Raw genomic sequence first — 115,343 nt, 5'->3', positions numbered from 1 at the left:
AAATCCATACTATTCAAAAAATTTATGAGAATGATATAAAAACTAAACCTGAGAAAATAATCGCTATAGTCGACGAAATCATAGAACTTAATAATGATACCAGAGAATATGTATTGAAATTAATAAAGCCTGCCTCAATTAATTTTAAAGCAGGACAATTCGTATTACTAAAGATACAAGATAATCCTGTTATGTACAGAGCTTATTCAATATCTAAATATAAAGAAGGGAAGCTTAGTATAACGATTAAAAAAGTCCCCAATGGGTATGGTACCAATATAATATTCAATAATATCAAAATAGGGGATCAAGTTACCCTTAAAGGGCCTATGGGGGACACAATGGTTATCAAAAACCCCTCTGCAGAGAAATTGCTCTTCGTTGCCGGGGGAATAGGTATAACGCCATTCCTGCCAATGACAGAAGAGGCCTTAAATAACAACGCCGGGGAAATCAAGCTCATACATGGAGTAAATTATATTGACGAGCTGATTTATAATCAGCATTTTACAAAATTAATGAAAGAAAACCGCAATTTCGAATATATTCCTGTTGTAGCTATTGATGAAAAATGGTCAGGCAAAAGAGGCTTAGTAACAGATGTAATGAAAGAGTTAGATTTAACTCAATATAAGATATATATGTGCGGCTCACCAGCGATGATTAAAGCCTGTCTGGATTTATTAATAGAAGCAGGAGTTGAAGAAGAAAATATCTATTATGAAACTGCATAAATCATAAATAATAAAAAACCGGGTTTAAGCCTATTTGCGGATTTTTAGATCCGGTTTTTTATTATTTATTTAACTTCCTATAATGAACATTATGTAAACTAATTTAAACCAAGTTCTTAAATTATTCTTTTTTTCTCTTTCATCTGTTCAATTTTTCTTTTTAAAAGCCACCGCAGGAATTGCTTTAAATATCCTTCTAAACTGATGTTTTTCTTTCTTTTATAATAAATTAATAAAACCAATATGCCTGAAAAATATATCCACCAGTTATCAAAAATTCTTTTTGCAACCATAACAAAAGCAGGAACCCTCTGAAGGCTTACAGTTTCACCAGCTACCATGTCAACAGATGCTAATGGTTCTTCGTCTTTTAAATACAGCTTGCATTCACCTATTTTTTCCCCTTTTTTCACTGGAGCAGAGATTTTATCCGGGACCGTGATTTGATAAGTAATATAAGGTATTTCATCTGAGGTAGCCGCTACTTTTAAATCCTCATTTAAATTTATTTTTACTGTTTCAGTTTCTCCACCATTTACTTTTACTTCTGCAAAAACCTGTTTTTTAGAAGCAATATTAAACATTTTATAATTTTTAAATCCATAATTCAGCATCCGCGTTAGGTCATCATAAACCGCTGGAGAATTCATCGAAACAGCAATTAAAACCATGTCTCCCTTTTGAGCTGCCCCCACCACACAGTTGCCGGCCTTCCTGGTATATCCGGTTTTTATTCCGATTGTTCCTTCATACCGGTAAAGTAATCTATTTATATTGTACAAAGCCCTGTCCTCATCATGTCCTTCCCAGGGAATAGTCTTATATTTGGTTCTTACAATCTCGGCAAAAACTTTATTTTGCAAGGCCTTGCGACTGAGCAGGGCCAGATCATAAGCTGAACTGTAGTGTCCGTTGGCATCTAAACCGTGTGGATTGACATAATGGGTATCTTTAAGCCCCAACTCCCCTGCCCTTTTATTCATCAGTTTTACAAAGTCTTTTTCACTTCCTGCTACACTTTCGGCCAAAGCCACAGATGCATCATTAGCTGATTTCAACATTACTGCATAAAGCAGCTCTCTTCTGGTCAATACTTCACCTGGTTCTAGATATATTGAACACTCAGGAATACTTGCAGCATATTTGCTTACCTTGACTTTTTCATCTAAATCACCATTTTCTACCGTTAAAAATGCAGTCATTATTTTAGTTAAACTTGCCATAGGAAGCCTTTCATGGGCATTTTTTTCATATAGCACACGACCTGAGGCTGCATCCATCAGGACTGCAGACTTTCCGCTAATTTCAGGAGTATTTAAATATGCTTTAACAGGTTTAATAAAAATAATTAGAGGAAAAGAGGATATAAGTAATATTAGAAAAAAGCTAAAAATTGATTTTCTGTTGAAGTTCATGTTCATTTCTCCTGTTAGTTTTTATAATAATGCTCCGACACAAGTCTAATTATATTGACTTTTGCATCTTTAGAAAAGTAAAGTAATTATTTTTTTAAATAAAAAACCCCTGAGGCTAAAAAGCCTTCGGGGCATCTGGAATAGTGTTTAGTCTCTATTTTCACTGAATTTATCGACATGCACCGTTGTTTTGGCATACATATTTTTATTTATCAAATCTTCCACCTTGTGAGCAACATCATGAGCCATTTCCATGGATAGATTATTTTCTACTTCAATATGCAGTGAAATTGCTTTGGTTGCTCCGTAATTATGGACATCAATATCATGAGCAGCTACAACTCCTTTTACTGAACATGCCAGATCAGAAACTTTTAATAAATCATCTGCATTACTCTCACCAATTATTTTAGAAGAAGAATCCATGAATATTTCAATTCCTGTCCATATAATCAAAACCGAAACAGCTAAACCCAAAATTGCATCAACTTTGTAATATCCGTATTTTGAAGCTAAGATAGCCACTGCTACCAATACAGAAGCAACTGCATCCGTTCGGTGATGCCAGGCATCAGCAATTAAAGCCGAAGAATTTATCCTTTTACCCAGATCGATAGAAATACTCGACATCAACTCTTTTAATAAGCCTGCTATAAGCATAAAAAGTGCTATGGTATAACTGCCTTCTACAACTGTTCCAGCTTTAAACCTCCCAAAGGATTCTATCCCAAATTTAATACCTACCCCTATAAGCATCAAAGATATAATTAAAGTAGCAATAAATTCGATCCTACCATGTCCATGCGGGTGCTTTTCATCTGCAGGTAATGAAGAAAGTTTAAAACCTAATAAAACTACTAAAGAAGTTAAAACATCTGAAGCGGTATGTACTGCATCAGCAAGAAGGGCTATACTGTTTAAAAGAAGACCGAATCCAAATTTTAATACTGCTAAAATAATGTTACCTATAATACTTATCCAGGCCTCTAAATAAGCTAGGACTTTTCTCTTTTCAGGATCTTCTATTTTTGAAAAATCACAAGTAAAATTTAATAGTTTTTTTAATAAAAAATTATTAAATTTTACAGCCAGCCAATTCATTTTTGTTTTCTCCCCCCGTTCACCTATAAAAATTAAAAAATTACCGCAGAACCTTAATATGTATTGCAGTCCCACGGTAATCCCGCTGCCCAAATTCAGGGCCCGGCTTGTAAAGCCTGACCATTTGGTGTTAAATATTTTATTAAAATTCAGGATAATATATAAACTGTATATTTGTCAAGAATTATATAAACCAACATTTTACAGTGAATTATAGATGTCTACCATATCCCCGGTTTTTTCTTTGTTATCATCGTTTCTAGGCTTAAAAGTCTTGCACATAGTTCCAGTTGCACTTTTTACACGTAAATCTCCTGAGGAATGGATTTCAATTGCATCGGCACTGCAATTATGTTCATTATTATAAAAACATTCTTCACACAGGCATTTTATAACTCTAGACATATAATTTTCCTCCTTCGGCAATAATAAAATTATTCACATTTATTATTGCCGAAGTATAATTATTATATGCTCATACCATTAAAATGTGTATTATCTGCCTTTAAAAACTGCCTCTCTTCTTTCAATAAATGCCTTAATACCTTCCTGAGCATCTTCACTTTTCATTATAGGACCTATATCCGGAAACAATCTTTCTAAAGCTGCTTTGTTTCCATATACCTGTGCAATACGTGCCGAGCGCAAGACTGCCTGCACCCCCAGCGGTGCCTGTTTAGATATGCGATGAGCTATTTCCAAAGCACGGTCAAACTGTTTTCCAACTTCAGTTACTTCCTGCACCAATCCTAATCGGTATGCTTCATCTGCAGTTATTTCATCCCCGGTAAGCAGATAGCGCATAGCATTAGCCCAGCCGATTTCCTGGAATAATCGGACTGTTGCTCCTCCTACCGGATAAATCCCTCTTTTTACTTCAATTTGAGCTAAACGGGTATTGGAGGCTGCTATGCGCACATCAGTATTAAGCAGCATTTCAAACCCTATCGTATAACATATCCCCTGGACCGCCATTACCAGGGGCTTGCTCAATCTTTTGTCTTCATCAAGACCGAAAGGATCAATTAAATCATCATCTAGATCAGGCATTTTGCCTTCACTGAATATTGGAGCCCACTGAACCAAGTCTAACCCTGCAGTAAAATGCTCCCCATGGGCAAAAATGAGACCACAGCGCAGCTCAGGATCTCGGTGTAATTTGCCATAAGCAGCTGCTAGCTCCAGATACATCTCAACATCTAAAGCATTCCTTTTTTCCGGGCGGTTCATGCCTATAAGCAGAACATGTCCATCCCTCTCCACCGTAACTTTCGACATATAACATCCCCCCTGATACTTTCATTTATTTATGTTTATAACATAAATGATTTAAGGTCAAGCAAAAAATTAAGGGATAAAACATTTCATTATAGATGTTTTATCCCTCTATTACATTAGTTTATTAATGTTTAAATTTTTCTATTTGCCTAATAAGTTTTTCGGCAACCTTAGACAGTCCTTCGCTGGTTGAACTCATTCCCTGACTGTTTTCTGCCAAGTGTCTTATCGCAGATGCCATTTCATCTATCTGATAAGCAATCTCACTTATTGAATTCATAGCGCTGTCCATCGCTCCGTTCATCTGTTGGGTAGCTGCACTCTGCTGTTCTGCCCCGGCACTTAAATTTTCTACCATAGCCGCAATACCGCTGATATCCTGCAGGATTTTGAGTAGGCTTTCCTTGACAATTTCCGACTGATCGCTGGCCTGATCTATTATTCTAACCGTTTCTATAGTTGCAGCATTGGCGTCTTCAGCTCCAGCCTTAATATCTTCTAAAATACCGGCAATTTTATCTGTCGCCTGTTTGCTTTCCTCCGCCAATTTACGGATTTCATCAGCCACCACCGCAAAGCCGCGTCCGGCTTCTCCTGCCCTGGCAGCTTCAATTGCAGCATTCAATGCTAAAAGGTTAGTTTGTTCAGCTACTGAATTTATAAGCTCTAATATTTCACTTATATTTCGGGCACTGCTGGCCAAATCAGCCACTTTGTTTTCAGTAAAGCTTGCCTTATGGCTGGTTTGAGCAATAACTTCTACTATTTTTTCTACTGCTTCACGGCTCTGCCCGGCTTCAAGAGTTACCGCCTCTGCTCTTTCTGCGAGTTCCTGAGCAGATGCTGAAACTTGTTCCGCATTAGCTGCCAGATTTTCAATTCCTTCAGTTATCTGCTGTATAGAGCCTGAAGCATTTTGAACATTAGTATTTACCTCATCAGCCTGAGCTGTCAACTCTTCTACCATAGCACTGGTTTCCTCAGCCATGCTCATAACCTGTTCCGACTCATTTTCAACTTCTGTTGCCGACGAGCTTATACTATCCACAATCATTTTTAAATCAGAAATAGTATTATTAAGGCTTCTGGCCATAAGCCCTATTTCATCATCTGTATCCCAGGAAGCAGAAACAGTTAAATCGCCCTGGCCGAGTTTTTCTACCGCTTCTTTTATTATATTAAGCGGTCGGACAAAGTAGTTTCTTCCTACCATAATGCCTATAAAAAGGCTGAAAACAACCGCCAGGAGAGAAATAATTATAAGCAGTCTTTGCAATTTATTAGCAGATTGATAAGCAATCTCTTCCGGGGTCGCATTGGTTAAAATCCATCCATTTGTTAAAACTGCATAGGTTGCTACCCATCTTTTGCCTTGATCTTCAAAGGTAAAAATTCCTTCTGTTTTGTTATCCTTTTGCATTTTTTTAAACCATGGTTCATCTGCTACACTCTGATTTATTTTTTTATTATCGCTATGTAATAGAATTTTTCCTTCTTTGTTCAAAAGGGAAGTATAGAAGTTTTGGTTATTTTGTTCAAAAACCTGGTTTTTTAAGGCATCTACTGAAATATCTACTGCAACTGCTCCTGTATAACCTTCTGTGTCCTGAACTGTTTTGGCTAAGGTTAAAATCATTTTGCCTGTATTCGCGTCATGATAGGGCTCGGTTAATACCACTTCACCCGGTTTTTCCATAGCCAGCTTATACCAAGTTTGCTCTCGAGGATCAAAGTTTTCTTCAAGCATCTTAGGTACTGAATAAAAACGGCCGTCTTTAAGTCCTATATGGACACTTTCACACTCTTCATAGTTATTCTTAACATTTTCAAAGACTTTCATCATCCATACATCTTCATCAAATTTATTCTGATAACATCCTACTACATTACCATCGCTAGAAAGAAAATCCACCAATTCTATATAACCATCCAAATAATTCCAAAATATTTTACCCTGATTAGATGTTTTGCTCTGTAAAAGCGTTTCGGTCTGGTTTTGACTTATCTTTTTAGTTTGCAAAACTGAGACAGAACTTAAAATCAATAATGGAATAACTGAAGCTATAATAAGTAAAACAATTATTTTTACAAAAATATTTTGATTTTGCAAAATATCATCCTCCTTCTCCTCCAAAATAAACAAATGAAACAAGAGCAGCAGGAAAGCAACTAAACTTAAATAATTAAATTAAATAATTAAAAGTATTTATCTTTTAAAGCTTGAAATATAATATTTTCCAACTCCTGTCTTTTTACCCTTTTTGTTTCTACTACATTTTCACAAGGACGGTAGTGTATAACTGCTTCTTCAGCATTTTGATCATGCTCCAAATCAATAGCCTGTTCTGCTGTGCTGCAAAATATATGTTTTTTTGCCAATTTATTTCACCTCCTTATTATAATACTTTTTAAATGTTCCAATTTCCCCTTGTTTTTAATCAAAAGGATTTCTGCCATTATGCTTAAAGCAATCTCAGCCGGCGTATCTCCACCTAAATTAAGCCCAACCGGGGCATATACTTTTTGCCATACATCTTCGCTGACTTTCTCTGAAGAAATTATTTTTTCTTTAGTCAAAGCTACCTTTTTCCTGCTGCCTATCATTCCAATATAGCCAGCTTTAGTATTTATAACTGCTTTTAAAGCCTCTTCATCACTGGCATGTCCGCGGGTAACAATCACAATATAGCAGTTTTCATCTATTGGGTAGTTTTCCAGATTAGCTCTGATGTCACCCACTTTTATCTCGTCCGCTTCCGGAAATCTGTCTTTATTTCCAAACTCAGGGCGATCTTCAAAAATAACGGTGTGAAAATCGAGAAACTTGCCCAGTTTATAAAGTTCATAGGCAACATGTCCTCCTCCGGCTATCAAAAGCTTAGGCTTGGGAATAAAAATGCGGATAAATACTTCTGCCTTACCACCACATATCATATTAAGGCTTTCTTCAGCCTCTTTATTGGTAAATTCAAATGTAAAACTCCCATTTTTCCCCTCTTTAAGACAGGTTTTAGCTTTTTCTATTACAGATGCTTCCAAGCTTCCTCCCCCTACGGTGCCGGTAATTAAACCATCAGGGGTAACTGTCATCATAGCACCTTCAGGGGCAGGACTTGACCCCCAAACCTTTGTTACAACAGCTAATGCTATTTTGTGACCATTCTCAATATGTTCAGTAATTGTTTCTAAAATCATCTTTTCCACATTATCACCCTCTGATTTTAATTAAGTCTATGACGTAAATATAGAATAGCCTCAAGTACGCTTCCCCCGATTGCCCGAGCCTTCTCTGAAATAGTCCAACAATATTCTTTAACTCCCCGTGGGTCAATATCTCCTATTTTTAAACCTTTCGTTACGTACATTCCGTCTGTTATAAGTCCGCGTAAAACTCCATCAATTGTGGCTTTCACCGCTTCTTTACCTACATAACTTATTATTTGCCCTTTTTTGATCTCCGCTCCTATATCCAGTAAATTATGTATATTGCCATCAGCCGGAGAACGCAAAACCCTTTCCTCAGTATATCCCATTACTTCACCGGGAATTCCTGTGTCTTTTTCCGCACACCCGCTGAATATTAATTTTCCAAGATAATGCCCTCTTTTAGTTTCAATTACTGCATCTACATCAACTCCGGCATTGAAACCTGGACCGACACCTATAGTTATAGGTGCCATTTCTCTATGGGTTCCCATATTTTTTTTGGCAATAATAGCATCAACTAAAATTCCTGGTTTGACAGAAGTCAACACTTTAGCTTCCGGATCAATCAATACCGGAATATATCCCGCTTTAAAAGCTTCATATATTTCTTCAATTGTCTCCACCTTTACAGCTTTAACTCCTTCCACCACTGCCTCGTTTTCTAAAACAGCTGTGGCAAAGGCCACTTTTCTTCTTATAACCAGCGGCTTTTCCACTTCCAGCATCAGTACTTTAAAACCTGCTCTATGGAGCCTGTGAGCTATGCCTGATGCTAAATCTCCTGCTCCTCTTATCACTACTGTTTTATTAGGTATAACTAACAATGGTTTCATCTCCTACCTGTTAAAAATTCAAATCATGTCTGAACCAAAAGTTCAGCTGCTCAGGGGTATCTATATCTATTCCCCGAAAGCTTTCCGGTATATTTACTTTTTTTACCTCCTGAGGATTATTCCTTATAATACTTCTTGCCCCTTCATCACCGGTGATTTTCAGAAGCTCGTTTCTAAAACCGGAAGTAAAAACAGTTGGAGTTCCCATTATACCATCATATAAAGGAACAAGTATCGGATAAGTAGTATTTTTAAAAATACAAAGCAATTTATTTATAAGTTGTGCGTTTATAAAAGGCTGATCTCCTGCTAAAAACATATAGCCATCAGCGAATTTTTCAGCCATTTCAACTCCTAATTTTACTGCTGCACTTTGTCCGTCCGCGGCATGTTGGTTGTAAACAGTTTTTATGCCATATTTCTTTCCTATTTTCTCAACTTTCGGTTCACGATATACTAAAATAATTTCATTTAGATCAGATTCCGATGCTGCCTTAATTACTTTTTCAACTAAAGGCATACCATCACTCAATTTTAAAAGCAGCTTATCCTGTCCCATGCGTCTAGAAAATCCTGAAGCCATAATAATTCCGGCTATATTTCTCCGATACGGGGGAAAGAAAAAAACATTATCTTTTAGACTGCCGATAATAAAACTATCGAGCTTAAATTTATTTTCTAAAAGCATATAGATAAGTTCAAAAGCAGCTTCTTTGGTTTTTTCATCTTCTACCTGATTTAAAAAAAGATGTTTTTCTGATGAACCTGGAGCATTTTTTAAAAGTCCTTCTTCATCTACTATCAACTTGTAAATTTTTGGAACATCAATTAAATCAGAAAGCTTGCTTTTAGTCAGCTTGGCAAATAATTCAGAACGGAAAGCGACATTTTCAATAGTTTGCCCTAAACAGCTTAAACCAATCATCCCGACAGTTTTGGTTGTACAGACGGGAATGACTGGTTCATGAATTGCAGGGGTTTTTATAGATTTTTGCTTTGCCCCATCTGCTTCAACTAATATACAATCAAACAAACCGGCAGCAAAAATCTGTTCAATAAAATCAGCTTCTACCCCTGAGATTTTATTCTGGGGTCCAACTTCCTGTCCTAAGACAGTTACGCTTCCCGGTTCGGCAGAAAAAATCCCCGTTGATTTATTACCTGTAATGATAATTTGATCAAAATCTTCTTTACGGGGAAAAAATATTTTAGTGGTAGGAGCAACAAGAACCTTTTTATTCTGAGTTTTAAATTCATGAGCTAATTTAAAAATAGAGGAGGTTTTCCCTCCTCCACCCACAAAACTTATTACTTCAGCTTCAGATGCGGATAAATTAAGTCTTTCAGCCAGCATTTTATCCCTGCTTTCCAAAAGGACATACCGGATAACGACAAACCTTGCAGCCAAGACATAATCCGCCATGGGCAAGCCTGGTTAAGTCACGGCGTTCAAGTTTTTCTCCTGAAAGAATGCGTGGCAAAACGAGGTCAAGGACTGTTACCTTATAAAACATTCCACAGGCAGGCACTCCTAAAATCGGAACATCTCCTTTATAAGCCAGCATAAACATAGCCCCTGGCAAAACAGGCGAACCATAGGTTATAACCTCATCAGCCATCTCCCGTATTGCAGCAGGAGTAACATCATCAGCATCTACTGACATACCGCCGGAAGTCATAACCAGTTCTGCACCTTTATCAATAAGTTTCAATATTTCCTGCTTGATTAAAGCCTTATCATCAGGTGCATAGCTTATTCCTGCCAATTCACAGCCATAATTCTTTACTTTATCGGCTAAAACCGGGCCAAATCTGTCCGTAATCCTTCCTTCATAAACCTCAGTCCCGGTAACTACTATACCTACCTTAATACATTCCATTTCTTCCACCCATATAACTGGACAGTCAGCTTGACAGTAACTTTCCACCTGTTCAATCTTTTCTTTTTCAATAACTAAAGGTATTATACGCGTTCCGGCTACTATCTGCCCTTCTTTTACCGGCGTATTATTATGCAGAGTAGCTAAAATTATCATTTCTAATTCATTTATCTTGTAAAGCAATGGCAGGTTTATTTTTAAAAGCCCTTTTTTTGTGGCAATAAAATTAACCTTCCCTTCAGCTGGTTCAGATAAATGAAGATTTTTGCCTGCTGCCGCCCGAGCTATCCTTATGGCCGCATCATTTTCATGCAAAATGTCCGGGGTCATTTCGAGTATATAAATGTGGTTTTTCCCCATGCTTTTCAAAAGCTCAACATCTTCCTCTTGGATTATATATCCTTTTTTAAAGGCGGCCCCTTTAAATTCACCAGGCACTATACGGGTTAAATCGTGGGCCAGGATCATCCCCACCGCATTTTCAATCTTAACCTTTTTCACGCCAGTTCTCCTTTACTATTAAATCCTTAAGCTTCCTTTTGTTCTTTTTCTCTTATGGCCTTAAGAAGTTTAGCCGGGGTAACCGGTATTTCTGTCATCCGGACTCCTACTGCATCATATATAGCATTTAAAATAGCAGGGCCAACAGAAATCATTACTGGTTCTCCAATTCCTTTAGCTCCATAAGGTGCTGTATTTTCTGGATCTTCTACTATAATATTTTGTATTTCCGGCATATCCATCGATGTAGGAATAATATAGCTGGAAAGCTTGTTGTTCCATATCTTGCCGTTTTCTAAGCCCAAATCTTCATAAATAACATATCCCATGGCCATGGCAAATCCGCCGTCCATCTGCCCTTCTATAAGTGTAGGATTGACTGCTCTGCCTACATCCTGGGCATGAGCTCCGCGAATGACTTCTACTTTGCCTGTTTCAGTATCAACTTCCACTTCAACTGCACAGGCACTGAAAGTATATGGCCAGTATGGAGCCCCCTGTCCGGTTTCTGGGTCTATCTGAACAGTCTGCGCAGTAAAAACTGCAAACTTGCGCAGAGGTTCTTCCTGCATAGCAGCTATCTGAGAAAAAGTTATACATTTATCAGGATAGATTTCAAGAAAAATTTTTCCATCTTTCATTTTTAATCCTATATCACTGTTAAGCTCTAATTCTTTGACTGCTATTTTAATAAGCTCATTTCTTAATTCTTCAGCTGCCATTTTTATGGCATTACCTGTGTTATAGGTTTGACGGGTAGCAGCTGCTGTTCCTGCATCAGGTGTAATACTGGTATCTTCATTGATAAAAATTATATCATCTACACTGAGCCCTAAAACTTCAGCCGGAATCTGGCTTAAAGCTGTTTTAGCTCCCTGTCCTACTTCGGTTGCCCCGGTATATATAGCTACCTTACCATCAGGCTGAAGTTCAGCATAAGCTCTGGAAACATCAGGAAATCCATTTCCATATCCAGTTCCATAGAAAATACATGCAATTCCTTTTCCTCTTTTTTTCACTACTGTAGCCTCCTTCCATTAAAACATGCCTATAGCCTTAGCAGCTTTAGTAATACAATCGACTAAAGGAACGCTATCAGTTAAAGTCTGCCCATTAGCAGTTTGACTTCCTTTAGTAAACGCATTTTTAAGTCTTATCTCTACGGGGCTTATGTTAAGCTTTTCTGCTAAGATATCCATTTGCTGTTCAGTAGCAATCGGTACCTGGGTAGCCCCAAATCCGCGCATCGCACCGCAGAACGGATTATTTGTATATACCGCATAAGCATCTACTTTTACATTAGGTATTACATAAGGTCCGGTTACATGAATTCCAGATTTGCGGGTAACATTTATCGCCCAGGAAGCATATGCACCGGTATCAGCAATTATCTCGGCTTCTAAAGCTAAAAGCTTTCCTTCTTTATTAGCGCCCGTTTTAATCTTGATTATTTCCGGATGCCTCTTGGAGTGAGCATAAAAAGATTCTTCCCGGGAATATACAGCTTTTACCGGCCTTCCGGTATAAACAGCGGCCATAGCTAAATGAATTTGCAGAGTAATATCTTCTCTGCCGCCAAATGCTCCTCCTACCGCCGGGTTTATAACCTTAACCTTTTCAGCTGGAACTCCCATAGCTTCAGCAATTTCCAGCTGGTCAAAATGGGGATACTGAGTAGCTGCACATACTACTATGGTTCCATCATCTTCTACATAAGACACCCCTGCTTCCGGCTGTAAAAAAGCATGCTCTACCATAGAAGTGTTGTAAACATTCTCTACAATGACATCACTCTGGGCAAATCCTTCTTCAATATTCCCTTTTCTTAGTTTATAGTGATAAATAATATTGCTTTTTCCATCATGGACTTTTATTTCGTCTTTCATTGCTTCCACTGGGTCAAAAACAGCAGGAATCTCTTCATACTTTACTTCAATAGCTTCTATCGCTTCAGCAGCAATTTTTTCAGAAACAGCAACTACAAACGCTATCGGATCGCCAATGCGGCGTACTTTCTTTTCACATAAAACCTCATGATCCTTAAAAAGCACCCCATGAGAATTATGTCCTGGCACATCTTTCGCGGTAAATATTTTTACAACTCCTTCAATCTTTTCAGCTTTGCTGGTATCTAAAGTAAAATAAGCATGAGGTACACTTGAACGTAAAGTTTTTCCAAAAAGCATATTATCCATATATATATCCTGAGGATAAATTGCCTTACCTGTAACCTTAGCCAGTCCATCAACCCTTATGACACTTTTTCCTATGACATTAAAGTCCATTTTATTTCCCTCCTTGGTTAAGGTACTCAGCTGCTTTCTTAACTGCGCTGACGATTTTAGCATATCCAGTACAACGACACAAATTTCCGGATATCCCCTCTTTTATTTGTTCATCAGTGGGATTAGGATTTTTATCTAATAATGCTTTAGCAGCTAAAACCATAGCCGGGGTACAAAAGCCGCATTGTACAGCTCCTTCATCCAAAAAAGCCTGCTGTATAGGATGAAGGGTTCCATCTTCGCTCTGTAAGCCTTCAATAGTTATTATTTCTTTACCATCAGCCTGGAAAGCCATAACCAGACATGAAGTAACCAGGTTTCCATCCATAATTACAGAACATGCCCCACATTCACCTTCGGCACAACCTTCTTTTACTCCGGTAAATCCAAGCTTATCCCGCAAAAGATCTAAAAGCCTCATATCTTCTTCAACTTCAACAGTATAAGGTTTTCCGTTTACTTTAAGAGAAATTGTTTTCATAGTCTTCACCTCGAAAAAAATTTTTTAACAAACAACCGATAAAGCTTTATTTAATGCTTCTTTAAACACACCTTTTATTGCATAAGGCTTATAGTCTTTTTCAACTGGAGGTCTTCCGGCTAATCTTTGTTCTAATATCTTGCCGAAAAATTCAGTGGCTTCTTCAATAACATCTTCGTGTAAAGTTTTTCCTTTAAGGAAAGCTTCTACTTCTTTTTCCCGGATCGGGAATTTAGCTAAAGCGCCACTTCCTATACGGACATCTTTACAGTTAATATCATTGTCTGTTTCGACAAAAACTGCAATTGAAATCGAAGAAATTGCCAGAGCATTTCTAAGACCGAGTTTTACAAAACCTAAACCTTGGCCTGGTTTAGAATTTAAAAACTTAACCGCATATAATATTTCATCAGGTTCTAATTTAACCTTACCGCGGTCAAGATAAAATTCTTCTAAAGGAACTTCACGGGTATTATTTTTACTTTTTACCACCGCAACAGCGCCTAATGCCAAAAGAGCAGGAACAGTATCAGCAGCAGGAGATCCATTACATATGTTACCACCTACAGTCCCCAGGTTTCTGATTTGAGGAGAACCTACATGTCCAGCAGCATCTTTCAAACCTTTAAAAGCATCACTTATAATGCCGCTGTTTTTAATAGTTGTAAATTTAGTCGCAGCTCCTATTTCAATAAATTCTCCGCTTTTCCTGATAAAATTAAGCTCATCTACATCAGAAATGTCTATTATCACTTCCGGGGCTATTTTCTTCTCTCTAAGCTGGATTACAAAATCAGTTCCTCCTGCAATAACCTTTGCCCTTTCGCGGTTTTCCGCCAGTAAATTAAGAACTTCATCTAACTTTTCGGCTTTAATGACTTTTTTTAGTTCCATAAAAACCTCCCTTTCTACAGTGCCAGAAACCTGAATTCTTTTAAGACTTAGTTTTCGCTTTAAACCTGCAGTTTATTAGAAATGTCCACCATAAATGAAAATGCAATTTTTATGCCATAAATCATATGTAAAATTAAAAATTTATTAAAAAACTTAAACAGACAGATAAAAATCTTAAAAATTTTTTTCGTTTTTATCAATTTAAAAACAAAACAAAAAACGGACATTTTTTCTTACAGGAAAAAATGTCCGTCCAAGGTCTATAAAAATTCTATAATATTTTATAATAATATTCATAAATTTATATAATAATACTCATAATCTTTCCATTTCCAAATTTTAAATCCTAGCAACTCCTGTTTCCCTCGCTGCTCTGGTAACAGCTTCGGCAATGACCTGTACCACCTTTTTATTGAGTGCATAAGGAATAATATTTTCTTCACTAAGCTCATTTTCTGGAATTATATCTGCAATAGCATAAGCAGCAGCAATTTTCATTTCTTCATTTATTACGCGTGCCCTGACATCAAGTGCTCCCCGGAATATTCCGGGAAAAGCCAAAACATTGTTGATCTGATTGGGAAAATCCGAACGCCCGGTTGCTACTATTCTAGCTCCAGCTTCTTTAGCCAAATTAGGCATAATCTCCGGTACCGGATTAGCCATAGCAAAAACAATAGCATTTTTATTCATAGATTTAATCATCCCCATATCAACTACATTAGGAGCAGAAACTCCTATAAATACATCCGCTCCTTTCAATGCATCCCTTAAGGTTCCTTTAAGCTTTTCTCTATTAGTTATACGAGCCAACTCTATTTTTTGATAAGTAAGTCTTTCATCTCCATCGCACAAAATCCCTTTCTCATCACATACCAGGATGTCCTGAACACCTATGCCGATGAGCATTTTGGTTATGGCTGTTCCAGCAGCCCCCGGCCCATTAACTACAATTCGGGTATTCTTTATGTCTCTTCCGGTAATTTTTAAAGCATTTAAAAGCCCTGCGGTAGTAACTACAGCCGTTCCATGCTGGTCATCATGAAAAACCGGAATATCAAGCTCTTCTTTAAGCCTTTCTTCAATTTCAAAACACCTGGGAGCAGATATATCTTCTAAATTAATTCCGCCAAATGAAGGTGACAAGTATTTCACCGTTTTTACTATTTCATTGACATCCTGGGTATCAAGGCATATAGGGAAAGCATCGATTCCTGCAAATTCCTTGAATAATATGGCTTTGCCTTCCATAACAGGCAGAGCTGCTTCAGGTCCAATATTTCCCAAGCCCAAAACTGCTGAACCATCTGTTATTACTGCAACCATATTTCCTTTAGATGTATATCTGTAAACTTCATCCCTGCAGGAATAAATCTCTTTGCAGGGTTCAGCTACTCCGGGAGTATAGACCACACTCAAATCTTCACGATCTTTTATTTTTACTTTGCTTATCACTTCAATTTTTCCTTTATATTCAGAATGCAGAGCAAGCGCTCTTTTCCCAAAATCCACCTAACTCATCTCCTAACTGTTTTTTCGTTTTGAAATCAAGTTTAGTTTACAGCTTTCCAACATTACTAACTTATCTTAAAAAAAATGCGATTGCAAGGTATTCAAAAAAATACAATGTTGTTTTTGTTAAAGAAACATAATAATATTTAAGCAAAAGCCTCTGTTTAAGAGGTTTTTATTATTTTTAAAAAGGAGAGATGCCATCTTGCTTAATCTTTGCATACTCGATGCTGATACCTTAGGTTCAGATGTAGATTTAAGCATTTTTGAAGAATTCGGCAATTTAACAATTTATCCGGCAACTTTTAAAGATGAAGTAGTAGAACGAATTAAAGACCAGGATATAATCATCACTAACAAAGTAGTCTTAAACGAAAATAATTTATCTTATGCTCCCCGGGTCCAACTCATATGTATTACTGCTACCGGCACCAACAATGTTGACTTAGAATACACCAGGAAACGCGGTATAACTGTAACTAATGTCGCTGGATACTCTACTCCCAGTGTAGTTCAGCATACCTTTGGCATGCTTTTTTATCTCATGGAATCTTTAAAGTACTATGATGATTATGTAAAATCAGGTCGATATACTGACAGTAATCTTTTTACTCATCTCGGCAAACCTTTTAATGAGATTAAAGATAAAACCTGGGGTATTATAGGACTCGGAACTATAGGTTTTGAAGTAGCAAAAGTCGCCTCTGCTTTTGGCTGTAAAGTAATCTATTTTTCCACCTCCGGAAAGAACAACAATCCTGCTTATAAAAAAGTGGAATGGGAAGAGTTGATAACCACTTCCGATATAATTTCAATTCACTGCCCTTTAAATGAAAAAACAAAAAACCTCATTACCTACAAAGAACTGCAAAAAATGAAAAAGAATGTTTTCCTGCTGAATCTAGGGAGAGGCAGCATTGTCAATGAAGCCGACCTTGCCCGGGCTCTAGACGAAAATCTCATAGCAGGAGCAGGTCTTGATGTACTGGAAAATGAACCCTTAAAAAAAGATAATCCGCTTCTCCATATAAAAAACAAGGATAAGCTTTTAATTACTCCTCATATAGCATGGGGCAGCCGTGAAGCGCGCATTAGATTAATAGAGGAAGTAAAACTTAATATTGCCGCTTTTCTCAAAGGTGAACGGCGCAATATAGTGGAATAAAAGGTTTCAAAAAAACATAACTCCCCACTAATGGAGAGTTAGAGGAAGATATGCGATTAAGCCCCTGGCAAATAGCTTATGTTAAATTAGTTTCCAACATAAGTCAATAAATATTTTATAACCACATATTACAATATTCTTCACCTGCTTTGGCAGCATATTCCTCTATTTCTTGTTTGGGAGGAGGACTTAATTCTGTAAAATCTACTCCATGGTAACATTTGGGGCAAACTAAACGATAGCCATCAAACATATCGCCATTTCCATTTATATAAGCGAGCAGCACCTGAATCAAGACCGGGCAGGTATCTTCGCCTATTGAATATCGCGCAGCAGTAGCTAACGACCAGTTATACTCATCTGATTCTCTCTTACAATAGGGACATTTTATTGCCAATCTGGTTTTTTCTTTTAACATTGTTGCTCACCATTAAAAGTATTTTATATAATATTACTATACATTAATTTTTATTTTTTTAAAATACTTTTAGTAAAATATTTTATCGAAAGATAGGAGAAGAAATTATGCGAAAAAACGAAAAGGCTGTTTTAATGATTTACTGCATGAAATGCGGGAATAACGTAAATGAGTATAACTGGACTTTGGCGACTGCAGCCAGGTTTTCGACACCTGATAATAAAGTTTCTACTTTAATCAGCCTTCTTAAAAAGATAGCCCAGGGGGAAAAGTTTAACATTGAAGATTATTGGCTCATATGCCCCCGCTGTAATGAAAAAGTAAAACTCGCCCATGTTCCCGTTCCTCCGATAGAAGAAATAAACAAATACATAGAACAGGTAGGCGAGGAATATTGCCAGTTCAAATTTTAATTCTACGATCCAAAATTTCTTATAATCATTTCATCTTTAAGTGTATATTGGGATAATATTTCAGCCGCCTGAGCATTATTTAAAGCATGTTTTATCTGTATGTTGTCAAAAAGACTTAAATCTATTTCTTTGATTAATTGATAAGGTTTGTTATTCATATCCAGCAAAATCTTTACACGCGGTTTAGATAAATTATCCGGGTTTTCCCCCAGGACTACCGCTGTATCTCCCGTCGTTAACTTTACTAAGGTTCCCGGCGGATAAGGAATGATATGCTGTGATAACAAATCAACATACTCCTTTTTTATATGACCTGAACTTTCTTTATAAAGAATCTCAAGGGCTTCTTGATTTGAATAGCCCAGACGGTAAGGACGATCTGAAACTAGAGCGTCAAATATATCAGCAACCGCGGCAATCTGGGCAAATTCGTGTATCTTATCCCCTCTCAGCCCTTGGGGATAACCCTTTCCACTAATATGTTCATGATGCTGTAAGGCTACATGAGCAGAAACAAGAGAAACCTCCTGGGAGTTTCTTATGATATTAAAACCTTCCCAGGGATGTTTTTTTATAAATTCTTTTTCAAAATCATCTAAAACACCAGGTTTATTTAATATCTTTTGCGGAACGGTTATCTTGCCAATATCATGGAGAATGGCTCCTATCCCTAAATTTCTGAGCTTTTCCCTGTTGTATCCGTTTTTTATCCCAATAATAAGCGACAATATGCATACACTCACGCTGTGTTGGTAAGTATAAGAATCATAATCCCGTATGTCCTCAAGCCCGATAGCTAAATTTTGATTTCGTAAAAGCTCGTCAATTATCAAATCTACCTGAGATTTTATTGCTTTTAAAGTCAAGCGTCCTGTATTCATACAGGATTTAAAAGTTTCCCGCAAAACCTTATTGGACTCTATAATAACCTCTTCCGCAACTGGACCGACAGTTTTTTCAATCCCCAGAACATCTTTAACATATACAGCCGGTATTCCTTTTTCCTGTATTCTCTTGATATAATATTCATTTAGGACCTGTCCTGCCGTTAAAAGCACTCTCTTATATTCGGGTTCAATTATTGCCCGCGCTAAAACCATACCAGGAACTAAATTGGAGGCAGGTACTTTTATCATAATTTTTCACCACTTATTACAATATATATGCCAAAATTTGTCTAAATCGTTATTCAAGATTCAATAACCGACATAAAATATTGTACTATAAAAGTAATTTTTATCCAATACCTGTTATTAAAATTTTTATTTTCAGCACTCGGACCCTGTCAAAACTGATTTAACCAGATTAATCTTTCCAAAATCCCCTTCTGTTGGTCCGTATAAGACTGATTCCTCTCCTAAAACCTGTCTGGTTATCTCTTCTATATCTTTGTCCTTATCATACAAAGCAAAAATTTCTTCCTTTATCCTTTCAAAATATTCGATTTTTTGCTTTAATGCTTTTTTAGCATCTTTCATTATTATCTTTCCTGAACCGCAGAATATAGTTGAAAATTCATACTGATAAAGCTTATACAATGAAGCTAGAATTTCATGAAAATTTTCGTCACTGCGCAAGGTTTTCAGTTCTTCTCTTATAAAAATATCCCCGCTGAAAAGCCAGCCCTTTTTAGGCTCTAAAAGGCATATATGGTCATCACTGTGTCCGGGAGTATGGATAACTTTGAACTGGTAATTAGCAGTTTCAACTGTTTCTCCAATAACCTGGGCTTTAGATGGAGGTGGACTGCCCCAGGCAATATGCTGATATGCTCTAAGCCTCTGTATCCATGTTTCGGGTCTTTGTATGCGTTCTACCGCCTTATAGTGAGCCAAGATTTTTTCTACGCCCCTTTTTTGCTGAAATACTATATTATTACCAATGTGATCCTCATGGTGGTGGGTGTTGACAATTATATTTACCGGCAGATCTTTAAATGCTTCTTCTATTTCGTCACTTACATGGACAGGACCTGTATCAATCAAAAGGCCGTCAACATAGTAGCAAGCCATCGTGTAGACAGGTTTGCCCTCGAACAACCTTGCCATTTCAAGCTGCAAAACCGGGCCATACCATGTTTTTTTAATCATCTTCTCCTCTCCCCCCCATTTTTAAAATCAGATCATAAAAAAGAACTTACATCTACTACCTTTTCCGCTTTTTTCCTCACCGGGTTATATATAAATAATACAGGAATAATTTTACAAAAACAATTTTTTTTATAAATAGTATTATCTTGCAGATATTCCAAATGGACATACCTTCTTATTTCACGCGCGGTTTTGCCTTCCCATTCAGGAATAGTCTGTTTTATAAAATCCCGATTTTTAAGTAATTTATAAAGAATTTCACCCGCATTATCAGGATTAAAACTTACAAAGCCGGAAGGCAAATTGTGGGCATGATTATTTAAAAAATAGTCATATTTTAATAACTCTACTGCGAAATAATCTTCTTCATGTTCTCTTAAAATAAAATCACGCAGAATCATATATTCAGCCTCTCTTTTATGAGAACGATCAAAAAGTTCTCTTTCTTCCCAAAAATCAGCCATTTTTTCATAAAAAATAAAAGCATCATTCTGATACATCTTCTCTACTAGATATTTTAAGGTATTCTTAGCTATCCCCGAATTGTAATATTTTTCTATTAATTCCTCGATTTCCTTGAGTTTTATAAGTTCTTCATAGGATATATAATAATTTTTTAAAACCTGATACGGAGGTTTATTCTGGAACAAATAACCATATTTACAACTGTCATGTCGGATAGGAGAACCCTTTAAAAGTTTTAAAAAACCCAACTGAATAACATCAGGTTCCAAATTATATACATCGTTAAAAGATTTTTTAAAAGTAATATAATCTTCGAAAGGTAAGCCGGCGATCAAATCTAAATGAATATGTATATTCTGGCTTATAATCAGTTCCTTTATCTTTCTTTTAAGGACTTGCCAATTACTCCTGCGGTTTATCGCTTGCAGGGTTTTTTCACAGGTAGATTGAATCCCTATTTCAAAATCAAAAATACCCGGTGGGATTCCTTTTAAAAAATCTATCATTTCGTCAGAAAGCAATTCAGCACCAATTTCAAAATGAAACCGGGTGCAAGAATTATTTTCAAGAATAAACTCCATTATTTCACGTGCTCTCTCTTCATTACAATTGAAAGTCCGGTCAACTAGCTTAACCTCTTTAACCTTTTCTTCCATAAAGAGCAATAAATCCTTTTTAACCCTTTCTAAAGAAAAATACCTGACACCTTTCATAGTTGAAGAGAGGCAGTAGCTACAGTTAAATGGACAGCCGCGGGAAGTTTCATAATAAATGATTTTATCTTTATAATAGGTTCTGATATTTTCCCTGTTATAAGGTGAAGGTATTATATCTAAGTCATCTATCAATTCACGGTCATCGTTGTGATATATATAATCCCCTTGCCTGTAGGTTATTCCTTTAACATTCTTAAAACTACCTTGTCCACAAAAAGCCCTTAATAACTCTTTTAAAGTTATCTCCCCTTCACCGCGGATAATGAAATCTATCTCCTGGTGTTTTTTAAGAAGAGAAACCGGATCATATGAAACCTCTGGTCCCCCTAAAACAATACAGGTCTGAGGAGAAATCTTTTTGAAATCTGCACAAAGCTGTAAAATATATTCAATATTCCAGATATAACAGGAAAAAGCCAATACATCCGGTCTTTTCCGGAATATTTCAGCCATAATATTTTCCAGGTTTTCGTTTATGGAATATTCTTTTATCTCCATATCCCAGGCTCCATCTTTACAATAGGCGTATAAATAAGCCATAGCCAAAGAAGAATGGATATATTTTGCATTAAGGGTAGATAGAAGCACTCTCATTACCTTCTACTCCTGACATTACTATTCTTCACCAATAATCTTAATTTCCGGTTCTAATTCAACATTATAAACCTCTCTTACCTTACTCTTTATATAGTCGATTAATTGCAAAACATCTTCACAAGTTGCTCCTCCTGCATTAACAATAAATCCGGCATGTTTGTCAGAGACCTCGGCACCTCCGATTCGGTAGCCCTTTAAACCCAATTTTTCAAGCATAGGTCCTACATAATAACCTTCCGGCCTTTTAAAAATACTCCCAGCACTGGGCATATTAAGCGGCTGTTTTTCCCGCCTCCTGGCGGCAAATTCACGCATACAGACCAAAATCTGCTCTTTATTCCCCTTTTTAAGTTGCATTTTAGCTCCTAATATAATATATCCGTTATCCTGAAAAATACTGTATCGATAGCTTAACCTCATTTCATTCTTTAAGAAAGTTTTCATTTCACCATCGGGGCTTACAGCATGGACTTCTTTTAAAATATCTTTCATTTCTCCGCCATAAGCTCCTGCATTCATGAAGACTGCTCCTCCAAGGCTTCCAGGTATACCTTCGGCAAACTCTAAACCGCTCAAACTATTTTCCGCTGCTTTTTTGGCAAGATAAGATAATCTTATTCCAGCTTCAGCATATATTTCATTATCTTCTACTTTGAAATCATTAAGGCAATTCCCTATTTTAATAACAATTCCCCGGACTCCCTTGTCTCTTACCAGGAGATTGCTGCCGAATCCCATAATAAACAGCGGTATACCTTTTTCCCGCGCAAAAAATAATACTTTTTGTATATCCCCAATTGATTCCGGCAGTACTACAATATCAGCCGGTCCTCCAATTTTAAAACTGGTATGATTAGACATAGGCTCATTAAATCTTAAAGTATGGACAGGCAGAATACGGGTCAGCTCTTCGTACATAATAAAAAAATCTCCTTTTTTCAATTACTTTTATTTTATTGAATTTTAATTTCAGTTATGCTTTTATTTAAATTCTTCAATTTTAATTTTAAAATATTCAGATCACAGATATAAACTTTATAACCGCATATTAGATTATACCGTATTAACAATCCCTTTATAAAGTTCTCTTGATTTTGCGATATTTTTTAAAGTTTTTTTATCATTATGATATAATTAGCATTAAAAATTCTGTAATTAAACTATACTTTGGAGAGTGAAAAGATGGATAAAAAGCAGGTGAAGAAGGAACTAACCAACCTACTGGGCTCAAAAAAGGTGCTTACAAATGAAATCGATCTCATGTATTATTCCTATGACAGTTCTTTTCTAACTAAACTTAAACCTGTCCCTCCTACTGCCGTAGTCTTTCCTAAATCTACTGAAGATGTGCAGAAAGTCATGGCCTTCGCCTATAATCATGAAATAAATGTTATACCCAGAGGAGCAGGAACCGGAGAAACCGGAGGATGTGTAGCCATAAATGACGGTATAGTCCTTGATTTATCTACCTTTGACGAAATCGTAGAAATAGATGTCAGCAATATGCAGGTCATAGTAAGACCGGGTATAGTTCATGCCCAGCTCAATAAGGAACTGGCAAAATACAATCTGTTTTTTCCACCTGATCCAGGCAGCAGCCAAATGTGCACAGTAGGAGGCATGGTAGCAAACAATGCCAGTGGGCTCAGAGCCGTAAAATACGGCTGTACAGAACAGTATGTTTTAGGGTTAGAAGTAGTTCTTCCTAATGGAGATGTTATAACTACCGGTGGGGTAAAATCAAAAGCCATAAAAAATGTATCTGGTCTTAACCTTACCAAACTCATGGTAGGTTCAGAGGGGATTTTAGGAGTAGTAACTAAAATAAGATTGCGCTGTTGGCCTAAACCTAAAGCACGTGGGATTGCCATGGCTGTCTTTGATAATTTAGATGATGCTCCGGCTACTGTCCTAGAAGTATACAAGGCTGGTATTCTACCTTCAGGTATTGAAATTTTAGATAGTTCAGCTATCGAAGCTGTAAATCAATTTAAGCCGGATATAAATTTGCCTAACGCTGAAGCTATCCTTCTCTTCGAAGTTGACGGCAATCCACCCAGTGTGGAATATGAAGGAACGACTATAAAAGAAATTGCCGAAAAAAGAGCGCGCATGGTAGAATGGGCAACTGACCCCAAACGTATGGCTGAACTTTGGGAAGGAAGAAGTGTTACGGCTGCGGCTGCTGCCCGGGTTCGGCCTGATGGAAGCCGGATTTTTGCCGGTGAAGATATAAGTGTGCCGCTTTCTAAGGTAGCTGATACCCTACGGGCTATTCGCAAATTGGGTGAAAAATATGGAATCAAGGTAGTAAATTATGGGCACATAGGGGATGGTAATGTCCACACCGCACCGGTAATTAATCCGGAAAATCCTGAAGAAGTTGAAAAGGTAAAGCAGTTGGTGCATGAAATTCATCTTTTAGCTATTGAAATGGAAGGAACAACTACCGGAGAACACGGGGTCGGAGTAGTCAGACGGGAGTATGCTGAAGTTGAACACGGACTTGCACACCAATATATGAAAAAAATTAAAAATGTCTTTGACCCTAAAGGTATCATGAATCCAGATAAACTTATTTAATCTGAAAGGAAGAGATATCATGGATTTTCGCAACATACCTCCCGTAAAAGAACAAATAATGAAATGTGTGCGCTGCGGAAAATGTCGCAGTGTATGTCCGGTTTTTGCTGAAATCCGCAATGAAACTGCTGCTCCCCGTGGACATGTCTTTATGGTGCAGATGCTGCGCGATGGTGTAGTTGAACCGAATAATGAGATATATGAGCGTTTAGCAAATTGTCTAATGTGTGAAACCTGCAGCATAAACTGTCCTTCTGGGATTGATATTCATGAACTAAACGCTGCCGCCCGTTCATATATATACGAAAACAATCCCAGTCTGGGTAAAGAGCTTATATTCGATACATTATGGACTAAGCCTGGTCTGTTAAAAACTTCTACAAAATTAATGTGGGGAGCCCAAAAAACCGGACTGCAGCCTTTAGCCCGTAGAACAGGGCTTACCCGTCTGCTTCCCGGTGATCTAGGAAAAGCTGAGCAGATTTTATCTTCAGTTCCAGCCCGTTCAGCCCGCAGCCAGCTGAAAAATAAATACAAAGCACAGGGTGAAAAAAAATATACGGTTGGTTACTTTTTGGGTTGCGGAACCGACCTCCTTAATCCCGGAGTAGCACTGGCCACGGTTGATGTTCTGACCAGAAATGGCTGTGAGGTAATCATTCCTCCCGAAACTAAATGCTGTGGACTTCCCCATATAGCAAATGGTAAATTAGAAACAGCCCGGCTTCTTGCTATTCACAATATTAAGATATTCAATATGTATGATTTTGACTATATAATCACTGACTGTGCTTCCTGTTCATCTGCCTTATCTCGTAAAAATATGGAATTTCTGTTAGGTGGTCTCAAAATTGAAGATGAAGCAAAGCTTTTTGCTGATAAAGTTATGGATTTAACTAAATTCCTGATAGAAATAATTGATATAAAAATCCCGGAAAACGGTTATAATGAGAAGATAAAAGTCACCTACCACGATCCCTGTCATTTAGCCAATGCTCAAGGGATAAAAAGTGAACCGCGTGAGCTTTTAAAGCGTATTCCAGGTGTTACCTTGATTGAGATGTCAGATGCCAACCGCTGCTGTGGCGGTTCTGGAACCTATGTTCTTACCCATTATGATCTTTCTATGAAAATCCTGGATAAAAAAATGGACAGCATAATGGAAACCGGAGCAGAAAAAATAGCTACCTGTTGTCCCAGCTGTATAATGCAGCTGAAACATGGAACTAAACGGCATAATTATAAGAGCGAGGTTGTCCATCCGATAGAACTGATAAGCCAGGCTTACAACAAGCCTATATTAAAGAAATAAATAAATCTGAGGAGGAAACATGAGCACCAGACGTATCAAGCACATTTTCAGAAAAATTCGCGATGCCAATCTTAAATATAATCTAATTGAAGATGGAGACATAGTCGCAACAGGAATGTCAGGAGGTAAAGACAGTCTTGCTCTGCTTTACTTCCTGAATTTACTTAAGAAATATACTCCTCTTAATTTTGAATTAAAGCCTATCTACATAGATTTGGGATTTAACAATGACTTTGAACCTTTAGATAAATTTTGCAATAAACTTAGTTTACCGCTCATTATTGAACCTACCAACATAGGCAAAATTGTATTTGAAATGCGAAAAGAAAAAAGCCCCTGCTCCTTATGTGCCAACTTGCGCAGGGGGGCACTGAACCGGGTAGCCAAAAACAACGACTGCAATAAGGTAGCTTTAGGTCATCATCTCGATGATGTGGTAATTACTATGTTTATGTCTATGCTTTATGAAGGACGATATAATGTTTTCAAACCAAAAACTTATTTAGATCGGATGGACATAACCGTTATTCGCCCTATGATATATGTTAAAGAAAAAGACATTGAACTTATTACGAGAGAATTAAACTTCTCGCCGGTAAAAAACATGTGCCCGGTAAATGGTAAAACTAAAAGACATGAAATTAAAGAACTGCTGGAAACTATTGAAAGATTACATCCCGGTGCCAAACAAAGATTTTTAGACAGCATTGAAAATATAAACCCAGAGAGTTTTTGGATTTCTTGAAGCGAACATTTGTTTTTCCATCTGTTCATATGTTATAATCTATATAAAACACTGGAGGTAAGCTGATGGGTGAAAATGCAAACTTAACAAAAAGACAGGAAGCTATTCTTGAATATATAAAAGAAAAAATAAGAACTACCGGCTATCCTCCTTCAGTCAGAGAGATAGCTGAAGCTGTAGGTTTAAAATCAAGCTCAACAGTACATGCTCATCTTGTACAATTAGAAGAAAAAGGATATCTAAAGCGTGATGCTGCCAAAACCCGGGCTATTATTCCCGTAGATCAGGAACCTAAAATAATAGGAGAAGTAATTTCTCTGCCTCTTATCGGCAGTGTAGCAGCAGGCACCCCTATACTCGCAGAACAGAATATAGAAGACTATATTCCAGTTCCAGCCGGTTTTGTAGGAACTGGAACTCATTTTGTTCTTAAAGTTAAGGGTGACAGTATGATCGAAGCGGGTATTCTGGATGGAGACTATCTTATAGTTCGGCAACAGTCTTATGCAGCCAATGGAGAAATTGTCGTAGCTTTACTGGAAAATGAAGCAACCGTAAAAAGAATATTTATAAGAGATAACTATATAGAACTTCGTCCGGAGAACAGCGCTTTAGAACCTATCATTGCCCAGAATGTGCAAATCGCAGGAAAAGTTACCGGTCTTTTACGTAAAATGTAAATCAGCCAGGCGATCCCTGGCTGATTTTAATATTAAAATTTCTCAAGATATTCGTTTATTTCCCAATCATAAACCCGTGTGTTATAGTTTTCCCATTCTTTTATCTTGGCCTTTACAAAACGCGTGAAGATATGTTCGCCTAACGCCTCTTTTATAACCTCATCCTTGTTAAGCTCATCTATAGCTTCATATAAATTTTCCGGCAAAGATTCTATATTTTTGGAACGGCGCGCTTCTAAATCCATTTCATAAATATTTTCTTCAACAGGAGGGGGAACTTCCAGTTTGTTTTTTATTCCGTCTAATCCTGCCTTAAGTATAACTGCCAATCCTAAGTATGGATTGCAGGTAGGATCAGGATTGCGAATTTCAATTCTGGTTCCAATTCCCCGCCGTGCCGGAATTCTTATTAAAGGACTCCGGTTTCTGTAAGACCAAGCAATGTAAACCGGTGCTTCATAGCCAGGTACTAGGCGCTTGTATGAATTTACCGTAGGATTAGTTATAGCACAAATTGCCTTGGCATGTTTTAACACGCCTGCGATAAAATACCTGCATATATCGCTCAATCCGTCAGGAGCATCAGGATCATAAAAAACATTCTTTCCATCTTTAAAAAGCGAACAGTGTAGATGCATACCCGATCCGGCAATACCGTAAACAGGTTTAGGCATAAAAGTAGCATGAAGACCATGTCTCTGCGCTACTGTTCTTACTACTATGCGAAAAGATATGATATTATCAGCTGTTGTCAAAGCATCTTTATACTTAAAATCAATTTCATGCTGTCCTGGAGCTACTTCATGATGTGCTGCTTCTATTTCAAATCCAATGCTCTGCAAAGTCTCAACCATATCTCTTCTTGCTTCCTCTCCCTTATCTACCGGAGGAAGGTCAAAATAGCTCGCTTTGTCATTGGTTATTAAGGTAGGTGAACCTTTTTCATCTAACTGAAACAAGAAAAATTCCGGTTCAGGCCCCACATACATAGTGTAACCTGATTCTTCGGCTTCTTTAATAACCTTCTTCAAAACATAACGCGGGGAACCTGTAAAAGGCTTATTATCCGAATCATAAACATCACATATAAGCCTTGCAGTTTTGCCACTGGATACCTGGCTTTTCCACGGTAAAACCAGAAAAGTATTTAAATCCGGCTTTAAATACATATCTGATTCTTCAATTCTTACAAACCCTTCAATAGAAGAACCGTCAAACATAAGTTCTCCGTCTAACGCTTTTTCCAACTGGTCAACTGTGATAGAAACGCTTTTGTGTACTCCAAGAATATCGGTAAGCTGCAGTCTTATAAACCGGACATTTTCTTCTTTAACTATTTTTAATATTTCTTCCCTAGTCATATAACCCCTCCAGAAGATTGCTAACTATATTAGAGTAGCACTTTTATCCTTCTATTGCAATTAAAATACTTTTATGACAAATATCAAAATCATAGTAAGAGCTAACATTATATTAAATAACATACTGGAAACTATACCAGCTACTGCACCTATTCCTGCCTTTACCGCCATGTTAAAATCCTTATTTTTTAAGTATTCAAAAAGAGCTGCTCCCAGCCAGGGGAAAATAAATATGCCCAAGGGTGGTAAAATAAAAATTCCGATCACAGCACCTATAACAGCTCCTGCTGTTCCACAAGAACTTGAGCCAAAACGCTTGGCTCCTAAAACAGTAGCAATATAATTAATAAAAACAGACAGAATTGTAAGAACTGCAAAGAAGGCTATCCATTTGGGAGTTATTACATGGAAGCCTTCATACCAGGCATAAGCAGTAATAGAGATAAATATCAAGGGAATCCCTGGAATAAGAGGCAAAAAAGTGCCCAATAACCCCATAAACATAAAAATAAGTACAATAATCAGGACAATCATTTCTGTATTCATATAATCCTCCCTTATTTACACCAGAGAAACTGCTTTTAAAATAACCTCATTCCTTAAATATAAGCTCGTCCAACAATTTAGCCGTAACATAGCGAACATGTTCATAAGTTAAACCACCCTGAACATAAACACAATAAGGAAAACGAAGTGGTGCATCACATGACAGCTCAATCGATGATCCCTGAATAAAAGTACCTGCTGCCATCACTACCTTATCATCGTATCCCGGCATAGTGGCATATTCAAGTTTTACATCACTATCTACCGGTGAATTGCTCTGGACAATCTGACAAAACTTCAAAACTTCTTCCGGACTGTTAAGTTCTATTGCCTGTACAATATCAGCTCTTTTTTCTTGCCAGGCAGGATAAACTTTATATCCATACTTTTCAAAAATATAGGCTAATAACACTGCTCCTTTCAAAGCCTGTAGAACTATATGAGGAGCCATAAAAAGCCCCTGATAAAAAAAGCGATTGCTTATAAGGCTAGCTCCCAATTCTTTGCCTAGGCCAGGTGCAGTAAGATGATAAGAAATCTGTTCTATAAGCTGTTTCCTTCCCACAATATATCCTCCGGAAGGAGCCAGCCCCCCTCCCGGATTTTTTATAAGTGATCCAGCCACAATATCTGCTCCTACCTGGCTGGGCTCGACTATATCAGTAAATTCTCCATAACAGTTATCCACCATGATTATAGTTTCAGGATTGGCTTTCTTTATAATTTCAATCAATTCTCCAATCTGTTCTACTGTAAGGGGAGGCCTTAAGCTATAACCACGCGAACGCTGAATTAATGCCATTTTAGTCTTAGAAGTTATATTTAAAGCTATATTATAAGCATCAGGCTTACCATTCGGGGTAAGTTCTACTTCTTTATATATCACACCTTTATCTATTAAGGTGCCAGGCATAGAATTATTTTTCCCTATTATGCTCTGTAAAGTATCATAAGGAGAACCAACGACAGAAACCAGTTCATCTCCCTGCCTTAATATTCCAAATAAGCAGGCAGAAATAGCATGAGTACCTGAAACTATCTGTCCCCTCACCAAAGCATCTTCTGTTTCGAAAATATCAGCATATATCTCTTCTAATACATCACGCCCTAGATCACCATAACCATATCCAGAGGATGGACTAAAATTAATATCTCTTACATGGTATTTTTTAAAAGCTTCCAGTATCTTAACCTGATTATGATAAACAATCTCCTCTAATTCTATAAATCTGTATCTTAATTCGTGTTCTGCCTTTCTTATTATATCTATTGCCTGCAAGGTTATTACTCTCCTTTGAACCAAAATATTAACTCTGTATACTTGATGGATCAGGTAAGTCCTGTTCTTCAATAATCATAAGTTCACGACGGGTAAGATGTTCCTTGTCTACCAGTCGCAAAGCCTGAAGCCTTATCGATTTTTCTACTAAATTCCTGACAAATCTGGCGTTGCCGCTGTGAGGATGACGGTTTTGCACGAATTGATTCAATATATTCTTAAGCTTCCAGCGGCAGCGGCCTGTAAGATCATAATCCCTTTCCTCATACATCTTTAAGGCAATTTGAAAAAGTTCATCAGCTTCATAATCATTAAATTGGATTTGAATAGGGAATCTGGATCTTAATCCAGGATTGGAAAGCAGAAAGCGATCCATTTCATTTGAATATCCTGCCAGTATTATTATAAGATTATCCCGACAATCCTCCATAGCTTTAACCAGGGTAGCTATTGCTTCCTTACCAAAATCTTTATTACCTCCCTGAGCTAAAGTATAAGCCTCATCTATAAATAGAATTCCCCCCAACGATTTCTTGATAATTTCCCTGGTTTTTTGAGCAGTATGCCCAATATATTCTCCAACCAGGTCTGCTCTTTCCACCTCGATTAGATGTCCTTTAGACAAAACTCCAATTTCATTAAATATGCTTCCTAATATACGGGCTACGGTAGTTTTTCCTGTTCCGGGATTTCCTTTAAATATCATGTGTAGTGCAGCTGAAGATGTTTTAAGATTCAGCTTCGCTCTTTTATTTTGTACCAGAGCAAAGGCAGTAATTTCTGCTATGTTTTTTTTTACTTCTTTTAACCCAATGAGTTTTTCCAACTCCTCAAAGGCATCCGTACGCGAGAATATTGGGTTTTCACCTTCTATCTTAACTGCATTTAGTCCTGCACTTTTTTCCTTAAACTTCATAGATATTTCCAAAAAATATCACCACTTCCTGTTATTTTGTTTATGCATAATAACCCTTTCTGCGTTTATTATATGAAAAAAGGCTAAAAGTGGTGATACCAAAAGAATAACCCGGAGTATCCGGGTTATTCTTCACCTTTATTTTCCATGTTAATCGATCCAATAGGCTTAACTGGTGCGATGGTAGATATGGCATGTTTATAGACCATCTGCTGTTTTCCATCTATCTCAACTACCACTGTAAAATTATCAAAACCTTTTACCATTCCTTTCAACTGAAACCCGTTTATCAAGAAAATGGTTACCGGCACCCTTTCCTTCCGCACCTGATTTAAAAAAGCGTCCTGCAAATTCAACTGGTTTTTACTCATCTCCATATACCTCCATTCAAAATATCTCTATCTATTACAAAAAAATTCTACACCGGACATAATTGTCCTTCTATATAATTCGAAATTTTTTTGGCAAGCTCTTCTTTGGAAATAAATTCAGAGACATTAAACCACGATATACGCTTATCTTTTTTAAACCAGGTCCACTGCCTTTTAGCATAATGTCTGGTTTCCCTTTTTATTTCATTAATCAGTTCTTCTTTGGTTAAAAAACCTTCTAAATAATACAATACCTGTTTATAACCTAAACCCTGCATTGAATTAAAAGTCAAATCATACCCTTTTTTCCACAACTCATAAACCTCGTCAATCAACCCTTTTTTTATCATCTCCTCTACCCTATAATTAATGCGTTTATAAAGTTCATTTCTTTCCATATATAATCCTACCACAGCTAAATTATAACAGGAAATATCCCTAGTTTGAAATTTGGAAAAAGGTTTTCCTGTAATTTCAAATACTTCTAAAGCCCTTATGATTCTTTTTTTATCATTGGGGCTTATTATTTTAGAATAATCAGGATCTACTACCCTCAGATATTCATAAGCAAAAGCTAAACCTCTTTTCTCTATTAAATCTTCCCATTTACGGCGCACTTCCTGTCTGGAATGCATAGGCAAAAAATGATAATCATCTACCACCGCTTGATAGTAAAGTCCTGTTCCTCCTACCAAAATAGGGATTTTCCCATTTTTATTTATATCAGCTATAATTTTTTTAACTTCCCTTTGATAATCCGCCACACTATAATTAACCCCGGGGTCAACTATATCTATCATATGATGTTTTATCCGCAGCCTTTCTTCTTTTCCTACTTTCGCAGTTCCTATATCCATTCCCTTATATATCTGCATCGAATCACAGGAAATAATTTCTCCACCGATTTTCTCAGCTACCATTATCGATACTTCTGTCTTGCCTATCGCAGTTGGACCTACTATAGCTGCCAGTTTTAACAATTCTTTTACCCCCAGATTAAATACCTTTTTTCTCAATTACACCATAAGCTATTTTATTATTAGGATTCCCGCATATTTTTTCAAAACCTAAACGGGCAAATTCTCCGCTTGAAAAAATCTCCTTCATTACCACCCGCTTGCGGGCAACTCGGACAGCTTCTTTTATACTTTCACGGTCTACCGGCTCCGGATTAGCAAGAAACCTTAAAGGAGATATAGGCTGACTTCTAAGCACTGGTTTCCTGAACATAGGATCAAAATAAACTATATCAAAAGAATTATCTGCCAATTTTTTAAGATAAACCCGGTAGTCTTCATTTAAAACTTCTATCCTTTTTATCGCTTGATTCAACCATTGCATAGGAGATTTATACATTTTCATACCCCACTTAACTAGAGCAGCAGCTACCATTGAATACTCAAGTCCTACTACCCTGCCCCGGGGAGCAAAATAAGAGGCCACTACCGCATCAGAACCTAAACCTAAAGTACAATCCAGAACCTCATCATCTTCTCTTAAATCAAAAGCCTTTATTAAAGGATCGAAAGTTCCAAATTTTCTGTAATTAGAAATCCTGTTTTTAGCCATGCTAGGATGATAGAAAAATTCAACATTTTCGTCTATATAAAGAACTGGTCCGGTATCTTTCCAAACAATAACCCCATCTGCATTATGTTCCCTTTTCAGCTTTTCTAAGCTTTTTCCCTTTCGAGGGACAAACTTAATCCCAGTTTCACCCAAAAAATCACAAAATTCTTCTGTAAGAGAAGATGCTGCTTTTGACTGAGTAGTTGTTGCTATTACCCGCATTTCTCTACCTCTTGAATAATTTATCTAAATCTTCCCTTTTCATTTTTAACATGGTAGGACGACCATGGGGACAATTCTTATAGTCTGAAGTTTCCCATAAAGCATCAATAATTTCCTGCATTTCTGAAAAACTTAAGTCTTCCCCTGCCTTAACCGCTTTTTTGCAGGCTATCACAGCTATAATCTTATCTAAAACAACAGTATTTTTTCCTTCTTCTAAAAAGGATAAAATTTCTTCTATAATATCCGCCTCTTTTCCATCTGCAAATGAAGGTGCAGAACGTAAAACAACCGAATTATAGCCTAATATGTCCAGAACAAATCCCAGTTCATTTAAAAAAGCCAAATTTTGCTCTAATACCTCTATTTTATCTGCTGAAAACTGCAAAGACAAAGGAATAACCATGTTTTGAGATATATCTGAACTCTCTGCATACATTTTTTTCAATTTTTCGAACCATATCCGCTCATGGGCAGCATGCTGATCTACTATATATAAAGCATCATCTTTTTCAATTAAGATATAGCTTTTTAAAACCTGCCCTAAAATTTTATTATCCTGACCCATGTCATATGATTTATCAATTGTAACATGACTTACCGCATTATTTTTTCTTACACCTTTTTTATCGTCCTTATCCGCCCAGAAATCTGAAAAATAAGAATCTTCAGATTTTTCACTTATATAAGTTTTTATATCTTCCTTGTTCGCTTTTTCTTCTCGGTATTCGATGTGATCATTTTTTTCAGGTAAAACAGAAAATCTCCAGGTTGCTTCATATTCCAACTTATTTAAATGTTCACGCAGGACTTGATATATCAGGCGAAAAATCTCCTGTTCATCCTGAAAGCGCACTTCCATCTTTTGTGGATGAACATTGACATCTACCTTTTCCGGTGGCATAGTTATTGACAAAATTATTACTGGATATTCCCTTGAAACTAAAAGCCCCTGATATGCAGTATCAACTGCCCGATAAAGCAAATTGCTCCTTATTGGCCTTCGGTTAACAAAAAAAAGCTGATTTTTGCGATTGTTCCTTTTTACATCCGGTCGGGAAATAAGCCCGGTAATATTGTAATTTTCCCCATTATATTTTACATCTATAAGGGGAGTTAAAAATTCACTCCCATATACAGCAAGGACTGCATCACGTAAGCTCCCGTTACCTGGGGTTTTAAAATATACTTTCTTATCACTGCGGTAAGTAAAAGAAATATAAGGATGACTTAAAGCATATTTGGACATAAGATCAAAAATCTGTGCATTTTCACTTATCGGAGATTTTAAAAATTTTCTTCGGGCAGGAGTATTGTAAAATATATTTTTAACTACTATTCTGGTTCCTTTAGGACATGGATAATAATCAATACTGACTAATTTTCCTCCTTCAAAATGTGCAAAAACTCCGGCTTCATTTCCAGTCGAACTGTAAACATCAACCCGGGACACCGAAGCTATGCTGGGAAGGGCTTCCCCTCTAAAGCCCATAGTCACAATATTAAATAAATCATCTTCTGTCTGTATTTTACTGGTTGCATGGCGCATAAAAGCCAAGGGAATTTCTTCCCGGCTCATTCCCGCTCCATCATCTTCTACTTCAATTTCTTCCATTCCAGCCCCAATAACTTTGACGGTAATATTTTGTGCTCCAGCATCAATAGCATTCTCAACTAATTCCTTAACTACTGAGGCCGGTCTTTCAATAACTTCACCGGCAGCAATTTTATTTATCAAATCATCATCTAAAAGCTTAATCATATTACAAAACCTTCTCTATCCCTGAATTCTTATTTAAGCTTATATATTCATCATTAATACGATCCTGTAGATATACTATATCATAAAAACTGCTGACAGAGATATCTTTATATGCCCGAAGCGCTTCACTATGGCAGCTATCACAGCAGTTTACCGGAATCGAAACACAGTATATATGATAACTTTTGCCGTCACGATGGCGCGCTTTAGAATCTATGAGGCGGTAACCTGGACAATTCGGGCATAGGCGCAGTTTATTAATTTGACTTTCATAAATATATTCAGTGTCATAAAAAATGCTTTTTTCTTCTACATAAAACTTCTCACCGGCTTTTTCATACTGTTCAGCAACAGTTTCATTCCGTTTCTGATATACAGAAAGTTGCTTTTCTACCAGCCTTTTCAAATATTCCAGATGAGAAGAAGACTCCCTAAACCTCTGCGGATTATAATCAGGTTCTCTGAGGTTGCTGAAATCAAGTCCTGCCATAGCCATAATTATCCCCATATTAATATATGGAAGGGCAGTTTCAACTGAATATCCTCCTTCTAAGACTGCAACATCCGGTTTTAGCTTATGATTTAATAAGGCATAACCCTGCGCTGTAAAACACATATCAGCCAAAGGATCAGTGTAGTGGTTATCCTGTCCGGCTGAATTTACTATAAGGTCGGGCTTAAAATCGTTTAGAACAGGCAAAACCAGATTATCTAAAACATAATGGATTTCTTCATCAGTAGTGCGGGGAAGCAGGGGAATATTGATAGTAGCTCCATAACCCCTCCCATTGCCAAGCTCATTTGTAAAGCCGGTGCCGGGATATAAAGTCCTGCCATCCTGGTGAAAAGATATAAATAAAACATCAGGGTCATTGTAATATATCTCCTGGGTACCATCACCATGGTGAACATCAGTATCTATAACAGCAATCTTTTTCAATCTATATTTTTTTCTTAAATACTCTATCATTATGGCTTCATTGTTTATATTGCAAAAACCCCGATTGCCATGACTCACGGTCATAGAATGATGTCCCGGCGGTCTTATTATGGCAAAGCCGTTTTTTATCTCGCCCTGCATAAAGGCATCAGCCAGTTTAATTGCAGACCCTGCAGCAATTAAGTGGGCTTCCGTTATGCTTTTTTCAATGTCCGGAACACAAAAATGCACCCGGGCAATATCTTTAAATAAAGCTAAAGCTGGTTTATATTCTTTAATCTGCGGAAGATCCAAAATGCCTTCTTCAAAAAGCTGATCTCTGGTATACAAAAGCCTTTCTTCTCTTTCCGGATGTGTAGGCGATATAGCCCAATCAAAAGCAGGAAAAAATAAAATGCCGGTAGGTTTCATGAAACTACCCCCTTATATTCAGGTATAAATCCAGGGGAAATCTGCACCTCTATATCAAATATTTTTCCTACCCTGTCCCAACCTCTTATAATATTAAACTGCTCCTCCTGATAAAATACAAAATCATTGATATAATCGGCCATTCCCCTTTCTTCACCGAATTTTTTCATAAAATGTAAAGCTAAATTTTTAGCATCTTCCAGTTGAAAATTCTCTGCTTTTTCTAAAACAGTAACAATTCCACCAGGATCAACAGAAGCAATCCTTTGTGCAGTATCTATATGCAAATTTACCGTTAATGTAGGTCTGGCTACTGCAGCCCCCAAGGCATTGGCTGTGGGGGAATAGGTATGGAGGAAATAAGGTAGATTCATTTTTTCAGACAGAACCGGAATTATTGCCTTTGAAGCTGCTCCTATTCCAATCAGCCGGTCGGGAATAAATTTTCTTTTGTTTATAACTTCCCACACCTTATAAGCCGGCTCATTTTCCCATTCTTTGAACATATTATTAATAGCATTAGAAAGAGTGCCTATTACCATCTCAACTACTTCATCGCATATTACATCAATATCTTTACCTGAGGAAATACTCAACTCATACAAGGCTTTATGTGAAAATTCGGGATTTCCTATATTAAGATTATATTTTAAATTAAAAGCATCTGTAACTGTAGGCTTCATTCCTCCTAAGCAGGCGGCTGCCCCTTCACGATAAGGGGCAACTTTAACTTTCCCTTCTTCAAAATATACTAGGCTATCCCCACCTAAAGGCACTGAATGAACAGCAAAGGCATTTACATGAGTATAATTTCCATTTATTAAAGCCCCTTTTGAAGCGTACAGCGGATTGCCTTCTATCAGGAGAGATATATCGGAAGTTGTGCCCCCTATATCAATAACGACTGAATTTTTATTATCCATGGTAAGAGCTGCCCCTCCCATGGTGCTAGCAGCTGGACCAGAAAAGACTGTTTCACAAGGGATTTGTAAAGATTTTTCTAAAGGAATCGTTCCTCCATCTGCTTTTAAAACATCTACCGGCGCTTTAATTCCTCTGGCCTTAAGAGCTGCTTTTATTTCTTCTGCGAAAGTGTGCCATTCTTTTGCCGTCATAGCCGTAAAATACGTAGTAGCAGCCCTTCTGGGAAAATTAAGCTTATTTACTACCTCTGAAGAAATAACTACAGAACTTTCCGGATAATATTTCAGGCACAAGTCCTTAACTATTTTCTCATGTTTATTATTGCGGTTAGAAAACTTTCCCGCCACTGCTATCCGCTTTATTCCCGACGATTTGACAGTTTTTAAACAGTTTATAACTTCATTTTCATTAATTTTTTCGATCTCTCTCCCTCTGAAGTCGATACTACCGCCTAAAAAAAATGTGTTTTCAGATATATCATAAAGCTCATGGGGAAGCCCATGCCCTGGCAGTAATATCAACGCTGTTTTTTCCCCACCCCCGGTGGCAATTATATTGGTAACCAGGGTAGTACTTATTACTAGACGCTGTATTTTTTCCTTTCTAGAAACAATAAGTTCATCTAAAACTTCCAATATGCTGGATTTTATGTCATCAGTCCGGGTAGTTTTCTTGGCTGTCTTTTCTATCCTGCCTTTTTCATAAACTACTCCGTCGGTATAAGTTCCCCCTACATCAATACCGATTATCATCTTAATTCCCCCCTTTTTAAACCATCTTCTTCAAGCGATAAAGCATTAAAAGAGCCTCCTTAGGCGTAATCTCGTCGGGATTAATTTTTCTAATCTCTTCAATCACTGGGTGTTCTTCAGGGAATAAATCCATCTGAACCATATTAAATTCAGTTTGCTCTTCCTTCTTCTTCTCTTCAAGATGAGCTAAAATTTCTTCTGCTCTCTTATTTATCTTTTCCGGTAAACCAGCCAGTTTAGCTACATGAATTCCATAGCTTTTATCTGCTTTTCCAGGTAAAACTTTTTTTAAAAAAATTACATTTTCCCCCGACTCTTTAACTGAAACCGCCAGATTAAATACACTATCGTAATCATCTGCCAAGGAAGTAAGTTCATGATAATGAGTGGCAAATAAGGTCTTACACCCTATTTCTTCTATTATATATTCACTTACCGCCTGGGCAATACTGAGCCCATCATAAGTGCTGGTTCCGCGTCCTATTTCATCAAGTATAACTAAACTTGAAGGAGTAGCATTTTTTATAATATTGGCCACTTCTACCATTTCCACCATAAAGGTGCTTTGCCCTGCTGCCAAATCATCTGCGGCCCCTACCCGGGTAAAAATTTTATCCACTATTCCTATGCAGGCTTCTTTCGCCGGCACAAAGCTTCCTATTTGGGCCATAAGTATTATCAAAGCTGTTTGGCGCATAAAAGTACTTTTTCCGCCCATGTTAGGACCGGTTATTATAGCAAATCTGTGTTTGTCACTGTCAATATATAAGTCGTTGGGAACAAAACGCATATCCATCAGGGATTTTTCTACTACCGGATGACGACCATCCATGATTTTTATTACATCATCATAAGTTACAGCCGGCCTTACATAATTGTTTTGATAAGCTGCTTCAGCTAAACTGTAAAGCACATCTAAAACTGCAACCCTACGTGCAGTTTCCTGTATGCGTGCAATTTCCTTTCCTATTTTGCCTCTTATATTTAAAAACTCTTCATATTCCAGCTGACAGAGCCGTTCATTTGAACCTAATATCTTATCTTCATAATTTTTCAGCTCTTCGCAAATAAACCTTTCACAGTTAGCCAAGGTCTGTTTACGGTGATAATAAGGGGGAATCATGTCCAGATTAGCCTTTGTTACCTCAATATAGTAGCCGAAAACCTTATTAAAACCTACTTTTAAGTTTTTTATACCGGTTCGTTCCCTTTCCCGGTTTTCAAATTCTAAAAGCCAGTTTGAACCTTCTTTGGAAACAGCTCTCAACTCGTCGATTTCCTGTTTATAACCTGTTTTTATGATATTCCCTTCTTTTAATGTTAAAGGGGCATTTTCATCTATCGATTTTTCAATAAGGAAATATATGTCTTCTAAAATATCCAGTTTTCCTATTTGTTTAAGCAACTCTGCTTTGCAATCTTCAAGCACTTCCTTTATTTCTTTCAGTTTCAAGGCTGATTTTTTCAGAGCCAAAATATCCCGGGGATTTGCTATATCGCTGCCTATTTTTCCTGCAATCCTTTCCAAATCATAGATATCCCGTAAAATATCTCCCAGCTTTTTCCGAATTGTCAGATTATCTTTCAATTCCTCTACTGCATCAAGGCGTAAATTTATTATATCCAAATCACGCAAAGGTTGTTCAATCCAGGATTTTAATGTTCTTTTTCCCATAGAAGTTTGACATTTATCGATTATATATAGAAGAGAGCCTTCCCTGCGGTTGTCTCGAATAGCTGCGGTAAGTTCCAGATTTCTCCGGCTTGATAAATCGATTTCTACATATTTATTCAACTCATAAACCTTCAGCTCGCGAATATGTTTAAGGTTATTTTTTTGTGTTTGATTTAAAAAAGAAAGAATGGCAGCAGCTGCCCTTACACCAGCAGTAAAATCATTTATTCCCAGTTCAGCAAGTGAAAAAACTTTAAAATGATTCAGCAAAACCTCTTCTCCCTGAACGAAAGCAGGATCATCCGGATTGAAGAAGGTAAAAGATGTTTTTATAAATTTAAATTCACTTCCATTTTTTTCTTTTACTCCTAATTTGGTGTTTTCGGGCAGTAAACATTCCGCAGGGCGAATTCTTTCCATCTCACTTGCCAGCTTTATATAAGAGTCTTCTCCTTTTATTTCCGTCATCCAGAATTCTCCGGTTGATATATCTATATAAGAAAATCCTATAACACCAAGGTCATCAACAACTGCAGCCAGAAAATTATTAGTATTTTCTTCTAACATAATATCATCCAGAACTGTTCCGGGGGTAATTATCTTTACTACTTCTCTTTTCACTATTCCCTTAGCCTGGCCAGGATCTTCCATTTGCTCACATATAGCCACTTTATAACCTTTGTTTATAAGCTTCGCAATATAAGTATTCGCAGAGTGGTAAGGAACTCCACACATGGGTATTTTTTGTTCCCCTCCACCATCCCGGGCAGTAAGGACTATTTCTAATTCCCGGGCTGCGATTTTTGCGTCTTCAAAAAACATCTCATAGAAATCTCCTAACCGAAAAAAAAGAATGGCATCTTTGTGTTCTGCCTTTATTTTTAAATACTGCTCAATCATAGGGGTATATTTAGCCACTCTGATTTTTCCTCCCTGAAATTATTAATAATAAAGAAAGACTTAGCTATTACCTAAGTCTTTCTTTTTTAAAAATTTTTGTTTCTTTTACTCTTACTCTCCACAGCTTCCGTCGCAGGAACTGCATCCTCCAGAACATCCATCTCCAGCAATAGCCTGATTCATGGCAAAATAAACAGCCTGCATTAAATTATCAAACCTTTCCTGAGCTTTCATAAGCTCCTGCACCAGGACATTGCTGTTAAGCTGCTGTTCTAGAACAGCTAAATGATTTTCTTCATTTGAGGGAATAATAAGACCGCTGCTTTTCTTCTGCTCTGCTTTCATTCTTGCTTCCTGATAGCGCATAATCAGTTCATAGGCTTCCTGGTTTGCAACCAATTTTTCTTGAGCTGCCTTCAAAGCGGCAATCTCCTCAGAATGAGCAATGGAATCCCCCAGCTCAAAGGCTAACTTGATGATAGCTTCACTTGACAAAATAAATTCCTCCTATTTTTAAATATTAAGCTCAAACTAATTCCCCGAAAAGAGAAAAAGTTCTGGCTTCTGTTATTTTAACATTTATCAGTTTTCCAATTAAGTCTTCAGATCCAGAAAAAATAACTATGCGATTAGTTCGCGTACGCGAGGTAAGTTTATCTGGATCAGTTTTGCTGGGGCCTTCTACTAATACTTCCTGAACAGTTCCTTCTAAAGTTTTATTTATCTCGGTAGCGATTCCATACTGCAGTTCATTCAGCCTTTCAAGCCTTGCCTTTTTTACCTCTAAAGGCACCTGATCCTTAAATTCAGCCGCTTTGGTACCTGCCCGCGGTGAAAACATAAAGGTAAAAGCAGCATCAAACCGCACCTTTCTCACCATGTCCAGGGTATCTTCAAAATCCTCTTCGGTTTCTCCTGGAAATCCTACTATTATGTCAGTAGTAATAGCTATTCCCGGAACTTTTTCCCGTAATTTTCTCGTCAAGTTAAGGTAATATTCTCTGGTATAATGCCGGTTCATTCTCTCTAAAATACGGTTGCTCCCGGCCTGCATTGCTACATGGGCATGTTCGCATATTTTATGCTCAGAAGTCATAGTTTCTATAAGTTTATCTGACATATCTTTAGGATGAGAAGTAGTAAATCTTATGCGTTCAATACCCTCAATATCACAAACCATCTTCAAAAGGTCAGGAAAATCAACTTTCTCCTCCAAACCTCTGCCATAGGAATTGACATTTTGCCCTAAAAGGGTTACCTCTTTATATCCCTGACGGGATAGCTGTTTTATTTCTTTTATAATATCATCAGGTTTCCGGCTTCTTTCCCGCCCCCGGGTATAAGGGACAATGCAATAGCTGCAAAAATTATTGCAGCCAAACATAATATTAACAAATGCACTTATTCCTGACTGTCTCTTAGCAGGTAAATTTTCCACAATACCTTCCGCTTTTTCATAAACCCTTATCACAGGTTTCTTAGTAGTCAATACTTCTTCGATCAAAGATGGAAGTTCATGAATATTATAAGTACCGAATATTATGTCTACTCCTTGTTTCTTTAAAATAGCTCTGGCTTCAGGGGTCTGAGACATACATCCCCCAAAAGCAATAATAAGATCAGGATTTTTGCGTTTTAACCCTATAACTTCCCCTACTTTGCCAAAAACCTTATTCTCCGCAGAATGTCTTACACTGCAGGTATTGAAAACAATAAGGTCGGCTTCTCTTTCATCAACAGTTTCAACATAGCCCATTGCTTCCAAAAGTCCGGCTATAGTTTCGGAATCTCTGACATTCATCTGACAACCGTAAGTTAAAATAATAAACTTTTTATTGTTTCCGATTGCAGTATAACTTACCGCCATATAACCATCCCTCTTGCTGTAAATACTTCATTAAAATATTACCCTAATTTCGATGCAAATAAAAGTCTTAAGACAACTAATCTCCTGATTCTGAAAGTATATTTATAAAAATCGCGGTAAGCCACGGATCAAACTGCTTTCCAGAACATTTCTTAAGTTCAGCTATAATATCTTCTTTAGTCATAGCCTTTCGGTAAGGTCGGTCATTGCTCATAGCATCATATGCATCAACTAAAGCCAAAATCCTGCATTCAAGCGGTATTTCGTTGCTCCTCAGCCCTAAAGGGTAACCGGTTCCATCCCATCTTTCATGGTGTTTTAATATAAAGTCAGCAATATGAGCGAGATCAGGAGAACTCTGTGCAATACGATAACCTATTTCGCAGTGTTTTTTCATTTCCTCATATTCTTCATCGGTAAGTTTACCCGGTTTAAACAGTATATTATCAGGAATTCCTACCTTTCCTATATCATGAAAGCGGGCAAGCAGACACAAATCATTTATTCTTGATTCTGAAAGTCCAATTCGTTCTCCTATCTTCCGCACCAGATGCTGCATACGATCGGTATGGCCTTCAGTTATATAGTCGCGGGCTTCTAATGCTTTCATAAGCAGAGCTACAATGCTGCTTTTATTACTCTGGCTGTGCAAAAGTTTTTCACGGTACATCAATTTATCCGCCTCTTTAAACAAATCCTGCATACTTGTCTTACTATTAAGTCTAGCTGCTTTTCCTAACGAAACACTTAACAAGAGTTCATTATTATTTTTATTGACATTGCAGATTTCATCTCTTAAACGTTCAATATATTCATCTATTAAATGAGGCAGTTTCCTTACCAGAATTACCGCAAATTCATCTCCCCCAATACGGGCTATAATACTATCGGGTGGAAAACACTTCTTTAAAATTTCAGCATATAACTTTAAAAGCTTATCGCCCGCTTCATGCCCTAAAGTATCATTTATAAGCTTAAGACCATCTAAATCACTAATGATTAAACCTACTGGATAAACTTTTTCTTTTTCTAATTTTTCAATAAATTGTTCAAAATAAAAACGATTATAAAGATTTGTCAACATATCATGTTCAGCAATAAAACGCATTCTCTCTTCTAGCTTCTTTCGTTCAGTTATATCACGGCTTACTGTTATCAGAATATTTCTTTTTCCATCCGCGCTTTTCATAGCTTTGCCGAGGGTTTCAACCCATATCGGTTTACCATCTACCCGTAAAAGTCTAAACTCAAACCGGTTAGTTTTATTATGTTTTATAGTATCCTCAAAAACCTTTTTTGCCTTTTCACGATCATCTGGGTGTATAATATTAAAAACCGAAGCTCCAACGCTTTTTTCAGGTTTATAACCCAGCATCGTCAGATGAGAAGGACTGGCATAAAGCAAAATTCCATTCTCATCAACCTGTGATATAAGATCCAGAGTATTTTCCGCTATAATTCTGAGCTGTTGTTCCCTTCTCTTAAGCTTTTCTTCCATTATATATCTATCGGTAATATCAATTCCGGTTCCGATTAAAGCCGGTTTTCCTTCATATTCTATAATGGCTGCCGCATAACTGACATATTTTACTTCGCCTTCTTTTGTAAGCAGTTTAAACTCATAGCGATCGGGCATCTTTTTTCCTGCCTGCCTGTCCAATCCCCTCTTCCGCACCATTTCGCGATGTTCAGGATGGACAACATCCCATATCAGCATATTATAAAGTTCATCAGCAGAATAACCAGTTACTTCACAAAAAGCCGGATTTACATATTTATATTTTTCTCCCTGCCCTACAAAAACCATTGCAGGTGTGTTTTCAGCCAGTTTACGGAACTTCTCCTCACTTAAACGCAAAGATTCTTCCATAAGTTTACCGTGGGTTATATCCCGTATAGTCTCAATTGCTCCTTCAATCCCGCCTTTAGTATTATAAAGTAAAGCTATCGACAGCGAAAAATATTTTTCTTTTCCTGCTATATCAACCGGTCCTATCTGGGCTTTTAAAATCCTGCCTTCCTTTCTTACTTCTAGATAATCTTCCGGTGGAGGAAGCTTGCCCTGCAGACACCAGTGAGCCAAAGAATATCTTTTTCCATGATAAAACTTGTCAGTAAACTCATAGCTTTTTTTGTTCAAGGCATCTTTGGCGGCTACCCCGGTTAATTCTTCCATGCCATAATTCCATAAAATCACATTATCGTCCTTATCAATTACAAAAGTGGCATCGGGTAAAGAATTTATTATATCTTCTATCTTTTTATGAATCTCTAAAAGCTCCTGTTGGTTTTTTTCCAAGGTTTCATATTGAGCCCTTATTTCTTCTTCAGCCGCCTGCAACTGTTCATACGCAGAATGCAATTCCTCATACTGTGCCTTTATTTCTTCTTCAGCTGCCTGCAGGTGTTGATAAGCTATTTCGATTTCTTCATAAGCTGACTTTAATTTTTTTTCATATTCTATCTGGTCAGTAACATCAATTCCTATTCCTAAATATTCCTGCGGGCGTCCTTTTTCATTGTACAAAATCCTGCCCCGCACATTGTACCAACGGTAGCTGCCGTTTTTATGTCTTACTCTAAAATTTAGGGTGGTAGTATCCATTTCATCTTTTATATCCCGGTTGAAATAATCAACATATTTTTTTATGTCATTCGGATGTATAAATTCTTTAAATGTACGCCCTAAACCTTCGGCCATTTCATATCCCAGTTGTTCCTTTACGCTCGGAGAAATAAAAGTAAACCTTCCTTCAAGATCTGAAATTCCTATTATTTCCCTCAAGTTATTAACTATTTTAACGAGTAAATTTTTATCCAAGGCATCACCCTGGATTTCCTTTGGTTCTTTACCTTTTTCCAAAAACAAGTCCCCCTTGTGTTCCCTCTCAATAATTTGGTTTTTGTATATTTCGCTTCATAAACAGAAAATTCCTACAAAGTTTTATATTTTTTTATAAATTTTGATAAATAAATTTTATGTTTCTTAAGTCTTTACTGAAAACCTCCTGTCAAGCTTTTCACTTTTCTCTACCAAATATCTATAAAACTATGATAATTGTCTTACTATATCAAAAATTGTATTTCAAAATATCAATTTAGATAAATTTCAATAAATATATTTCGTATTGTAATTAAGTATTATATAATTTTAGAAGAAAAATTTCAAAAATGATTCGTATTTCATAATGAAATAGGAGGTATTAAGGGATGACAAAAAACGATTTTCTTACCGTATGTGAAGCTTTTTACAATTCATGTGAAAAGTTTCCCGAAAGGCCTGCTCAAGTTTTTAATCCGCTGCTTTATAATAATGATAATCAAGGCAAATTTACTTATCGTGAATTTAGAGAAAGGGTGGAATACCTGGCTGGAGGGCTTTTATCATTGGGAATCAATCCCCAGGACATGGTAGCTATAATGTCCCCTACCAGTGCATATTGGACTCAGGCAGATATGGCAATAGCAAATTGCGGAGCGGTAAGTGTAACAATCTTTCCGACTCTTTCCCTGGGAGAAGTTCTATATATTATGAACGACTCAAAAAGCCGCATTCTTTTTGTAGGAAATGAAGAACTCTTGAAACATGTCTCAGCCGGGTGGGATAAAATGCCTAGCCTGGAAAAAATCATCGTCATGGATATATCCTATAAAAGTGAGGATGAACGCATTTTATCATTTCAAGACCTTATAAACCTGGGTAAAGATTATTTGCAAAAAAATTACAATACTTATCAAAAGAGATGGCAAAGCGTAAAACTAGAAGATCCATACACAATTCTTTATACTTCAGGGACCACCGGACAGGGTAAAGGGGTCATTCTCACTCACTGGGGAGCAGGTTCCCGCATGAAGGGTGTAAATGACTTTTTCGGCCGCTACGGCATGTCTGTGACGGAAAATGATGTTACTTTATGCTATCTCCCTTTAGCCCATATTTTTGACCGCGGTTCCTGTCAGCTTTTGGCAATATTCCAGGGTTCCTGTATATGTTATGCCGATTCGCCGGCAACTTTAGTTGAAGATCTAAAAAAATACAACCCTACCTGGATTAATTGTGTTCCTCGGATTTATGAAAAAATTTACATAACCATGCAGCAGCAGCTCGCATTAAGCCCGCTCAAGAAAAAGCTCTTCGACTGGGCAAATAATGTGGGAGAAGAAGTTTTAAAATACCGAACCAACGATAATGGAACTATAAATATGTCGCCTGATTTTGACGTAAAATCACGCCTTCCATTAGGTTTAAAGTTTAAACATGCAATTGCAGACAAGCTTGTTTTAAGTAAAATTCGTGGAATATTCGGCAATCGCTTCCGCTTTTCCTTTTCTGCCAGTGCTGCCATTTCACCAGAGCTTTTAAGACTTTATTACAAGGCTGGAGTAGCGGTTTTAGAGGGATACGGTTCCACTGAAAGCTTTAATGCCTGTATATTAAACCCTATTACAGCATGTAAACCTGGAAAAATGGGAATTGACGCAAATGGCAGTATATGCAGGGTAGCTTCCGATGGCGAGCTGGAAATTTCCGGTGCCGGAGTTTTTGCCGGTTATCTGAATAAGCCTGAGGAAACGGCAGAGGCATTTACTGAGGATGGATGGTTTAAGACAGGCGACATAGTATCAAAAGACGAAGACGGCTATTATCAGTTCATTGAACGTAAAAAACAGATAATATGTCTGGCAATTGGGAAAAATGTAGCCCCTGTCAAAATAGAAAACCTGTTTTCTACCAGCTCTTATATCGATCAAATATTTGTAATTGGCGACGAAAGAAACTATATAAGTCTTCTTATCGTTCCTAATTTTAACTATTTCGTCGAATTATATAAACAAAATAATATACCATACGACGAAAGCAAACTTGAATGGTCAAATACAACCGGGGTTTTGATATGCAATAAAGTAGGAGAGGATTTCATTGAAAAAGCTTTCTTAAAAGAAAAAATTGCCGAAGAAGTTGAAAGGGTAAATAAACAGCTTGAGAATTTTGAGCGCATTAAAAAATACACTATTATGCCCCATCGATTTACGGAAGAAAACGGAGAGTTAACTCCAACCTTGAAACCTAAAAAGAGAGTAATTCTTGAAAAATATAAAGATATAATAGAAAAAATGTACAGCTAAAATTGTTTTATTGCACCTCCAGTAATATTAAAATCCGTTACAAAAGCATATGCTTTCGTAACGGATTTTTTCTCTATCTGTTCTTTGTTTTTGGCTCATCAGGAACAGTCTCTATATATATGCTTCGACTGGGGAAGGCCATACTTACCCCTTCTTCCTCTAAAATATCCATTATTTTAAGATTAATATCCTGTCTTACCGATAAATACTCCTCAAAAATAGTTGTTTTTGTAAAAAACCAGAGCATAATATCTAAACTGCTTTCGCTGAAATGTTCAAAAGACACTATTATTGTTTCAGGATGTACTTCCGGGTGGTTTATAAGCATAGTTTTAATTTTTTCAATCACAATCCGCATTTTATCAGGCGGAGTATCATAAGTTACACCCAAATAAAATTTAATACGCCTTTTCCCCATTCGGGTGAAATTGGTTATAGGTTCTTCTGCCAATTTTGAATTAGGCATGGTTATTAAAGCCTGATCAAAAGCGCGAATTCTTGTACTGCGAAAACTTATTTCCTCAACTGTGCCTTCCAGACTAGGGGTTTTTATCCAGTCGCCAACTGCAAAAGGCTTATCAATTATAATAACCATACCACCAAATATATTTGCTAAAGCATCTTTAGCTGCAAGAGCAAAAGCCAATCCACCTAAACCCAGTCCGGCAATAAAACCGTCCACATCATAATCCCATTCTTCAGCTAAAACCAATAAAGCTATAATTACAATCAATACCCTGAAAACTTTGGAAAAAAATTGAATAATTGTATAATCAATTTTCCATATGGTTTTTACTTCTTCCGTAAAAGAAGAATGAGATCCTGTAAGGTTATATAATCCCCAGGCCACAATTATAATAAGGGAAGTTCGCAGCAGTTTGACTAAGATAATGTCATAACTCTCCGGCAAGGGCAAATATCTTAGAGCAAAAAATATTCCCAAAACAATAAACAAAATCCTTAAAGGTCTTTCAAAGGCATCTAAAACTTTTTCATCCAAATAAGTATCAGTTTTATCTGCTATCTTTAATACCTGCGGGAAAATATAGTGAGTAAAAATATGGCGCAATATTATAAAAAACAAGAAAATAAAAAAAGCAACCAAAGCCATTTTAAGCCAACTTAAAATATTGCCGCTTTCAATATGGTAATTTAAAGCATTAAATATTTTTGAATTCACAGCGCTCATGATCATCAACCGATCTATTTGGACCGGTAAAAACACCTCCCGGGAAATGTATTTATTCGCAAATAATTGTCAATAATAAAAAGCAGAACATCTGAGGAGGTTTTTAATAAATGAAAAAACTGAAACTGTTTGTATTTCTACTACTGCTCACATCTTTGGTTACAATTGAACTTTCATTTTACGGATTATTATCTACCCACAACATATGGTACTTAACATCGCTTATCTTCTCTACCTTTGCCACTATTTTACTAATTTATTGTATATTATCCTCTCCAGAAGGAAAGGCTAATAATCGCATTTATAATTATTATCTACATATAGAGCAAATGAGTCAGCCCACAAAATTGAATGAAAAAACGCTTTTTCCCACCACTCAAAATAGAAGGATATTTTAAACCGGCAGATAGATTAAAAGGGGACTGTTTCAAAGCCCCCTTTTTTCTATTTTTCTGCCTGTTCTCTTTCTTTTCTAGCTTTTTCCACTATTTTTTCCTGTATATGAGCCGGAACTTCTTCATAATGGGAGAATTCCATCTTAAACTTTCCGCGTCCCTGGGTTAAAGACTTGAGATCTATGGTATAACGTGCCATCTCAGCTAAAGGAACCTGAGCTTTTATAAGCTGTTTGTTGCCTTGAGGTTCCATACCTAAAACCCTACCACGTTTGCTGTTCAAGTCGCCTATAATATCGCCCATAAAGTTCTCAGGAACTAATATTTCAACATTCATTATAGGTTCTAATAATACAGGGTTGGCCGATTCCATACCTTTACGAAAAGCGAGTCTTGCTGCCAGTTTAAAAGCCATTTCTGATGAGTCAACTGAATGGTAAGAACCATCAAAAAGGTTAGCTTTGATATTTACCACCGGATATCCAGCTAAAACTCCTTCTTCCATAGCTTCCTGCAAACCTTTTTCTACCGCTGGGAAATACTGGCGTGGAACAGCTCCTCCAAATATGCTTTCTTCAAACAAAAAGTCGCCATCCGGATAAGGCTCAAATTTAATTTTAACATGTCCATACTGTCCATGTCCACCACTTTGTTTCTTGTGTTTGCCTTCTGCTTCAACTACCTTGCGTATAGTTTCTCTATACGGAATCTTCATTTCTTTGGATTCAACGTCTACCCCGAATTTTCTAGCTAATTTTTCCAAAATTATCTCTACATGGGTATCGCCCATGCAGGTTAAAATAGTCTGCTTAGTTTCAGGATTTTTATATACTCTTATAGCCGGATCTTCTTCCAAAAGTTTTTGTAGAGCACCGCTCAATTTATCTTCATCACCTTTTGACTTGGGAGCAATCGCCATACTAAGGGTAGGTTCAGGAAATTCGATAGGCTTAAGCACAACGGGATTTGCTTTGACAGTTAGTGTGTCTCCTGTAGAAGTGAGGGCTAATTTGGCAACAGCAACTATATCACCAGGATAAGCTTCCGGGACAGGATTTTGCTCCTTGCCGCTCATTATCAGGAGCTGGGCAATTTTTTCCTCTTTTTCTTTATTGGCATTGTAAACAACGCTGTCAGATTTCATTTTGCCTGTAAAAATACGCAGCATATTTAACCTGCCGATATAAGGGTCGGCAATAGTCTTGAAAACTTGAGCAGATAACGGTTCTTTTTCCAAATCTTTTTCTTTAATCAAGGGGTTAGCTGATGGATCAGCTGCGCATTCAACTATAAAATCCATTAAAGGAGTTATGCCCATGTTATTAACTGCAGAACCGCAGAAAACGAACACAGCAGAACCATTAGCAGCAGCTGCTTTTATTCCTCTCATAACTTCATCGTCAGTTAAAGCTTCACCTTCTAAATATTTAGTGAGCAAGTCATCATCCGCTTCTGCTGCAGCTTCAATCAAAATTTCTCTGTAAGCTTCGGCATCATCCAGCATATCAGAAGGAATATCTTCTACCGTAATCTTTCCAGTTCCTTTTTCAAAAATTAAAGCTTTCATCTTTATTAAATCAACTACACCTCTGAACTTATCTTCAGCCCCAATAGGCAGCTGAACAGGCACAATATGATCAGAAGAAATCTGTTTCATTTCATCTAAAACCTTATAAAAATCAGCATTTTCCCGATCCATCTTGTTGACAAATGCCAATTTGGGGATATCAGGAAAATCTTCCCATACCACTTCTGTTTGCACTTCAATTCCAGCATTGGCAGATAAAAGAAGCACCACAGTTTCGACTACTCTCATAGCACCTACTACTTCAAAATAAAAATCAGCATACCCCGGAGTATCAAGCACATTTATCTTATGATCCCGGTATTCGCAGGGAACCAAAGCAGTGCTGATCGTAATTTTCTTTTTAATTTCCTCAGGCAGGAAATCGGCTACCGTATTGCCATCATCAACTTTTCCCAGGCGCTTGGTAACACCGGTGTTATAATTCATTGCTTCTGCCAGCGACGTTTTTCCGGTACCTCCATGACCGACAAGGGCAATATTACGAATTTTGCTGGTAGGATAAACCTTCATTCAACAACCTCCTTATGATTAAACTATAATTTTTTTTTAGCGATTCAAATACCTTTAAAAAATATACCTTCGTCCAATTACTGGGTTTGGCAAACCTTTATCAAGGGATAAATACCGCTGGTCTGGAAGCCCCTTTCTTATGTAATTCTCTATTTTTTTAGAAAATCCTTGGTGAAATATTTTTTATATTCATTTAACAACCTGTAATCAGTAAGATCTAGATGTATAGGCGTTATGCTGATATATCCTTCCTTAACAGCTAATACATCACTGTCAACATCCTGCTGTTCTTCCTTTATTCCCCCTCCCAACCAGTAGTAGGTATTACCACGGGGATCCTTTCTTTCTTCAAAGAGATTTTCATAATTTCTTACCCCCAGCTTGGTAATACGCACTCCTTTTATAGCTTCCGGCTTCAAAGCCGGAATATTTAAGTTCAAAATAGTTCTTCTGTCAATTCCCTTTTCTTTAATCATTTCAATTATTTCACAGGTAAATTTAGCCGCATATTCAAAATCAGGGTCTTCTTCAAAACAATCTAATGACACTGCAATGGCTGGAGCTCCCATTATGATACCTTCGGCAGCAGCTGAAACCGTTCCTGAATATAAAACATCTGTTCCTAAATTTGGCCCATGATTTATCCCTGATACTACCAGATCAACACCTTCAACTAACCTGCTCATTGCCAGCTTTACACAATCAACCGGAGTTCCGCCTACTACCCAGGATCTTTTAGCTTTTGCCACCTTTACTTCTTTTACCCTAATAGGCTCAAAAACAGTTATAGAGTGACCTGTTCCACTTCTTTCTCTATCCGGCGCAGCTACATATAATTCTGCTATTTCTCCCAGATGATGTATTAAAGCATTTATTCCTTTGGCATGAATACCATCGTCATTAGTTACCAGTATTTTCATCAAAACTTACACCTCGTTCCAGCAAATGCAAATGACTTACGGGCCAATATACCATAAAAGCCTTTCCTTTAAGCCTATCTTTGGTAAGCCAAGCATTCCACATATGGCTGTCAAAACTGTGATTACGATTATCACCTAGTACTAAAAGACAATCTTCAGGAACAATCACCGGTCCATATTCATAATCTAAATTTTCTGCCAGATAAGGTTCATTAAGTGGTTTATCATTTATATATACCCGTCCATTTTTCATCTCTACTTTTTCCCCTGGAAGTCCTATAACCCTTTTTATATAGTCTTCATTGGCATTAATCGCATCAGGAGGCCTGAATACCACAATATCCCCTCTTTGAGGTTCTTTAAAACGATAAATAAATTTATTCACCAGAACCCTATCCTGAAGCTGTAAAGTAGGCAGCATCGATCCGGTGGGAATTATACGTCCTTCAATGACAAAAGTCCGCAATATCATAGCCAGCACAAACGCAATTAATACTACGCTGACCGTTTCTTTTACAAAATCCCTTATAGCTCTATTCATTTCCCCACCCCATATACTTAAAATTCGTAAATACTTATAGTCATCTCATTTTTTTCTTTATTTTTGGTAATACCAAACATTACCCGTTTATTTTTCAGATTTTTGTTTAAAAAATCAACCAGACGCACTAATTCATCACTAGCAGATAATGTTTTGGTAGCGATAAGCTCCAGTTTATTCTTTTCATCATCCATGATAAATTTCTCCTTTCCCTGTTTTATTATTGTAGTTTAATCAAAATGAGCTTACAAGATTTCAAAATTGAAATATCTCAAATTACTATATAAACCCTAAAAAAGTATGCATTTGGGGCATTATCCTTATATCTTTCAAGCTTTTTAAACCTTTTTCCTGCATTACAAGTAAAAAAGGAAGCAAAGATAAGTCAGCCTTACCCATAATAGTAACCGGCTGAAGGATAACGGTAATCTGAGGATCTATTCGCCTCACTATATCAAAAACAGCTTCTATTTCTTCTTCTCTAGATCTGTCATCTACTACAACTTTGACATAACAAGGTTTAACAACCGCCTTTTTCAGAAACAAATAATGATTATCCCAGTTATCGTCCCCGGTAGCAGAAGGAAGCTTAAAATCCATGCTTATTAAATCTATCCCTTTTATGCACTTGTCAAGCGCATTAACCAAAGTCCCATTAGTCTCAAGCAAAAATTTATATCCTGAAGGTTTTAACCTGTCAATCAATTCTGAAATAAAATCTGTCCATAAAAGCGGTTCTCCTCCAGTTAAGCTTATCCACTTTGATGAAAAGCTTTGTAAAAATTTCATCATATCCTCAATGCTTAAAGGATTTAAAAAAAACTCTTTTTCTAAATTACTTCCTGGCTTCAAATAAAAAATCCCTTTTTCAGGTTTTACTAAAGAAGCTCTAGTATCACAATACCTGCATCTTAAATTGCATCCACTGAAGCGCAAAAAAATTTGCCTTGCTCCGGCAGTAAGCCCTTCCCCTTGAATACTTTCCATAATCTCCGTTAGATACGCTTTCAAGATAATTTCCCCCTGACCTTGCAACGCGCCTCATAAATCTGTTCTAATTCGCGTTCATACCGCTTGAGGACATTGAAGGCGAAAGATTTAACATCGCTTATCCCCAGTTCGTTTAAACCTGCAGTTTTTACTGGAGTTCCCTGAGTATTAATATTAAGCCCTGTGTGAATAAGCGTAGAAACTGGAGAAACAGTGGCAATAGAAACTGAAAGTTTTCCTTTATTTACATACAAATCATCCCCCAAGCGCAGGACATCAACCTCAAACTGTTCCAGTTCTTCTTTTATGCATACCATAAGTATTCTTTGGCGATAAACAGCCAGTTCTAAATCAACATTAAAATGTTCAACAATAAAATTAAGCATCAAAGGCGAATAAATAAAAGCTTTTTCATGCACATCGGCCAAGTCAACCATATTTTCGATTGAAACATTAGCTTCCCCCACAAAAGCAACAGCTGCATCGCCTAAAAGACCAAAATTATTATATATCCAATGAGGCTTAAGCTGAGTCCCATCATAATTAATTCTTTCATCAGCAAATAAAATCTTCACTGTATTCAATCCCTGCCTTCATAAATGCTTCAATATTACGCAAACAGGAGGAGCACTTTCCGCAAGGTTTTTCCCCTCCTTGATAACAGCTCCACAAATAGCGAAAATCCAACCCCATATCAGCAGCTGTTCGTATAATATCTATTTTATCCATATCCTGCACAAAAGATTTAACCTGTACATGATTAGTAGTAGAATAGTATAAAGCACGGTTTACTGATTCAACATATTCTTCTGAATTATCCGGAAAATTAAAGGCCTCTTCCCGGTTAAAACCGCATATAACCAATTGTGCCTTCAAAGATTCAGCATAACAGGCAGCCAAATTTATAAAAAGCCCGTTGCGATTAGGCACCCATGGATTAGCGATCGGCATGCTTCCCTGTTTTAGCAAATCTGAATGTATTTTGCTCATAAAAGGGAGCTCTATAACTTCATGCTTAATTCCATAGATTCGGCAGATATTTTGGGATGCTTTTATTTCGTTTATTCTGGCTCTTTGCCCATAATCAACCGTTATAGCAAGTTTAATTTCTGCCTCTTTTCGGGCCAAAAGCATTGAGACAACCGAGTCTAAACCTCCTGAAAGCAAGGCCACTGCTTTCATCTTTCTCCCTCCTTATACAAAGCATAGGCATTAGATGATTCCCAAACCTTCACACTTTTCAGCTTAATCCCATCTGGCAGCTTTTTTTTCACATCTATGTAGATTTGATGTGCTATATTTTCGGCGGTTGGATTTATTTTATCGAAAGGCGCTATTTCGTTTAAAAACCTGTGATCATATTTTTCGGCAATCAAGCAAGCAGCGATTTTTTTTAATTCTCGAAAATCTATAAGCATTCCATTCTCATCAAGTTTTTCTCCCTCAACTACTATCTCTACTTTCCAGGTATGCCCATGAATGTTCCTGCAATTGCCTTCATAATTATTAAGTTTATGTGCAGCCGCAAATTCTTGAATAACACCTAATTCATAGATCATAAAATCAACTCCGCATGTAAAACGTTATTATTTATACATATAGATTTTATCATTAATAAAGCTATTTTAAAAATAAACACTGCTTTTTTTTTTCACTTTTCACATCATAGGTTATAATACTTTTTCTTTTTGCATTTTGGCAATAGATAAACTGTTATCTTTATAATTTACTCACATTTAAATGCAAATCTGCAATTTTTTTTTTGCGTTTTTGCAAAAAAAAAATTATATTTAATAAATTCAACAACATAAAGCTATAGTTTTGAATATTCAGAATTATGGCATATTTCTTGCATCTTAATAAGATACAATTTTAAAACCTTATAATTAGGAGGGGTTTTAATGGCATTTGCCACTGATTTTTTCCGTGAATATGAAAGAAAAAAGAGGACAGCTGATGAAGCTGTTCAAATCGTAAAATCAGGTGACTGGGTTCAGTATGGTGAATTCTCAATGCAGCCCAAAGACCTGGATGCCGCTCTAGCTAAAAGGGTAAATGAACTAAAAGATGTAAAAATTCGCTCAGTTACTCTAACCTGGATACCGGAAGTAGTAAAGGTCGACCCTGAAAGAAAACATTTTATTATTAATGACTGGCATTTTTCAGTTTTTTCACGACGCTTACATGAACAAAACCTATGCAACTATATTCCAATTGCATATCATGAAGCAAAAAAATTGATTGAAGAATTTGTAAACATTGACGTTGCTTTTGTTCCTGTTTCACCTATGAATGAAAAGGGATTTTTTAACTTAGGCACTTCTAATTCTATAACCTCTTATGTAATCAATAAAGCAAAAAAAGTAGTAGTTGAAGTTAATAAATCAGTTCCTATTTGCCTGGGGGGCAACAGTGAATCTGTGCATATTTCTCAGGTAGATTATATAGTTGAAAGCAAAGATAATCCCAAACTCTTCAACCTGCCTCCTGTTCAGATAAGCGAAGTTGACAAAAAAATTGCCCTAAATGTTATGAATTTACTCGAAGATCGAGCCTGCCTCCAATTAGGGATAGGAGCTATGCCCAATGCAGTAGGAACCATGATAGCAGAATCAGATCTTAAGGATTTGGGAGTCCACACAGAAATGTTGGTAGACTCATTTGTAGATATGTATGAAGCAGGTAGAATTACCGGTAAATATAAAAATATAGATAAGGGCAAAATGGTCTACACTTTTGCCATGGGAACCGACAAATTATATGATTTCCTTAACAACAATCCAGCCTGTGCAAGCTATCCAGTACATTACACCAATGACCCGTTTATTATTTCTCAAAATGATAAGGTATTTGCTATTAACAATGCACTCGAAGTTGACTTATACGGCCAGATAGCTTCTGAAGCTGCCGAAGGCAGACAAATATCAGGGACTGGGGGCCAGCTCGACTTTATCTATGCTGCCTTTAGATCTAAAGGTGGAAAAGGATTAATATGCTTAAGCTCTACCACCACATTAAAAGATGGAACTACAATTTCACGCATCAAACCTGCTTTGGGTCTGGGAACTATCGTAACTGTTCCCCGCTCGCTGGCATATTATGTCGTAACCGAATATGGTTATACCGTTCTTAAAGGCAAAACTACCTGGCAAAGAGCTGAAGCACTTATAAATATAGCTCATCCTGATTTTAGAGATGAACTTATAAAAGAAGCAAATAAGATGAAAATATGGGTCAGAACTAACAAACAGGATTACTAAATTACCCCCCTTTTAGATGGCGGAATTTCCGCCTCTTTTATTGACTATTTTGTATTTGCGCAGCTTACGGGAAACAGTCGAAGGGTCAACCTCCAAGACCTCAGCCGCTCTGTTACAGGAATTATATAAAGCCCATACCTTTTCTAATAGCTTTTTTTCGGTAAGTTCAACCGCCTTTTTAAGTGGTATAATCTGGTTAACCCTTATTTCATCTTCGTCATCTTCACCTGATTTTTCAGAATCAGAAAGTACAAAATCAGGCAGGTCTTCTATGCTGATTAAATCGTGTCTGCTGGTTATAACCAGCCTTTCTACTAAATTTTCCAGCTGTCTTATATTACCGGGCCATGAATATCTGGTTAATACCTCCAAGGCTTCACCACTTATTTTCTTCTGCGTATTGTATCTTTGATTAAAAAAATCTATAAAATGCTTTATCAATACCGGAATATCTTCTCTTCTTGCTCTCAACGGTGGGATATAAATAGGAACAACATTAAGCCTGTAGTATAAATCTTTACGAAATTCGCCCTTTACTACCTGTTTTTCTAAATCTTTATTTGTAATAGCAATAATCCTTACATCCACTCGTATCGGTTGGGTTCCTCCCACCCTGAAAATCTCCTGCTGTTGAATAGCCCTTAAAAGCTTAACCTGTAAATGAAGCGACAGGTCTCCTATTTCGTCCAGCAAAAGAGTCCCTCCATCGGCCAGTTCAAACATGCCCGGTTTGCCTTCTTTTCTAGCACCGGTAAAAGCTCCTGCCTCATAGCCAAAAAGTTCAGATTCAATAAGGCTTTCCGGCAAAGCTGCACAATTTATTTTAATAAAGGGCTTATTGTGGCGGTTGCTGTTTTTCTGAATAATCTCGGCAATAACTTCCTTTCCTGTACCGGATTCTCCGGTTATCAGGACTGTAGTATCAACTTCGGCAATCTTAGCTGCTTGATAGATTATATCTTCCATAGCCTTGCTTTTAAAAACTATTCTCCCTGAGAATTTAATTTTCATTTGATTTATCTGAGATTCAAAATGTTTTCTTAACCCTTCCAGCTTTTCAATCTCCTGTTTCAACCGATTAAGTTCACTTATATCTCTAACATTTGTTACAACCCGTACAACTTCTCCTTCTTCGTTAAAAACCGGGACTGCGCTTACCAGTAAAGTTTTTCCGGTTACAGTCATGAGAGTGGTAGTTACCGGCTCAAGCTTTTCTAATACTATCAAGGTGGCAGAACGCGATAAAGTCCCATTTTCAACCAGTTCATTCATAGTTTTATTCAAAAGTTCCTTTTCCCCAAGTCCGGTCATACGTTTTATAGCCTGGTTTATCTGCAAAGTTTTCCCTTTACCATCAGTAATATAAAGGCCATCAAAAGAGGCTTCAAATATGGCATCTAATTCTCGATTAAGTTCCTTTACATATTTAAGTTCTTTAGAAATATTTTCGATTTCAGATACATCATACAACACCGCTACTGCACCTGTGACAATACCATTTTCAATTATAGGGGCACGATTGGTTATTACCGGAGTGCGGCCAACTCTTAATCTCACACCATATTCTTTTTTCCCTATCTTAACTATGTTAAGCAGTTCGCTCTCCGGTATAACGTTATTTATAAATTTTCCCGTAACTTCTTCTGCCGACATTCCTGTCAGCTTTTCTGCTGCCCGGTTCCATATTCTTATTCTGCCTTCTCTGTCAATAGCTATTATAGGATTATAAGCTGAATTGATAACAGTTTCCAATTGTCCTGCCATTTCATCTATAACACGATTTAATCCCCTCATAATATCTGATTTGGTTATAAAACCAATCAGATCATCGTTTTCAACTACAGGATATCTACCAGTATACATAATATCTACATCTCTTATGTCTTCATCCGGATGCAGAACCTTTACTTTTTTGGTCATATAATTTTTTATTGATTCAGTCGCAGAGTTTCCATTATAAAAGGCTCGGAGCAGATGGGTTTTGGTAAACAAACCCGTCAATCTGCCATCTTTTACAACCGGGGCTCCATCGATTTTATTTTCCAGAAATATTCGACATGCTTCCCTCAAGTTTAAATCTGGATCCAATTTGATTATCTGGGTGCTCATAAACTTTTTTATTTTCATAAATCCCCCTCCCCCTTAAGCAAAACAGTTCATTTCTTGCCTCTTTTAAAACTGAATTTTATAATATAGAATTGGTTTAAAGTCTTATCAAATGGAAATATTACTGAGGTGATTAAAATATGACCAGTCCTTTTTTTATGCGTGAATATACCTGTCCTCTTTGTAAAACAAATTTTAGCACACTGGCTGTGCGCAGTTCGGCGATTTATGTAGAAAGAAAAGAAAGCGACTTTCACACCATTTACCGGGGTCTCAATCCTCTTTATTACTCAATAATCGTATGTCCTTCTTGTGAATATGCAGCTTCATCCAGCAGCTTTGCTGTTGAATTATCTCCCAAGATTGCTGAACAGATCGCTTTAGCCCTATCCCAGTTGAAATCAGAAAATAGTCCTTCTATGTGTGGAGAGAGAGATGCTAAAACTGCCTTATATACTTTTCAACTTGCTATTCGTACTGCTCAACTAAAAAAAGCTCCTCCTGGAGAGATTGCAGGCCTGCTCTTAGCTTCTGCCTGGATTGCCCGTGAAATCGGCAACCACGATTTAGAATACAAATTCTTAAAAGAAGCATTAAATAAATATATGCAAGCATTTACTACCGGCAATAAAGTCGGTAACTTAGATGAAGTCCAGCTTATCTATTTAATCGGCGAATTAAACCGCCGTTTAGGCAATTACAGAGAAGCTGTAAACTGGTTTAATAAAGTAATTACTCATAAAAACATAAAAAATTCTCCCAACATTGAAAAGATGGCCCGTGAGCAATGGAGTTTAGCCAGGGAAGAAATGCAAAAAAATAAAACCGAAGAAGATAATGCTTCTTCTTCGGCAGCAACTGAAACGGCTAAATTTGAACAAAATGTTATTTCTTCTGTTTCAAATCAAAATTATACCGTAAATACTGATAAACCTAAATCCAGGCCCATTATGCAGATGCCTGCTCATCTTTACGATGACCAGATTGAATGGCTACGAAAAGTAAGCAACCAGAGCAGCTCAAAAAATAAATTATTCACCAGAGAAGAAGTATTAAGAGCCTTATTAGATGCTGTCATACAATGGACAGGTGAAAATCTTCCCCAGGGATTTGCCACAGAAGAAGAACTCAAGCAAAAATTTAAAGAACTGCTGGCAATTCAGAGCTAGATTTTAACTTTACCTGGCTTTCCCCATCTTCAATCTTTACTTCGTAAACTATATCCCCACTTTCAGCCAGGTATTGATTATGAGTAACCATAATTATCTGGCGGTTAAATGTCGTAATAACAGTCCGCAAAAATGCAGCGACATTATCTATATGTTCGCCGGAAACATGCTTGGCTGGTTCATCTAATACCAAAGGCCCAAAATTGTTAAATTTTGAAGTTTCAAGAAGGGCAATTCTAAGTGCTAAAGAAATTATATCTACTACTCCACCGCCGCGTGCTTCCTGGGGTTCATTGGTTATCTTAAATTCTCCACCGTAGGTTGAAGAAACCAGAAAGCGCGCACTATCTTTATCTCTTTCTCTTTTAATTTCGACCTCAAATTTTAAATCATCGGAAAAAACGATACTTAAAGCCCGTGAAACGATGTTTTCAATGGCTACTTTCGATTTTTCTCTGGCATATTCCGCCGCTTTTTTGTAGATTTCATTTACCTGCTGATAAAGATAAATTTTTTCCTTAATTTCATCTATCTCCTTCTCTTTGGCCGTAATAATCTGTTCTAGCTTTTCTTTCTCTCCTTCCCTTCTTTTAATATTTTCTTCAAATAGAGCATAAGCCTCCTTAAGCTTATTTTCTGTCATCAAAAACCCACCTTTTCCAGATATTCGGGGGGAAGAAGCTTCTGAGCTTTTTCAAGCATTTCATCAATTTCTTTTTTTATTTCTAGAATCTTTTCACCTAGCTTATCAGGTTCAACACCTAATTCTTCAGCTTTCTTTCTAAGCTCTTCCAGTTCTTTTTCTAAATGTTCCTTGCTGGTTAATGCACGGGTTCTTTCTTCACGGGCTTTTTTTAAAGCCTCATCTAACCTTTTTATTCTTTCCTCATAGGAAATTTCTCTTTGCATAATGTCCCCTCCCCATTATTTATAAACTCATTTTATTCATGATTTCTTTCACAACATCACCTGTTATCTTCGAATTACAGGTAGGACATCTCTCAATTTCTTGCAAAATAGTTATATATTTCTTAAGCATATCTTCATATTCTTCCTCCAACCTGTTTAAATGTTTCAGCACCTTGTTCCGTTCCGCAACAACCCTATCATATCTTTGCTTTATTTCCTGCAATTTTTGGTATTTATCCAAATTTACGGTAATTTTAATTTGCAGTTCTTCCAGCTCAGGAACATTCGCAGTTTTATTAATAATCATTTCTGCTTTACTTATTCCTTCCTTCATCCTTGCCATTTCTTTCTTTATCTTCTGCATCTCACTGCCTTGATTTCTCTTTTCTCTAAGCAAATCGATCATTTTTTCAATCTCATCCAATTTCTCGGTATGTTCTATTGTTAAATTTATCCTTTTTAAGTTTTCTTCTATTTCCTTTTGTCTTTTTTCAATATTACAAAGCTCTTTATAATTATAGGACAAGTTCTCTAAATCTTTTTTTATTTTTTGCAGATCTTCCAGGCTTTTTAACTTTTCAAGCTTCTGTTCACAAAAAGTAATATTTTCAACTGTTTTTTTCATGTTGATATTTATATCTGTCAGCTTTTTAAACAGATTATACCTTTCACAGGAATTCCTATAATAATCTTCTGCCACCTCGATATTTTTCAACCGTTCTAATTTCGCACTGTTAATATCTATTTCATTCTGTATCCTGTCCCATCTACTTTTTATTTCTTCAAAATAATTCTTCTCTTTTCTTTTTTCATCAGCTGCAGATAGTAATTGATTTATTTGGGCTGCTAATTGCTTTTGAGAATCTAAATCTTCATACATGTCCAACTCAGCTTTAAAGCCGGTAATTTCTTTTTCCAGTTCACTGTGTTTAGATTGCTGACTTTTTATATCTCTCAAAAGCTCCTGCTGAGCAGCATCTATTATATGAAGGTCGGCTATACTGCCAATAATTTTGGCTTTATCCGGTCCACTTTTATCAAAAAGGAAAGGAGAATCCAACTGATAGGCAATGTTGATGTCCAAACTCTTTTCACCATAATTTAGGCTGGTTATACCCAATTCTCTCTTTACTTCTGGAGGAACCTGATTACCAACACTGTCAAATTTATCTTCAGAGCCATCAGGATATTTTATTAAATACCTGTTTATTCTGGCATCTCTTATCCTGCTTATAACAACCCCACTATTCATCTCAACTGTCACTTCACAATAGGTTTCCCCTTCCCTTATAAAACCTGTTCCACTAGGCTCATTATAAAAAAGCCAACGCAGAGCTCTGATTACCGAACTTTTACCCTGATCTGATTCTCCTACCAGGATATTGAGCCCTGGTAAAAGCTCAATATCCGTGTTTTTATGGGATTGAAAATTTTTTATTTTAAGCCTCTTTATATAGCATTCCACCTTACTATGCACCTCTTTCGCCGTTCTCCAGCCTTTCCTGGACTTTAGAAATTCTCTCTAAAGCCTCTTTCCTCACTTCCAGATTTATGTTCTGTGCACGGGCAATTTCCTCAATAATACGCTCGGCATCCGTTCTCTCAAGATTAGTCGCCTTACTTATCTCAGCTACAAAACCAGCTATTTTTTTGCTGCGTTCAGCTTCAGCTTCTATTGCTTCCCTTGATAATACTAAATCTCCCGGCAAGGCAGAGGTAAGCGAAATTAGGTCAACCTCTGGCTTTTTTCTTTCGATTTTTATTAGTGCCACACTAACCTTCCGGGACATCTCTTTTTTATCGCTGCTAATCCGGATTAATGCGCCGGGATTTACAAAAAGTCTATTTTCTTTTTCAATAATTCCAAAACCCAGATGATTATGACCAGATAAGGTAATATCTGCTTCAGTATCTAGGATATGGTCAATTAAAGTAAAATCCTGGCCTGGAAAACCGGGATCATTAACAAGCATACCATGCACCATATGAATTGCAATATCCGCATTACCCTTTTTAACTATATATGCATTATGTTCATCTTCCCGATCTATATCATAATAGTAAGATTGTCCAGTAAGCTGAACGGTTATGTCATTTTTTTCGAGCATAATTTTCTCACCAGGCATAATGAGCTTTAAAAATCCCAGCTTGTCTAAAAAGCCGAGCATGGTTCGCGGAAGGGTGTTTAAATTAGCAGCAAACACATCATGATTTCCGCTTATTGCATAAATAGGAGGAAAATTTTCCTTTGTAAAAAGTTTCAAAAAATCACCTACTGCTGCCAGTGAAGGGCTGGGAGAATCAAAAAAATCGCCACCGTGCAGAATATAATCAACCTGATATTTATACGCTAAATCAATCACCTCATCAATTTTATTTTTTAAATTTACAATAAAATTATCTATTCGGTTTTTAGGGGCATTTCCCCGTAAATGGGTATCAGTTATATAAAGAAAGCGCATATCAGCCCTCCTCTCTATCAATAAATTATGAATTCCTCTTATATATAAAACCTAGAAGAGGATTATTTTCTTTGCCGACTATTCCTTTTTCCACCATTTTATCCAGGTAATTTATAATTTCACTTTCACCCATGCCAAATCCGCGGTTTTCCAATCTTTTCATTACATCGATAAGATTAGATTGATTTACCGGTAAACACTGATTTATAATCTCCATAACCTCTTTATCCTGCTCGTCTTCCATCTCCAGCTCGTCAAACGGATTCAACTGATGCGGACTTCTGGTTTTAGCTACCCTTACCCGCATAGAAACAGTGCGGCCAAAAATGGGTGAAGATACAAAACCAGTGCCAGAAGGAAGATAAGGCAGCCTTTTAATTTCTTCGCTCCCTATATCGGTTTCTTCTTTGATGACTCCTAAATCCGTAGATCTAACTGTCCTGAATATAATTTTGGTATTAAGCTGAGCATTAACCGTATCATCGAGAAGGGCTGGCCTTTGAGTAGCAAGTATCAAAAACACCCCGTATTTTCTGCCTTCCTGGGCTATCTCCTTTATTTCCCGGCGGGATGGCACATTTTGCTCTCCCCGGGGAGCAAAGTTATGAGCCTCATCGGTAACTACAAAAAAAGGCGGAAATTTGTTTTCTATTTTTTGTCCCCTTTGCAAAGCGTCTCGATATTCGCGGCGTTTATTATAAATGCTCCTTAAGACATAAGCAGCGTAAACTTTAAGCATCCAGATGCTTCCTCTTACTATTACCGTCTTCTGCGCCTTTAATCCTTCCTCAATCTGCCTTATCCCCTGTTCCATAAATATACCCTGCCGGATCAACCGGTTAAGCCGCCAGTTTATCGATTTTAAAGTGCTGAGCTGTCCCACCTGTTTTTTCAAGGCTGAAAGGCGATTTAAATACTGTGCTTTTTTATTTTCTTCAATATCCCTTCTTTGCATAAAAGCTTCTTTAAACTCACTTTCATCGGGACTTTCTAAAAGAGAAATCAAGTCATTAAGCCTTGAGGTAAATGTTTCTAAATTATCTCCGGATTCTAAAATAGAAGCAACTGCATTTTCCATTGCTTCTGTAACAGGGCTTACCGCACTTAACAGATTGCATAAATCGCCGGAGTTTAAAGTCTCAAATTTAACACCTACATCACTTCCCACCGTCAAAATAAGCGAACGATGCTCAAAGCTTTCCTTAAAATGCGGTGGGAGGGAAGGATCAAAGATTTCCTTAAAGCTCATTTCATAATGAGGGTCAAAAACTAAGAGTGGAACCCGTTTCTTTATAAGTTCTTCTATCAGCACCCGTAAACCAAAAGATTTACCTGATCCCGACCCTCCAAAAATGCCGATATGAGGATAGTTGTTCATAGCCCGATAGTCTAAAATAAAAGGAACCCCGTTTTGTTCTTTAATCCCGGTTTTATTTTCATATAAAGGTGCAATATCCCTGTATTCTTCAGGTAAAGATCCTAAAAGCCCCTCGGTTCCTTGAATTACACCTAAAACTAATCCCTCCGACGGATTTGATTTTATAAGGAGCTCTTCTACCTCATGAAAATGTGGTTCCCTAACCCTTACTCCCGTACTCACCGGATAAAAAAGTTCGCTTAAAATCCTGATTTTAGCTGTATATATAACTTCTTCATTTATCTCATAGCCTAAACGACTTAAAGAGTCTACTACTTCATGGTCGATAAGCACCGGCGATTTTTCATCAACTGCCGGAATAAACGGATTTAAGGCATAAGTTTCAATAACTTCACCTACCGGATTGCCGAGTTTATCATCTTCAATAATAAGCAGTTCATTAAGTCTGAACTTGCGTCTGTTTGAGGCTGCCCATACTTCATGTTCATTTGTCATGCCTACAACCTGCATTTCTCTTCTCCTTTCTCATGAGCAGTTTTTAAAAAGCTCGTTTTTTCCGGTTCGCTTTAAAAATCTTTTCTTTTACGTAAGGGTCTAAATAATTCTCAACCAGCTTTTCCGCTTCCTCACGCTTTATCCTGACCCTGGCATCAGTGATCTGCAGCCAGAGAGGTATCCCCTGTCCGCTTTTCGGAGTCAAAGTATAAATAAAATCCATCGATTTAAAAACATCATCTTCCTGTTCAGACAAAAAATCACAGCCAATAGCCTGCGGCGAAGTCCCCAGACGGGCAAAGACCGTGCAATAATCCTTTTTTATTCTCCGATCAGAATTAAAAATCAAATATTCTCCCACTTCTAAAATGCCAAACAATACTTCCCGGTCGTAAATCCTTATACGATTATCCCGATTTAAATCAAGCCAGTTGGCTAATTCTGCGGTAGCAATTTCTTCAATAATTCCAGTCAAAATTATTTTGTTTTCTATACATACCCGGCGCAGTTCCTCCCATTCCTCAAACCGGTCAAAAAGTAAAAAACCACCGTCCAGCATAAGCATATATGGCTTATAGGTTTTAGCTGCTTCTAAAGCAGTCAAAAGCTCCATATATGCCAATGAATATTTTAAATGCAAGGTGTATGCTTCTTCTAAACTTATGTCCTGCTCATCAGATATTTTTTCTAACTGGTTGTATACCTCTAGATTCAGAGGTGAAATAATTCCACTTCTTGTTATATCACTTCCTCCAGTACATTTAGCTAAAGTACGCATAAAAACCAGACTGTAGGGAAAAAAAGAAGCATATTCTATGCGTGAACCGTCAACTGCAACAACAGGGCGGCATTCTGTAAATTCTGGAATTCGTGACGCATCGATTTTATTACAATAGATAAACCTTCCAAATAAAGATATTTTATCCCTCAAAGTATCAGCCTGCGGCAAATCTTGATAGTTTCTCTTTATCCTTTCATTAAAATCCTGTAAACTTTTTATCAGGTGAGCTTCCAACATAAAAACCCCTCTTTTAAACCAAACATTTATTCTATTATAAATTTTTTACATGTTGGTTAACAAGCTGATAAATAAAAAAATCCTGCCTCAAGCAGGAAATTTTTAAATTTACTCATTGAGTTAAATTAAATATAATATATAGAGTATCTTTAAAAAAGGAAGTGGGGAGATTTCTGTGATAACAGGCATAATAATAGCAGTAACAGGTTTATTAAGCATATTATACGCCTACATAGCCTATAAAAAAGCTGATCTGGGCCTTTCTGAAATAAAAAAAGAAGATCTGGTAAGCTATTATCTGGAATTGGCTCTCCATCTCATTCCATTTCCCTTTTGGGCTTTTGCAGGAGGAGCACTACTTTTTTTAGCCGGAATCATTACAATTATAATAAGCATGCTGATTTAAAAATATATTCAGTCAATAAGCAAAATACGTGCACCAGCGGCTAAAAGCGCTATCCCCAAAAGATCAATATAATGAAATTCATATTTTTTCATTCCGAATGCTCCCATACCGTCTATTAAAACAGCTGTTAAAACCTGGGCCACTATAATAGCGGTGGTAGCATTTCCTACTCCAATCTGTGGAATAGTACGCGTAACCAGATAAATTATAGCTACATTCAACACTCCGCCTAAAAAAGCATACCACGGAACCTGTCCTATTTTAGAAAAATTATGCATTCCTGCACCTATAACCAAAATTATAACCAGAGTTGTTATCGTTCCGATAATATGAACTAACAAAGTTGAGTGCCATATACCCAACACTTTTCCCAAAGCAGCATTTAAAGTTCCCTGCAAAGCCATGGCAGCTCCTGATAAGGCAGCCAGCGCCAAATATAATAAATTTTGCATTCCAGCTTGCTCCTTTATATTTTTTAAATTATTTTCCGGCAAGCTAAAATATTTTATGCAGATTTATAAAAATGTCGCGATTAAAATAATAAATATCCCAAGCCAAAACCCAAACCACCTGCTTTTTTTCCCTCTCAAAATGGCTTGAGGCCATAGTTCATAAATAACCAAATAAAGCATTATGCCTGAAGCTAAACCTAAAAGAAAAGGTAGTATTCCAGGAAGAACGGCAACCATAAACATTCCCAGTATAGTTCCCAAAGGAGTTACCAGGCCAACCAGCAAAGTTTGTTTTAAAATTCTGATTCTGCTTATCCCCCCCATTATTAGAGGGGCAGCAATAGCCATTCCTTCCGGTATATTATGAATTCCTATACCTAAAGCTATTACCATTCCTGTTCTGGTCTTTATTTCATTTCCTAAAGCAATAGCCATCCCTTCCGGTAAATCATGCACAGCTATTCCCAGCATTATTAAATAGCCAAGACTAGCCAGACTTTTGCCTCTTAAACTATTACTGAATAAAAAATTGCTTATAAATCGAAGTAAAAAAAAACCAATTAATAATCCGATCAAACCTTTTTCAAAACCGGGGAAGAACAAAAATGAAGGAATTAAGTCAAAAACAACCACCCCTATCATAACCCCTGAAGCTAAACCTAAAAACATGGCCAAACTTCTACTGCTCCAGCTTCGCTTGATAAAAAGCAAAACTGCCCCTAAAGCAGTACAAATCCCGGCCACAATGCTTATCAGCAATAAATATTCTGAATCCATAATACTCCTCAATATTAAAATTATTTTTTCTATGTCTATGAATGACACAAATTAAAAATGAAGATTAAACGCGATTCGGGTAATAAAAAAAACATCCTCCTCATAAATTTTACCATAAGGAGGTGTTTTTTATGAAATTTAAATTATCAGTTGAAATTCAGGCCTTAAGTAAAGCCTTGGCTTTATCCATTATTTTATGCATCATAACCGCAACAATAATTTATTACACCGGTCTTAAAGAAACCCTGCTTGCACCAATAGGTAAAATAATAATTATTATATCTATATTTACTGCTGCCTGTTCAATAACCAGGTTTTATGGCAACAGGGGATTAGTCAGAGGTATAAGTACAGGAATAATCATTTTCATACTTATGTTTATAGCTACACTTATATTTAACCCTTCAGTAATAAGTATTGCCTCATTTTTATATACTCTTTTGATATGCATAATAGCTGGCGGTTTAGGAGGTATTTTGGGAATAGGCTTGAGTGATCAATGATTTAAAAACATAAACGGGAGAGACACCATAACACAATGCCAGCTGCAAGCAAGCTTGCTCCTATAATCATACGCAGATTCGGCACAGGTTCCCCCCCTTAACCTCTGTACTTTAAAATCCTTATCCCCATATTTTTAGAAGCAGATTACGCAAAAAAAGAGGAATCCTTATATAATAAACCTTCATTTCCTTAAAAACTCCTTTCTTTAGTATGATTAAGTTCATTCTTTACTACGATATATGATAAATATCATAAAATGGTGACTAAAAATCTAAAAACGATAAAGCCTTTTCAAGCTGATTTTTCAGTTCTTCTTTTTTTATTTTTTGGATATTAGTAATTGGTATATTCTTCTTAAATGTTGTTCCATAAACCTTTTTTTCCATACGACTATCCAGGACAATAATCAATCCTTTATCCTGCTCACTTCTTATCAATCTTCCTACACCTTGTTTAAAACGGATTACCGCATCGGGAAGCATAAAACTTTTAAAACTGTTTTGTCCCTGCAAAGTAAAATAAAGGCTCAAGGCTCTAGCAAATGGTTCATCAGGCGAACGGAAAGGCAGCTTAGTAATAACAAGGCATTTTAAAAGTTCCCCTTTTAAATCTATACCTTCCCAGAAGGTATCAAGCCCCATCAAAATTGCATTAGGAGAACTTATATATTCGTTTACCAGTGCCCCTGATTCCCCATCTTCATTTTGAACTAAAAGCCTTATCCCTTTTGATTCACACAAGGGACGCAGTATTTGAGAGGCTTCCCTCATCTGCCGGCGGGAAGTAAATAAAAGAAGAATTCGACCGGGAATAAACTCAATTATTTGTAATACTACCTCGGACAGTGCTTTATTAAAATAAACAGAATCAGGCATCGGCATATCTTCTATAACATAGAGCAATGCCTGCTTTTTATAGGTAAAAGGTGAATTCTCTATTAAAGTATTAAGCTTGCCTTCGTTCTCAATAAAATTAAGTCCGCTTTTAGAAACAAAATAAGAAAAGTCATTTTCAACAGCTAAAGTAGCTGAAACCATAACTAAGGCTTTCATTTTTTTATAAAGCCGGTTATATAAAATATCCCCTATATATAATGGAGATGAAGCAACTAATCTTACCTTTCCTCCATTAAACTCAATCCATACAATTTTATCGCTCCGTTCCATATCTTCCTCAAATATGGCAAAGGCTTTATCAAGCTGAAAAACAAGATTTTCGATTATTATTCCTAAATCCAACGACTCATCAGTCTCATTTAACTGTTCTTTTAGATTTTCTACTTTTAAAACCAAAAGATTCAATATATCATGCCAATCAATGTAAAGGGAATAAAAATCCTCGTCAAGAAAAGCTTTTTTATCTTCTTCTTTTAAAACCTTGGAAAAATTTAAATCGTCAAAGCTTCCTGCCCAATTGTTAAACCATTCATGTAGCTTCTCTGTGAGGCTTATCGCCCTTTCCACCAAGACTTCTATCTCATTTATAAACATATTTAATACCGGAAAACTTCGTTTAAGATAGGCAAGATAACCCTTTTCAAACCTCCTGTCTTTAATATAAAGCACATTCAGAACATCTTTAATCTCATCAAAAATGAAAGAAATAGCCAGTTTATCAAAAGCTTCCCGGTCAAAGCCATGTGCCTCGTCAATTATCAGGTACTCATATTCCGGCAGGAATTTATTATCAACCAGGATGTCAGACAAAAGTAAAGCATGGTTAGTTATGATAATGTCGGCTTTTTGCAGCTTTTTCATCATTTTTAAACGGAAACATTTTTCCTGATAAGGACAAGCTTCTTTTCTGCAGCTGTCCCGATCGGCAGCCAAAATTCTCCAGTGTCTAAGCAAGCGATTTTCTAACATCAGTTCCTTGCGGTCGCCGGTTGCAGTTTTCTCTGCCCACCATAAAATTGCTTCTACCAGTTCCACTTCTTCCTTTTCCAGCTTCTTTTTACCCGCCAAAATTTCCATATATTTATTCCAGCATAAAAAGTTTTCCCGCCCCTTAGCTTCAGCATAAGTAAAATCAAGGTCTAATACCTGCCTTAGATTAGGTATATCCTTCTCTACAATCTGCTGCTGAAGGGCTTTAGTTTTAGTGGAAACCACTACTTTGCTTTTTTCCCGGGCTGTCCATAAAATAGCTGGAATCAAATACGCATAGCTTTTCCCTATTCCTGTTCCTGCCTCTGCCAGCAAAAACTCTTCCCTTTCAAATACCTCTATAATACTTCTGCTTAAATTTACCTGTTCTTCTCTATACACATAGTCGGGAATAACTCTTCTCACCTTTTCAACATCTTCAAAACATCTTTCTATCTCTGATTTATACTGTTCTATCCCCATAAGTCCGATCCTTTCTAAAGATATAAAATCAAATAAATTATACATTATAAAAAGCCTTTTTTATCAAAAAACTTGGGTTCCCTCCTAGCTTTGAGTCTTATTTTTATGGTATAAATTTTCTCTATAAAATATAAAAACCCGGACTGTGCCGGGAAACTATGTTTTTAAAATTTAGATGAAAAACTATGATAATTTACTGCCTACTGTTTTCTAAACTAAACTCCAATATCTTCTATCCTAGTTATATTATTTTTCTTTCCTTCTTTCTCCACTTTAAACACTCCTTCAACCGGAACCTTGTTCTCTACGAGATTATGATAATATTTTTCCATATTTTCCGGACTGACCTTTACGGATAATCCGCAGCTGCTGGAAATTTCCCGCAAAGTAGGGACTACTAAAAATTCAGCCTCCATGGATTTTAAAACTTTTTCCGCTTTAAGGGCATGAGAAGTAGTGTTAAAGGTTAATAGACAGTACTTTTCTGCTTTTAAAAGATTAGACATAAAATAATATCACTCCTACTATGATATTTCTCCGACCCGGAAAAAAACCGCCTGGCTTTTGGCAACCAGATTACCTTCAGAATAAACCTTTGCTTCAGTAAATATAAGGTTTTTCCCCGCTTTTACCACTTTGCCTTCTGCAATAACCGGTTTTTCCTTTTTAGGTGGAGATAAAAAGTTTACACTTATATCGGCTGTAACTCCCCTACTTCCCAAAGTTCGAATAGCATTTCCCATAGCCGCATCAGCTATAGACATTATAAGTCCTCCATGCACCATACCGATAGGATTTAAATGATTTTCATCTGGCAAAACGCTGAGCCGGACATAACCTTTGCCCGCTTTTTCCAGTTTCAACCCCAGGGAACGATAAAATGGGGTTTCTTCAATTGATTTAATAATATAATTGAAAAGTTTTTCATCAATACTCTCATTAATTGCCATACTTATCTGCTCCTTTATGATACTAACTTAAAAATTATAACATAATCAAGATTATATAAAATTATAATTTTATATTATATTACCACAGATTAATTTATATCAAAAAAAGCTGCCTTAAAAGTATGGCAGCTTTAATAAACTTATATTATGATCTCTAATTTTATATCTTTTTAAACACAGCAAAGATCTGCATGGGAACTTTATCAAAAGATTTAACTTTAAGTTTTTCAAGCCAATTCTTTTCAGGAGATTTTTCAATAATTTCCATAAATTCTTTATAGCTTATATAATCAAAAGGAATTATTTCTACTTCTTTAAAACCACATTTAGAAAATAATTCATTTAATATCTCCCGATCAAAGTGGTGCATATGCAACATAGCCGGGAATAAATTTCCTTCAATACTCTCATAAATACGCTGTTCCAATTCGCCATAACGGGTAGGAGCAGTAATAAAAACCTGTCCACCCGGCTTTAAAACCCGGGCAAATTCTTGAATTATCTTAGAAGGATCATATGTATGTTCCAAGACATCAAGACAGTTTATAACATCAAAAAATTCATCCTGATAAGGCAAATTATCTAAACTTCCCCAGGTAAATTCAACTTTTTTAGGCTTACCGCTCAAAAGCATTTCAGCATCCGGGAACTCATAAGATACCTCAATCTGTCCCAACTCCTCTTGAATAAGACTTATAACCCGAGGAAAAATCTGGTTTTCGCCGTTTTTCATCATCTCCGCCAGAGCATTAGCTCTTTTAAGCCTTGCCTGACAGGCATCTAAAGAATAAACCTCCATATACTGGCTCATAACCAAGGTGGCAAAACCTGCTCCACATCCTGCATCTAAAACCTTCCCCTGCATCTTTTTTATACGGGGATAAACATATTCTAAAAATGACCCTTCACCACCAGACGAAAAATTTTGTAATGATATAACTTCATTTAAGGCAAAAAGCTCCTTTTGGTTTAATTGACTTCCAATTTCTTTTCTAAACCAGTTGCGCAGGTTTACATCTTTTTTGAGCTGACTTCTAATTTCATCATAGTGGGAAGTGCTGCATTTTTCAAAAACCTTGTTTTTTTCTTCATAAGTCATAGTATTCCATATATAATCCAGAAAGAAATCAAAACATATATTATTATTAACATTAAAAAGTATAGCCTGCTCGGGTTTCTCACAGCGCAGTCTGGAGACTGTCGGATAAAATTTTAACAAAAAACTTAATGCTTCAGGATCAGTGCGGCTAAACATTTCCGCATAAGCTCCTGCCATATCACCGGCATCAGGCAGCATATCCCTGTAAATCTGATAAACTTCATCATCTACTGCTGCAAAATAATAATTAAAAAAATCCTGTAAAATCATGTTCCCCTCTCCTATCCTCACTTATTTTTTATAAATTAAAAGCTCTACTACCCCTTCTTTATCATCAGTTTCAGGTATAACCGCAAATCTCCAGGAATTTTCGACTTTGAAATCAGCTCGTCCTTCTTGAAAGGCAACATACGGATTTATAGCTAAACCTGAAGTGTGATAGCCTAACTTGCTCTGTTCATCATATATATATTCTTTATAATAAGAACCTACGGCTGGTTTAATTTTTATTTTTTTTATATTTTCCATAGTTTTAATATTATAACCAACCTGATTAACAAAAGTTTGTCCACCGGCACTTTTTATCTGGTAAAAATAGTTTATAATCTGAGGAAGAGAAGAAACAAAATTTTCATTAGTTAAATTATTATTTTCTCCTTCATGAACCTGTTTTTCTTCTATTTCATAAAGCATTTCACCCTCTGCTTCTGAGGTAATTTTAAGCCATGCCAAAGGTTCAAAATCAACTTCATCGGAAGGAGCCGCCGAAGTTACGAGCTGAGGTACTAAAAACAATTCAAACCCTGGCTTTAAGGCATCGCATACCGCACTAAAACTACAGCCTATTCTATTTTCAAGAACAGTAAATTCCTTCACGAGGGTTATGACACATTCTTTATCTCCTATTAAAACCTGTTCGGTTCTTTCCAGTATTATTCTAACTTCTTTTTCTTCCTTTATAACCTCGGTGATTTCATAATGAGCAGTAGCAAAATCGCCTAATAATTTATATTCCCCATCTCGGACAAACAGGATATTGCATCGCATGGAGTTGCGGCATATTTCTTTTCTTCCGCCTTCTTTATAAAACATCAAAGTTAAATCACTATCGGTTTCAGTAAAGACCAAAGGATAACTCACTTTATAAATATCGCTGTAAGCAGGTATTTGGGGAATATTCTGGGCTAAAACATCTTCTAAAAAGCCTTTGCTTGAAGCAGCTTTTCCATCAATAACCTGCTGATAGCTTATACATCCACCTTCAGTATCTATAACCACCATCTGCTCTCCAGTTTTTACTATTACTTCTTCTGTCCCATCCTGATCCCAATCCTTGATTTCTACGATATTTTCATTTTTTTTATTTTTAACTTCATTTATCATATGCCTTAAAAGCCTTTGAGCAATATAAAGATAAGAAAGCCCCTGCATATCATAATAGGGAGAAGAACCATAACTAGGATGCCTGCTCGCCCACTTGGGATCTTCCTGATACACTACATGCCTGACCCGATTGATAAGTTCATAATTATAAGCCATATCGGCGGAAAAATATTTTTCCAATATAGACTTTACTATCTCATACCTTTCTGCTGAATTTAAAACCGCAGTTTTGAGCATTTTTGGCATTCCATCAGATAGAAAATGTTCATTCTGCCAGAAAAGATCGATTACATAATCTTCAAACTCTGCCTGTTCAGATTCAAAATCCCTCAGACAATTTATAACTTTACGCAGCCTTTCATCTCCAAAAACTACACCTCTTATTCCTCTTTTTGCTGTCCAGTTCTCCCATTCCGCATAGCTGTGACTGCTTCTTACCGGATAAGTATCTAAAAATCCGTATTTTAAAACATAATCCTTCAAACCTATAAAATCAATTTCTTCATCCTGCATAACAAGGTTAAAAAACTCTTCCATCCATCTAGCATCACCTGCTGGATCCTTACTCCACTGGCCTAACTTTTCCGCATCTTCAAATATCAGCAGAACCGGTTCAATATTTTTTCCATACCTTTTAATAAGCTTCCAGGCATTTTCCAAAGCATCTTTTACATAAAAATAATAATGTTTTGGTTTAGTAATAACTTTATCTTCTGGACTAAAGGAATTTCTTTTTAACAGATGGTATCTATAAGGACTGTGCACCGGTACTGCAAAATATTCCTGTCCACCTATTTCATCACGCAGAGCAAAAAAAAGCATCTCATCAGGCAGATGACTTATGGTAGTTTTAGAATAAGAATCCTTAAATCCAAAGTTTTTAAGACAAAAATCATTTTTAGAGCCAGGATAAGCAAAATAGGTATTGTAAAAAGTTTCTGCATCTAAATAGTATAAAGGAAAAGCACCGATTTTTTTTGCAGCATAACTTAACTCTCCTAACAGAAACTCACCGGCTTCACGCTCAACAATATGTATTCCCTGCCATTCATCAGCACCTACTCCAAAAAGTTCAAATGTTAGTTCCTCATACTTTTTGAGTTGATAAAAAAAATCGTCGCGGCGTGAAGAGAGCTGTATAAATGGTTCATCTGCAAATCCACCTATTATGCCAACTTTGCCGCTTTTATATAAAGCTTTTAATTCTCCAATATATTCAGGTTTTTTATCTTTTATCCAGTATAAAAAAGGTCCCGAAAAATGTAGATTCACAAAAAAGCCTTCCATTTTTGCCGAATTTTTTAGCAAATTAAGCCAGGGCAGATAAGAATTACGATAAGCCTCTTCCCTGGTTTTGTAAAGCTGAAAATGGGGCTGATGAAAATGGGGACAAAATGCTATATGGCCTTTCATAAAACACCTCCGCAACTACAAGGAGTTGAATAAATCATCTTCAAATTCTATCTGTTTGAACCATTCAATAAAATCTGCATCTAATCTGTTATTTTTGAGGCTGTCAACTAACCTCAAAAATTTAGTGTAATGCTCAAAAAACCTCTTCATAGCATAATCACGGGTAAGATTATTGGTCACCATGAAAAGCCAATCACTGCTCTGAATAAGCATAAGCTCTTTTAAAGCCTGTTGTTTCACTCTGTATTCCAGTTCAGTTTGCCCTGGGCCTTCTGCAATGACATCATATTCCTGTCGTGCTTTCTCAATAATTTCCCACATCCACATAGTCTCACGATTATACCATACAAAGTGTTTTCCTCCCATTCCCCATGAAGAATCAAAAATTTCTGCTTCATGACGCGGAGGCTCAACATTAGAAGGCAAAGCCATATTAAGCTCTTTTTCATCTATCTGCCTCATTACTTCTTCTAACCAAATAACCCCTTCCCACCACCAGTGTCCGAAAAGTTCGGTGTCATAACATCCTACAATCAAAGGACGATTAAAGCCTATCTTCTGTGCTTCACTTATAGTATTTTGCAGAACATCCACAAAGTGGGCAGCATGTTCTTTTGCTTTTTTTTCTGCTTTATGGACATTATAAACTTCTTTTTGGTCAAAAGGCTTGTTACGATTCGTTACCTTCCAGTACTTCAAACCAGACCTGGGGGAATGTTTATGAAACTCCCTGTAATTTTCATCACCTGGATAACCAAATTCAGCTGACCACACCTGATAACTTACCAAAGCATTGCGTCCAAAAACTGAAATATCTTTATCTTTAAGTTTGTAAGGACGGTAGGTGCTAAGTCCGGTAATTGCAAAAGTTTCTATTTCCGGATTGTCTTCCAAAACCTCCCCGCTGAATACTTCCAGAGGCTTTCCTCCTTCTATCGCATGGCTATCCACAAAAAAATAATTAAAATCATTTTCGATAAGAATATCTTCCAGTCCTTTTCGATACCCGCATTCAGGAAGCCAAAAACCTCTAGGTTCCGTGTTAAAAAACTTCTCATATATTTTTTTGCCATAAAAAACTTGGGCTTTTGCACTTTTATAATCAAGAAGAGGCAAATATGCATGGGTAAAAGCAGTAGCTAAGACCTCTATACATCCATTTTCCTGCATATTTTTGATAATCCCTAAAATATCATTTCCGAAGTCAACTGTAAAATCCCTTCTGACATCCTTATAAAACCGGCAGTAGCTGGTCGCAGTTTCTGCTAGTTTTTTCTCTCCGCAGGAAATAAAATATCTTTCGTCTTCAGCAGCTCTCTTTTCACAAGCTTTAAGATAATCTATAAATTCTTTTTTTATATATTTAGAATTCAGCTGCTCCATCAAAGTCGGACTTAAACTTATAGTTACGTGAGCTTTAACTCCTTCTTCATGCAGGCGCAAAAAACTGCGAAGAAGCGGAATATATGTTTCAGCCATTGCTTCAAAAAGCCATACTTCACCAAAAGGCCATCTACCCTGCCTTTTTACATAAGGGATATGGCTGTGTAGCACAAGTATTATGCGTGAATTCAATTTTTACACTTCCCTTACCCCGTATTAGCAAATTACTTTATGTTTTATTCCTGCCACTTCTCTATAAACATTAGCAGTAGCTCGGGCAATAGCTTCCCAACTGTAAGTATTTCTCACTACTTTTACAGCATTCCTTTTCACTTTTTCCGCTAAAAACTCATCGGTCAGCAGCTTAATAATGGCATCAGCCAGTTTATCTATTTCTCGCGCATTTACCTTAAGTCCGGTAACCCCATCTTCTACTATTTCAGCAAGCCCTCCTGCATTTCCAACAATTACAGGGGTATTTGTAACCATTGCTTCCAAAGCAACAATGCCGAAAGGTTCATAAAGGCTCGGAAATACCGCAACACTTGCCTTGCTGTATATATAATTCCTTTCCTCTATTCCTATAAATCCCATAAATACAACCTTCTCATCTATCCCCAGTTCTTCCGTCTTTTCTTCTAAAGCTACCCTTTCCGGTCCTCTTCCCCCTATATATAATTTAGCCTCAGGAACCTTTTCGAGTACCTGAGGAAATGCATGGATAAGCTGCCATACACCCTTTTCCGGCACCAATCTTCCCAAAAAAACTACGGCTTTATCACTTTCTTTGATGGGAAAATTTGACTTTTCCGGAAGTTTCTTAAAAAGCTCAGGGTCTACCCCATTAGGTATAACCCGTATCGCTTCTCTTTTGATATCAAAAAGGGTGCTGACTTCATTTTGCATATAATTGCTGCAGCATATAACTTGATCTGCTTCCAAAACTAGATTTTTTTCAATTTCATTAATTTCACGCTGCATACGATTATGTAATCCACGATGTCGCCCATGTTCAGTGGCATGGATGGTAGTAACTAGAGGAATGTCAAAAATTTTGCTTACTGATCTGCCTGCATATGCTACCAGCCAGTCATGTGCATGTACAATATCAAAACCTCCGATTTCGTAATTTAAGCACACTGCTGCTCTAATAGCTTCACTGTTAAAGGAAAAAATCCAGGATTTAAAATCCTTTGCTTCCGAAGCTGGATTTCCTACCCTATAAATATGTACCCCGTTTTCATTTTGATAAGACGGGCAACCTTCAGCTACGGGGGTTATAATATAAACCTTTATCCCCTGCTTCACGAGAAATCTGCTTAGATCAAACACATGCTGCCCTAACCCTCCCACCATATGCGGAGGATATTCCCAGCTAAACATAAGCACCTTCACCAAAATCCCCTCGTTTACTATACATTTTTTTTAATAATATACCAGATAATTATTTCTATTGTAAGGCTTTTTGCTTATAATGTTTTATAAGTAAATAAACAATATATAAAATAAAACCTTAAGCTAGGAGGTTTATTAATGAACACTGTTTTGAAACTAGAAAAAATACGCCCTTCTGTCATTAAAAATCCCGACCTTGCTCCGGAAGGTTACAAAAAACTGGAATGGGTTAGTCATAACATGCCTGTTCTTAATTTTTTGAGGGAAGAATTTGTTAAAGAAAAACCTCTTCTTGGTAAAAGAATAGCTTGCTGCCTTCACTTGGAAGCCAAAACGGGTTATCTTTTGCAAACACTTAAAACAGCAGGTGCCGAAGTGGTAGCCTGTGCTAGCAATCCCTTATCTACTCAAGATGATGTAGTAGCTGCACTGGTTGATTCAGGCATTACTGTTTATGCGGTACATGGAGAAACTCCAGAAGAATACCATAGATACCTGGAATATACTTTGGATACCATGCCCGATGCTATAATTGATGATGGAGCCGACATGGTAACCATTCTGCATCGTGACAGGCGTGAACAAGCTAAAAATATAATCGGCGGCTGTGAAGAAACTACCACTGGAATAGTCCGCCTCAAAGCTATGGACAGAGATAATACCCTTCTGTTCCCCATGATAGCCGTAAATGATGCTTATATGAAATACCTTTTCGATAACCGATATGGAACTGGACAATCAGTATGGGATGGCATTAACCGCACTACCAATCTAGTAGTTGCCGGGAAAAATGTAGTAGTAGTAGGATATGGATGGTGTGGAAAAGGGGTTTCCATGCGTGCTTTAGGTATGGGAGCAAAAGTAATAGTAACAGAAATTGATCCTATAAAAGCAAATGAAGCAATAATGGATGGATTCCAGGTAATGCCCATGCGGGAAGCAGCTAAAATCGGCGACATATTCATAACTGTAACTGGCAACATAAATGTAATACGCCGGGAACATTTTGAAGTGATGAAAGACAATGCCCTACTGGCAAATGCCGGCCATTTTGACGTGGAAATAAGCAAAAAAGACTTATATGACCTGGCCGCCCAAACACGTAAGGTTAAAAACAACATTGAAGAATTTGTCCTGCCTGATGGTCGCAAGCTTTATCTTTTAGCTGAAGGACGCCTGGTAAACCTGGCAGCAGGTGATGGACATCCTGCTGAAGTTATGGATTTAAGCTTTTCTCTTCAGGCACTATCCTTGCTTTATGTAATTAAAAATCGTGATAAATTAGAAAACCATGTATATAATGTTCCACCTGAAATTGATCAGAAAGTTGCCAGATTAAAGTTAAAAGCTGAAAATGTTGAAATTGATGAACTTACCGAAGAACAAAAAGAATATTTAGCCAACTGGGATATTGACTAAAAAAATTTTTTTGCTGTATAAAAACCGCCTCTTTGCCCATAATATTACTGATTATACAGGCAAAGGACGGTTTTTTTATATGGAAGCAGCAAGAAGAAAATATATAATGGTATTTTTTGCTTTTTTATTTATAATATTAGCAGGAAGCTACTTTTTAAACTTAGCTCAAAAACAAAATCTCCCTAAAATCAAAACAACATCTTCCAGCTATTTTACAATTAAAGACACCAGGGGTAATGTTATTCTGCAAACAGGGATAAAGGTATATAAAAACGACGAATATATAAGTGAACAAAATATCCATTATATAGTAACCTCCGTAAAAGGCACTGAAGCAACAGCGGTAGTTAAAAATGAGGTTCTTTCACAAAATAACAGCATCCCTGCAGCTTCTCTTTTTGTGCCTGATCGCCTTCTTAAACCTGACTATACTGACCTTTCGGTAGCGATTTATCACACTCACAGTGATGAATCATATATTCCCACATCTGGTACTCCTTCCAAAAGAGCTAAAGGAGACATATTTGAAGTGGGAAAAGCCTTGAAAGAACGGCTAAAAAAGCCAGGAATCAAAGTTTTTCACAGTTTAAATGCCCATGACCCTCATGATATCAACGCCTATCATCGTTCACGGCGTACAGCTATCAGTCTCGTCAAAAAAGGCCCAGATGCTATTTTTGACATACATCGGGATTCCGCGCCCCTTTCTGCCTATCAGACCAAAATTAATGGAATACCCGTTGCCCGGGTTATGATTGTAATAGGAAGATCTAATCCCAACATGCAGACAAACTTAGATTATGCAAAAAGAGTAAAAGCAGTTGCCGACAAAATTTATCCTGGTTTCCTGCGCGGTATATTTATAGGCAAAGGAGATTATAATCAGGATCTATATCCTACTTCCCTTCTCTTTGAAGTTGGTACTGAGCAAAATAACCTTAAGGAAGCTAAAGAAAGCATGAAATTTTTAGGTGATATAATAATCAAAGTGCTTAGGAATGAAGACCTCTCATAAAATACTAAACTTTATTTTTAATCATAATTGATTCAGTTATTTTAAGTAAATCATGCACAAAATTGGCTCCCCTTGACACAATTATTCCCGTAAAGACTGAACCTAAATAAGGTATATTAAGTGGTAAACCTGCAATTTTGAAAAAATCAACATTCCCTGATACAGTTATAATAACCGCTATTACAATAGCCCCCAGGCGGTCTGTACTTATTCCATTATTTACTTTAATCATTTTTAAAGTCTCCCATATTGCCTCAGCCAAAACAGCTAAAAGCAATAATCCAGCTATTTCATTCACTTCACTTCCCCCCCTTCTTAATTTATTTCTATTTTTTTATTAATCAATAATGATTTTAGTGCTTCATTATTCATAAATACATGTTCTAAAAGGAGAATTTTTTTGTTAATCTAAATATAAAAAACAAAAAATCAAAAATCTTAAGAGGAGAATATAAATGCATCTTGAACCAAAATGGCGTGTACTCATAGTAGTAAATACCGGAATATTTATGTCTACTTTAGACGGCAGTATTTTAAATATAGCTAATCCTACCATTGCTGAAAGCCTTTCTGTTTCACTCTCTCAAATTCAATGGCTGGTAACATCCTATATGCTGGTAATAACCGCAACCCTTCTTTTTTTTGGGAAATTAGGCGACCGCAAAGGTAGGCACAAAATATATACCTATGGTTTTTTAATATTTGTCTTAGGCTCACTGCTGTGCAGCTTTGCTAGGGTTTTATCCTTGCTAATAGGAGCACGCATAATCCAGGCTTTTGGAGCAAGCATGATGATGGCAACTGGCATGGGAATAGTTTCTACTACATTCCCAGCCAATGAGAGAGGTAAAGCATTAGGATTAACTGCCAGCATGGTAGGAATAGGAAATATGACAGGACCAAGTCTGGGAGGTATTCTGGTTGAAAATTTTTCCTGGCCAGTAATATTCTTAATTAATGTTCCTATTGGCCTTACCGGATTTTATCTGGCCAATAAGTTTTTAATTTCTCCTTTCAATACTGATACTGAAGACAACAATTCAGACATACTAGGAACTTTGCTTATGGCTCTTGCTTTAATTTTATTCCTTTTTTCCATTTCAAAATCAGGAGAAATAAATATTGCTTTTTTGATAATCAGCATCGTCTTATTTGCAATTTTTATCTATACAGAGCGAAAAACTCCTGATCCTCTTCTTGATTTTGAACTGTTTAAAAACCCGAACTTTGTTGCAGGCAATATCCTTGCTTTTATAGCTTATAGTTCACAAACATTTATCATTTTCCTTCTGCCATTTTATTTTGAAAACATACTTAAACTATCTCCGGCAAATTCAGGACTTTTAATGACTATTCCTCCAGTCCTTATGGCCTTAACTGCACCTTTTGCAGGTAACTTATCTGACCGCTTAGGGGCAGTACCGTTAACTTCAGCCTCTTTTATTTTGCTGACCGGGGCTCATTTAATGTTATCTAGATCTGTTTTAACTTTAAACCTAGAAACTGCAATATTAAGCTTGATAATCTTAGGGGCAGGAATGGGAAGTTTTGGTTCTCCCAATAACAGTTCTATATTAGGTTCTGTACCTCCTCAAAAATCCGGATATACTGGCGGATTTATTTCAACCGTACGCAATTTTTCCTTTTCACTTGGTATATCTTTTTCAGTAAGTATATTCATTTATTTATTGAACCGTTACCAGATTAATATGTCTTATCATAAGGCATATACCAAATCTTTACATTATGTCTATCTTATTTCAGCTTCACTAAATCTCTTAGGAGTTATTTTATCTATATACACCCGTAAATACCGAAATATATTCTGGACTACTGCAAAATCAGAAAAAAGCTCATGATTTTAAAATAAATTTCCTCAAAAATATCTCTACTTATTTTGACCTGCAGTATTTTTTTTGCTATACTAAATAATGCGATGTACGCCTGTAGCTCAGTGGATAGAGCACCGGCCTCCGGAGCCGGGAGCGGAGGTTCGATTCCTCTCAGGCGTACCATTTTTTATTTTCTGCCTTCCTAAATCATAAGCAATTGCTTCTTCTTAAATTTTACCTTAATAATTTCTCATTTCTTAAACCATCAATACAAACATGATTTCCCTCTTAATATCTTTATCAAGTCAAAATTATATTTTTCTATTTTTGGTTGTAATTGTAATATTTTATTTAAAAATTAAATAATATTTAATAAAGGCATTGACAGAATATATGTTTGATGTTATTATTTGCGTATAAAACAAATGTTCCTAAAATCAAAAAGGAGGACGAACTTATGTTTAGTAATTTTACGAAAAAAGAATTATTACAAACACTTATAGGATCATTCTGCATAATAACCTTAAGCTACATCTTAGCAATAGGATTTTTTGTTCTTCTATAAAAAAAAGCCTCCTTTTAAGAAGCATTTTTTATCGAGCAATATTTTTTTTCTCCTGGCATAACAACAGCAGTTCCATTAGATAAGAAAACTAGCATTTCTATGAATTTCTCTACATTTTCTATCGGAATTAAAAATTTCACTTTAACCGAAGTATCAAATTGAATCTGGTCAATCAATACTTGTTCCAGATTGCATCGATGATTTATTACCCCCCAGTAGGCATAGCTAATTTCAGCTTTTACTTCCTGACAATATGTGAATAACCGCTTTTCTGCTTTATTCAAAGCATCAGAAGCAGCAGATGAATAAGCCCTTATCAATCCAGAAGCTCCTAAAAGTATTCCCCCAAAATATCTTGTAACTATTATCAAAACATTTTCAAATTTCTGTTTTTTAATTACATTTAATATAGGTAATCCAGCTGTCCCTGAAGGTTCTCCATCATCACTAAATTTTTCCTGATAAGGTTCTCTGATTATATAGGCATAACAATAATGTCTGGCCCCAGGCCATATCTGGCGGGCTTCCTCTAATAACGCTTCAACTTTGTCAGCATTGTCTACCGGAACTGCCCAAGCAATAAACTTTGATTTTTTTATTGCTATTTCGGAAATTACATCTGATTTGATACTGAAAAAAGATGACATCATTCTTTACTCCCACAAAGCTTCGAATTTTTTCTTAAGCCATTCAATAGTATAATCTTCCCTTTCACGGTAGCAATAAATGAACTTATGATCGGCATTGGGAAATATCTTTAAAGTACATAAAGGAATCTTTTCTGCCATATAATAAGCATTTTTTACAGAAACTATCTCATCCTTGCCTCCATGAATGATTAAAACCGGTCTATCGCCTATATTTCCTATGTATTCAGCGATGTTATGGCTATCAAAATCTTCCACCAAATAGGGATTTAATTCGAAAGAACCCCCTTCATCCCTTAGCTTTACTCGCACACCTGCTTTTAATTTTTTGTATTCCTTTGGCATTATTTGGCTAAAGGTAGAGTGTAGAAAAACCGGTGTTGACCATAAAATAAAACCTTTTACAATATCTTCGCCGGTTCCTCCGGCCAGGACGGTTGTCCCTCCAAAGCTCCTGCCTAAAAGAACCGCCGGCAATGAAATATTTTCTTTGACATAATTCAAAACCAGTTTTAAATCTTCCGCTTGCCTTGACAAAGTAACATCGGCAAAATCGCCCGAACTTTCTCCACTACCGGAAAAATCAAAAGCTAAAACACCAAACCCAGCATAGCCAAGCCTGGATGTAAAATCAAAAACCCTTCCCCCATTTTCTTTACTTCCCCTAAAACCATGGCATATTATCAATAAATGGGTAGCAGAAGGCGGTATATTTATATAAGTTCTCAGTTCCTTTTCTTCATTTCTTATACAAATCTTTTCCATATATTATCCTTCCTACATAGGCTTTTTAGGTTTTTGTTTTTCCTCGCTTTCATAACGCACTTTATAATTACACCTGTCGCATACAAAAACGGCATCTTTAGCCTGTGACAATTTAGGATAATCTTTATGGTCTTCCGCTACCTCGTAAGTTTTGCCACACATTATACACCGGGCGGCAATTTTATTCATTTATGTCCCTCCCCTTAAAATACCCATTACAACCATTTTTATCTCATCATTCTCAGATTTTAAAATAAGACATAGCCTCTTCAAGAGCATTAACTATATCATTAAGCCTATTTATCGTTGCATTTACTTCTTCTATTCCCGCCATCTGTTCTTCTGCTATCTGACTTATTTTCTCTGCAGCCCGCGCATTATTCTCTGCGGTTCTGGTAGTTTCTTCAATAGATATAATCGCAGTTTCTGCACTTGCAGCTATTTCCTCACTAGCAGCTGATATTTCCTGAATCTGCTCATTCACCGCTGAAACTGCATTTATTATTTGATTAAAGAATTCACCAGCCGCTAAGATTATCTCGCTTCCATTATTTACCTCTCGGGTTCCTTCCTGCATCGAATGGACAGCACTTTGAGCTTCACTTTGTATCTCATTAATAAGTTCAGCAATTTTCTTGGCTGCCTCACCAGATTCCTCAGCAAGTTTGCGCACCTCTTCTGCTACAACCGCAAAACCCTTCCCCTGTTCTCCTGCCCGTGCTGCCTCAATAGCAGCATTTAGTGCAAGAAGATTAGTCTGTGCCGCAATACTGGTGATTAAATCTACAATCTGTCCGATTTCTTGAGATTTTTTACCTAAACCTTCAATAACTCCGGCTGCACTATTAACTGCTTCTTTTATAATATTTATCTGATTTATAGCATCCTTTATCTGTTTTTCCCCTTCCTTTGCCTTATCCGTAGCAGTCATTGCAGAGGTTGATACCTCCTGGGTATTAGCAGCCAATTGCTCTATTGCACTTGACATTTCAGTTATAGCTCTTCTTGATTTTTCTGTAAGCTGCGCCTGTTCCTGTGTATTACTGCTCATAGTATTAGCTTCATTAACCATTTTTTCAGTAAGAGATGCGCTTAAATTTGACCGTTCTAAAAGCTGCGAACTTGAATCTTTTACAGTTGCGCTTAAGTTCTTAGTCTTGCCTATCAAATCATACATCCGTTCAATCATTACATTTACTTTAACTGCTAATCTTCCTAAAGCATCATCTGCTTTTACCGGTATTCTTTGAGTCAAATCACCTTCACTCGTTTTAGCCACTGCATCTCCAATACGCCTCAACGGCATATAAACAGTATAAGCAATAAGAAATGCAGCAATAAAACCAGCTATTATGCCTAGAGCAGAATAGCCAATCATATTAAGCCTGAATTTGGCTACCATTTCATCATAAGGGGTAGCAGGCAACCCTACATACCACATGCCGATTATTTGTCCATTTTTATCTTTTATAGGTTCATATGTGGTAAAACATTTCACCCCTACCACATCAGCCTGTCCTAAATAAGTTTTGCCATTTTTAAGCACTTTTTCAACAACATAATCTGCTGCCTTAGTATTAACCATCCGGTGATTATCTCTCATAACATTGGTAGCTACCCGGGTATCACCTTTAAAAATAGTAACCGTCCCCCCAGTTAATTTCCCAATCCGGTCTACTATCTGATAATTTCCTTCCATCAAAACATTTCCCTTATAAAGCTTACCTCCAATAATCTGCCAATCTCCGGGATATTTTTGTTCAATTATTTCTCTTCCTAAGGCTAAATCCGATTTCAATTTTTCTTCTGCCGTCATTACCACTTTATTGCCCATAAGCCAGGTGGCATAAATTCCCATCAAACCGGTAACCCCGGCCAAAACCAGAGTAAAAGCAATAATTAAGCGAAGCCTCACATCCACCCTACGCAGCAAAATTTCAAACCAGTCAAGAAACGCCTTCACCCTTTTAACCCCCTAATAACTTTCATCAAAATCTTTAAAATTCATAGGCACGGCCTTCCTAATCATCAACTTCTTTTTCCGGAATTATTTTCATATAAAGCACCCTCTGATAATTATAAGAACCTATGATATTGCCGTTTTTATCATATAGATAATTAAGTGAAGATCCTCCTACATATACCTTGGCATCTTCCTCTATACCCAGGCTTTTTACATAACCTGTAATAGACTGGTTATCGGTAAAAAAAATTTGTACCTTGATGAGTTCAGGTTTGGAATTTTCAGTCATTTCAAATCCAGAAAAACCAGAACTGCATCCACTAACCCCAAGTAAAAAAAACATTGCTAAAGTTATCAAAACATAAATCAATCCCCTAAAATTCACCATTCACTCCTCCCCGCCAGCCGTCGGCGGCTGTTCCTCTCTTTAGGATAACGGTTTTGTTTTTTGCTCCACTGGCGCAATTTATTATCAACCATATAATGAATGGTAGAAGGAGGATATTTCCCGTTACTGTCTGGCTTGCCAGCAGGCAATCCAGTCAATATTTCCAATCCTTCATCAATATGCTCTACCGCCCATATATTAAATTTTTTCTCTTTTACTGCTTCAATTATCTCATCATCCAACATAAGCTGAGGGACATTCTGCTTTGGTATTATAACTCCCTGTCTTCCATCTAATCCCTGTTCCTTGCAAACCTTATAAAACCCTTCTATCTTCTGGTTAACACCTCCTACTGGCTGTATTTCTCCATTCTGATTAACCGAACCGGTAACTGCAATTCCCTGAAAAATAGGCACTTCAGCTAAACTGGATAATAATGCATATAATTCTGCACTGGAAGCACTATCTCCTTCAATACCTGAGTAGCTCTGTTCAAAGGTTAAACTGGCCGAAAGAGAAAGCGGTTTATCCTGGGCATATTTAGCACCCAAAAATCCGCTTAATATCAATACCCCTTTACTGTGAATAGTTCCGCTTAAATGAATTTCCCGTTCTATATTTACTACCCCTTTTTCTCCCATAAACGTCTTAGCCGTAATTCGAACCGGTTTGCCAAAGCTGTAATCACCCAGCTCGTAAACTGCTAATCCGTTTATTTCACCTATTCTCCAGCTTTTAGTATCTATCAGCAAAGTTCCTTCTTTGATATATTCCTGGATTTTATCTTCTAAAAGAGAAGAGCGCATTTTTTTCTCATTTAAAGCCTTTCTTACATGTTCTCCAGTTACCAGTTCAGAATTGTCATACTTAGCCCAGCAGTCAGCTTCATATATTATTTCTTCCAACTTATTAAATAAAGCAGTAAGTTTATCTTGATGTTCTACCAGTCTGCTTCCATAATCTATTACTTCTGCCACCGCATCTGGAGTAAAATGTCTCAAACCCTTGCTTTCACATACTGAACTTATAAAACGGGCATAATCATTAATATGCTTTCTGCTTCTATCCATTTCAACGTCAAAATCGGCCCTTACTTTAAAAAGCTTTTGAAAATCATTGTCATAGTTGTAAAAGAGATAATAATATATAGGTTCACCTATAAGCACTACTTTTATATGGCATGGAATAGGCTCAGGTTGTAAAGTTTCCGTATTAGTTATGCCAATCATCTTGCCAATGCTTTCAATGCTTATTTCCTGATTTTTTATTACTTTTTTTAGCTTATCCCAAATATAAAAGTTATTTAAAATATCATCAACATATAATACCAAATAACCACCATTGGCCTTATGTACTGCTCCCGCCTTTATTTTTGAAAAATCGGTAGACAGTATACCAAATTCTCCCTCATACTCAATTTGTCCAAAAAGATTGGCATAAGTAGGATTCTTCTCGATAATAACCGGTGCATGCTTAAGTTCGGAATTATCAACAATCAGGTTAACCTGATATTTCCTTAATACACTTCGGCGGCTCATATGATTTAAAAAATTGAAAGGTGAATCTTCATGGCTTTTTGTAAAATTATCTTTATTTTCCAGAATATCTTCCTGCATTTCCTGTAAATATTGAATAACTTTAGGAAAATTTTTGTATTTATCTATAAGTTTATTAAAATAAGGTTCAATAACCTCCCGGGCAGCCTCACTTTCTAACAGCCTTATTTTTTCTCTTACGCTTTTTTCCATCTCCCTATATTGCCTTAAAGCATCGTTCAATTTTTCCTGCACTATGGAGCCTTTTTTCATTATTTCATTTCTTTCTTCATCAGAAAGACGCACAAAATCTTCTTGACTCATTATCTCTCCATCTTTAAGAGGAATACTGGTAACGCCCGCCTCATTGCGCGCTATGGTGAATCCATAAGCTCTCGCTTCTTCTTCAAGCTTCAAATATCTGCGGTTGGTTTCTTCCATAAACTGGTTTAATATCTGGTTCCTTTTATTTTCAACCTCTTCACTGCTTAAGGCTTTTATAATACTGTCAATTACCTTTTCCACGTTTTCAGCAACTGTTTTTTGAAAAACCTTTCCCTGTCCCGAAGGAAGCTCTAACGCCTTTGGCATATCAGGATTTTTGAAATTATATACATAACACCAGTCGGAAGGAACCGGCTCTTTTTTAGCTTTATTTTCCAAAACCTGCCGGGCTAAGGTCATTTTACCGCATCCTACAGCTCCTGAAAGATAAACATTATAACCGAGATGCTCAATATCTATCCCTAAGGACACCGCCTTTAAGGCTCTTTCCTGTGCAATAATACCTTTTAAAGGTTTAAGCTCTTCTGTACTTTTGAATTTAAAAATACCAGGATTGCATTTCTTTTTTAAATTTTTCGGTTTAACCCTGCATTTATTGACAGTCAAAAATCTACACCCCCAATATTGCTAAAAAGTAAAGCTCATTCCAGTTTCTCCTTTTATTATTCTGTCTCCTAGCGCATTATATAAAAGAGATGCAGCATAAAAGCCCGTGCAGTGACACACGATAATCTTCTCAATATGATAATTATTCAGAGATTCTATAGTTCTATCTATTCTCTCTTTTGAAGCAGTTATCAGATGAGTTCCACCTATATACGCCTTGATTATCGACCTGCCTGTTTTTTGAACAACATAATCGATAGTATTTATCATACCTGCATGTGCACAACCGCTGATTATAACTAATCCATCTTTATCATCGATAACTAATGCCATATCATCCGGTAAAACATCATTTGCAATATTATTCTCAATCTTTACCTTAAAAGGGCCACCAACATCCTCAAACCTGTTATTTCTCGGAATTTCACCAGTAACAAAAATTCCTGGGCTAATTTCTGTAAATTCATCTGTCCAAATGAGCTCGACCCCTAAGTTTAAAACTTCTTCCTTTTTAAACGCACACCCTATTTCTCTAAAATTTCCATCACCCAGGAAAACTGGTCTTGAAACAAAAATACCAGAATGGGCATATATTTTTTTTATCTGATAATCCCTAACAAGAGGCAAAACTGCACCGGTGTGATCAAAATGTCCATGACTTATAATCAGTTCAGATACTTCATTTAAATCAATACCTAAAAACCTGGCATTATTAAATAAAGCGTCCTTAGATCCTGTATCAAACAGATATTTTTTTTCATTCCTTTCTATTAAAGCAGCAAATCCGTATTCCCCCGTTAAGCCTGGAACAGGTGTAGTATTTTCCACCAGAATGGTAATTTTAGTATTCATAAAATACCCTCCCCATTTTGTTTTTTTATGTAAAACTATAATTGAACAAGATTATAAAGTATTGCCATCGTCCCGATGCCTACCAGCAAAGTAAAAAAAAGACTCCTGGTCTTTATTGCTGTAATAATTGTAGGTATAAAAGCCAGAATATAAATATTATTAAAGCTTATATCTATAGATCCTCCAGGGGCAATTATACTTAAAGCAGTCAAAGCTGCCAGCACCGCAGGTGCTATGTAAGAAAGCCATTCTTTCAAAATTTCAGGAAAATCAAACCTGGAAAAAAATGCAACCGGCAAAACCCGTGGCAATACGCTTACGATTGAAACCCCTATAATCATAATCCAGATATCAGCGTTTGTCATTTATTATCACCCCTATAGTTGCAGCCACTACAGTAGCTATTATTATATTGGATAGATTCTGCATAGAAGCCGGCCAAACATATCCTGTCCAAAGGCACAAAGCTGCAGCTATAAAGGCCACAATTATATCATTACGCTTACTTATTACTAAAACTAAAAGACAGGTATACATAGCAGGCAGAGCAAAGCCTAATCCCATTTTGTCAGTATTGGTTATCAAAGTCCCCGATAAAGCGCCTAAAAAAGTGCTACTTATCCAGCTTATATGCGAGGTAATGTTTAGACCTGCTATATATGAACTGGTAGGTTTCTTAAACTTATAACGATTAAAAGCTACCGCATAAGTTTCATCGGTAAGGCCATAAGAAAGCACAGTAGCAATTTTAGAAGGAACATTATCTTTTAAAAAAGGAACCAGAGAAGTTGAAAAAAGAAAATACCTCATGTTAACCAGAATATTAGCGAGTATTGCAGTAATTACAGCACCATTCGCCTGCAAAACCCCAATAGCAATATATTGCCCTGCCCCTGTAAAACATAAAATCGACATGGCTGTGGCCTGAACAACCGACATACCTGCTTCATTGGCTAAAATCCCAAATGCAAAACCTAAAGGCACATATCCCAGTACAATTGGCAAGGCATCTTTCATCCCTTCCAACAATTCTCCTCTTTGCATATGTCTCTCCTCACAGGAAATATTGTACATATAGTAAAATTTTATCATTGAAAACACATATAAGGCTAGCCATTGTTTTCTAAACTTTCCTCTTGTTTTTAAATATTTATTCTATTGCCTCTTCCGATTCAGATACTTCATTTTTTTCTTCGGTCTCATTTTCTTGTTGTCCTCCTTCATCTACTTCAGGTGGTAAATCTTCTTCTTTCTCATCGGTATCCTCATTATACATGTGTAAATAACATATATCCTGCGGTTCTGTTCCTTTTATAAAAGCAGTCATAGATGTGCGTGGACAGAATTCTGTTGCAATAAGTCCGGAATCTAAACAGATATTTACTAAATTTACACTAGAAGGTTTTTTAAAATCTTCTTTTCCGAGTCTGGCTGAAGTTTGTTTTATAAATTTTGCCCATACAGGTCCAGCCAAACTTCCTCCAGGTAAATGGACGCTTCTTCCATCATCATAACCTACCCATACTGCACAGGAAATTCGGGGGGTATAACCTACAAACCATGCATCACGATAATCATCAGTAGTTCCTGTTTTTCCTGCTGCATTAGAGCCAACAATTCCCCTTAAATGAGACCCTGTTCCTCCAGGTTCTAGAACTCCTTTAAGCATATTGGTAATGATATAAGCATTTTCAGGAGAAATTACTCTTATTGAATGCGGTTTATTCTTCTCTAAAATATTTCCCCTTTTATCTTCTATCCTTAAAATATATAAAGGTTCACTGTATATACCTTGATTGGCAAGAACCGCATAGCCTGCTGCCATTTCCAGAGGAGTAACTTCAATTGAGCCTAAAGGGAGAGATAAAACAGGCTTTACATTTTTAAAGCCAAATCTTTCACAATATCTGGCAGTAACCTCCGGATTTAACATGTCATTCAGCCTTACTGCCACCACATTATCAGACTTCATTAAAGCTTCCTTTAAAGTAAATTCACGATAGTGATAGGGTTTTTTTCCATAATCTTTTGGAATATATAAACTTCCATCACTCATTCTATATTCTACTCTTTCACACATTATCATATCTACTGCTGTAAAACCAGAATCAATGGCTAAAGAATAAATAAAAGGCTTAAAAGTTGAACCAGGCTGTCTCTTAGCCATAACGCGATTATAAGGAGAAGTCGTAAAATCCCTTCCTCCAATTAAAGCCCTGACTTCCCCGGTTTTGACATCAACCGCAACAAGAGCAGCCTGCATATCAGACGGCCTGTCTTGCATCCCTTCAAATAAAGCTCTATTAGCTGCTCTCTGCAAATTTAAATCTAATGTAGTATATATCTTCAGTCCTTCGCTAGTCATAGCCCTATCTCCATACTTTTCCCTTACATACTGTTCCACTAAGGCCATAAAGTAAGGAGCCTCTCCGCTTATATAAGGGGATTTTTGAAAACTCAATTTTTGTTTTACAGCTTCATCTTTCTGTTCAGGAGTTATATACCCTTCTTCAACCATCCTCTGTAAAACCGCTTCCTGCCTTTTTTTAGCTGCATCAGGATTTTGATAAGGGTCAAAATGAGACGGCCACTGAGGAAGACCTGCTAATAGTGCAGCTTCAGCCAAGGTTAGCTTCTCGGCATTCTTAGCAAAAAAAGTGCGCGCAGCAGCTTCAAGACCGTAAGCTCCATGGCCAAAATAAACATTGTTGCAATACATAGTTAAAATTTCATCCTTGCTGTATTTGCGCTCTAGTTGAAATGTATAATAAAGCTCCTTTATTTTTCTTAACCAAGTTCTCTCATTACTCAAATAAAGATTTTTAGCAGTCTGCTGGCTTATAGTACTTCCGCCTGCTACAATTTTCCCTGCCTTTATGTTCATAACGACTGCTCTTAATATTCCTGTTATATCTATTCCATGATGTTTATAAAAATTTTTATCTTCTACTGCAATTACAGCCTGTATAAAATAATTAGGTATTTCATTAAAATTCAAATTTATCTGGTTTTGATGGGCAATACCTCTTATAGGCTGGTTATTTATATCATATACCACAGAAGGCTCCGGAGCTTTTACTTCTGGAAGTTTTAAACTGCAACCACTAGAAAAAAATATAAGCAGCGAAAAAATGACTAAAACACTTATAAATCTACGCATATAACCCCTCCTTCTTCCTAAATTACCCAAATTCATCGTAATTTATCCTTAAACAAAATTTTATTCAACTTTTTTGACGAAAAACTAATCCATAGTATATAATAAGATGTTGAGAAATGATATAAAGGTGGTGGTCACATGGAACCTATCCCGGATTATCGATCGCGACACTTTATCCGTTCTAAACAAAATAATATAAAGAGGGTTGCATTGTACCACCAGGTGAAAATCTAACCCTCTTTAAAACAAGGAGGGATTAGGAAATGATTAAAACATACTGGTATAATTATGTTGAAAATAAAATGTACCATGACGTCGACTTAACCCAAAAAGACCTTCTACTTGCTTCTCCTAACAGCCTTCTGTGGATAGATATCTATGACTGTTCTCCTAATGAACTTCATTATATAGGAAATATATTCGACTTTCACCCCCTAGCGCTAGAAGACTGTTTACAGAGTAGTCCAAGAGCAAAATTAGATCGCTATGACAATTATCATTTTTTCGTATTTCACGCCCTGCGCTACTCTGAAGATGTTCTCGAGGAAGACGAATTAAGCAACATCGAACTAGATGTATTTATGGGATCCAATTATATTGTAACTATCCATCCTATTGCCCTTTCTGCAGTAGGTAAAGCAGCAAGAGTTTGTCTTAAAGAAACTACTTTAATGAACAGAGGGCCGGAATATTTATTGTATTCGATTGTAGATAACATAGTTGATGATTATTTTCCTATAATTGAGCGTTTGGGTGAACGCATAGACGAACTGGAAGATGATATTTTTGTTCTACGCGGTCGACAAATTACCGAAGAAATCCTTGCTTTACGAAGAACCATAATCCTCCTTAGAAAAGTTCTCATTCCTCAACGCAGAATATTCAGCAACATAAACGGTCGCTATTCATTTTTCGTTAAAGAAGAAAATATTCCTTACTATTTAGACTTGGTTGACCACTTAGACAGCATCATTGATGCAGCCAACGCTTACCGCGAACTCGTCAACAGCTCACTGGAAACTTATTATTCGATAATCAATGGTCGCACCAGTGAAATTATAACTGTTTTAACTATCATTTCAGTAATTATGATGCCTCTTACTGTTATAACCGGTTTTTACGGCATGAATGTCAACCTTCCGGGGCAAAGTCATCCCCTGGCAGCATGGTTTATAATGCTCGGAATGGTTTCACTGTCTTTAGGTATGCTTTTGGCTTTCCGAATGAAAAAATGGCTGTAAATAACACAAAAAGCCTTGCTGACAATTAAGAGCAAGGCTTTTTTTTAGTTTTTCAAGAGTATTTAACTACTATGCTACTTAAAAGCTCTGCAACATCTTGTACATAATCCTGGGCCATTTCAATATGCTCATAAACTTCACGCCACTTAATTATCTGTATAGGGTCTTTTTCATTTTCAAATAACCTGGCCAATCCATTACGATATAAGCTGTCCTGTTTTCGCTCCAAACTAGTTATCTCTTCACAGCAGGATATTATACCCGCCTTGTTTTGTTCCACTTTATTCAGCATATTAAAAGCCTTTTCCTGTAATTCTAAAGAGCGACACAAAATTTCTACCATCTCTCTTACCCTATCATCTGGCTCACCGGTCTTATATAAAATCATGCGATCAATTATTCCGGTTATATAATCTAAAACTACGGCTAAAGCCTGCACCAATTCGAAAGCATCTTCCCTGTCGAAAGGAAGTATAAAAGAAGTATTAAGCCTTCTTATAAGTTCTTCTATTATGCGATCACCTTCATGTTCCATAGCAGTCAATTTAGCCAGTTTCAAATCAAGATCCTTGTAATCATATACTACTTCTTTTAAAATTTCTCCTCCTCTAACTACTATCCGCGCACTTTCATTTAACAGAATAAATAATTCTTTATCTTTATGTCCAAATAATCTCAAGCTTTTCACCCTTTTAGTATTTTTTCAATTCAGTTATATAAAAATATTGTCTATAGTGCTCTTAAATAATCTGGTCGTAAATATCTGCGGTCATTTTTTTCAATAATTTCCTTAATTAAAGCTAACATCTTTTCTTTATCATCAGGTAATCTTCCTTTTATTGGAAGATAATTGGAAGCATGATTACTTCTGAACTCAGTTCCCTGACACTCTAAATGTTTAATCAATATATACATTTCTTCTAATATTTCAAAAGGCCCAGGAACTTCAAATTCCCCTCTTTGTTGCTTGCGGAACAATTCAGTATTTGGGACTACCATCAAGGTTAAAGCACCAATATAATCAGGATTAATTTCATTTAAAATTTTCGCTGTATTAATCTCATGATCAACCGCACGTGGACTTCTGCCAGCCAATCCCAATAAAACAGTAACTGAAAGCTTTATTCCTGCTCTTCTTATGCGTTGTCCTGCTTCTACCATTTCTTCATAAGTTACACCCTTGCGTATCTCTTTTAAAAGCTCAGGATCTCCGGTTTCTACTCCTAAATAAGCAATAGAAAGTCCTGCCGCCTTTAGTGCAGTAAGTTCAGACATCTCTTTAGAGATTATACTGTCAGGACCAGCATATATTCCTACATGTCTTAAACTTGGAAAAGTCTTGTATAAAGTTTCCAATACTTCCAAAAGTTGATCGGTATCCATGGCCAAAGCATCTCCATCGGCTAGGAAAACTTTTTCCACATCGCCATAATAAAGTTTAGCCATACGAATATCGGTTTTTATCTCATCTAGAGAACGCACCCGGAATTTTTTATCTTTGTACATGGCACAAAAAGTGCAGCGATTATGAGTGCAACCTATGGTAACCTGCAAAATATAGCTGTTAGCTTCACTAGGCGGCCTGAATATATTACCTTCATATCTCATACCTTCAACCTCCCCTTTATATAATATTATAAAAATAATCTAGCTGATGAAATAGTTTACAAATTATAAATTAAAATCTAGCTATATTTAATATAATTTTACTCAAAATAATAACAGGTGCGAGTTAAACAATAAGGAGGTTTTAAAATGTCCAGACGAAAAGGTATTATGTCTGAACAGTTAAAGTACGAGATTGCCCGTGAGCTGGGAGTAGACCATATAGTAGCTACCGAAGGCTGGGGGGCAATAAGTTCCAGAGACTGTGGAAATATGGTCAAAATGGCTATTCAAATTGCTGAAAGAAGTTTAGCCAACAGACCGTTTTAACTCGCACCTATCTGTTAATAAAAGGGGGATAAACTCCCCCTTTTATTATTTTAGTCAAAAATCATATTAATAAGTTTTATTCTTATAATTCATAACTTTATTTTCCCAGGTTCTTATAGTGATTTCCTCGTCGCCCATTGATAACAAATACTCTGGCAGCATAGGCGTTTTACCATATCCATTTGGAGCATTAATTATATAAGTAGGTACAGCTAATCCGGAAGTGTAGCCCCTCAGTTTTTCCATTATTTTTATTCCAGTTTCAACTTTAGTAATAAAATGTGAAGTCCCTTTTACCTGTTTAGCATGGAAAATATAATAAGGTCGAACCCTTATTTTTAACAATTCTTGATTAAGCTTCTTCATTATATATTCATCATCATTTATTCCTTTAAGTAAAACTGCCTGGTTTCCTAATACCGCTCCTGCTTTTACCAGCATATCGCAGGCCTTTTTGGCTTCAGGCGTAATCTCTAAAGGTGAATTAAACTGGGTATTTACATATATAGGCGGATGTTTTTCTAGTATTGTACACAATTCAGGAGTAACCCTCTGGGGCAAAGTTACCAAAGTCCTGGTTCCAATTCTCTTTATTTCTACATGAGGTATGGAATCAAGTTCAGATAAAATCCAATCTAACATAGTGTCACTCAACATTAAGGCATCTCCGCCGGTAACTAAAACATCCCTTATCTCTTTGTTTTTTCGTATATAATCTAATGCCTGTTCTAATTCCTTCCTGGTAACGCTTACATCTTTCTCTCCAAAATTACGCCTCCGCTGACAATGCCGGCAATACATAGCACACTGGTTGGTAACATTTATTATCAAGCGATCCGGATACCTCCGGGTAATACAGGGAGCAGGGCTGGTATAATTTTCTCCCATTGGATCATCATATCCCTCTTTATCGAGCAACTCGGAAATAATCGGCACTGCCTGTTTATATATAGGTGATTCCAAAAAATTTTCAAAATCTATTAAACTCAAATAATAAGGAGATACAGCCCAGCGAAAATGCTTAGATACCTCAACTAATTCCTCATACTGCTTATCATTTAAAGGTAAAAAATAAGCGAGTTCCTCCGGCTTAGATATACGATGTTTCATCTGCCATACCCAGTTGTTCCAATCATCTTCAGTAGCGTCAAAATACTCCAAAATCTTTCTTTTATTAGCTTCTACCCTTTCTTTTACCCTAAATCCAGTTTCAATGTAAGGTTCTTTTTCTAAATAATCATTTATTCTTTGTTTAAGTTCTTCAGCCCTTTTCAAAGCAATTTCCCGCTTAGCATCTTCTTCTAACTTATTTAAATTGACTATTTTATTCATTTTTTCCCTCCTCTTAGAAATACTGAATACACTGTAAAAATCTACGGTGAAAATTAGAGAAATGGAGGGTTTTTTTTAACCTGTCCCCTCCCTTAAAACGCTTACGAAGTTAGCTGACGGGTTAGGGCCTTAAGGGTTAGCCCCTCGAAATAAATTCGATTCACCCCAAAAGATGGTTCCTCCGCTCTGACAATTCAGATTCAGCGTTTAAAAAACAGGTATTTACATGTGAAATTTAATTTTTTATAACATATTATATTTATTATATCATATCATATCAAAAATAGCATTCCATCAAGCCATACCTATAACAATTCCTGTTATTGATATAATCCATAAAGCTGCTGCCTTATTTAATCCCCTTATTTTATTATCTTCTCCCATCCAAATCAAACCTGAGACGATAAACCCCAGTGCACTTACAATCTGTGCAGCCAACCTTCCCGGGTCCCCATACCATGGAAAACCTGCTATTTGAAAAAAATAAATTGAAGTTATAGTTACTAAAGTTGAGCCAACACAAACAAAAGCAAAAATACGAGCAGTTTGGCCATTGTACAAGAACATCCCCAGTAAAAAAGCCAAAATCGCCGCAAAAACTAATTTTAACAAAATTATAAACATATTAAGCCCTGTAATTAGGGGCTTCTTTGGTTATATAAACATCATGGGGATGACTTTCGATTAATCCAGCATTAGTAATCCTTATGAAACGCGCCTTGGTTTGCATCTCTTCAATATTTCTGGCTCCACAGTATCCCATACCTGCCCGCAAACCACCAACCAGCTGGAAAATAGTATCAGATACACTACCCCTATAAGGTACACGACCTTCTATACCTTCAGGAACCAGTTTTTTAGCATCTTCCTGGAAATAACGATCGCTGCTTCCCTGAGTCATAGCCCCTAATGATCCCATTCCGCGGTAAACTTTATAACTTCTGCCCTGAAGTATAACTGTTTCCCCAGGAGCTTCATCAGTACCTGCGAGAAGATTTCCCAGCATTACTGAATCAGCTCCGGCGGCAATAGCCTTAGCTATATCTCCTGAATACTTTATACCTCCATCAGCAATAATCGGGATTCCATATTTTTTAGCCACCCTGCTGCAATCATACACCGCAGTAATTTGAGGAACCCCTATACCTGCGACAACCCGGGTAGTGCAAATTGACCCAGGACCAATGCCAACCTTAACTGCATCTGCTCCTGCTTTTATCAATTCTTCAGTTGCTTCTGCGGTAGCTACATTTCCTGCAATAAGCTCAAGCTCAGGAAATTTCTGTTTTATTTTTTTTACCATTTTAATAACACCTATAGAATGACCATGAGCAGTATCAACTACTATTACATCTACACCTGCATTTTTAAGTGCTTCTACCCTTTCCATGGTATCTTTTGCCGTGCCTACTGCCGCACCTGCCAAAAGCCGCCCTTTTTTATCTTTAGCTGCATTGGGATATTGGCTGGTTTTTTCTATATCCTTTATAGTAATTAACCCCATGAGATTAAAATCTTCATCTACTAAAGGAAGCTTTTCTATTTTATGTTTGCGCAAAATTTCCATAGCCTTTTCCATACTGGTTCCTACCGGAGCAGTAACTAGCCCTTTACTTGTCATAACATTGCGTATAGGCTGTTCAAAATCAGTTTCAAATCTTATATCCCGGTTAGTTATAATTCCTACCAGTTTTCTTCCTTCAGTAATAGGAACACCCGAAATATGATAATGTTCCATTATAGCCAGGGCATCTTTAATTTTATCATCAGGTGAAAGATAAAAAGGATCAGTTATTACTCCATGTTCAGAACGCTTTACACGATCTACCATTTTAGCCTGTTCTTCGATCGACATATTTTTATGAATAATCCCAATTCCGCCTTCTCTGGCCATTGCAATTGCCATTTTATATTCAGTAACAGTATCCATCCCTGCGCTCATTATAGGAATTGCCAGCCTTATGTTTCTTGTAAGCCTGGTTGAAACATCAACCTCAGATGGCATAACTTCAGAATATCCCGGAATTAAAAGCACATCATCAAAGGTAAGTCCTTCCTTGGCAAACTTCTCGCTCATATATCCGCTCCCCTTTTTCGAATTTAGAATATCTTATAATAAATAAAACCAATTTGCAAGAAGCTTAAGACGATTTGTATATTGTGTACAAAAGAGTCTAATCTCCTCCCATGGTTGAATTAACACCATAATGGTAAAAATGTTCTTTAAGTATATCTATTGTATTTTCACTGACTTTAAACTTAAAAGCCATTTCTTCTGTATTCTTATTCTCTTTTAAACATTGAATAAACTGATCAAAATCTATACCGACTTCTTCTGTCATTTTAGCCAAATCATCTATTCTGCTCCAAGGCGGGAAAGAACCTATTTTATCACTATTTTCCATATTATCCTTACTCCTTTTTGTTAATAGCTTTCCCGCTTTTTTCATATATCTTTATGGTAAAAATAACCTTAAATAAATATAAAAATTAAGCCAAGATATTTAAAATTATCTTGGCTTACAATATTTTGTTTAATTAATACATTATACATTAAGATAATTTGTGAATAAAGATCCCGCTTCTAAGTTTAGGTTCAAACCAAGTGGATTTAGGAGGCATTACCTTTCCTGCATCTGCAATATCCATTAAATCATCTATAGTAGTCGGATACATAGAGAATGCCACTTTCATCTCACCACTGTTAACCCTTCTCTCCAACTCTTTTAGACCTCTAATACCGCCTACAAAATCAATTCTTTTATCAGTGCGTGGATCTAAAATGCCTAAAACAGGCGCTAATAAGTTATTTTGCAAAATAGAAACATCCAAGCGGTCTACCGGATCATCAGGATTAAAAATTCCTTCTTTAGCAGTAAGCTTATACCACTGACCTTCAAGATACATACCAAAAGTATGTTTAGTTTCTGGCTTGTAAGGTGCCTTTTCAGCCTTCTCAACTTTAAATTTTTCACTTATTTTGTTTAAAAACTCTTCAACCGATAAGCCATTTAAATCTTTTACTACCCGGTTGTAATCCATGATATATAAATCTATATCCGGGAAAATAACAGAAAGGAAATAATTAAATTCCTCTTCTCCTGTATAACCCGGATTAGCCTCTCTGCGCATCTTGCCTACTTTTACAGCAGAGGCACAGCGGTGGTGCCCATCGGCAATGTATAGATAATCGACGGTTTTAAAAAGTTCGACCAATTTATTTACTGTTTCTTCATCATCAATAACCCAAACCTTATGGGCTACACCATCTTCTGAAACAAAATCATACAAAGGTTCATTTTTAGTCCAGCCTTTAACTATACTGTCTATTTCTGGCTTAACACGGTAAGTCAGAAAAATAGGTCCAGTATTGGCATCACAGTAATCAACATGGTTAATACGATCCTGTTCTTTCTCTGCCCTCGTATGCTCATGTTTTTTTATAATATCATTCATATAGTCATCAATTGAAGTGCAGGCAACCAAACCAGTCTGAACCCTGCCATCCATTATCTGCTGATAAATATAAAAGTATGGTTTTTCATCCTGAATAAAAATGCCTTCTTCAATCATTCGGTTAAGATTATCGCGTGCTTTTTCATAAACCCTTTTATCATATAAATCTATGCTAGGATCCAGATCAATTTCAGCCTTGTCTACATGCAAAAAAGAATACGGATTACCTTTAACCATTTCACGCGCTTCATCACTGTCCATAACATCATAAGGTAAAGCTGCTACTTTACTTGCCAGCTCTTTAACAGGCCTAATTGCCCTAAAAGGACGTACAACTGCCATAACTTTTCCTCCTATACAAAACTAAAATTGATAATTCATTATTATATCTACAATCTCCTCACCAATCCTCTGCTGAGCTTCAGCCGTCGAAGCCCCTATATGCGGAGAAACCGAAACTCTGGGATGATTTACCAGTTTCGAGTTGTTAGTAGGTTCTTCTTCAAAAACGTCTATGCACGCCCCTGCCAGTTTACCTGATTCTAAAGCTTCAATAAGAGCATCTTCGTCTACTACTCCGCCGCGGGCGAGATTTACAAGATAAGCCCCATCTTTCATAAGTTCAAGCTGTTTTTTGCCTATAATAGGGCCATATTCCGCATTATAAGGACAATGCAGTGAAACAAAATCGCTTTCTCTTAAAAGATCTTCAAAATCACGATATTCATATTCTCCAGCATCATCTATTTTCCCTCTAATATCTGTATAAATTACCTTCATGCCAAAAGCCTTAGCCCGTTTGGCAACTTCCCGGGCAATACGGCCGAATCCAACTAATCCTAAAGTTTTGCCATAAAGTTCAATCCCTTTATAATTCTTTTTATCCCATTTACCCTGACGCATAGTAACATTAGAAAGATGAAGGAACCTGGCTACTGCTAACATGTGAGCAATAGTAAGTTCAGCAACAGAAGCACTGCTTGCTTTTGGGGTATTTAAAACCTGTATTCCGTTTTCCATAGCATAAGCCACATCTATATTATCTACTCCTACGCCGCCACGAATAATCAGCTTAAGCCTTCCAGTTTCCAAAGCTTTGTCAATGTGATCTTTTCTTATTTTAGTAGCAGAGCGCACAACAACTATATCAAAATTTTTAAGTGCTTCTCCTAATTCATCTGATTCATAATGCTGTTCAACTACCTCAAAACCTGCCTTGCGCAGTGATTCTACTGCACTTTTTTCCATTCCGTCCGTGACCAGTATTCTAACCATTGCTTTTCCCCCTGTTTAATTTAAAAATTAAAGGAATAAACTACAGTTTTAATATGTCATCAATATGTCCTAAGAGCTCTTTAATATCATCTAAAGTATAGTCAGCCATATGAGCAATACGGAAAGTCTTTTCCTTCATCTTGCCATAACCATTAGAAATCTGGAAACCTCTCTGTCCCAATTCTTTATTTAAAGCAGCAACATCTATTTCCCTGGTGTTAGCTACAGTGGTAAGGGTGTTGGAAAGATAGCGTTCATCAGCAAAAAGAGCAAAATTCTTCTTAGCCCATGCCCGGACATATTCAGCCATTTCAATATGACGGGCAAAACGATTTTCCAGACCTTCTTCTAAAATCTTGTCTAACTGATAATCGAGAGCAAACATATGGGAAAGTGACGGAGTTGAAGGATATTGATAATCTTTTTTCTGAATATAATTATAAAGTGAAAGAAGATCCAAATAATATCCTCTATGAGGAACCTGTTTAGCTCTTTCAATTGCTTTTTTAGAAAAAGTGCATATAGCTAATCCTGGAGGTAATCCTAATGCCTTCTGGGTAGAAGTTATGCATATATCTATGCCTAATTTATCTACTTCAATCTTGCTTCCTCCAGCAGAACTTACCGCATCAACACACCATACTACATCAGGATATTTCTTTATTACCTTGGATATCTCTTCAACCGGATTCATAATCCCGGTAGATGTTTCATTGTGGGTTATAGTTACTAAATCGTACTTGCCGGTAGATAAAACTTCATCTACCATCTCCGGAGTAGTAGCCTGTCCCCACTCAACCTCAAACAAATCAGCCGGAACATTATTGCTTACAGCCATATCATACCATCTCTTACCAAAAGCCCCTACGGAAAAAACAGCTGCTCTTTTGGCTGTACAGGAACGAATAGCTCCTTCCATAAGTCCACTGCCTGAACTAGTTGAAAGGAGTATTTCTTCTTCCGTGTAAAACAGTTTTCTTAATTTGTCGCTTATCCTTCTCTGTAAAGCTGAGGCATCCTTACTGCGGTGTCCTATCATAGGAGTTGCCATTTTCTCGAGTACATCTGGTTTTACTTCTACAGGTCCAGGAATAAACAACTTTTTATGCATTATTCAGCCCTCCAAATATTTTATTTTTATACACAACAACAAATAAATTTTAATAAAAATTATAGCATGTAACCAGCCTCATATAAGCTTTTATTTCAGGAGTTTTCATTATTATTAACTATATAACCCATTAGGCATATTTATTTCCACATTAAAATCAGATATTTTTTTTAGTATTCGTATTTTATTTTGCTTTTAACCAAAAAAACAGGATGTTTTTTCTCTAAACATCCTGTACTTACTCTTACTTTATGTAATATTTCTTAAATAGAGTTATTCTTAAGCCGCATATGGGTATGGTCAAGATCAACCACGATTACTTCCCTGCCAATTTTTTTTACCGCTTCCCACGGAATTACAAGCTTTTGGCGATCAGCCCAAAATGTAAAGGCATTTCCACGATTAGGCAAAATTATTGAAATTATTTTTCCTGTTTCGTGGTCAATAAGCATGTCAGACTCTCCTACCGTCCCCATCCTCATCCCATCATAAATATTTATCATTTCTTTACCTACCAGTTCATTAAGTTTCATTTACTTCCCCCTTCTAAACTCCCGTATGTCCAAAACCTCCACTTCCACGCTCTGTAAAATCTAAATCATCTGTTTCTTCCAGCTCAACCTTTTCTATTCGCGTAAAGACCATCTGAGCTATACGCTCACCTCTTTTTAAAATATACTCTTTGTCTCCTAAATTTATAACAATAACTTTTATTTCCCCACGATAATCAGAATCAATAGTTCCGGGAGTATTAAGCAGGGTAATGCCATGTTTTAAAGCCAATCCACTGCGGGGACGAATCTGTGCCTCGTAACCTTCCGGAATAGATATGGCAATTCCGGTAGGCACCAAACAAATCTTGCCTGGAGCTATAATTATTTCTTTTTCAACTGCTGCATAAAGATCCAGTCCTGAAGAGCCTGAGGTCATATAACACGGCAAAGGCAAATCATCACTATGTAATCTTTTCACATATACTTTCATAATAAATTCTCCTTTATTTAAACCAATTCTTAAACCCTTTCTCAACTTCTTTCAACACTTTTTCCGGACCAATAGCTGCTAAAGAAATAGATTCAAAACAAAGAAGTCGTGAAGCTAATTCCTTAACCATTTGAGGAGTCACCGCTATAATATTTTCTACAACTTTTTCTACCGGTATTATTTCCCCATACATCATCAACGATTTCCCCATCCTGCCAGTGCGATTCATGACGCTTTCCTGACCTAAATACATACTTGATTTAATGAGCTGTTTAGAACGATAAACCTCCTCTTCACTTACTCCCTTACTTATAAACCTATCCAGCTCTTCATATAAAGCGGCAAAAAACTTGCTTATATTATTAGCTCCTGTTCCTATATATATAGAATATGCCCCTGTATCAGAATAATTGGAAGGATAAGAATAAACTGAATAAGCTAGTCCCATTTCTTCTCTCATAGTCTGAAAAAGCCTGGAACTCATGCCACCACCTAAAATGCTGTTCATAACATGCTGGGTATATCTTTCTTCAGCCAGATAAGAAATTCCTGGAACCCCCAAGCATATCTGTATTTGTTCCGTATCCTTAGGCAAAAGTTTTACAAAGTTCATCGATTCTTTTGGCTTATCCAAAACTGCTCCTGAAAATTCGCGGTTTGAAGAAGCTTTGTCCAAATAATACTCAACTTTTTCTTTAATTTTATTTCCATCAATATTACCGGCAACGGATATTACCATATTCGAAGGAACATAACTTTGCCTATAAAAAGAATATATATCATCCCTAGCAAAACTGCTTACCGTTTCTAGAGTGCCTAAAATAGGTTTCCCCATAGGATGATTCTGCCACAGGTTTTGCATAAATAAATCATGTATCAAATCATCAGGAGTATCCTCATACATATTTATTTCTTCTATTACTACCCCTTTTTCGGTATTAAAGTCCTTAAGCGAAAAAGAAGAGTTAAAAATCATGTCAAAAATAATATCCATAGCTTCATATATATTTTCATCTAAAGTCCGTGCATAAACACAGGTATATTCCTTGGAAGTATAAGCATTAAGCTGTCCACCTATGATTTCAAAGCTTTCTGCAATATCCCGGGCACTTCTTTTATCAGTACCCTTAAAAAGCATATGTTCAACAAAATGGCTGGCTCCTGTCATATTTTCTTTCTCATGCCTTGATCCCACTTTTATATACACATTAATTGCCGCCGATTTCAGATAAGGGATTTCTTCGACCACCAGTTTAGCCTTGTTTGATAATGTCCAAAAATTGACCACTTTAATACCTCCATGTTTAAATCTGTTATAGCTTTAATTTAATATTTTGTAATAAAGATTTACTATTAAATTATTTTTCTCTTTTACAGTTTCACTGGAAACTAGCGGAACTTCTGCAACCTGTTTCCCATCTGCATATATTTCTAAAACCCCTACTTTTTCTCCCATAAGCACAGGAGCCTTTAAACTATAATTCAGCTTAACCCTCTTTTCAATGTAAGGTGTCCCCTCTCCCATCCATAAAGGGACCTCATAAGCGGGATATATATCAACATATGGTTTCTTCCCATCTATCACTTTTAACTGTTTAAAAGGACTGCTCTGATCTACAACTTTTACCCTTTGGGTATCATTAAAGCCAAAATTCAAAAGCCGGACACAGTCCCCGGTGCGATCTCCTGACTTTAGAACTACAGCTATAAGCTTTCTCCCCCTCCTTTCAGCAGAAGCCACCAGACATTTACCTGCAGCATTAGCTGTTCCCGTCTTTATGCCATTGGCTCCTTCATAATAACCTAATAAGCCATTTGTATTAGTTATAGTTAAAGGTTCATGATAAGCAGGGTGCCTGAATTTGTCCTGCTTTTTTCCTACTATTTCACCGCTCACTTTTTTAGATAACAAATATCTCCCTATTAAAGCCAAATCATAAACTGTGCTGTAATGTTCAGAAGCAGGAAGCCCAGAAGCATTAACAAAATGCGTATTAACAGCTCCAATCAGAAAGGCCTTTTTTGTCATAAGATGGGCAAACAGCCTTTCTTCCCCCGCTACATGCTCAGCCAATACTACAGCGGCATCATTGGAAGAGCGTATCAAAGCTGCCTTTAAAAGTTCTTCTATCTTAAGTTTTTGTCCTTCTCTGAGCCCAATAGTAAAAGGATGAGTCCTTGCTGCATTATAACTTACAGTAGCCATTTCGTCCATACTGCAATATTCTTCAGCCAGAATTGCAGTCATCATTTTAGTCGTGCTGGCTACCTCGCGCTTCTGATCTGCATTTTTAGAAACTATAATCTGCCCACTATCTCCATCCACCAAACAATAATAATTAGAGTAAAGCAATGGAATGGCATAAACTGTCGATATAGATAAAAATAAAACTAATGCTATTATACAAAAAAATAAATTTATTTTAATCAGATTTACTATCCTTTTCATCGCTACCGCCTTTTTCTTTTATCTTATAACTATCTCTTCAATAGTAACCATTTTATACCCTTCTTTTTGAAGCCTTTCCAACAATTCGGGTAATGCTTTAACGGTAGGTTCAGTTGGATGCATAAGTATAATAGCATCATTATGCACTTTATTGGCCACCCTTTTAACAATAGTCCCCGGGTCAGGCCGCTGCCAGTCTATTGTATCTACACTCCACATCACAAGATCATAGCCGATACTAGATACAGCCGTTAATATTTTATGGCTTTGTTCGCCATACGGAGAAGCAAAAAACTTAGTCTTTCTGCCTGTTATCTCATAAATAATTTTTTCCGCCTTTTTTATCTGCTCCACGGACTCCTCTATGGAAAGAGAGTTAAAATGGACATGCTCATAACCATGGTTCTGAATACTGTGTCCCTTATCACTCATCTTTTTAAGCAGCTCCTGATTTTTCTTAGCCCATTTTCCGGTAACAAAAAAAGTAACCTTTACCCCTTTTTTATCAAATATCTCCAGCATTTGCGGAACAAACTCCTCACCCCAATCAACATTAACTGTAATAGCAACTACTTTCTTACCCGTATTACCTTGATATATAGGCTCAGTCACACGGGATGCCACTGTACTTTTTCCATAATAAATAAAAGAAAAAGTTAAAAAAGCTGCTAATAGAATAAAAACAATGCCTATAGTCAATAAATTCTTCTTAGTAATAAAATATATCCTCACTCCTCATTCCCCCCAGATCTGAACTACCAGCCTACCATTTTTTACTTCTGATTTAATGATTACAGGATTTAATGTATTATTTTTAAACTTTAAATCCAGCGAACCATAGTCTACAGTCGCATCCATTTCTTTTGGTACATAATGCACAGGCTTGCTGTGCATATGACGTTCAATAACCTCCAAACCAGCCTTTAAAACTGCATTATAAAGCGTACTTGATACCTGACACACCCCCCCACCATAACCAACATCCATCGAACCCATCATTATAATAGGTGCAGGCATATAACCTCTTTCAGGTGTTCTAGGTCCTACTGTCTCATTGAATGAAAAAACCTCTTCAGGCCAAACTATCACATTATTTATAGCTTTGCTGCCCAAAGATATATTATTAAAGCGCGCATAACTGCCGGAAATATAAGTATAGTAACTTCCTATAATTCTATTTACTCTTTCTAAATCTTCTGCAGAATAGCGGGGATGAATTTTTATAATCTCCAAATCTAACTTCTCATTTTCATCGGCAGCTAAAACCTTGCTCAAGGTCTTTTCCACATCAACAATAATTCCATCTTGCTCAGGTATAATTTCACCCGTAATCTTATCAATCGCAGGTTCTACAGGGACCTTCTGATATCTAACTGCCAGCTCCTCAATCACTTCCTGCACTTCATCAGGAAGAAGACCTCCTACCTTTTCCCCAGCAAGCTCTACTCCAGGCTTTACTCCAAAAAAATGTCTTTCTACCCTATCTATCCAGTTATTAAGTAAAGGCAAACTTATTAAAAGAGTAAAAAATAGCAAGGCTCTGCGATTAATCTGCCAGTAATAAAATCTCTCAACAGAAAATATTAATCACCCCTTAAAATTACTCATAAATTTATATTCATACTGAAGGGGCATTATTCATATAAAACAGCCCAGAAAACACAAATAAACCGAGCCTGCTCGGTTTACTTGGGATTTAATTTTTAAATTTTACTTTTGGATGCTTTTCAAAACTGCTTTGCGTGATAAATTTATTCTGCCTTGATTATCAATATCTATAACTTTTACTAAAATCTTATCGCCTATATTTACTACATCAGTCACTTTATTAACCCTTTCCTCAGCAAGCTGAGAAATATGAACTAAACCTTCTTTACCTTGAGTCCCTAAAACCCCAGGAATAATTTCTACAAAAGCCCCAAAATCCATTATTCTTTTAACAGTTCCTAAATAAGTTTTGCCAACTTCTACATCAGATGTTATAGCTTCAATATAGTACTTAGCTTTTTGTCCTGCTTCCTGATCAGTTGCCAGTATAAACAATGTTCCATCATCTTCAATATCAATTTTACAGCCAGTTTCGTCGATTATTCGGTGAATAGTTTTACCGCCTGGGCCTATAACATCCCTTATCTTTTCCGGGTCAATCTTCATTCTTATCATCTGGGGAGCATAAGGAGAAAGTTGTTCATTAGGCTTATTAATTGCCTCCAGCATTTTGCCCAGAATAAACATACGTCCTTCATGAGCCTGGGCTAATGCTTTCTCAATTATTTCACGATTAACCCCTAATATTTTAATATCCATCTGGATTGCAGTTATACCTTTTTCGGTACCCGCTACTTTAAAGTCCATATCTCCTAAAGCATCTTCTATTCCCTGAATATCGCTTAATATGGCAAAACGGTCTCCCTCTTTTACCAATCCCATTGCGATACCAGAAACAGGAGCTTTAATAGGCACACCTGCATGCATAAGAGAAAGGGTGCTGCCGCATACACTGCCCATAGATGTTGAACCATTTGATTCTAAAACATCTGATACTACGCGAATAGTGTAAGGAAATTCCTCTTCACTCGGTATTACCGGCAAAAGGGCTCTCTCTGCCAAAGCACCATGTCCTATTTCTCTTCTTCCCGGTCCCCGCATAGGTCTAGTTTCTCCTACACTATAAGGCGGGAAATTATAATGATGAATATAGCGCTTGGATTCTTCAACTCCCAGTCCATCGAGAATCTGTTCTTCACTCATTGCCCCCAGGGTAGTAACTGAGAGAACCTGGGTTTGTCCACGGGTAAAAAGACCAGAACCATGAGGACGCGGTAAATATCCAACTTCACAGCTTATCGGCCTTATTTCATTCAGTTTACGTCCGTCAACCCTTTCCCCATCTTCTAAAATCATTTTACGAACTATTTCTTTCAAAATTTTCTCTAAAATTTCAGAGATTACCTTTTCTTGCTCAGGATATAATTCAGCAAAATGCTCTAAAACCAGCTTGTTAACCTCATCTATTTGTCCTTCTCTAGCCTTTTTATCAGCATTCTTTACGGCTGCTTCCAGCTTTTCAGTAGCAAAAGCGCGCACTGCAGCCTCAATTTCCGGGTCTGTTTCTTGCAGTTTAGGGACAGACTTCTGAGGCTTCAGCTCTTCAATAATCTTTTCCTGAAATTCAACTAATTTTTTAATTTCCTCATGAGCAAAGAAAATTGCATCGATAACCTTTTCTTCTGGAATTTGATCCATTCCTCCTTCTACCATCATTATGGCATCTTTACTGCCTGCCACGGTCATGTGCATTTCACTTTTATTCATCTGCTCTACCGTAGGGTTTATAACAAACTGCCCATCTACCATTCCTACCACTACCCCAGCGATCGGCCCATTGAAAGGTATATCCGATATCGATAAGGCAATAGAAGCTCCGGTAATTGCGGTAACATCAGGTGCATTATCCTTTTCTACAGACAGAACCGTAGCTACTATATGAACATCGTTTCGGTATCCTTTGGGGAAAAGTGGTCTTATCGGACGGTCAATCAGCCTTGCACTGAGGGTTGCTAGCTCAGTAGGTTTGCCTTCGCGTTTTATAAAACCTCCCGGTATTTTACCTACCGCATAAAGTCTTTCCTCATAATCAACGGTCAGAGGAAAAAAGTCAATTCCTTCCCGCGGCTCCTTAGAAGCAGTAGCAGTAACTAAAACCACAGTTTCGCCATACCGCATAACTACAGCGCCATTGGCTTGTTTAGCAACCTTGCCTATTTCTGCAACCAGCTTTCTGCCACCAACCTCAGTTTCAAAATACCTGACCAGATTAAATTCCTCCTTTCTTTTGCAGTTAATTAGTTTTTATAAAGTTAAAGAGCGGTATTTCCGCTCTTATCTACGCAGTCCAAGTCTGTTAACAATATTACGATAGCGTTCAAAATCGTTTTCTTTCAGATAATCTAACAAAGCACGCCTTTTACCAACCATTTTTAAAAGACCTCTTCTAGAATGGTGGTCTTTTTTATTTACTTTGAGATGCTCATTCAGATAATTAATTCTTTCGGTTAAAATAGCTATCTGAACTTCCGGAGATCCAGTATCATTTTCATGAATCTGAAACTCTTTAATAATTTGCTGTTTTCTTTCTTGACTTAATGCCATATAAATTCACCTCCTCCTTTTATTAATCGCCAATTACCAAGAATAGCGCCGGAGACCTCGCAATCCCTAGTAAATGGTTCTAATCTGCACTTTGGCAACAATGTAAATTTTAGCACAGACTCGTAAAAAAGTAAATGTTATAGCTTAATATAACAAACTTAAAAAGGAACTATTCGCCTGGTTTCTTCACTGTCCCTTTTCAACTGTTCAATCAATTCCTCTACACCTTGAAATTTCTTTTCATCACGCATTTTCTCCAAAAAAGTTATTTTTAATAACTTTTCATAAATAAAATCATTAAAATCCAACAAATGGGCTTCCACAGAAACGGGAAAATCCTTATGAAAAGTAGGTTTGTTTCCAATGTTAACCATACATTTATATTTTTCGCCATTTATATCAGCTACGGCTGCATAAACTCCTTTACCTGGAATTATAATATCCTCATCTACCACCAAATTGGCAGTAGGAAAACCTATTTTTCTTCCTCTCTTTTCACCTTCTACAACTATGCCTTCGATAAAAGGATAATAACCTAAAATTTTATGAGCTTCTTTTATTTCTCCTTCAAGAAGCAAAGTTCTTACTAAACTGCTAGAAGCTATCTGTCCTCCTACTTCGACAGGAGGAACAACATTAACCTTAAAACCGTATAATTCTCCCAAACTTTTAAGCAGCTCAGGATTTCCAATACCTTTATGCCCGAATGAATAATTAAAACCAACAAATACTTCTTTAGCCTTGATTCTATCAACTATAACCTTTTTTACAAATTCCTCCGGCGTCCACTTAGATATTTCATCGGTAAAAGAATTGTATATGAGCACATCTAAGCCCATATTTTCAAGCATCTCTGCTTTTCGTTCCTTACTAAGTAAAAGTTTTGGAGCTTTTGAGGGGTTAATTACCCTGGATGGATGAGGATCAAAAATAAAAGCAGCCGCTAAACCATTATTAGAATGAGCTTGTTCAATAGCCTGTCCAATCAGTTTTTGATGTCCTACATGAATTCCGTCAAAATTTCCTAAAGCTAAATATAATGGCTTATCATAACTAGGCAGGTTATATATTTCGCGTACTATCTCCATAAAAAAACTCCCTGTTTTTAAACTCGAATGACTTTTTCAGGTTTCAAAAATTTTCCATCGTCTTTTTGTAATAAAACCCCAATAGCTAATAATGAATTTTCCCAATATATCTTAACCTTATCAGTACTGGGCAAATTGCCTCTGTACTTAATAATATTACCGTTTTTAACAGCCTTTAATTCTTTTTCATATCTAAGATAATAAGAATCAAGATGAGCCAAAGGATAATCTAAAGGCAGCAGAATCTTTTGCAATTCTTCTCTACTTTTAATATCTTCTATTTTATAAGAATCCTCTAAAGTAAAAACACCCGATTTTACACGAACCAGTTCACTCATATAAGCACCGGTTTCCAGCTCCATTCCTAAATCATGACACAAAGTTCGTATATAAGTACCACGTGAACATTGAACATAAAGTTTTATCCGTGGCAAATCATTATCCTTGTCAATCTGTAAGACTTCAAGTTTTTTTATTTCTACAGTTCGCGGTTCCCGTTCCACTATAATACCTTTTCTGGCCAGTTCGTAGAGCCTCTGTCCCTGATAATGGACTGCTGAATACATAGGTGGAATCTGTTTTATAATTCCTCTATATTTATCTAAGACTACTTCCAGCCTAGAATCTTCAAATGTAACATTTCCCGTACAATTTATGTTTCCCCAGGCATCCTGGGTATCAGATATTCCACCTATAACCATTTCAGCTATATAAGCCTTGCTCTCATTGTCAATATAAGAAATTATTTTCGTCGCCTGTCCTACAGCAATCGGTAAAACCCCTGACGCCATGGGGTCAAGGGTTCCTAAATGTCCAATTTTAGTTGACGGAGGAAGTATTTTTTTGAGCTGACGAATGACGTCATAAGAAGTCATTCCTGGACTTTTGTTGATATTTAGGAAACCATCCATCATTTCATCACTTCTTCTACCAGATTTAAAACATATTTCCGGACTTCCTCCAAGCTTCCTTCTTTAGAAGCACCAGCCGCTCTCTTATGTCCTCCTCCTCCCAGCTTCGATGCCAGTGCAGCAACATCTATTTCACCTTTCGATCTGAAGCCGATTTTAACCAATCCCGGTTCTATCTCTCTAAATAAAATTCCTACTTCTACCCCTTTTATCATCCGCGTGTAATTTATTATTCCTTCTGGATGTAACCTTAAAGCACCAATACTTTTAACATCTTCATAGGATAATGTCATCCACGCTATTCTATCGTTACAGCTAAAATTTATAGTCCGCAAAGCAGCAGCAAGAAGTAAGATTTCTTCCTTGGATTTTGATTCAAAAAGATTAATCCGCAGCTTATCCAAGTCAACGCCTTTATCCAAAAGACAGGAAGCTATCTCAAATGTGCTGCTCTTAGTATTGCTATACTGAAAATTTCCCGTGTCCATAATTATTCCTGTATATAATGCTTCAGCTATTTCCGGGCTTATTTTAACCTGTATCTGCTGTAAAACATTATATACTATTTCAGCAGTAGAAGAAGCAGAAACATCTACATAGTTATAATCAGCAAAAAAATCATTGGTAAGATGATGATCAATGTTAAAAGTGTATTTAGGGGAATCAAAATATCCCGCTATTGTCCTTCCTGCCCTTTCTCGGTCAGAACAATCCAAAAAAACCAGGTTATAATCAGTAATATCAACTGCCTGGGGAGATTTTATAAATTTAGCCGCAGGAAGATAATTATAGATATCCGGAACTTTATCTTCTAAAAACATATAGGTTTTTTTTCCCAATGATTTTAATCCCAGATAAAGTCCTACCATTGACCCTATACAATCCCCGTCTGGGATAACATGCCCTGTTATAATATAATTATCATTTGAAAGCAGTTTTGCGCAAACATCTTCCAGTGTATTCATAAATTTACTCCTGTTTCTTTTCTTCCCTTTTATTAATTTCATTTAAAAGAGAAGATATTCTTATACCATGTTCAATAGATTTATCCAACCTTAAATCAATATCAGGAGCATGTCTCAACTGTATTTCAGAAGCCAATCTACTCCTTATAAATCCTTTAGCCTTTTGAATTACTTCCATAATTTCTTTTTGTTCAGCTTCATTTCCCAAAATACTTATATAAATACGGGCATGACTTAAATCATTGGTCAGTTCGACTCTAGTAACTGATACCCTGGTAAAATCAACCCGCGGGTCTTTAAGATCTTTTATTATCATAGAAAGTGTTCGTTTGATTTCTTCTGCTAGCCTTTCCTGCCTGCGCCGATTCATTTAACTCCCCCTGTTCATTATTTCAGTTCTGTTAACTTAAATCATATTTGCAATCGTAGAACCCCAGTGTTTATG

At 36.7% G+C, this 115,343-nt stretch carries 108 protein-coding genes, 1 tRNA gene and 1 riboswitch (1 of these 110 running past the window's edge); of the genes, 18 read left to right on the top strand and 91 right to left on the bottom strand.

The window, feature by feature from the left end; translation table 11 throughout:
* Positions 1–734, top strand: the 3' portion of a protein-coding gene (locus H0Z36_RS02445; RefSeq protein WP_296863575.1) for a 4Fe-4S binding protein. Its footprint begins 661 nt before the window's first position; 734 of the gene's 1,395 nt are visible here — the last part of the coding sequence; its start codon lies off the left edge, out of view; it ends in the stop codon at positions 732–734.
* Between the two features lie 116 nt (positions 735–850).
* Here the strand turns inward: H0Z36_RS02445 and H0Z36_RS02440 are convergent, their stop codons facing one another.
* The 15 genes from H0Z36_RS02440 to H0Z36_RS02375 form a co-directional block, all read right to left on the bottom strand.
* Positions 851–2,149, bottom strand: a complete 1,299-nt coding sequence (locus H0Z36_RS02440; protein WP_296863573.1) for a D-alanyl-D-alanine carboxypeptidase family protein — start codon at positions 2,147–2,149, stop codon at positions 851–853.
* Between the two features lie 147 nt (positions 2,150–2,296).
* Entirely contained in the window at positions 2,297–3,250 is a 954-nt protein-coding gene (locus tag H0Z36_RS02435; protein ID WP_296863571.1) for a cation diffusion facilitator family transporter, read from the bottom strand.
* A gap of 201 nt (positions 3,251–3,451) precedes the next feature.
* Entirely contained in the window at positions 3,452–3,655 is a 204-nt protein-coding gene (locus H0Z36_RS02430; RefSeq protein ID WP_296863569.1) for a DUF1540 domain-containing protein, read from the bottom strand.
* A 90-nt stretch (positions 3,656–3,745) separates the two neighbouring features.
* Positions 3,746–4,528 (bottom strand): crotonase/enoyl-CoA hydratase family protein, encoded by a 783-nt coding sequence (locus H0Z36_RS02425; RefSeq protein ID WP_296863567.1) that lies wholly within the window; start codon positions 4,526–4,528, stop codon positions 3,746–3,748.
* 124 nt (positions 4,529–4,652) lie between these two features.
* The gene (locus H0Z36_RS02420) at positions 4,653–6,638 is read right to left on the bottom strand and encodes a methyl-accepting chemotaxis protein (protein WP_296863565.1); all 1,986 of its coding nucleotides are present in this window, start codon (positions 6,636–6,638) and stop codon (positions 4,653–4,655) included.
* Between the two features lie 86 nt (positions 6,639–6,724).
* On the bottom strand, positions 6,725–6,907 hold the full coding sequence (locus H0Z36_RS02415; protein WP_296863563.1) for a hypothetical protein: 183 nt from the start codon (positions 6,905–6,907) through the stop codon (positions 6,725–6,727).
* Positions 6,908–6,913: 6 nt separating this feature from the next.
* Entirely contained in the window at positions 6,914–7,723 is an 810-nt protein-coding gene (locus H0Z36_RS02410; RefSeq protein WP_296863854.1) for an XdhC/CoxI family protein, read from the bottom strand.
* A 26-nt stretch (positions 7,724–7,749) separates the two neighbouring features.
* A complete protein-coding gene (yqeB, locus tag H0Z36_RS02405) occupies positions 7,750–8,559 on the bottom strand; it encodes a selenium-dependent molybdenum cofactor biosynthesis protein YqeB (RefSeq protein WP_366508841.1) in 810 nt (269 codons plus the stop codon).
* Between the two features lie 19 nt (positions 8,560–8,578).
* Positions 8,579–9,991, bottom strand: coding sequence for a selenium cofactor biosynthesis protein YqeC (gene yqeC / locus H0Z36_RS02400; protein WP_296863561.1), 1,413 nt, complete (start codon positions 9,989–9,991; stop codon positions 8,579–8,581).
* Positions 9,924–10,949, bottom strand: coding sequence for a molybdopterin-binding protein (locus H0Z36_RS02395; RefSeq protein WP_296863560.1), 1,026 nt, complete (start codon positions 10,947–10,949; stop codon positions 9,924–9,926). Before H0Z36_RS02395 ends, yqeC begins: the two co-directional genes overlap by 68 nt.
* A gap of 26 nt (positions 10,950–10,975) precedes the next feature.
* Complete coding sequence (locus tag H0Z36_RS10630) at positions 10,976–11,968, bottom strand: molybdopterin cofactor-binding domain-containing protein (protein WP_366508840.1); 993 nt, start codon at positions 11,966–11,968, stop codon at positions 10,976–10,978.
* Between the two features lie 18 nt (positions 11,969–11,986).
* Positions 11,987–13,234, bottom strand: a complete 1,248-nt coding sequence (locus H0Z36_RS10625; protein ID WP_366508839.1) for a molybdopterin cofactor-binding domain-containing protein — start codon at positions 13,232–13,234, stop codon at positions 11,987–11,989.
* Position 13,235: 1 nt separating this feature from the next.
* Positions 13,236–13,715 (bottom strand): (2Fe-2S)-binding protein, encoded by a 480-nt coding sequence (locus H0Z36_RS02385; protein ID WP_296863558.1) that lies wholly within the window; start codon positions 13,713–13,715, stop codon positions 13,236–13,238.
* 24 nt (positions 13,716–13,739) lie between these two features.
* A complete protein-coding gene (locus tag H0Z36_RS02380) occupies positions 13,740–14,609 on the bottom strand; it encodes an FAD binding domain-containing protein (protein WP_296863556.1) in 870 nt (289 codons plus the stop codon).
* Positions 14,610–14,948: 339 nt separating this feature from the next.
* Positions 14,949–16,121, bottom strand: a complete 1,173-nt coding sequence (locus H0Z36_RS02375; RefSeq protein ID WP_296863555.1) for an NADP-dependent malic enzyme — start codon at positions 16,119–16,121, stop codon at positions 14,949–14,951.
* 205 nt (positions 16,122–16,326) lie between these two features.
* Here H0Z36_RS02375 and H0Z36_RS02370 point away from each other — a divergent pair, with 205 nt between their 5' ends.
* Positions 16,327–17,286 (top strand): D-2-hydroxyacid dehydrogenase, encoded by a 960-nt coding sequence (locus H0Z36_RS02370; protein WP_296863553.1) that lies wholly within the window; start codon positions 16,327–16,329, stop codon positions 17,284–17,286.
* Between the two features lie 115 nt (positions 17,287–17,401).
* Here the strand turns inward: H0Z36_RS02370 and H0Z36_RS02365 are convergent, their stop codons facing one another.
* On the bottom strand, positions 17,402–17,704 hold the full coding sequence (locus tag H0Z36_RS02365; protein ID WP_296863551.1) for a hypothetical protein: 303 nt from the start codon (positions 17,702–17,704) through the stop codon (positions 17,402–17,404).
* Positions 17,705–17,811: 107 nt separating this feature from the next.
* Between H0Z36_RS02365 and H0Z36_RS02360 the strand changes: the two genes are divergently transcribed.
* Entirely contained in the window at positions 17,812–18,117 is a 306-nt protein-coding gene (locus H0Z36_RS02360) for a hypothetical protein (RefSeq protein WP_296863550.1), read from the top strand.
* A 2-nt stretch (positions 18,118–18,119) separates the two neighbouring features.
* On the opposite strand, the gene H0Z36_RS02355 is transcribed toward H0Z36_RS02360, so the two are convergent.
* The 4 genes from H0Z36_RS02355 to murB all read right to left on the bottom strand — a co-directional run bounded on the left by H0Z36_RS02355 (position 18,120) and on the right by murB (position 22,903).
* On the bottom strand, positions 18,120–19,253 hold the full coding sequence (locus H0Z36_RS02355) for an HD-GYP domain-containing protein (RefSeq protein WP_296863548.1): 1,134 nt from the start codon (positions 19,251–19,253) through the stop codon (positions 18,120–18,122).
* Positions 19,254–19,385: 132 nt separating this feature from the next.
* Entirely contained in the window at positions 19,386–20,207 is an 822-nt protein-coding gene (locus H0Z36_RS02350) for an MBL fold metallo-hydrolase (RefSeq protein WP_296863546.1), read from the bottom strand.
* A 32-nt stretch (positions 20,208–20,239) separates the two neighbouring features.
* Positions 20,240–21,982 carry a B12-binding domain-containing radical SAM protein gene (locus H0Z36_RS02345; RefSeq protein WP_296863543.1) on the bottom strand — a complete coding sequence of 581 codons (1,743 nt, stop codon included), beginning with the start codon at positions 21,980–21,982 and terminating at the stop codon, positions 20,240–20,242.
* Between the two features lie 21 nt (positions 21,983–22,003).
* Positions 22,004–22,903, bottom strand: a complete 900-nt coding sequence (gene murB, locus H0Z36_RS02340; RefSeq protein ID WP_296863541.1) for a UDP-N-acetylmuramate dehydrogenase — start codon at positions 22,901–22,903, stop codon at positions 22,004–22,006.
* A 264-nt stretch (positions 22,904–23,167) separates the two neighbouring features.
* On the opposite strand from murB, the gene H0Z36_RS02335 reads away from it, so the two are divergent.
* The 4 genes from H0Z36_RS02335 to lexA all read left to right on the top strand — a co-directional run bounded on the left by H0Z36_RS02335 (position 23,168) and on the right by lexA (position 27,305).
* Complete coding sequence (locus tag H0Z36_RS02335; protein ID WP_296863539.1) at positions 23,168–24,568, top strand: FAD-binding oxidoreductase; 1,401 nt, start codon at positions 23,168–23,170, stop codon at positions 24,566–24,568.
* Positions 24,569–24,587: 19 nt separating this feature from the next.
* Positions 24,588–25,880: a (Fe-S)-binding protein gene (locus tag H0Z36_RS02330; protein WP_296863537.1), complete on the top strand. Its 1,293-nt coding sequence runs from the start codon at positions 24,588–24,590 to the stop codon at positions 25,878–25,880.
* Between the two features lie 19 nt (positions 25,881–25,899).
* Positions 25,900–26,625 (top strand): ATP-binding protein, encoded by a 726-nt coding sequence (locus H0Z36_RS02325; RefSeq protein ID WP_296863535.1) that lies wholly within the window; start codon positions 25,900–25,902, stop codon positions 26,623–26,625.
* A gap of 65 nt (positions 26,626–26,690) precedes the next feature.
* A complete protein-coding gene (lexA, locus tag H0Z36_RS02320; RefSeq protein WP_296863533.1) occupies positions 26,691–27,305 on the top strand; it encodes a transcriptional repressor LexA in 615 nt (204 codons plus the stop codon).
* 32 nt (positions 27,306–27,337) lie between these two features.
* Here lexA and glnA read toward each other — a convergent pair whose 3' ends face one another.
* The 14 genes from glnA to H0Z36_RS02250 all read right to left on the bottom strand — a co-directional run bounded on the left by glnA (position 27,338) and on the right by H0Z36_RS02250 (position 45,663).
* Complete coding sequence (gene glnA / locus H0Z36_RS02315; protein WP_296863531.1) at positions 27,338–28,666, bottom strand: type I glutamate--ammonia ligase; 1,329 nt, start codon at positions 28,664–28,666, stop codon at positions 27,338–27,340.
* 60 nt (positions 28,667–28,726) lie between these two features.
* Complete coding sequence (locus H0Z36_RS02310) at positions 28,727–29,212, bottom strand: DUF456 domain-containing protein (RefSeq protein WP_296863529.1); 486 nt, start codon at positions 29,210–29,212, stop codon at positions 28,727–28,729.
* Between the two features lie 46 nt (positions 29,213–29,258).
* Positions 29,259–30,491, bottom strand: coding sequence for a methionine gamma-lyase family protein (locus H0Z36_RS02305; RefSeq protein ID WP_366508838.1), 1,233 nt, complete (start codon positions 30,489–30,491; stop codon positions 29,259–29,261).
* Between the two features lie 28 nt (positions 30,492–30,519).
* Positions 30,520–31,407, bottom strand: a complete 888-nt coding sequence (locus tag H0Z36_RS02300; protein ID WP_296863527.1) for an AAA family ATPase — start codon at positions 31,405–31,407, stop codon at positions 30,520–30,522.
* Between the two features lie 125 nt (positions 31,408–31,532).
* Positions 31,533–31,778: an RNA chaperone Hfq gene (gene hfq, locus H0Z36_RS02295; protein ID WP_296863526.1), complete on the bottom strand. Its 246-nt coding sequence runs from the start codon at positions 31,776–31,778 to the stop codon at positions 31,533–31,535.
* Positions 31,779–31,825: 47 nt separating this feature from the next.
* Positions 31,826–32,794 (bottom strand): tRNA (adenosine(37)-N6)-dimethylallyltransferase MiaA, encoded by a 969-nt coding sequence (gene miaA / locus H0Z36_RS02290; protein WP_296863524.1) that lies wholly within the window; start codon positions 32,792–32,794, stop codon positions 31,826–31,828.
* A complete protein-coding gene (locus tag H0Z36_RS02285) occupies positions 32,775–33,569 on the bottom strand; it encodes a class I SAM-dependent methyltransferase (RefSeq protein ID WP_296863522.1) in 795 nt (264 codons plus the stop codon). The genes miaA and H0Z36_RS02285 overlap by 20 nt, the downstream gene beginning before the upstream one ends.
* A 4-nt stretch (positions 33,570–33,573) precedes the next feature.
* Positions 33,574–35,331: a DNA mismatch repair endonuclease MutL gene (mutL, locus tag H0Z36_RS02280; protein ID WP_296863520.1), complete on the bottom strand. Its 1,758-nt coding sequence runs from the start codon at positions 35,329–35,331 to the stop codon at positions 33,574–33,576.
* 1 nt (position 35,332) lies between these two features.
* Positions 35,333–36,682 (bottom strand): histone deacetylase, encoded by a 1,350-nt coding sequence (locus H0Z36_RS02275; RefSeq protein ID WP_296863518.1) that lies wholly within the window; start codon positions 36,680–36,682, stop codon positions 35,333–35,335.
* Entirely contained in the window at positions 36,679–38,358 is a 1,680-nt protein-coding gene (locus tag H0Z36_RS02270) for a hydantoinase/oxoprolinase family protein (RefSeq protein WP_296863516.1), read from the bottom strand. Before H0Z36_RS02270 ends, H0Z36_RS02275 begins: the two co-directional genes overlap by 4 nt.
* A gap of 16 nt (positions 38,359–38,374) precedes the next feature.
* Complete coding sequence (mutS, locus tag H0Z36_RS02265) at positions 38,375–40,951, bottom strand: DNA mismatch repair protein MutS (RefSeq protein WP_296863514.1); 2,577 nt, start codon at positions 40,949–40,951, stop codon at positions 38,375–38,377.
* A 93-nt stretch (positions 40,952–41,044) separates the two neighbouring features.
* Positions 41,045–41,428, bottom strand: coding sequence for a YlbF family regulator (locus H0Z36_RS02260; RefSeq protein ID WP_296863512.1), 384 nt, complete (start codon positions 41,426–41,428; stop codon positions 41,045–41,047).
* 31 nt (positions 41,429–41,459) lie between these two features.
* Positions 41,460–42,800 carry a tRNA (N6-isopentenyl adenosine(37)-C2)-methylthiotransferase MiaB gene (miaB, locus tag H0Z36_RS02255; RefSeq protein ID WP_296863510.1) on the bottom strand — a complete coding sequence of 447 codons (1,341 nt, stop codon included), beginning with the start codon at positions 42,798–42,800 and terminating at the stop codon, positions 41,460–41,462.
* 76 nt (positions 42,801–42,876) lie between these two features.
* The gene (locus H0Z36_RS02250; protein WP_296863508.1) at positions 42,877–45,663 is read right to left on the bottom strand and encodes a PAS domain S-box protein; all 2,787 of its coding nucleotides are present in this window, start codon (positions 45,661–45,663) and stop codon (positions 42,877–42,879) included.
* 347 nt (positions 45,664–46,010) lie between these two features.
* On the opposite strand from H0Z36_RS02250, the gene H0Z36_RS02245 reads away from it, so the two are divergent.
* Positions 46,011–47,927, top strand: a complete 1,917-nt coding sequence (locus tag H0Z36_RS02245) for a long-chain fatty acid--CoA ligase (RefSeq protein WP_296863506.1) — start codon at positions 46,011–46,013, stop codon at positions 47,925–47,927.
* Positions 47,928–48,000: 73 nt separating this feature from the next.
* Here the strand turns inward: H0Z36_RS02245 and H0Z36_RS02240 are convergent, their stop codons facing one another.
* From H0Z36_RS02240 to queD, 9 genes are all read right to left on the bottom strand, one after another.
* Positions 48,001–49,122, bottom strand: coding sequence for a mechanosensitive ion channel family protein (locus H0Z36_RS02240; RefSeq protein ID WP_296863504.1), 1,122 nt, complete (start codon positions 49,120–49,122; stop codon positions 48,001–48,003).
* Positions 49,123–49,560: 438 nt separating this feature from the next.
* On the bottom strand, positions 49,561–51,609 hold the full coding sequence (gene fusA / locus H0Z36_RS02235) for an elongation factor G (RefSeq protein WP_296863502.1): 2,049 nt from the start codon (positions 51,607–51,609) through the stop codon (positions 49,561–49,563).
* A gap of 149 nt (positions 51,610–51,758) precedes the next feature.
* The gene (gene surE / locus H0Z36_RS02230; protein WP_296863851.1) at positions 51,759–52,529 is read right to left on the bottom strand and encodes a 5'/3'-nucleotidase SurE; all 771 of its coding nucleotides are present in this window, start codon (positions 52,527–52,529) and stop codon (positions 51,759–51,761) included.
* Positions 52,510–53,070, bottom strand: coding sequence for a signal peptidase I (gene lepB, locus H0Z36_RS02225; protein ID WP_296863500.1), 561 nt, complete (start codon positions 53,068–53,070; stop codon positions 52,510–52,512). Before lepB ends, surE begins: the two co-directional genes overlap by 20 nt.
* A 17-nt stretch (positions 53,071–53,087) precedes the next feature.
* Positions 53,088–53,264, bottom strand: coding sequence for a YpmA family protein (locus H0Z36_RS02220; RefSeq protein ID WP_296863498.1), 177 nt, complete (start codon positions 53,262–53,264; stop codon positions 53,088–53,090).
* An 85-nt stretch (positions 53,265–53,349) separates the two neighbouring features.
* Positions 53,350–54,081, bottom strand: coding sequence for a 7-carboxy-7-deazaguanine synthase QueE (locus H0Z36_RS02215; protein WP_296863496.1), 732 nt, complete (start codon positions 54,079–54,081; stop codon positions 53,350–53,352).
* Positions 54,078–54,635: a DUF366 family protein gene (locus H0Z36_RS02210; RefSeq protein WP_296863495.1), complete on the bottom strand. Its 558-nt coding sequence runs from the start codon at positions 54,633–54,635 to the stop codon at positions 54,078–54,080. The genes H0Z36_RS02215 and H0Z36_RS02210 overlap by 4 nt, the downstream gene beginning before the upstream one ends.
* Positions 54,616–55,242, bottom strand: coding sequence for a 7-cyano-7-deazaguanine synthase QueC (queC, locus tag H0Z36_RS02205; protein ID WP_296863493.1), 627 nt, complete (start codon positions 55,240–55,242; stop codon positions 54,616–54,618). Before queC ends, H0Z36_RS02210 begins: the two co-directional genes overlap by 20 nt.
* Entirely contained in the window at positions 55,239–55,619 is a 381-nt protein-coding gene (queD, locus tag H0Z36_RS02200; protein WP_366508837.1) for a 6-carboxytetrahydropterin synthase QueD, read from the bottom strand. The genes queC and queD overlap by 4 nt, the downstream gene beginning before the upstream one ends.
* Before the next feature lie 342 nt (positions 55,620–55,961).
* On the opposite strand from queD, the gene H0Z36_RS02195 reads away from it, so the two are divergent.
* Entirely contained in the window at positions 55,962–57,320 is a 1,359-nt protein-coding gene (locus tag H0Z36_RS02195; RefSeq protein WP_296863491.1) for an acetyl-CoA hydrolase/transferase C-terminal domain-containing protein, read from the top strand.
* A gap of 12 nt (positions 57,321–57,332) precedes the next feature.
* Here H0Z36_RS02195 and H0Z36_RS02190 read toward each other — a convergent pair whose 3' ends face one another.
* Positions 57,333–59,447, bottom strand: coding sequence for a sigma 54-interacting transcriptional regulator (locus H0Z36_RS02190; RefSeq protein ID WP_296863489.1), 2,115 nt, complete (start codon positions 59,445–59,447; stop codon positions 57,333–57,335).
* A 119-nt stretch (positions 59,448–59,566) separates the two neighbouring features.
* On the opposite strand from H0Z36_RS02190, the gene H0Z36_RS02185 reads away from it, so the two are divergent.
* A complete protein-coding gene (locus tag H0Z36_RS02185) occupies positions 59,567–60,595 on the top strand; it encodes a DUF2225 domain-containing protein (RefSeq protein WP_296863487.1) in 1,029 nt (342 codons plus the stop codon).
* On the opposite strand, the gene H0Z36_RS02180 is transcribed toward H0Z36_RS02185, so the two are convergent.
* From H0Z36_RS02180 to H0Z36_RS02155, 6 genes are read right to left on the bottom strand one after another with little or no spacing between them, the layout of a single operon-like run.
* A complete protein-coding gene (locus H0Z36_RS02180; RefSeq protein ID WP_296863485.1) occupies positions 60,567–61,238 on the bottom strand; it encodes an ATPase in 672 nt (223 codons plus the stop codon). The two genes, H0Z36_RS02185 and H0Z36_RS02180, sit on opposite strands and share 29 nt — an antisense overlap.
* Positions 61,238–61,504, bottom strand: a complete 267-nt coding sequence (locus tag H0Z36_RS02175) for a hypothetical protein (protein ID WP_296863483.1) — start codon at positions 61,502–61,504, stop codon at positions 61,238–61,240. Before H0Z36_RS02175 ends, H0Z36_RS02180 begins: the two co-directional genes overlap by 1 nt.
* Before the next feature lie 19 nt (positions 61,505–61,523).
* Positions 61,524–62,969 (bottom strand): AAA family ATPase, encoded by a 1,446-nt coding sequence (locus H0Z36_RS02170; protein ID WP_296863481.1) that lies wholly within the window; start codon positions 62,967–62,969, stop codon positions 61,524–61,526.
* A gap of 4 nt (positions 62,970–62,973) precedes the next feature.
* Positions 62,974–63,966 (bottom strand): metallophosphoesterase, encoded by a 993-nt coding sequence (locus H0Z36_RS02165; RefSeq protein WP_296863479.1) that lies wholly within the window; start codon positions 63,964–63,966, stop codon positions 62,974–62,976.
* Positions 63,967–63,991: 25 nt separating this feature from the next.
* Positions 63,992–65,854: an ATP-binding protein gene (locus tag H0Z36_RS02160; RefSeq protein WP_296863477.1), complete on the bottom strand. Its 1,863-nt coding sequence runs from the start codon at positions 65,852–65,854 to the stop codon at positions 63,992–63,994.
* Between the two features lie 28 nt (positions 65,855–65,882).
* The gene (locus H0Z36_RS02155) at positions 65,883–66,857 is read right to left on the bottom strand and encodes a DNA double-strand break repair nuclease NurA (RefSeq protein ID WP_296863475.1); all 975 of its coding nucleotides are present in this window, start codon (positions 66,855–66,857) and stop codon (positions 65,883–65,885) included.
* Between the two features lie 175 nt (positions 66,858–67,032).
* On the opposite strand from H0Z36_RS02155, the gene H0Z36_RS02150 reads away from it, so the two are divergent.
* On the top strand, positions 67,033–67,263 hold the full coding sequence (locus H0Z36_RS02150; protein WP_296863473.1) for a hypothetical protein: 231 nt from the start codon (positions 67,033–67,035) through the stop codon (positions 67,261–67,263).
* An 8-nt stretch (positions 67,264–67,271) separates the two neighbouring features.
* Here H0Z36_RS02150 and H0Z36_RS02145 read toward each other — a convergent pair whose 3' ends face one another.
* Both H0Z36_RS02145 and H0Z36_RS02140 read right to left on the bottom strand, forming a co-directional pair.
* Entirely contained in the window at positions 67,272–67,715 is a 444-nt protein-coding gene (locus H0Z36_RS02145; protein WP_296863472.1) for a DMT family transporter, read from the bottom strand.
* A gap of 63 nt (positions 67,716–67,778) precedes the next feature.
* A complete protein-coding gene (locus H0Z36_RS02140; protein ID WP_296863470.1) occupies positions 67,779–68,492 on the bottom strand; it encodes a ZIP family metal transporter in 714 nt (237 codons plus the stop codon).
* A 131-nt stretch (positions 68,493–68,623) separates the two neighbouring features.
* Here H0Z36_RS02140 and H0Z36_RS02135 point away from each other — a divergent pair, with 131 nt between their 5' ends.
* Entirely contained in the window at positions 68,624–68,995 is a 372-nt protein-coding gene (locus H0Z36_RS02135; protein WP_296863468.1) for a TIGR04086 family membrane protein, read from the top strand.
* 264 nt (positions 68,996–69,259) lie between these two features.
* On the opposite strand, the gene H0Z36_RS02130 is transcribed toward H0Z36_RS02135, so the two are convergent.
* The 7 genes from H0Z36_RS02130 to H0Z36_RS02100 form a co-directional block, all read right to left on the bottom strand.
* The gene (locus tag H0Z36_RS02130) at positions 69,260–71,389 is read right to left on the bottom strand and encodes a helicase C-terminal domain-containing protein (RefSeq protein ID WP_296863466.1); all 2,130 of its coding nucleotides are present in this window, start codon (positions 71,387–71,389) and stop codon (positions 69,260–69,262) included.
* Positions 71,390–71,559: 170 nt separating this feature from the next.
* Positions 71,560–71,850: a DUF3343 domain-containing protein gene (locus tag H0Z36_RS02125; protein ID WP_296863464.1), complete on the bottom strand. Its 291-nt coding sequence runs from the start codon at positions 71,848–71,850 to the stop codon at positions 71,560–71,562.
* Between the two features lie 18 nt (positions 71,851–71,868).
* A complete protein-coding gene (locus H0Z36_RS02120) occupies positions 71,869–72,294 on the bottom strand; it encodes a PaaI family thioesterase (RefSeq protein ID WP_296863461.1) in 426 nt (141 codons plus the stop codon).
* 160 nt (positions 72,295–72,454) lie between these two features.
* On the bottom strand, positions 72,455–73,663 hold the full coding sequence (locus H0Z36_RS02115; RefSeq protein WP_296863459.1) for a class I SAM-dependent methyltransferase: 1,209 nt from the start codon (positions 73,661–73,663) through the stop codon (positions 72,455–72,457).
* Positions 73,664–73,684: 21 nt separating this feature from the next.
* Complete coding sequence (locus H0Z36_RS02110) at positions 73,685–76,189, bottom strand: hypothetical protein (RefSeq protein WP_296863457.1); 2,505 nt, start codon at positions 76,187–76,189, stop codon at positions 73,685–73,687.
* A gap of 15 nt (positions 76,190–76,204) precedes the next feature.
* A complete protein-coding gene (locus H0Z36_RS02105; RefSeq protein WP_296863455.1) occupies positions 76,205–77,764 on the bottom strand; it encodes a glycoside hydrolase family 57 protein in 1,560 nt (519 codons plus the stop codon).
* A 24-nt stretch (positions 77,765–77,788) separates the two neighbouring features.
* The gene (locus tag H0Z36_RS02100) at positions 77,789–78,967 is read right to left on the bottom strand and encodes a glycosyltransferase family 4 protein (protein WP_296863453.1); all 1,179 of its coding nucleotides are present in this window, start codon (positions 78,965–78,967) and stop codon (positions 77,789–77,791) included.
* A 138-nt stretch (positions 78,968–79,105) separates the two neighbouring features.
* Here H0Z36_RS02100 and H0Z36_RS02095 point away from each other — a divergent pair, with 138 nt between their 5' ends.
* Both H0Z36_RS02095 and spoIIP read left to right on the top strand, forming a co-directional pair.
* The gene (locus H0Z36_RS02095) at positions 79,106–80,386 is read left to right on the top strand and encodes an adenosylhomocysteinase (protein ID WP_296863451.1); all 1,281 of its coding nucleotides are present in this window, start codon (positions 79,106–79,108) and stop codon (positions 80,384–80,386) included.
* Positions 80,379–81,401 (top strand): stage II sporulation protein P, encoded by a 1,023-nt coding sequence (spoIIP, locus tag H0Z36_RS02090; RefSeq protein ID WP_296863449.1) that lies wholly within the window; start codon positions 80,379–80,381, stop codon positions 81,399–81,401. The genes H0Z36_RS02095 and spoIIP overlap by 8 nt, the downstream gene beginning before the upstream one ends.
* A 4-nt stretch (positions 81,402–81,405) precedes the next feature.
* On the opposite strand, the gene H0Z36_RS02085 is transcribed toward spoIIP, so the two are convergent.
* Positions 81,406–81,699: a hypothetical protein gene (locus H0Z36_RS02085; protein ID WP_296863447.1), complete on the bottom strand. Its 294-nt coding sequence runs from the start codon at positions 81,697–81,699 to the stop codon at positions 81,406–81,408.
* Positions 81,700–81,856: 157 nt separating this feature from the next.
* On the opposite strand from H0Z36_RS02085, the gene H0Z36_RS02080 reads away from it, so the two are divergent.
* Together H0Z36_RS02080 and H0Z36_RS02075 are read left to right on the top strand one after the other, a co-directional pair.
* Positions 81,857–83,260, top strand: coding sequence for an MFS transporter (locus H0Z36_RS02080; RefSeq protein WP_296863445.1), 1,404 nt, complete (start codon positions 81,857–81,859; stop codon positions 83,258–83,260).
* An 81-nt stretch (positions 83,261–83,341) separates the two neighbouring features.
* Positions 83,342–83,416, top strand: a tRNA-Arg gene (locus H0Z36_RS02075).
* A 396-nt stretch (positions 83,417–83,812) separates the two neighbouring features.
* Here the strand turns inward: H0Z36_RS02075 and H0Z36_RS02070 are convergent.
* The 10 genes from H0Z36_RS02070 to H0Z36_RS02025 form a co-directional block, all read right to left on the bottom strand.
* The gene (locus tag H0Z36_RS02070; protein WP_296863443.1) at positions 83,813–84,448 is read right to left on the bottom strand and encodes a YigZ family protein; all 636 of its coding nucleotides are present in this window, start codon (positions 84,446–84,448) and stop codon (positions 83,813–83,815) included.
* 3 nt (positions 84,449–84,451) lie between these two features.
* The gene (locus tag H0Z36_RS02065; protein ID WP_296863441.1) at positions 84,452–85,210 is read right to left on the bottom strand and encodes an alpha/beta fold hydrolase; all 759 of its coding nucleotides are present in this window, start codon (positions 85,208–85,210) and stop codon (positions 84,452–84,454) included.
* 12 nt (positions 85,211–85,222) lie between these two features.
* The gene (locus H0Z36_RS02060; protein WP_296863439.1) at positions 85,223–85,399 is read right to left on the bottom strand and encodes a DUF2197 domain-containing protein; all 177 of its coding nucleotides are present in this window, start codon (positions 85,397–85,399) and stop codon (positions 85,223–85,225) included.
* Positions 85,400–85,451: 52 nt separating this feature from the next.
* Positions 85,452–87,173: a methyl-accepting chemotaxis protein gene (locus H0Z36_RS02055; RefSeq protein WP_296863437.1), complete on the bottom strand. Its 1,722-nt coding sequence runs from the start codon at positions 87,171–87,173 to the stop codon at positions 85,452–85,454.
* 58 nt (positions 87,174–87,231) lie between these two features.
* On the bottom strand, positions 87,232–87,561 hold the full coding sequence (locus H0Z36_RS02050) for a hypothetical protein (protein ID WP_296863435.1): 330 nt from the start codon (positions 87,559–87,561) through the stop codon (positions 87,232–87,234).
* Complete coding sequence (locus H0Z36_RS02045; protein WP_296863433.1) at positions 87,555–89,987, bottom strand: ATP-binding protein; 2,433 nt, start codon at positions 89,985–89,987, stop codon at positions 87,555–87,557. The genes H0Z36_RS02050 and H0Z36_RS02045 overlap by 7 nt, the downstream gene beginning before the upstream one ends.
* A 21-nt stretch (positions 89,988–90,008) precedes the next feature.
* Positions 90,009–90,839 (bottom strand): MBL fold metallo-hydrolase, encoded by an 831-nt coding sequence (locus H0Z36_RS02040; protein ID WP_296863431.1) that lies wholly within the window; start codon positions 90,837–90,839, stop codon positions 90,009–90,011.
* 35 nt (positions 90,840–90,874) lie between these two features.
* Positions 90,875–91,204: an AzlD domain-containing protein gene (locus H0Z36_RS02035; protein ID WP_296863429.1), complete on the bottom strand. Its 330-nt coding sequence runs from the start codon at positions 91,202–91,204 to the stop codon at positions 90,875–90,877.
* Positions 91,191–91,883 (bottom strand): AzlC family ABC transporter permease, encoded by a 693-nt coding sequence (locus H0Z36_RS02030; RefSeq protein ID WP_296863427.1) that lies wholly within the window; start codon positions 91,881–91,883, stop codon positions 91,191–91,193. The genes H0Z36_RS02035 and H0Z36_RS02030 overlap by 14 nt, the downstream gene beginning before the upstream one ends.
* 106 nt (positions 91,884–91,989) lie before the next feature.
* Positions 91,990–93,999, bottom strand: coding sequence for a PBP1A family penicillin-binding protein (locus H0Z36_RS02025; RefSeq protein ID WP_296863425.1), 2,010 nt, complete (start codon positions 93,997–93,999; stop codon positions 91,990–91,992).
* A 263-nt stretch (positions 94,000–94,262) separates the two neighbouring features.
* Between H0Z36_RS02025 and corA the strand changes: the two genes are divergently transcribed.
* The gene (gene corA, locus H0Z36_RS02020) at positions 94,263–95,240 is read left to right on the top strand and encodes a magnesium/cobalt transporter CorA (RefSeq protein ID WP_296863424.1); all 978 of its coding nucleotides are present in this window, start codon (positions 94,263–94,265) and stop codon (positions 95,238–95,240) included.
* A gap of 52 nt (positions 95,241–95,292) precedes the next feature.
* On the opposite strand, the gene H0Z36_RS02015 is transcribed toward corA, so the two are convergent.
* Together H0Z36_RS02015 and H0Z36_RS02010 are read right to left on the bottom strand one after the other, a co-directional pair.
* Complete coding sequence (locus H0Z36_RS02015; RefSeq protein WP_296863422.1) at positions 95,293–95,928, bottom strand: DUF47 family protein; 636 nt, start codon at positions 95,926–95,928, stop codon at positions 95,293–95,295.
* Positions 95,929–95,969: 41 nt separating this feature from the next.
* The gene (locus H0Z36_RS02010) at positions 95,970–96,848 is read right to left on the bottom strand and encodes a radical SAM protein (protein WP_296863420.1); all 879 of its coding nucleotides are present in this window, start codon (positions 96,846–96,848) and stop codon (positions 95,970–95,972) included.
* A gap of 147 nt (positions 96,849–96,995) precedes the next feature.
* Between H0Z36_RS02010 and H0Z36_RS02005 the strand changes: the two genes are divergently transcribed.
* Complete coding sequence (locus tag H0Z36_RS02005; RefSeq protein WP_296863418.1) at positions 96,996–97,175, top strand: alpha/beta-type small acid-soluble spore protein; 180 nt, start codon at positions 96,996–96,998, stop codon at positions 97,173–97,175.
* 66 nt (positions 97,176–97,241) lie between these two features.
* On the opposite strand, the gene eam is transcribed toward H0Z36_RS02005, so the two are convergent.
* The 19 genes from eam to rbfA form a co-directional block, all read right to left on the bottom strand.
* A complete protein-coding gene (gene eam / locus H0Z36_RS02000; RefSeq protein WP_296863416.1) occupies positions 97,242–98,507 on the bottom strand; it encodes a glutamate 2,3-aminomutase in 1,266 nt (421 codons plus the stop codon).
* Positions 98,508–98,589: 82 nt separating this feature from the next.
* Positions 98,590–98,723, bottom strand: a riboswitch (cyclic di-AMP (ydaO/yuaA leader).
* 78 nt (positions 98,724–98,801) lie between these two features.
* Positions 98,802–99,131, bottom strand: coding sequence for an MgtC/SapB family protein (locus H0Z36_RS01995; RefSeq protein WP_296863414.1), 330 nt, complete (start codon positions 99,129–99,131; stop codon positions 98,802–98,804).
* A 1-nt stretch (position 99,132) separates the two neighbouring features.
* Positions 99,133–100,584, bottom strand: a complete 1,452-nt coding sequence (gene guaB / locus H0Z36_RS01990; protein WP_296863412.1) for an IMP dehydrogenase — start codon at positions 100,582–100,584, stop codon at positions 99,133–99,135.
* A 97-nt stretch (positions 100,585–100,681) separates the two neighbouring features.
* Positions 100,682–100,912, bottom strand: a complete 231-nt coding sequence (locus H0Z36_RS01985; protein ID WP_296863410.1) for a helix-turn-helix domain-containing protein — start codon at positions 100,910–100,912, stop codon at positions 100,682–100,684.
* 148 nt (positions 100,913–101,060) lie between these two features.
* Positions 101,061–102,305, bottom strand: coding sequence for a DUF1015 family protein (locus H0Z36_RS01980; protein WP_296863408.1), 1,245 nt, complete (start codon positions 102,303–102,305; stop codon positions 101,061–101,063).
* A gap of 21 nt (positions 102,306–102,326) precedes the next feature.
* Positions 102,327–103,238, bottom strand: a complete 912-nt coding sequence (locus H0Z36_RS01975; RefSeq protein ID WP_296863405.1) for a D-2-hydroxyacid dehydrogenase — start codon at positions 103,236–103,238, stop codon at positions 102,327–102,329.
* A gap of 40 nt (positions 103,239–103,278) precedes the next feature.
* Positions 103,279–104,349 carry an alanine--glyoxylate aminotransferase family protein gene (locus H0Z36_RS01970; RefSeq protein WP_296863403.1) on the bottom strand — a complete coding sequence of 357 codons (1,071 nt, stop codon included), beginning with the start codon at positions 104,347–104,349 and terminating at the stop codon, positions 103,279–103,281.
* A gap of 263 nt (positions 104,350–104,612) precedes the next feature.
* Entirely contained in the window at positions 104,613–104,882 is a 270-nt protein-coding gene (locus tag H0Z36_RS01965) for a YlmC/YmxH family sporulation protein (RefSeq protein ID WP_296863401.1), read from the bottom strand.
* Between the two features lie 13 nt (positions 104,883–104,895).
* Entirely contained in the window at positions 104,896–105,333 is a 438-nt protein-coding gene (gene dut / locus H0Z36_RS01960; RefSeq protein WP_296863399.1) for a dUTP diphosphatase, read from the bottom strand.
* Positions 105,334–105,346: 13 nt separating this feature from the next.
* Complete coding sequence (locus H0Z36_RS01955) at positions 105,347–106,621, bottom strand: pitrilysin family protein (RefSeq protein ID WP_296863397.1); 1,275 nt, start codon at positions 106,619–106,621, stop codon at positions 105,347–105,349.
* Positions 106,622–106,654: 33 nt separating this feature from the next.
* Positions 106,655–107,782 (bottom strand): D-alanyl-D-alanine carboxypeptidase family protein, encoded by a 1,128-nt coding sequence (locus tag H0Z36_RS01950; protein WP_296863395.1) that lies wholly within the window; start codon positions 107,780–107,782, stop codon positions 106,655–106,657.
* Positions 107,783–107,800: 18 nt separating this feature from the next.
* Positions 107,801–108,514, bottom strand: coding sequence for a polysaccharide deacetylase family protein (locus tag H0Z36_RS01945; protein ID WP_296863394.1), 714 nt, complete (start codon positions 108,512–108,514; stop codon positions 107,801–107,803).
* A 3-nt stretch (positions 108,515–108,517) separates the two neighbouring features.
* On the bottom strand, positions 108,518–109,318 hold the full coding sequence (locus H0Z36_RS01940) for a VanW family protein (protein ID WP_296863391.1): 801 nt from the start codon (positions 109,316–109,318) through the stop codon (positions 108,518–108,520).
* 174 nt (positions 109,319–109,492) lie between these two features.
* On the bottom strand, positions 109,493–111,598 hold the full coding sequence (locus H0Z36_RS01935; protein ID WP_296863849.1) for a polyribonucleotide nucleotidyltransferase: 2,106 nt from the start codon (positions 111,596–111,598) through the stop codon (positions 109,493–109,495).
* Positions 111,599–111,664: 66 nt separating this feature from the next.
* Complete coding sequence (gene rpsO / locus H0Z36_RS01930; protein ID WP_296863389.1) at positions 111,665–111,934, bottom strand: 30S ribosomal protein S15; 270 nt, start codon at positions 111,932–111,934, stop codon at positions 111,665–111,667.
* A gap of 158 nt (positions 111,935–112,092) precedes the next feature.
* On the bottom strand, positions 112,093–113,022 hold the full coding sequence (locus H0Z36_RS01925; RefSeq protein ID WP_296863387.1) for a bifunctional riboflavin kinase/FAD synthetase: 930 nt from the start codon (positions 113,020–113,022) through the stop codon (positions 112,093–112,095).
* A gap of 17 nt (positions 113,023–113,039) precedes the next feature.
* A complete protein-coding gene (gene truB / locus H0Z36_RS01920) occupies positions 113,040–113,936 on the bottom strand; it encodes a tRNA pseudouridine(55) synthase TruB (RefSeq protein WP_296863385.1) in 897 nt (298 codons plus the stop codon).
* Positions 113,933–114,898 carry a bifunctional oligoribonuclease/PAP phosphatase NrnA gene (locus H0Z36_RS01915; RefSeq protein WP_296863382.1) on the bottom strand — a complete coding sequence of 322 codons (966 nt, stop codon included), beginning with the start codon at positions 114,896–114,898 and terminating at the stop codon, positions 113,933–113,935. The genes truB and H0Z36_RS01915 overlap by 4 nt, the downstream gene beginning before the upstream one ends.
* A gap of 4 nt (positions 114,899–114,902) precedes the next feature.
* Complete coding sequence (gene rbfA / locus H0Z36_RS01910; RefSeq protein WP_296863380.1) at positions 114,903–115,268, bottom strand: 30S ribosome-binding factor RbfA; 366 nt, start codon at positions 115,266–115,268, stop codon at positions 114,903–114,905.
* Positions 115,269–115,343 lie beyond the last annotated feature (75 nt).

The organism is Thermosyntropha sp. (assembly GCF_017656155.1).
Lineage (GTDB): Bacteria > Bacillota > Syntrophomonadia > Syntrophomonadales > Syntrophomonadaceae > Thermosyntropha.
The sequence above is the reverse complement of the archived record's forward strand: the minus strand, read 5'-3'. Positions and strand labels throughout refer to the sequence as shown.

Excerpts from the sequence above, each read along its gene's own strand:
- H0Z36_RS02110 (WP_296863457.1), bottom strand. The coding sequence starts at position 76,189 with ATGAAAGGCCATATAGCATTTTGTCCCCATTTTCATCAGCCCCATTTT.
- lexA (WP_296863533.1), top strand. The coding sequence starts at position 26,691 with ATGGGTGAAAATGCAAACTTAACAAAAAGACAGGAAGCTATTCTTGAA.
- H0Z36_RS02160 (WP_296863477.1), bottom strand. The coding sequence starts at position 65,854 with ATGCAGGTTGTAGGCATGACAAATGAACATGAAGTATGGGCAGCCTCA.
- H0Z36_RS01975 (WP_296863405.1), bottom strand. The coding sequence starts at position 103,238 with ATGGTTAGAATACTGGTCACGGACGGAATGGAAAAAAGTGCAGTAGAA.
- queC (WP_296863493.1), bottom strand. The coding sequence starts at position 55,242 with ATGAAAGCAGTGGCCTTGCTTTCAGGAGGTTTAGACTCGGTTGTCTCA.
- H0Z36_RS01950 (WP_296863395.1), bottom strand. The coding sequence starts at position 107,782 with ATGAAAAGGATAGTAAATCTGATTAAAATAAATTTATTTTTTTGTATA.
- H0Z36_RS02185 (WP_296863487.1), top strand. The coding sequence starts at position 59,567 with ATGACCAGTCCTTTTTTTATGCGTGAATATACCTGTCCTCTTTGTAAA.
- corA (WP_296863424.1), top strand. The coding sequence starts at position 94,263 with ATGATTAAAACATACTGGTATAATTATGTTGAAAATAAAATGTACCAT.
- H0Z36_RS02115 (WP_296863459.1), bottom strand. The coding sequence starts at position 73,663 with ATGATTTTACAGGATTTTTTTAATTATTATTTTGCAGCAGTAGATGAT.
- H0Z36_RS02435 (WP_296863571.1), bottom strand. The coding sequence starts at position 3,250 with ATGAATTGGCTGGCTGTAAAATTTAATAATTTTTTATTAAAAAAACTA.
- H0Z36_RS02350 (WP_296863546.1), bottom strand. The coding sequence starts at position 20,207 with ATGATTAAAAAAACATGGTATGGCCCGGTTTTGCAGCTTGAAATGGCA.
- H0Z36_RS01925 (WP_296863387.1), bottom strand. The coding sequence starts at position 113,022 with ATGGAGATAGTACGCGAAATATATAACCTGCCTAGTTATGATAAGCCA.
- H0Z36_RS02345 (WP_296863543.1), bottom strand. The coding sequence starts at position 21,982 with ATGAGAGTGCTTCTATCTACCCTTAATGCAAAATATATCCATTCTTCT.
- rpsO (WP_296863389.1), bottom strand. The coding sequence starts at position 111,934 with ATGGCATTAAGTCAAGAAAGAAAACAGCAAATTATTAAAGAGTTTCAG.
- H0Z36_RS01970 (WP_296863403.1), bottom strand. The coding sequence starts at position 104,349 with ATGCATAAAAAGTTGTTTATTCCTGGACCTGTAGAAGTAAAACCAGAT.
- H0Z36_RS02195 (WP_296863491.1), top strand. The coding sequence starts at position 55,962 with ATGGCATTTGCCACTGATTTTTTCCGTGAATATGAAAGAAAAAAGAGG.
- fusA (WP_296863502.1), bottom strand. The coding sequence starts at position 51,609 with ATGAAGGTTTATCCTACCAGCAAAATTCGTAATATTGCCCTTGTCGGT.
- H0Z36_RS02355 (WP_296863548.1), bottom strand. The coding sequence starts at position 19,253 with ATGATAAAAGTACCTGCCTCCAATTTAGTTCCTGGTATGGTTTTAGCG.
- H0Z36_RS02385 (WP_296863558.1), bottom strand. The coding sequence starts at position 13,715 with ATGAAAACAATTTCTCTTAAAGTAAACGGAAAACCTTATACTGTTGAA.
- lepB (WP_296863500.1), bottom strand. The coding sequence starts at position 53,070 with ATGAATAGAGCTATAAGGGATTTTGTAAAAGAAACGGTCAGCGTAGTA.
- H0Z36_RS02440 (WP_296863573.1), bottom strand. The coding sequence starts at position 2,149 with ATGAACTTCAACAGAAAATCAATTTTTAGCTTTTTTCTAATATTACTT.
- H0Z36_RS02135 (WP_296863468.1), top strand. The coding sequence starts at position 68,624 with ATGAAATTTAAATTATCAGTTGAAATTCAGGCCTTAAGTAAAGCCTTG.
- H0Z36_RS02035 (WP_296863429.1), bottom strand. The coding sequence starts at position 91,204 with ATGACAAACGCTGATATCTGGATTATGATTATAGGGGTTTCAATCGTA.
- H0Z36_RS02410 (WP_296863854.1), bottom strand. The coding sequence starts at position 7,723 with ATGATTTTAGAAACAATTACTGAACATATTGAGAATGGTCACAAAATA.
- H0Z36_RS02380 (WP_296863556.1), bottom strand. The coding sequence starts at position 14,609 with ATGGAACTAAAAAAAGTCATTAAAGCCGAAAAGTTAGATGAAGTTCTT.
- H0Z36_RS02070 (WP_296863443.1), bottom strand. The coding sequence starts at position 84,448 with ATGATGTCATCTTTTTTCAGTATCAAATCAGATGTAATTTCCGAAATA.
- H0Z36_RS02220 (WP_296863498.1), bottom strand. The coding sequence starts at position 53,264 with ATGGATGATGAAAAGAATAAACTGGAGCTTATCGCTACCAAAACATTA.
- H0Z36_RS02285 (WP_296863522.1), bottom strand. The coding sequence starts at position 33,569 with ATGCGGGTAATAGCAACAACTACTCAGTCAAAAGCAGCATCTTCTCTT.
- H0Z36_RS02060 (WP_296863439.1), bottom strand. The coding sequence starts at position 85,399 with ATGAATAAAATTGCCGCCCGGTGTATAATGTGTGGCAAAACTTACGAG.
- rbfA (WP_296863380.1), bottom strand. The coding sequence starts at position 115,268 with ATGAATCGGCGCAGGCAGGAAAGGCTAGCAGAAGAAATCAAACGAACA.
- H0Z36_RS02300 (WP_296863527.1), bottom strand. The coding sequence starts at position 31,407 with ATGAAGTTTAAGGAAAAAAGTGCAGGACTAAATGCAGTTAAGATAGAA.
- H0Z36_RS02270 (WP_296863516.1), bottom strand. The coding sequence starts at position 38,358 with ATGATAATCGGTATTGATGTAGGGGGAACTTATACCGACGGAGTAGTT.
- H0Z36_RS02125 (WP_296863464.1), bottom strand. The coding sequence starts at position 71,850 with ATGTCTAATCTTTTAAAAGCAGAAAAGTACTGTCTATTAACCTTTAAC.
- H0Z36_RS02145 (WP_296863472.1), bottom strand. The coding sequence starts at position 67,715 with ATGCAAAATTTATTATATTTGGCGCTGGCTGCCTTATCAGGAGCTGCC.
- H0Z36_RS02365 (WP_296863551.1), bottom strand. The coding sequence starts at position 17,704 with ATGTTAAAAGAAAAAACCAGATTGGCAATAAAATGTCCCTATTGTAAG.
- H0Z36_RS02130 (WP_296863466.1), bottom strand. The coding sequence starts at position 71,389 with ATGTATAATTTATTTGATTTTATATCTTTAGAAAGGATCGGACTTATG.
- H0Z36_RS02335 (WP_296863539.1), top strand. The coding sequence starts at position 23,168 with ATGGATAAAAAGCAGGTGAAGAAGGAACTAACCAACCTACTGGGCTCA.
- H0Z36_RS02095 (WP_296863451.1), top strand. The coding sequence starts at position 79,106 with ATGAACACTGTTTTGAAACTAGAAAAAATACGCCCTTCTGTCATTAAA.
- glnA (WP_296863531.1), bottom strand. The coding sequence starts at position 28,666 with ATGACTAGGGAAGAAATATTAAAAATAGTTAAAGAAGAAAATGTCCGG.
- H0Z36_RS02360 (WP_296863550.1), top strand. The coding sequence starts at position 17,812 with ATGCGAAAAAACGAAAAGGCTGTTTTAATGATTTACTGCATGAAATGC.
- H0Z36_RS02325 (WP_296863535.1), top strand. The coding sequence starts at position 25,900 with ATGAGCACCAGACGTATCAAGCACATTTTCAGAAAAATTCGCGATGCC.
- H0Z36_RS02425 (WP_296863567.1), bottom strand. The coding sequence starts at position 4,528 with ATGTCGAAAGTTACGGTGGAGAGGGATGGACATGTTCTGCTTATAGGC.
- H0Z36_RS10625 (WP_366508839.1), bottom strand. The coding sequence starts at position 13,234 with ATGGACTTTAATGTCATAGGAAAAAGTGTCATAAGGGTTGATGGACTG.
- H0Z36_RS01965 (WP_296863401.1), bottom strand. The coding sequence starts at position 104,882 with ATGAAACTTAATGAACTGGTAGGTAAAGAAATGATAAATATTTATGAT.
- dut (WP_296863399.1), bottom strand. The coding sequence starts at position 105,333 with ATGAAAGTATATGTGAAAAGATTACATAGTGATGATTTGCCTTTGCCG.
- H0Z36_RS01980 (WP_296863408.1), bottom strand. The coding sequence starts at position 102,305 with ATGGCAGTTGTACGTCCTTTTAGGGCAATTAGGCCTGTTAAAGAGCTG.
- H0Z36_RS02040 (WP_296863431.1), bottom strand. The coding sequence starts at position 90,839 with ATGAATACTAAAATTACCATTCTGGTGGAAAATACTACACCTGTTCCA.
- H0Z36_RS02030 (WP_296863427.1), bottom strand. The coding sequence starts at position 91,883 with ATGCAAAGAGGAGAATTGTTGGAAGGGATGAAAGATGCCTTGCCAATT.
- H0Z36_RS02430 (WP_296863569.1), bottom strand. The coding sequence starts at position 3,655 with ATGTCTAGAGTTATAAAATGCCTGTGTGAAGAATGTTTTTATAATAAT.
- H0Z36_RS02240 (WP_296863504.1), bottom strand. The coding sequence starts at position 49,122 with ATGATCATGAGCGCTGTGAATTCAAAAATATTTAATGCTTTAAATTAC.
- surE (WP_296863851.1), bottom strand. The coding sequence starts at position 52,529 with ATGAAAATACTGGTAACTAATGACGATGGTATTCATGCCAAAGGAATA.
- H0Z36_RS02025 (WP_296863425.1), bottom strand. The coding sequence starts at position 93,999 with ATGCGTAGATTTATAAGTGTTTTAGTCATTTTTTCGCTGCTTATATTT.
- hfq (WP_296863526.1), bottom strand. The coding sequence starts at position 31,778 with ATGAGTAAAAACCAGTTGAATTTGCAGGACGCTTTTTTAAATCAGGTG.
- H0Z36_RS02120 (WP_296863461.1), bottom strand. The coding sequence starts at position 72,294 with ATGGCAATTAATGAGAGTATTGATGAAAAACTTTTCAATTATATTATT.
- guaB (WP_296863412.1), bottom strand. The coding sequence starts at position 100,584 with ATGAGCGAGAAGTTTGCCAAGGAAGGACTTACCTTTGATGATGTGCTT.
- H0Z36_RS02010 (WP_296863420.1), bottom strand. The coding sequence starts at position 96,848 with ATGAGATATGAAGGTAATATATTCAGGCCGCCTAGTGAAGCTAACAGC.
- miaB (WP_296863510.1), bottom strand. The coding sequence starts at position 42,800 with ATGGCGGTAAGTTATACTGCAATCGGAAACAATAAAAAGTTTATTATT.
- H0Z36_RS02005 (WP_296863418.1), top strand. The coding sequence starts at position 96,996 with ATGTCCAGACGAAAAGGTATTATGTCTGAACAGTTAAAGTACGAGATT.
- yqeC (WP_296863561.1), bottom strand. The coding sequence starts at position 9,991 with ATGGCGGATTATGTCTTGGCTGCAAGGTTTGTCGTTATCCGGTATGTC.
- murB (WP_296863541.1), bottom strand. The coding sequence starts at position 22,903 with ATGTACGAAGAGCTGACCCGTATTCTGCCTGTCCATACTTTAAGATTT.
- H0Z36_RS02180 (WP_296863485.1), bottom strand. The coding sequence starts at position 61,238 with ATGACAGAAAATAAGCTTAAGGAGGCTTATGCTCTATTTGAAGAAAAT.
- H0Z36_RS02140 (WP_296863470.1), bottom strand. The coding sequence starts at position 68,492 with ATGGATTCAGAATATTTATTGCTGATAAGCATTGTGGCCGGGATTTGT.
- H0Z36_RS02190 (WP_296863489.1), bottom strand. The coding sequence starts at position 59,447 with ATGAAAATAAAAAAGTTTATGAGCACCCAGATAATCAAATTGGATCCA.
- H0Z36_RS02065 (WP_296863441.1), bottom strand. The coding sequence starts at position 85,210 with ATGGAAAAGATTTGTATAAGAAATGAAGAAAAGGAACTGAGAACTTAT.
- H0Z36_RS02310 (WP_296863529.1), bottom strand. The coding sequence starts at position 29,212 with ATGAATACAGAAATGATTGTCCTGATTATTGTACTTATTTTTATGTTT.
- H0Z36_RS02175 (WP_296863483.1), bottom strand. The coding sequence starts at position 61,504 with ATGCAAAGAGAAATTTCCTATGAGGAAAGAATAAAAAGGTTAGATGAG.
- mutL (WP_296863520.1), bottom strand. The coding sequence starts at position 35,331 with ATGATTAAGCTTTTAGATGATGATTTGATAAATAAAATTGCTGCCGGT.
- H0Z36_RS02165 (WP_296863479.1), bottom strand. The coding sequence starts at position 63,966 with ATGCGCTTTCTTTATATAACTGATACCCATTTACGGGGAAATGCCCCT.
- H0Z36_RS01985 (WP_296863410.1), bottom strand. The coding sequence starts at position 100,912 with ATGGAAAATAGTGATAAAATAGGTTCTTTCCCGCCTTGGAGCAGAATA.
- H0Z36_RS02245 (WP_296863506.1), top strand. The coding sequence starts at position 46,011 with ATGACAAAAAACGATTTTCTTACCGTATGTGAAGCTTTTTACAATTCA.
- H0Z36_RS02275 (WP_296863518.1), bottom strand. The coding sequence starts at position 36,682 with ATGAAACCTACCGGCATTTTATTTTTTCCTGCTTTTGATTGGGCTATA.
- eam (WP_296863416.1), bottom strand. The coding sequence starts at position 98,507 with ATGAATAAAATAGTCAATTTAAATAAGTTAGAAGAAGATGCTAAGCGG.
- H0Z36_RS02080 (WP_296863445.1), top strand. The coding sequence starts at position 81,857 with ATGCATCTTGAACCAAAATGGCGTGTACTCATAGTAGTAAATACCGGA.
- H0Z36_RS02155 (WP_296863475.1), bottom strand. The coding sequence starts at position 66,857 with ATGTTGGAAGCTCACCTGATAAAAAGTTTACAGGATTTTAATGAAAGG.
- H0Z36_RS01915 (WP_296863382.1), bottom strand. The coding sequence starts at position 114,898 with ATGAATACACTGGAAGATGTTTGCGCAAAACTGCTTTCAAATGATAAT.
- H0Z36_RS01995 (WP_296863414.1), bottom strand. The coding sequence starts at position 99,131 with ATGTTTATAATTTTGTTAAAATTAGTTTTTGCGGCGATTTTGGCTTTT.
- H0Z36_RS02330 (WP_296863537.1), top strand. The coding sequence starts at position 24,588 with ATGGATTTTCGCAACATACCTCCCGTAAAAGAACAAATAATGAAATGT.
- queD (WP_366508837.1), bottom strand. The coding sequence starts at position 55,619 with ATGATCTATGAATTAGGTGTTATTCAAGAATTTGCGGCTGCACATAAA.
- H0Z36_RS02050 (WP_296863435.1), bottom strand. The coding sequence starts at position 87,561 with ATGGTGAATTTTAGGGGATTGATTTATGTTTTGATAACTTTAGCAATG.
- truB (WP_296863385.1), bottom strand. The coding sequence starts at position 113,936 with ATGATGGATGGTTTCCTAAATATCAACAAAAGTCCAGGAATGACTTCT.